This is a genomic window from Bradyrhizobium diazoefficiens, from assembly GCF_016612535.1.
Lineage (GTDB): Bacteria > Pseudomonadota > Alphaproteobacteria > Rhizobiales > Xanthobacteraceae > Bradyrhizobium > Bradyrhizobium diazoefficiens_C.
The window spans coordinates 1,687,531-1,802,873 of the sequence record NZ_JAENXS010000002.1 but is presented as its reverse complement, the minus strand read 5'-3'; the positions used below and the strand labels follow the sequence as shown (position 1 = coordinate 1,802,873).

The window sequence follows — 115,343 nt, the reverse complement described above, 5'->3', positions numbered from 1 at the left end:
CCGGCCGGCTTCCGCATCAGTTCTTTCGCGTTGGTTCGCGCGCGATCGAAGCACAGCGTCGGCAGCGCGTTGACCTTGCCGTCCATCTCGCTGACGCGCTTCTCCATGACATCCAGCAGTTCGAGCGGAGAGGTGTCGCCGGAGCGCAGCTTGTCGACGACGGCACACGCGGTTTCGCGGATCAACTCTTGAGACAAGTACTCTACTCCCAGGCTTACTTACTTTTCGCTCGCAATGATGGAAAAATCTAACCCCATCCGGCGCTGATGCCGCCGTCCACCGTATAAATCACGCCGGACGTATAGCCAGCACGGTCCGACGCCAGGAACGCCATGAGATCGCCGATCTCGCGCGCGTGCGCGGGGCGGCCGAGTGGCAGGCCTTTCTGGAATTCCTTGTAGCGGCTCTCGTCGCCGAACTGATGTTTTGCCCGCGTCTTCAGCAGCGTGACGTGACGGTCGGTGCCGACCGGGCCGGGATTAATGCCGACCACCCGGATGTTGTCGGCGAGGCTCTTGCCGCCGAGCGCGCGGGTGAAGGCCATCAGCGCGGCGTTGCCGGCGCTGCCGCAGATGTAATTGGCGTCGAATTTCTCGCCGGCTGCACCGATGTCGTTAACGATGACGCCGCCGCCCTTGGCCTTCATCTGCGCATAGATCTGCCGCGTGAGGTTGATGTAGCCGAACACCTTCAATTCCCAGGCGTGCCGCCAGGTGGTTTCGTCGATCTTGTCGATGGAGCCGCCAGGGATGTCGCCGGCATTATTGACGAGCACGTCGATGTCGGCGGCCTCCTTGGCGAGCCGCGCGAGGTCCTCGGTCTTGCGCAAATCCACGATGCTGGTCGCGGCATCGATCTGGTGCGCCGAACGCAGGCGGTCGGCCAACGTCTTGAGCTGATCGCCGCTGCGGGCAGCGAGCAGCAGGTGAGCGCCTTCCTCGGCGAACGCCTCGGCGGCAGCTGCGCCAATGCCCTTGGACGCGCCCGTGATCAGGACGCGCTTGCCACGCAGATGCAGATCCATGGGGGTTACTCGCAGGATGGGAACAGAATGAAATCAGTAGGCTGCCGGCCGCGCCATGGTCAACATTGCAGTGCAGCGTTGCACTGCCGCCGAGTTTGGTCCATTGCAGTGCGGTCAAAAAAGGCGGCGGCTGCCGGACCCAAAAAGGACGTTCTCGATGAGCAAGAAACAATACCGGATCGCAGTCATTCCCGGCGACGGCATCGGCAAGGAAGTGATGCCCGAGGGCCTGCGCGTTTTGGAGGCAGCGGCCAAGAAGCACGGCGTGGCCCTGCATTTCGACCATTTCGATTTCTCGTCTTACGACTATTACGAGAAGCACGGCCAGATGATGCCCGATGACTGGAAGGAAAAGATCGGCAAGCACGATGCGATCTATTTCGGCGCGGTCGGCTGGCCGGCCAAGATTCCGGATCATGTCTCGCTGTGGGGTTCGCTGATCAAGTTTCGCCGCGAGTTCGACCAGTATGTAAATTTGCGCCCGGTGCGATTGATGCCGGGCGTGCCGTCGCCTCTGGCGGGCCGCAAGCCCGGCGATATCGATTTCTGGGTGGTGCGCGAGAACACCGAAGGCGAATATTCCTCGGTCGGCGGCCGCATGTTCCCGGACACCGACCGCGAGTTCGTGACGCAGCAGACCGTAATGACTCGCGTGGGCGTGGACCGCATCCTGAAGTTTGCCTTCGAACTCGCGCAGTCGCGGCCGAAGAAGCATTTGACCTCGGCGACCAAATCCAACGGCATCTCCATCACCATGCCCTATTGGGACGAGCGCGTGGAGGCGATGGCCAAGAAGTTTCCGGGCGTGAAGTGGGACAAGTACCACATCGATATTTTGACAGCGAACTTCGTGCTGCATCCGGACTGGTTCGATGTCGTCGTCGGCTCCAACCTGTTCGGCGACATCCTGTCCGATCTCGGCCCGGCCTGCACCGGAACGATCGGCATCGCGCCATCGGGCAACATCAATCCGGAGGGCGATTTCCCGTCGGTGTTCGAGCCGGTGCACGGCTCGGCGCCTGACATCGCGGGGCAGGGCATTGCCAACCCGATCGGCGCGATCTGGTCGGGCGCGATGATGCTCGAGCATCTGGGCGAGAAGGTCGCCGGCAAGTCGATTGTCGACGCGATCGAGCGCACGCTGGCTGAGCGCACGCTGCGCACCAAGGATCTCGGCGGCAATGCCGATACGACCGCCTGCGGCAAGGCGGTCGCGGACATGGTTGATTGATGAGCTTGCGTAGGGTGGGTTCGCCGAAGGCGTAGCCCACCTTGTCGCCGCGCGAGAAGTGGTGGGTTACGCCGAGCAGATGCGCTTCGCGCATCTGCAGGGCTAACCCACCCTACGATTTCTGCCTCCGCCCGCTTACCCCACGATCTCTTCGATCGCGGTCTGATCCAGCCCGAACTTCTTCCCGGCCTCCAGAATCTCCTGCCAAGTGGTCGGATCGATCGGAATGCCTTCGGCCAGCCGCTTCTTCTTGGTCTCGCGCTCTGGCTCGCCGGCGATCTTGACCTTGTCGACGCCGGGAGTGGGCGGTGAGCCGGTGTGCCAGGCGACGAAGCTTTCGACTTCGCGTGCGAGGTTTTCGCTCGTGCCAAGCTTGCTCGGGTCGATGACGATCGAGAGCATGCCGTTCAGGACGTTGTACTTGCCGTCGGACGGACCCTTGACCACCTGCCCGCCGGACAGCGCGCCGCCGAGGATTTCGCACACCAGCGCGAGCCCCGAACCCTTGTGCTCGCCGAACGGCAGGATGGCGCCGTACGGCGGGATCACGGTGTAGCGCGGATTGACCGTGGGCTTGCCATCATTGTCGATGATGGTGCCGGGCTCGAGTTCGGCGCCCTTGTTATGGGCGACCCGGGTCTTGCCTTGCGCGATCCTGCTGGTGGCGAAATCGAGCACGATCGGCTCTTTGTCCTTGCGCGGGATGCCAACGCAGAACGGGTTGGTGCCGTGGCGGGCATCGCTGCCGCCCCAGGGCGCCACGATCGGGCGCGAGATCACGTTGACGAAGTGGATCGACACCAGCCCGTGGTCGATGCACTGCTCGGCCCAGTGGCCGATGCGGCCGATGTGGTGCGCGTTGGAGAGGCCGACGAGACACACGCCGTTGCGCTTGGCGCGCTCTGCCGCCAGCTCCATCGCTTCATGGCCGATCACCTGCCCGTAGCCGGTGAGGCCGTCGAGGGTGAGAAGCGGACCGGTATCGAGCACGATCTTGACATGCTGGTTCACGGCGAGGCCGCCCGTGGTGACGCTCTGGACATAGCGCGGGATCATGCCGACGCCGTGCGAGTCGTGTCCCTTGAGGTTGGCCTCGACGAGGTTGGTGGATACGAGCTCGGCCTCGCGGTCCGTGGACCCGCCCGCCTTGACGATGGCACGGACGACGTTGATGAGCGGCTGTGCCTTGATGGTGCGATAGTCGGCCATTGTTGTTGCTCTTATCCTTTCACGATCCGGCGGCAGTGCTCCCAGGCCGCTTCAATCAGGTTCTCGCTCGCTTCCGGTGTCCGGAACGCCGAATGCGCTGATAGCGTCACGTTCGGCAGCTTGGTCAGCGGATGATCGCCGGGCAGCGGCTCGATGTTGAAAACATCGAGACCGGCGTGGCGGATGTGCCCCGATTTCAGCGCGTCGATCATCGCTTGCTCGTCCACGACCGCGGCGCGCGCGGTGTTGATGAGGATGATGCCGGGCTTCATCTGCGCGATCTTCTCGCGCGTGATCATGCCCCGCGTCTCGTCGTTGAGCAGCAGATGCAGCGAAACGACGTCGCTTCTCGCCAGCACCGCGTCGAGATCGGTGAATTCGACGCCGGGATGGCTCTTCGGCGAGCGGTTCCAGGCGATCACCTTCATGCCGCTGCCGGACGCAATGCGCGCGACCTCAGCGGCAATGCCGCCGAAGCCGATCAGGCCGAGCGTCTTGCCGGTCAGCTGCATGCCGTCCTCGCGCAGCCAGTTGCCGACGCGCATCTCGCGATCCATCATCGCGATGCCGCGGGACGAGGCCCACATCAGCGCGATCGCCGCCTCTGCGACCGCCGTGTCGCCATAGCCTTTGATGAGGTGCACCGAGATACCGAGTTCGGCGAGTTCTTCCGGATTCATGTAGCTGCGCGCACCGGTGCCGAGGAACACGACGTGCTTGAGGCCCGCGCACTTCTTGGCGACCTCGGTTGGTAATGCAGTGTGGTCGACGATCGCGATCTCTGCGCCGTCGAGGATCTCAGGATATTGCTCCGGCTTGATGTCGGGATTCCTGTGGATCCGCACTTTGGGATCGCCGGGCTTTTCCAGCCGCTCCATGATCACGGCGAGCGTTTCATTGGCGTCGACGAAAACTCCGCGCATGGCGTTACTCTCCAATCAGGACGCGACGCCGGCGATCGCCAGCACGGTATGCATCAGCACGTTGGTGCCCGCGGCGCAGTCGGGCTGCGTGGCGTCCTCCAGCTCGTTGTGGCTGATGCCGTCCTTGCAGGGCACGAACACCATCGCCGCCGGCATGACGGTGTTGAGGTTGCAGGCGTCGTGGCCGGCGCCGGAGGTGATGCGGCGAGAGGAATAGCCGAGCGTCTCCGCCGCGTTCTCGACGGCCGCGATCAGTTTCGGATCGAAATGCGTCGGCGGCTTGCGCCAGACGAGGTCAACCTTGACCTCGACCTTGCGACGCGCGGCGATCTCGGCAATGGCGGCGCGCAGGTCGCGGTCGAGTGCATCCATGATCGCGCCATCCGCGCTGCGGCAATCCATGGTGAAGGCGATTTCGCCGGGGATGACGTTGCGCGAGGGATTTGCGATCACGGCCTCGCCGATGGTGCCGACGGCTTTTGGTCCATGCTTCCTAGCAATCGCCTCCATCGCCAGCACGATCTCCGACAGCGTTGCCAGCGCGTCACGCCGCAGCGGCATCGGCGTCGACCCCGCATGACTCTCGAAGCCGGAAATCTTGCCGTCGTACCAGAGCACGCCCTGGCCGGAATCGACCACCCCGATGGTCTTGCCCTCAGCCTCCAAAATCGGCCCCTGCTCGATGTGCAGCTCGACGAAGCAGCCGAGCTTCTGGAAGCCGACCGGCTTGTCGCCGCGATAGCCGATGCTGTCGAGCGCCTGACCGACGGTCGTGCCGTCGATATCCTTGCGCGACAGGATGTCGTCGGTGGTGAAATCGCCGACATAGGCCGCGGACGCCATCATTGCGGGTGCGAAGCGCGAGCCTTCCTCATTGGTCCAGTTGACGATGCAGATCGGCGCCTCGGTCTCGATGCCGGCATCGTTGAGCGTGCGGATGACTTCGAGCGCGCCGAGCGTGCCCAAAATGCCGTCATACTTTCCGCCGGTCGGCTGGGTATCGAGATGCGAGCCGATGCCGACGGGCGGCTTCGACATGTCGCGGCCCTTGCGCAGGCCGAACTGTGATCCGAGCGCATCGACATGCACTTCAAGGCCGGCGTCCTCGCAAGCCTTTCGGAACCAGTCGCGCACCTGCTTGTCTTCGCTGCTCAGTGTCAGCCGTCGCACGCCGCCCTTGGCCGTTGCGCCGAATTGCGCGGTCTCGTGAATGGAGTCCCAGAGGCGGGCGGAATCAATTTGCAGGTTGGTCGCGGCTCGGCTCATGCGTCAGTCTCTCGTGTGTCCGGCGTCTTTTCAATGACGCGCCAGCGCGGGCGCGTCAACCGCGAGGCTGCCCTGCGCAATCTGACATGCAAGCTCAGCGACGCGCTGCACCGCCACGACATCGGGCGAGGCGAGCCAGCTCGCGGTGAATGTCAGCGGCGTGATTTGCAGGTCAGTGTCGAGCAGTTGCAGCCGCCCGTCGGCGAGCTCGCTTTCGACAATGGCGTCGGGGATGACGGCAATGCCGAGACCTTCCACCGCCATGTGGATCACGGTTGCAAGCGACGCGGAGGCATGGAGACGGATCGGCGGCAGCTCCGGCCGGTCGAACACCTCGCGGACCACCTCGTAAGGCTTGGTCTTGCGCGGGAAGGTGATGATCGGAAACCGTGCAAGTTCCGCCGGCGTCACCGGGCCATGGCCGAGCCCGAGCGAGGGACTTGCGAGAAAGCCGATCGGATAGTCGGCGAGCACGCGGTTGTGCACGCCGGGGGCCGACAGCGGTCCGACCACGAAGGCGAGCTCGATTTCCTGTGCGAGCAGGCGCGCGGTGAGGTTCGGCGTGATGTCGACCTCGATCTCCAGCGACAGGTTCGGATAGACTTCGTTCATGCTCTTCACCAGCCGCGGCAGCCAGGTATGCACGATGGTCTCGGCGACGCCGAGCCGCATCACGCCGCGCATCGCCGAGCGATCGCCGATCTCGGCCATCATCGCGGCGCGCAGGCCGATCAGCTTCTCGGCATAGACCATCATCTGCCGGCCGCTCGGGGTCGGCGAGGCGACGCGATGATCGCGGTTGAGGAGTTTGACGCCCATCTCGCGCTCGAGCTGGGCGATGCGCTGGGAGATCGCCGGCTGGGTCGTATTGAGCCGTGCTGCAGCCCCCCGGAAGCTGCCGAGCTTCACAACCCAAAGGAAGGTTTCGATCGACCTGAAGTCCAGCATTGGAAGGATTTTCCTGATCGATAAACCAAATTTATCGATATCGATTAGAAAGGACGATTAGACTTTATAGCACGCTTGGTGTTGGCTGTCTTTGTCGAGTTTATAGGCAGGTCGATCACATGACTGTTTTGGTGGCAGCGCAGCAAACTGAAACGCCCGACACCCTTCCGAGCCGCCAAGCGCGGCTGGCTTATCGCGGCGGCCAGGTCGCCTCGACCGCCGGCGTGGCCCCCGGCTTCGTCCAGGGCAATCTGGCGATTCTGCCGGCGGAATACGCCAGCGCCTTTCATCGCTTCTGCCAGCTCAATCCGAAACCGTGCCCGATCATCGGCATGTCCGACGTTGGCAGCCCGCACATCCCCGCGCTCGGCGCCGATCTCGACATCCGCACCGACGTGCCGCGCTACCGCGTCTGGCGCGACGGCGAAGTCGTGGACGAGCCGACCGACGTGACCAGGCATTGGCGCGACGATCTCGTGACCTTCGTGCTCGGCTGCTCGTTCTCGTTCGAAGAGGCGCTGCTCGACGAGGGCATGCCGATCCGTCACATCGAGCAGAACGTGCGCGTGCCGATGTACCGCACCAACATCGCCTGCGGCGAGGCCGGCCCGTTTGCCGGTCCGATGGTGGTCTCGATGCGCCCGTTCAAGCCGGCTGATGCGATCCGCGCGGTGCAGATCACCTCGCGCTATCCCGCCGTGCACGGCGCGCCCGTGCATCTCGGCCATCCGCATCTGATCGGCATCAAGGACATCGCCAAGCCCGACTACGGTGATCCCGTGCCTGTCGCCGATGACGAGATTCCGGTGTTCTGGGCGTGCGGCGTCACGCCGCAATCGGTGATCAACGCCGCCAAGCTGCCGTTCGCGATCACGCATTCGCCCGGCTTGATGCTGATCACCGATCTGAAGAACAGGACCATGGCCGTGATTTAGTGGGCAGCATTTGCTGCTTCTTCGGGCTTTACGCCATCCATCAATCGCTTCATTCGATCAGCCGAAATTCAGTAACAGAGGACTTTGCCATGACGATCTCTCGCCGCGACGTGTTGCTCGGTGCCACCGCCACTGCCGCGTTGGTGCCGCTCGCTGCACGCGCCCAGATCTCGGAAGTCGTGATCGGCGTCATCTATCCGTTCTCCGGCGGCAGCGCCCAGCAGGGCGTCGATGCGCAGAAGGCCTATGAGACCGCTCTCGAAGTCATCAACAAGAGCACCGATTTCGATCTGCCGCTGGCGAAGGGCGAAGGCCTGCCGGGCCTCGGCGGCGCAAAAGTCCGCCTCGTGTTCGCCGACCACCAGGCCGATCCGCAGAAGGGCCGCGCCGAAGCCGAGCGCCTGATCACGCAGGAGAAGGTCTGCGCTATCATCGGCACCTATCAAAGCGCGGTCGCCGTCACCGTCAGCCAGATCTGCGAACGCTATCAGATCCCGTTCGTCTCCGCCGACAACTCCTCGCCGAGCTTGCATCGCCGCGGCCTGAAATATTACTTCCGCGCCGCGCCGCATGACGAAATGTACTCTGCCGCGATGTTCGACTTCTTCGATGCCCTGAAGAAGAAAGGCACCAAGATCGAGACGCTCGCGCTGTTCCACGAGGACACCATCTTCGGCACCGATTCCGGCAACGCCCAGGCCAAGATCGCCGGCGAGCGCGGCTACAAGATCGTTTCCGACATCAAGTATCGCGCCAATTCGCCCTCGCTCTCGGCCGAGGTGCAGCAACTCAAGAGCGCCAATGCCGATGTGCTGATGCCCTCAAGCTACACCACCGACGGCATCCTCCTGGTCAAGACCATGGGCGAGCTCGGCTACAAGCCGAACGCGATCGTGGCACAGGACGCCGGCTTCTCCGAGAAGGCGCTCTACGACGCCGTCGGCGACAAGCTCGAAGGCGTGATCTCGCGCGGCACCTTCTCGCTCGACCTCGCGCAGAAGCGTCCGATGGTCGGCAAGATCAACCAGATGTTCAAGGCGCGGTCGGGCAAGGACTTCAACGACCTCACCTCGCGCCAGTTCATGGGCCTGATCATCCTGGCCGACGCCATCAACCGCGCCAAGTCGACCGACGGCGAGAAGATCCGCGATGCGCTGGCGGCGACCGACATCCCGGGCGAGCAGACCATCATGCCGTGGAAGCGCGTCAAGTTCGACGAGATGGGCCAGAACAACGACGCCGACCCGGTGCTGCTGCAATATGTCGGCGGCAAATTCGTCACCATCTTCCCGCCGCAGGCCGCGATCGCGGAAGCGACCTGGCCGATGAAGTAAGTACAGAAGCGGGAGCTCAGACGTAGCTCCCGCCCTCATCCCTGCGCAACGGCGAAGCCGTTGTCGCTGGAGGAGCGGGCGCAGCCCGCGTCTCGAAGGACGAGGGTGGGCCATCCTTCGAGACGCGCGCCGGGGCGCGTTCCTCAGGATGAGGACGCAATTCGGGGGACGGACTTTTGACAGCCCAAACCATTATCCAAAGTCTCGCGAGCGGCCTCCTGATGGGCCTGCTCTACGGACTGATCGCCGTCGGCCTCGCGCTGATCTTCGGCCTGATGGACGTCGTGAACTTCGCCCATGGCGAGTTCCTGATGATCGCGATGTACGTGTCCTTCTTCCTGTTCACGTTCTTCGCGATCGATCCCTTGCTGTCGGCGCCGCTGGTTGCCGCCGCGCTGTTCGTGTTCGGTGCGGTGGTCTATCTGTTGGTCGTGCGCTTCGCCATGCGGGCCAAGGCCAACGCCGGCATGGTGCAGATCTTCTCCACCTTCGGCCTCGCCATCGTGATGCGCGGGCTCGCGCAGTTCTTCTTCACGCCGGACTATCGCAGCGTTCCGCATTCCTGGCTCGGCGGCAAGACGATCTCGATCGCCGGCATCTTCCTGCCCGAGCCGCAGCTGATGGGCGCGCTGGTCTCGATCCTGGCCTTTGCGGGGCTCTATCTCTTCATCCATCGCACCGATTTCGGCCGCGCGCTGGAGGCCACCCGTGAAGATCCCGGCGCGGTTGCCCTCGTCGGCATCGACAAGAACCGCGTGTTCGCGCTCGGCTGGGGGCTTGGCGCCGCGCTGGTCGGTCTCGCCGGGGCGATCATGGCGAGCTTCTTCTATATCTATCCCGATGTCGGCGCGTCCTTTGCGCTGATCGCCTATGTCACGGTGGCGCTCGGCGGCTTCGGCAGCGTGTTCGGCGCCTTTGCCGGCGGCATCATCGTCGGCCTCGTCGAGGCCACGACTGCGCTGGTGCTGCCGCCCTCGCTGAAATCGGTCGGCATCTACGCCGTCTATCTGCTCGTTGTCTTCATCCGGCCGCGCGGCCTGTTCGGACAGATGTGATGGACAAGCATTTTACCGCGCGGCGGCGCCGCGACCTCATCATCGCCGCAGTGCTGGCCGGACTCGCAGCGCTCGCGCCGCTGTTCATCAAGGACGTCTATATCCAGAACATCCTGATCCTGACCCTAATGTATGCGGCGCTGTCCCAGAGCTGGAACATCCTGTCCGGCTATTGCGGGCAGATCTCGCTGGGCCACGCGCTTTATTTCGGCATCGGCGCCTACACCACCGAGCTGCTGTTCACCAAATTCGGCGTGCTGCCCTGGTTCGGCATGCTCGCCGGCGGCGCGGTTGCGGCTGTCATCGCGATGGGGCTCGGCTATCCCTTCTTCCGTCTGCGCGGCCATTACTTCGTGATTGCGACCATCGTCATCGCCGAGATCGGGCTACTGCTGTTCCAGAACTGGGATTGGGCCGGGGCCGCGATGGGAATCACCGTTCAGGTGCGCGGCGACAGCTGGCTGAAATTCCAGTTCATGCGCAGCAAGCTGCCGTATTTCTATTTCGCGCTGGCGCTGTGTTGCCTGGCCTGGTTCGTCACCTGGTGGTTAGAGGACTCCAAATGGGGTTTTTGGTGGCGCGCAGTGAAGGACAATCCGGAAGCGGCCGAGAGCCTCGGCGTGGTCGTGTTCAACTCCAAGATGGGCGCGGCTGCGGTCTCGGCTTTCCTCGTTGCCATCGGCGGCGCCTTCTATGCACAGTTTCTCGCCTATATCGATCCTGAGAGCGTGATGGGCTTCCAATTCTCGCTGCTGATGGCGCTCCCGGCGGTGCTCGGCGGCATCGGCACCCTCTGGGGTCCGGTGCTTGGCGCCACTATCCTGATTCCGATGACGGAGCTGACGCGCTCCTATATCGGCGGCTCCGGCCGCGGCGTTGACCTCATCGTGTACGGCGCGCTGATCGTGGCGATCTCGCTGGCGCTGCCGCAAGGACTGGTGAGCCTGTTCTCGCGCGCAAAAGCGAAGGGAGCCACGCGATGACCGCGCTCCTTGAAACCCGCGGCGTCTGGCAGCGTTTTGGTGGCCTCGTCGCCAACAGTGATGTCTCGATCTCGGTCGGCCGCGGCGAGATCGTCGGCCTGATCGGCCCCAACGGCGCCGGCAAATCGACGCTGTTCAATCTGATCGCCGGCGTGCTGCCGCCGACCCAGGGATCAATCTGGTTCGATGGCGAAGACGTCACGGCAATGCCGGCGGCGGAACGCTGCCAGCGCGGCGTCGGACGCACCTTTCAGGTCGTCAAGAGCTTTGAGACCATGACGGTCATCGACAACGTCATCGTCGGCGCGCTCGTCCGCAACACCGTGATGCGTGTGGCGCGCCGCAAGGCCTATGAGGTGCTGGAATTCACCGGCCTTGCCACCCGCGCCGACGTGCTCGCGAGCGATCTCGTGCCGGCCGAGAAGCGCCGTCTCGAAGTCGCCCGCGCGCTCGCGACTGAACCGAAATTGCTTCTGCTCGACGAAGTCCTCACCGGCCTGACGCCGACGGAGGCGCAGACCGGCGTGGCGCTGGTGCGCAAGGTGCGCGATGCCGGCATCACCGTGCTAATGGTCGAGCACGTCATGGAGATCGTGATGCCGCTGGTCGACCGCGCCATCGTGCTCGACCTCGGCAAGGTGCTCGTCGAGGGCAAGCCGTCTGACGTCGTCCGCGATGCCAAGGTGATCAGCGCATATCTGGGAGATCGTCATGCTGTCGGTGCATGAAGTCACGACCGCCTATCAGGGCCTGGTCGCGATCTCCGCGGTCTCGATCGAGGTCGAGAAGGGCGAGATCGTCTGCGTCGCCGGCGCCAATGGCGCGGGTAAGTCGACGCTGCTCAAATCCATCGCCGGCGCCGAGCGGCCGCGCTCGGGCACCGTGATCTTCGACGGCAAGCGCCTCGACGGCATGGCGCAGCATCACGTCACCGCCACCGGCATTGCCTATGTGCCGGAGAACCGCCGCCTGTTCCCGCGCCTGTCGGTGCGCGACAATCTCCGCCTCGGCAGCTATCTCTACCGCGATGACGCGGATCGTGAGGGACCGCTCGATCTCGTCTTCCAGCTGTTTCCGCGCCTGTCCGAACGTCTTGAACAGCGTGCCGAAACGCTCTCCGGTGGCGAGCAGCAGATGCTCGCGATCGGTCGCGCGCTGATGACGCGCCCGCGGCTGTTGATGCTGGACGAGCCCTCGCAAGGCATCATGCCGAAGCTGGTCGACGAGATTTTCCAGGCTGTCTTGCGCATTCGCGACGCCGGCATGACCGTCCTGATCGTCGAGCAGCGCATGGCCGAGTGCCTCGAGATCGCCGACCGCGCCTACATCCTGCAAACCGGCCGCGTGCTGATGCAGGGCGCGGCCGCGGAGATCAAGGGCAATCCGGAGGTGCGGAAGGCGTATCTGGGGCTGTAGGCGCGACCGTTACCACAATGACAAGGGCTCCGGGCTCAACGCCCATGCTCCGGCAGTGTCACCCCGAACACCTTCACCAGATCCGTCACCTGCTCGGGCGACAGATACCGCGGGTTCATCCCGCGCAGCAGCAGGTACAGCTTCGCCGTCTCCTCCAGCTCCTCCATCGCGAACACCGCCGCCTCCAGCGTGTCGCCGGCGACCACGGGGCCGTGATTAGCGAGCAGCACGGATGAATATTTTCCCGCCAGGCCCTTGATCGCATCCGCCACCGCGGGATCACCGGGGCGGTAATAGGGCACGAGCGCCGTGGCGCCGCATTTCATCAGGTAGTAGGCCGTCATCGGCGGCAGCGCGGCGCGCGGATCGATCTCGGGCAGCATCGAGAGCGCGACCGAATGGGTGGAGTGCAGATGCACGATCGCGCGCGCGCTTCCGCGCGTGTCGTAGAGTGCGGTGTGCAGCGGAACTTCCTTGGTCGGCGGATCGCCCGAAATCAGCCGGCCCTGATCGTCCAGCCGCGACAACAGCGCGGGATCGAGGAAGCCAAGCGAGGCGTTGGTCGGCGTCACCAGCCAGCCGCCGCCATCCAGCCTGACGCTGATATTGCCGGAGGAGCCCGGCGTCAGCCCGCGTTCGAACAGGGACCGTCCGAAGCGGCAGATATCCTCACGCAGCCTTGTCTCGTTGCTCGTTTCAGTTCTCATGGCCGTCATGTCTGCTTGTCTCACGCTTTGGCAGCGCGGCCAAGCCGTGTTATTCGAGACGAGAGCCGCCGCAAAAGGCCGGGAAACGTTCGCAAGGGTTAGTTGCATGTCCGCCTCCACATCACAAAATCAGCGTATCGCCGTCATCGGGCTCGGCTCGATGGGATACGGCATGGCGACTTCGCTGAAGCGGGCCGGCCACGCCGTCACCGGCTGCGACGTTTCGGCCGATGCCGTGGCGCGCTTCGTGACGGACGGCGGCGCTGGCGCGAAGACTCCGACGGAGGCAGCCAAGGGCGCGGACATCGTCGTCAGCGTTGTCGTCAATGCCGTGCAGACCGAAACGATTCTGTTCGGCAAGGACGGCGCTGCGGAGACCATGCCGAAGGACAGTGTCTTCATCTCCTCCGCCACCATGGATCCCGACGTAGCGCGGCGCCTCGCAAAGCAGTTGGAGGCGACCGGTCGGCATTATCTGGATGCGCCGATCTCGGGCGGTGCGCAGCGTGCCGCGCAGGGCGAGTTGACGATCCTCGCGTCCGGCAGCCCGACAGCATTTGCAATGGCGCGACCGGCGCTTGATGCCATGGCGGCAAAGCTCTACGAGCTCGGCGATACCGCGGGGCAGGGCGCCGCATTCAAGATGATCAACCAGCTGCTGGCCGGCGTGCATATCGCTGCCGCCAGCGAAGCCATCGCCTTCGCCGCCAAGCAGGGCCTCGACATCCGCAAGGTCTATGAGGTGATCACGGCGTCCGCCGGCAATTCCTGGATGTTCGAGAACCGTATGCCGCACGTGCTCGACGGCGACTACACGCCGCGCAGTGCGGTCGAGATCTTCGTCAAGGATCTCGGCATCATCCAGGACATGGCGCGCAACGCCAGATTCCCGGTGCCGATTTCGGCAGCCGCGCTCCAGATGTTCCTGATGACATCAGCCGCCGGCATGGGCCGCGACGATGATGCGTCGGTGGCGCGGATGTATGCGCAGGTCACCGGCGTAAAACTTCCCGGCGACAAGTAGAAGAGGATTCCCAATGCCCCGTTTCGCCGCCAACCTCTCGATGATGTTCACCGAGGTGCCGTTCCTCGACCGCTTCGATGCCGCAGCGGCGGCCGGCTTCACCGCCGTCGAATTTCTTTTCCCCTACGAGCATCCGGCAGAAGCGCTTGGCGAGCGGCTCAAGCGCAACAGTCTGACGCAGGCGCTGTTCAACCTGCCGCCGGGTGACTGGAATGCCGGCGAGAAGGGTTTTGCGGCGTTGCCGGCGCGCTTCGCCGAACTCAAAGCGAGCTTGGAGACGGCGCTGCCCTATGCAAAGGCCACCGGCGTCAAGCGGCTGCACCTGATGGCCGGCATCGCCAATCGCAGCGAGCGCGTCGCGATCGAGGCTTTTTACAAATCGGTGGCGTGGGCCGCCGAGTTCTTCGCCCCGCACGGCATCGACATCGTGCTCGAGCCGATCAATTCGCGCAACGTGCCCGGCTATTTCCTCAACGATTTCGGCTTCGCGCGCGACCTGATCCAGGAGCTGCGGCTCCCGAACCTGAAGCTCCAGTTCGACATCTATCACTGCCAGATCATCCACGGCGACGTCACCATCCGGCTGCGCGAGATGATGCCGATCATCGGCCACATCCAGATCGCCAGCATTCCGTCGCGCAACGAGCCCGACGGCGAGGAGCTGAACTATCCGTTCCTGTTCGGTGAGCTCGACCGGCTCGGCTATGCCGGTTTCGTCGGCTGCGAATACAATCCGCGCGGCAAGACCACCGATGGCCTCGCCTGGTTCAAGCCTTATGCGGGAGTGAAGCCGTGACTCTTGCCGCGAATATCTCTCTGGGTTGCATCGCCGACGACTATACCGGCGCCTCCGATCTCGCCAACACGCTGACGCGCGCGGGACTGCGCACGGTGCAGACCATCGGCGTGCCCGCCGACGATCTGACGCTACCCGAGGTCGATGCCGTCGTGGTGTCGCTGAAGAGCCGCTCGATCGACGCCGGGCTTGCCGTCTCGCGTTCGCGCGCGGCCGAAAAATGGCTGCGCGGGCGCGGTGCGGGCCATGTGCTGTTCAAGATCTGCTCGACCTTCGATTCTACCGATGCCGGCAATATCGGCCCAGTGATGGACGCGCTGCGCGCCGATTGCGGCGAGGCCGTCGTGCTGGTGACGCCGGCCTTCCCGGAGACCGGCCGTACCGTCTACCAGGGCAATCTGTTCGTCGGCGCCGTGCCGCTGAACGAAAGCCCGCTCAAGGACCATCCGCTCAACCCGATGCACGATTCCAACCTGGTGCGGGTACTGGCGCGCCAGAGCGGAACGAATATCGGCCTGGTCGATCTGGCGACTGTCGCGCGGGGCGCGGCTGCGGTGCGGGCGCGACTGGCCGAACTCGCGGGTGAGGGCATTGGCGCTGCGATCATCGACGCCGTCTTCGACCGCGACCTCGAGACCATCGGTCTCGTCGCCGCGGAGCACCGGCTGTCGGTCGGCGCCTCCGGCATCGGCCTTGGGCTGGCGCGGGCGCTGGTGTCGACGGGCAAGGTCAAATCGGCCGCGGCAAGCAGCGAAACCGACGCTGCGGTCGGCGGATCTGCGGCATGCCTTGCGGGAAGCTGCTCGCAGGCGACGCTCAGGCAGATCGCCAATGCCGAACGTGTCATGCCGGTGTTACATCTGGACCCAGACCGTATTCTTACGGGAGCGAATGAGGTGCAGCATGCGCTGGACTGGGCGAGGCCGCGACTGGCGGAAGGTCCGGTGCTGATTGCGTCGAGCTCGACGCCAGATCAGGTCGCCGCGCTCCAGGCGCGTCACGGCCGCGACGCGGCTGGGCACGGGATCGAGCAGGCGATGGCCGAAATCGCCGAAGATCTCGTGAGATCAGGCGTGCGACGATTGGTCGTCGCAGGCGGCGAGACCTCCGGCGCCGTCGTCGATCGATTGAGCATTCCTGGATTTCTGGTCGGCGCAGAGATAGCCGCGGGCGTCCCGGTGCTGCGCGCGGTGGCCGCCGAAGCAGGCGACATGCTCCTTGCATTGAAGTCCGGCAATTTCGGCGGCCCTGAGTTTTTCTCGGACGCGCTTGGGCTCATGCGCTGAGCGCAGAGCATCCTTAGCCCCCTGTTCATTTCTTTAGGGTTCCGTGCACGTACGGAGTCGTAGTTAACAACCGCTCAGTCGCTTTGTTGTTGTTGGATATAGGCGCCGCCCGCTTTTGGTTGATCCATTCAGGACGCGCCGCCGCGCCAACGTAAAGAGACCCGATATGTTCGCCACCATCTCCATCCGCGCCAAGATCATCAGCGTCGTGGGATTCCTGCTGGTCGCAATGGCCGGTATGGGTCTGCTCGCCGTCATGAAGATGCGGGCGATGAACGCAAACACCACCGAGATCACCACGAACTGGATGCCCAGCGTGCGCGTGCTCGGCGAAATTCGCGCCGCCGTCATTACTTACCGCAACGTGGTCCGCGAGCACATGCTGGCCGAGAAACTGGACGAAAAGATCGCGGCGGAAACGACCGCGGCGACGGTGACCGAGGCGCTGGGGAAAGCTCGCAAGCAGTACGAGGCGATGATTACCTCGCCGGAAGAGCGGACGCTGTACACCGAATGGTCCAAGCAGTGGGCCGACTACCAGAAAGGCGTCGAAGAGGTCATGGAGTTGTCACGTATGGAGGCCGGCAAGGTCCCCCACGCGTCCCATGAGCTGAACTCAAAGACGGTCAACAAGATCGGCCTCAAGTCTGACGAGGTCCTGCAAAAGGATATCGACCTCAACACCAGTGGCGGCAACAAAGCCGCTCAGGATGCCTCGGACAGCTATTTCAATGCATTCATGCTGGTCTCGATCATTCTCGGCGCGGCCGTCGTGACCGGAATCGGCGTCGGCTTCTTCCTCGTCCAGGACGTTTCCAGCGGTATCAACTCGATCACCATGCCGATGCAGGCGCTCGGCAGGGGCGACCTGACTGCTGAAGTCCCGCATCGTGGCGAGAAGACCGAGATCGGCGCCATGGCCGACGTGCTCCAGGTCTTCAAGGAGGCGCTGATCGCCAAGAAGGCGGCCGACGAGGCCGCTGCGGCCGACGCCGAAGCCAAGATCGAGCGTGGCCGTCGTGTCGACAACGTCACCCGCGAATTCGAGACGATGATCGGCGAGATCGTCCAGACCGTGTCGTCGGCCTCGACGCAGTTAGAGGCCTCCGCCTCGACGCTGACCTCCACCGCCGACCGCTCGCAGCGTTTGGCGACCACGGTTGCCGCGGCTTCCGAAGAAGCCTCCACCAACGTGCAGTCGGTGGCTTCGGCCACCGAGGAGATGGCTTCCTCGGTCGGCGAGATCAGTCGCCAAGTGCAGGAATCGGCGCGGATGGCGGGCGACGCCGTCGGCCAGGCCCGTGCCACCACCGAGCGCGTCAGCGAGCTGTCGAAGGCAGCCTCCCGCATCGGCGACGTCGTCGAGCTGATCAACACCATTGCCGGCCAGACCAACCTTTTGGCGCTCAACGCCACCATCGAGGCGGCGCGCGCCGGTGAAGCCGGCCGCGGCTTCGCGGTGGTCGCCTCCGAGGTGAAGGCCCTTGCCGAGCAGACTGCGAAAGCGACCGGCGAGATCGGCCAGCAGATCTCCGGCATCCAGGCGGCGACCAACGATTCGGTCGGCGCGATCAAGGAAATCTCCTCGACCATCGAGCGTCTCTCGGAAATCTCCTCCGCCATCGCCGCCGCGGTGGAAGAGCAGGGCGCGGCCACCCAGGAGATCGCCCGCAACGTCCAGCAGGCGGCCCAAGGCACTCAGCAGGTGTCCTCCAACATCACCGACGTGCAGCGTGGCGCCACCGAAACCGGCACGGCCTCCTCGCAGGTGCTGTCGGCGGCGCAGATGCTGTCGAACGACAGCACCCGACTCAAGACCGAGGTCAGCAAGTTCCTGACCAACGTCCGCGCGGCGTAAGCCGGAAAGCGATAACGGTTCTGTAAGCGGCGCCTTCGGGCGCCGCTTTTTTTGCGTAGTTGAAAGCCGGCTCTGGGATAGTCCGAATGCAGGCTGCATATCTGGAATGCGATTTCGCTATGCAATAGCAGGGAAGTGACTGCACGTGACGCGCTGTCGTTGGCCATTTTGGCGGTGTTCGGGTAAATCAGCTGAGGAAGCCGCGGGGGCGGATTCCCTGTCCCCTGATTTGGAATTACCTGACGAATGATTGCTCTGGTCCGTATTGCCCTGAGCCGGCCCTACACGTTTGTCGTGCTCGCGCTCCTGCTCCTGATCATCGGACCGCTGGCAGCGCTGCGGACGCCGACCGACATCTTTCCCGAGATCCGCATCCCTGTGATCGGCGTGGTCTGGCAATACACCGGCTTGCCGCCGGACCAGATGTCCGGCCGCATCACCACGCCGTTTCAGCGCGCTCTGACCACCACCGTCAACGACATCGAGCACATCACGGCCAACTCCTATAATGGCTTTGGCATCATCAAGATCTTCTTTCAGCCCAGCGCCGATATCCGCACCGCCAACGCCCAGGTCACCGCGATCTCGCAGACGCTGATCAAGCAGATGCCGCCGGGCGCGACGCCGCCCCTGATCCTGAACTATTCCGCCTCGACCGTACCGATCCTCCAGGTGGCGCTGTCGGGCGACGGGCTGACTGAGCAGAACCTCGCCGACATCGGCATCAACCAGCTTCGCACGCCGCTGGTCACCGTACCCGGTGCTGCGATCCCGTATCCGTTCGGCGGCAAGCAGCGACAGATTCAGATCGACCTCGACCCGACCGCGCTCCAGGCCCGTGGGCTGTCCGGCCAGGACGTCGCCAATGCGCTCGCCGCCCAAAACCTGATCACGCCGGTCGGCACCCAGAAGATCGGCACCTTCGAGTACAGCATCCAGCTCAACAACTCGCCGCTCAAGATCGAAGAGCTCGGCAATTTGCCGATCAGGACCGTCAACGGCGCGATGGTCTATGTGCGCGATGTCGCGACAGTGCGTGACGGCAATCCGCCGCAGACCAACATCGTCCATGTCGACGGCAACCGCTCGGTGCTGATGATGGTGCTGAAAGCGGGCGCGACCTCGACGCTCGACATCATCGCCGGCATCAAGCAGAAGGTGATCGACGTCAAGGACCAGATGCCTGACGCGCTCAAGATCGGCTTCATCGGCGACCAGTCGGTATTCGTCCGCGGCGCTATCCAGGGTGTCGCCTTCGAGGGCGTGATCGCCGCGCTGCTCACCAGCGTCATGATCCTGCTGTTCCTCGGCAGCTGGCGCTCGACCGTGATCATCGCGGTCTCAATTCCGCTGTCGGTGCTCGGCGCCATCATCATGCTGTCGGCGATCGGCGAGACGCTGAACATCATGACGCTCGGCGGGCTTGCACTCGCGGTCGGCATCCTCGTCGACGACGCCACCGTGACCATCGAGAACATCAACTATCATCTCGAGCAGGGCAAGCCGGTCGAGCAGTCGATCCTCGACGGCGCCAACCAGATCGTGACGCCGGCTTTCGTCTCGCTGCTCTGCATCTGCATCGTGTTCGTGCCGATGTTCTTCCTTTCCGGCGTCGCGCGATTCCTGTTCGTGCCGATGGCCGAAGCCGTGATGTTCGCGATGATCTGGTCGTTCTTCCTGTCGCGCACGCTAGTGCCGACCATGGCGAACTATCTGTTGCAGGCGCATGTCCACCACGGGGGCGAGCCGCCAAAGTCGCGCAATCCGCTTGTCTGGTTCCAGCGCGGTTTCGAGAAGCGCTTCGAACGTATTCGCGGCGGCTATCATGGCCTGTTGGGAACGGCGCTGGCGCATCGCGCGATGTTCGTTATCGGCTTCCTCTGTGTGGTCGGCGCGTCGTTTGCACTGGTGCCGTTCCTCGGTCGCAACTTCTTCCCCGCGGTCGACGCCGGCAACATCCTGATGCACGTCCGCACCCAGGTCGGCACCCGCGTGGAGGAAACCGCCAACCAGCTCGCCGACGTGCAGAAGGCGATCCGCAAGCTGATCCCTGGCGAGATCGAGACGCTGACCGATAACATCGGCATGCCGATCTCCGGCATCAATATGACCTACAACAACACCGGCGTGATCGGGCCGCAGGACGGCGACATCCAGATCAAGCTCAAGGAGGGTCACAAGCCGACCGAGGAGCACGTGCGTGTGCTGCGCGAGCAATTGCCGCGGCTGTTTCCGGGCGTCAGCTTCGCCTTCCTGCCCGCCGATATCGTCAGCCAGATTCTGAACTTTGGCGCGCCGGCGCCGATCGATCTCCAGGTCCGGGGCGCCAACGCCGCTGCCAATTTCGCCTACGCCAACAAGCTGCTCGCAAAGGTCCGGCGTATTCCTGGCGTGGCTGACGCGCGCATTCAGCAGTCACCAAGCAACCCGACCTTCAATATCGATGTCGACCGCACCCGCGCGCAATATGTCGGCCTGACCGAGCGCGACGTCACCAACAGCCTCGTGGTCAATCTCGCCGGCTCCTCGCAGGTCGCGCCGACCTACTATCTCAATCCGGACAACGGCGTGTCCTATTCGATCGTGATGCAGACGCCGCAATACCAGATCGATTCGCTCAGCGCGCTCCAGACGCTGCCGATCACGGCGGCCGGAAATTCACAGTCACCGATCCTCGGCGGCATCGCCGACATCAAGCGCTCGACGTCGAGCGCAGTGGTGTCGCAATACGACATCCAGACGCTGGTGCAGATCTTCGCGACGCCATCGGGCCGCGATCTCGGCGCGGTCGCCGCCGACATCCGCCAGCTGATCGCCGACACGGCCAAGGAGGTGCCGAAGGGATCTTCCGTGGTGCTGCTCGGTCAGGTGCAGACCATGAACAGCGCTTTCACCGGCCTGCTGTTCGGCTTGTTAGGGGCGGTTGTGCTGATCTACTTCCTGATCGTCGTGAACTTCCAGTCCTGGTCCGATCCGTTCGTGATCATCACCGCGCTGCCAGCAGCCCTTGCCGGCATCGTCTGGATGCTGTTCACGACGCAGACCACACTGTCGGTGCCGGCGCTCACCGGCGCCATCATGTGCATGGGCGTCGCCACCGCCAACAGCGTGCTCGTGATCTCCTTCGCCCGCGAGCGCTATGAGGAGCTCGGCGACCCCATCGCTGCGGCCCTGGAAGCCGGCTTCGTCCGGTTTCGGCCGGTGCTGATGACCGCGCTCGCCATGATCATCGGCATGGCGCCGATGGCTCTCGGGCTGGGCGAGGGTGGCGAGCAGAACGCGCCGCTTGGCCGTGCCGTGATCGGCGGCCTGATCTTTGCAACCTTTGCCACGCTGATATTTGTTCCGGTGGTGTTCAGCATGGTACATAAGAAACAAGGCGCCAAAGCCGCCGCTCCCTTGGAGACTCCGAATGTCGCCCACTGAACCCCGCTCCCCGGTGTCGCACCGGAAACTGGGCATTTTCGGCGTGGTGGCGCTGATTGCGGCAGGCCTCGTGGTCGGCACCGGCATTCGCGCGCGGGAGGAGCAGGGCTCCAAGCTGAAGGAATGGACCGATGACCAGGCCATTCCAAACGTTGCGGTGACGCTGCCCAGCGCCAAGGCGCTCAATTCCACGATCGACCTGCCGGGCCGGCTCGAGGCCTATTACCGCGCCCCGATCTTCGCCCGCGTCTCCGGCTATCTCAAAAGCTGGAGCGCCGATATCGGCGCCCGCGTCAAGACAGGACAGGTGATCGCCGAGATCGAGGCGCCCGATCTCGACCAGCAGCTCTTGCAGGCGCGCGCCGACCTCGCCAGCCAGCAGGCCAGCGCCAGACTGTCGGAGGCAACGCTGAACCGCCGCAAGACGCTGGTCGCCTCCAACTTCGTCTCTGCCCAGGAGATCGACGAGCGCACCGCCGATCTCTCCAACAAGAACGCTGCCGTTCATTCGGGACAGGCCAATGTCGAGCGCCTCGAGGCGCTGGCCGGCTACAAGAAGATCACGGTGCCATTCGATGGCGTGGTGACGGCGCTCGATACTGACGTCGGCGCGCTGATCAACGCGGGTGGCGGCTCCGGTCCGGCGATGTTCGTCGTCTCCGATATCACCAAGTTGCGCGTCTACGTCAACGTTCCCCAGAACTATGTGCCGGCGATCAAGATCGGCGCCAAGGCCACCATGGTGATGCCGGAATACCCCAACCGGACCTTCCAGGCGACCGTGGAGGCCTCCTCGCAGGCCGTCGATGTCGCCTCGGGCACCACGCGCATGCAGCTCGGGCTCGACAATTCCAGCGGCGAGCTGATGCCCGGCGGCTATGCCAGCGTGAAACTCAGTTTGCAGCGCGACACCGCGCCGCTGAGCATCCCCGCCAGTGCCCTGATCTTCAACGGCAGCGGCCTGCGTGTCGCGACCGTCGGCGTGGACGACAAGGTGCAGTTCAAGACCGTGACCATCGCGCGCGACCTCGGCAAGGAGATCGAGCTCGCTTCGGGCATCGCGCCGGACGACCGGGTCATCACCGCCCCGCCGGACGGCCTGTCCGACGGTGATCAAGTGCGTGTGGTCGGCGGTGCCGGCGCGAAGGGCAAGCCGGCGACGGCGTCCGAGACGCAGCCGCCGAAGGGCTGAGGCGCTCTTGTAGGGTGGGTTAGCCGTAGGCGTAACTCACCAACTTCGTCCCGCATTCGCTGAAGCATGGTGGGTTACGCCGAGCAGATGCGCTTCGCGCATCTGCAGGGCTAACCCACCCTACGAGAGTCGCGGGTGCAGCTTACGCCACCCGCCACTCCGGCACACCATCGGCGGCCATCGTGATCTCCCCGAGCGAACCGACCGGCGTGCGATCCGTGTTGAGCAGATGCGCCAGCGTCGTCGTATCGCCGGCCGGAATTCGCGCCAGCGTCCGCCGGTCATCCTGCGTCCGCAGCATCACCACGCCATGTTCGACATCGCCGCCGCGGCCATAGAGCACCGTAAAGCTCTCGACCTTGCCTTTGCCCGAAGCCTCCGTGACGAACTCCGGCACCGCGCGCTTGTTGCGGTCGGCCTCCGCCCGAACACTCGTCTCCTGCGCCAGCGCCTCGCGCGGTGGCATCTTTGAGACGACGAGCGCGTGGTGCTTGGTGACGAAGCCGCCCTGGCCGTAGAGCAGGCCGAGCTTGGCGCCGTCGCGCACACGGCGCACCATGGCGCAGGCTGCATGCGTCATGTAGGTGTTGAGCGGCGCACCGAAGAAGGTGAGCCCGCCGGTTACGGTGGGTTGCACGTCGGCGCCTAAGCCCAGCGTCCGCCGTGCCATCTTCGGGACGCAGGGGAAGCAGCTATAGAGCTCGATCGCGTCGAAATTTTTGCCGTCGCCGCCGGCCAGATCCATTGCGGTCTTCAGCACCGCGTTCTGTGGATGGCTCTCATAGAACTGGTCGCGCAGGAGATAGTCGGGCCGCTCCTCGGCTGACGCGCCGCCGAGCGGATAGACCAGTCTGTGCTCGGCGATGCCGGCGGCGCGCGCCTTGGCAAGGCTGGTGAGCAGCAGCGCGCCGCCCATGTTGACGCTGGGGTTGGCGACCATGAGCTTGTTGTAGGGCCACGCGATCAGCCGGTTGTCCGCCGACGGCGTCGTGATCTCGTCCCGCGTATAGCGTCGCTTCAGCCAGGCGTTGGGGTTTTGCGCGGCGGCTTCCGAATAGCGCGACCACAGCGTGCCGGACTCTGCCATGGCCTCACGCGGCGTCTGGCCCCAATGCGCGGCCGATGCTGCTTCATAGAACGGATAGACCGTGACAGGTCGGAACACGCCGAGCTTGATCGCCAGTGGCTTCTGGAACGCCGCGCCGCGCTTCGGCTCCTCGACATCATGCGCAAACGGCGTCCATGGCAGCTTGACACCCGCGCGCTCGGCCTTGGTCGCGGTCGATTGTGCCTCGGCGCCGCAGACCGCCGCGACGGCACATTCTCCGCGCGCGATGCGCTTGGTGGCCTCGTGGACATAACGGATCGGGCTCTCGCCGCCGACCGGGCCGTAATAGCAATGCACGGGCGTGACGCCGAGCCGCTGCGCCAGCAGCTTCTCGGGATCGCGATAGCGCCAGCTCAGGAAGTTGACGACGTCGAGCGACTGCACCTCGCCGAGCAGCTTCGCGCCGGCATCAGCCTCGGCGCGCCGCAAGGCTTGTTCGAGCAGATCGATCGGCTCGAGGCCCTCGGTGATCTCCTTGGGGCGGTCGACGATCTCGCCGATGCCGACGATGGCGGGGATGCGGTCTTCTGAAAGGCTTGTCTTATCTGTCATGACCTCAATTCACGATATCAGTTGTCTCGTCATTGCGAGCGAAGCAAAGCAATCCAGACTGTCTCCGCGGAAAGATTCTGGATTGCTTCGCTTCGCTCGCAATGACGATACGGGCGATTACTCCGCCACCAGCGCATTCATGTGCTCGACGGCTTCGGCAAACTCTTCTTTGAATTCCTGCACCACCGCACCCGCCGACTTCACGCTGTCGATGAGCCCGACGCCCTGGCCGACGAAGTAGCTGACGAGGTCGCGCGCCTTGGCGTTGCCGGCGGCGGCCGCGCGATCGATCGAATTGAAGGCGTCGCGGCTGATGACGCTTTGCAGCGGCATCGGCAGCGCGCCCGGGCTTTCCGGCGCGCGATCCCAGGCATCGGTCCAGACCGAGCGAAGTTGCCGTGCGGGCTTGCCGGTGCGTCCCTTCGAGCGGATCGCGTCGCGCGAGGACGCCGCGATCATCTTCTCGCGAAAAATTTCCGACGTCTCAGCTTCCACCGTCGCCAGCCACACCGAACCGGTCCAGGCGCCGGCCGCGCCCATCGCCATGCAGGCCGCCATCTGTCGTCCCGTCATAATGCCGCCGGCTGCCAGCACCGGCACGTCGCGGATCGGCTTGATCGCCTTGATCACCTCCGGCACCAGCACCAGGGTCGAGACCTCGCCGCAATGGCCGCCGGCTTCGGTGCCCTGCACGACGAGGATATCAACGCCGGCTGCAACCTGGCGCAGCGCGTGCTCCTTGGCGCCGACGAGAGCTGCGACCGGCACGTTGTGCTTCCTGCCCATCTCGATCATCGCCTTCGGCGGTACGCCCAGCGCATTGGCAATCAGCCGGATCGGGTGATCGAAGGAGACCTCCAGCAACTCCAGCGCCGTCTTCGCGTCGAACGGCTGCGGCTGGTTGTCGGCCACATCAGTTGTCGTCAGCTCGATATCGTACTTCTTCAGGAGATCGCTGGTGTACTTGCGGTGCTCCTGTGGCACGCGTGCTTCCAGGCTCTTCCAGGTCACGTCCTTCTCGCCTGATGTCGAGATGTTTTCCGGAATCAGCACGTCGATGCCGTAGGGCTTGCCGTCGACATGCGCGTCGATCCATGTCAGCTCGCGTTCGAGCGTATCCGGCGTGTGCACGGTGGCGCCGAGCACGCCAAAGCCGCCGGCGCGGCTGACGGCAGCAACGACGTCGCGGCAATGGCTGAAGGCGAGCAGCGGGAACTCGATGCCCAGCATGTCGCAGATCGGCGATTTCATGGCTTTCTCCCGGCGGCCTTCGACGACGCTAGTCCATCGTCATTTGCGATGCCATGCCGGATTCCCCTGCGCATCTTGCGTGCAGGCGTCACGTCACGTGACGAGAAATGGGTCGCCCATGCGTCGGCGCCTACCGGCGGATCTGCGACGAAGTCGTGGCGAGGGATATCAGGGTTTTGTGATGGAAGCGGAGGCGCAGCCGCGCAGCGTGGTGGCGGGTTAGGCCGGATGCATGACCCGGGCCTGAGGCCCGCGCCCCGCGCAGACCCGGCAGGCCTTGTCATCGGCCGTCCGCGGGCTAATTAATGCAGGCGCATCTTTTGGCCGGAGCCCCTCGCATGACCGAAACGCCTTACGTGCCGCCTAAAGTCTGGACCTGGGACAAGGAGAGCGGCGGGCAGTTCGCCAGTATCAACCGTCCGATCGCCGGTCCCACCCACGACAAGGAGCTGCCGGTCGGCAAGCATCCCTTCCAGCTCTATTCGCTGGCGACGCCGAATGGCGTCAAAGTCACTGTGATGTTCGAGGAATTGCTGGCCGCAGGCCACAGCGGCGCGGAATATGACGCCTGGCTGATCAAGATCGACGGCAACCAGTTCGGCAGCGGCTTTGTCGGGGTCAACCCCAACTCGAAGATTCCGGCGCTGATGGATCGCAGCGGGCCGACGCCGATCAGGATCTTCGAGTCCGGCGCGATCCTGGTGCACCTTGCGGAAAAGTTCGGTGCTTTCCTGCCGACCAGCGGCCAGGCGCGGGCGGAAACCCTGTCCTGGCTGTTCTGGCAGATGGGTAGCGCGCCGTTTCTCGGCGGCGGCTTCGGCCACTTCTATGCCTATGCGCCGACCAAGATCGAATACGCCATCAACCGCTATGCGATGGAAGTGAAGCGCCAGCTCGACGTGCTCGACCGCCGTCTTGCGGACAACGAATATCTCGCGGGCAAAGAGTACACCATCGCCGATATGGCGGTGTGGCCATGGTACGGCGCGCTCGCCAAGGGGCTGGTCTATGGCGCCGGCGAATTCCTGTCGGTGCACGACTACAAGAACGTGCAGCGCTGGACCGACCAGATCGCCAAGCGCCCGGCGGTGAAGCGCGGCCGCATGGTCAACCGCATCTCCGGCGATCCCGCCAGCCAGCTTCACGAGCGCCACGACGCGAGCGATTTCGAGACCAAGACGCAGGACAAGATCGCGCCGGCGATGTAGGCTTCCTTCTTCACCTCGCCCCGCTTGCGGGGAGGTCGAATTCGATCGCAGATCGAATTCGGGTGAGGGGGACTCTCCACGCGTCCAATTCTCACTACCCCTGCGGAGACTCCCCCTCACCCCAACCCTCTCCCCGCAAGCGGGGCGAGGGAGCGCACCGCCGCCGTGGCGCGCTACTTGCCCTTCGCACCCTCTGCCGCGGGAAACACCACGCGGTCATCGGTGCGGCAGTAGCGGTCGGCGAACATGCGGCCGATCGGGTGATAGCGATCCATATGCACCCGCATCGCCTCGTCGTCCCAGAGCTCGTCGCGGATGTGGAAGTGGATGCCTTCCCCCATGATCAGCCGGCGATCGTCGTTGACGTCGATCATCTTCCAGAGCTTGCACTCCATCGCCCAGGGTGTGTCGGCCAGCCGCGGCACGGCGATCTTGCTTGAGGGTGCGAGCGTCAAGCCGAGATAGTCGGGCTCGCCGATCTCGGGCGGAAAGTCGCCGCTGCTCTCATGCATCGCCCTCGCCAGCGGCTCGTCTGCGATGTTGACGACGAACTCGCCGGTCCGCTGGATGTTGAGGAAGGTGTCCTTGTCCTGTCCGTTGGGCTTGCGGTTCGCCGCAAACATGCAAAGCGGCGGATCCTCGCAGAACGCGTTGAAGAAGCTGAAGGGCGCGGCGTTGACTACGCCGGTCGGCCCGACCGAGGTCACCCATGCGATCGGCCGCGGCAGGATAAAGGACGTCAGCACCTTGTAGCGCTCGCGTGGCGTCAGGTCGCTGGCGGCGTATTCCATGGATGCTCCGTTTCTTTCTTCGCCTCTCCCCGCTTGCGGGGAGAGGCCGACGCGCGGAACGCGCGGCGGGTGAGGGGGACTCTCCGCGAGTCCGTCTCGTACCTTCTTCGTGGAAGCAGCCCCTCACCCCAACCCTCTCCCCGTAAGAACGGGGAGGGGGAGAGGAAAGACCTTTACGCCATGCTCAGCTCGTGACGACCCACCACCATCCAGTGCACCTCGTCCGGACCGTCGGCAAAGCGCAAATGGCGGACGTCCTGGTACATCTCGGCCAGCGGGGTCCAGTGCGAGATGCCGGTGGCGCCGTGCATCTGGATCGACTGGTCGATGATCTTGCAGGCGCGCTCGGGCACCATGGCCTTGACCATGGAGACCCAGACGCGGGCCTCCTTGTTGCCGAGCACGTCCATGGCCTTCGCCGCCTTCAGCACCATCAGCCGCATCGCCTCGATCTCGCAGCGGGCCTGCGCGATGATTTGCATGTTGCCGCCGAGATGGGCGATCTTCTTGCCGAAGGCTTCGCGGGTGAGGCCACGCTGCACCATCAAATCGAGCGCCTTCTCGGCCTTGCCGATGGTGCGCATGCAGTGATGGATGCGGCCGGGCCCAAGGCGGAGCTGCGAGATCTCGAAGCCGCGGCCTTCGCCGAGCAGCATGTTCTCCTTGGGCACGCGCACATTGTTGAAGCGCATGTGCATGTGGCCGCGCGGAGCGTGGTCCTGACCGAACACATACATGGGACCGAGCACCTCGACGCCGGGCGTGTCGCGCGGCACCAGGATCTGCGACTGCTGCTTGCTCGGGGCGGCATCCGGATTGGTCTTCACCATTACGATGAGGATCTTGCAGCGGGGATCGCCGACGCCGGAGATGTAATATTTCTCGCCGTTGATGACCCATTCATCGCCGACGAGCTTTGCCGTGGTCGAGATGTTCTTGGCGTCAGAGGAGGCGACGTTCGGCTCGGTCATGACATAGGCCGAGCGGATCTCGCCGTTCATCAGCGGCTTCAGCCACTTCTCCTTCTGCTCCTTGGTGCCGACGCGCTCCAGCACCTCCATGTTGCCGGTGTCCGGCGCCGAACAGTTCATGCTCTCGGAGGCTAGCGGGCTCTTGCCGAGTTCGGAGGCGATATAGGCGTAGTCGAGATTCTTCAGGCCCTGGCCGGTCTCGTCATCGGGCAGGAAGAAGTTCCAGAGGCCTTCTTTCTTGGCCTTGTTCTTCGCGACCTCCAGCACCTCGAGCTGCTTCGGCGTAAAGCTCCAGCGGTCTTGCTTGCCTTCGCCTGCCTTGGCGAACTCGATCGACATCGGCTCGACGGTGTCGCGGATGAACTTCCTGACGTGATCGTAGAGCGGCCGGACCTGGTCCGACATGCGGAGGTCGTTGAGCTCGTCGCCGGGATTGAGCGTGTAGTTGGTGGTGCGGGGAATGTAGGTGTGTTTTGTCATTGTTCCTCCCGGGGTCACTGATCGCGTTGGGCCGGAGAATAGTCGCAGCGCGCGCAAAGTGCGAGCGCGCATTTTCTCACGCGAGCCATGCCATGCGATGGAATTTCGCGGGGCGTTTGAAATGTTGTTTGAATGACTGGGGCGCAGGCCGGCCAGAGCGCCGTCCGATCCTCAGGACTCCGTCATTGCGAGCGCAGCGAAGCAATCCAGAATATTACCGCGGCGGCAGTCTGGATTGCTTCGTCGCAAGAGCTCCTCGCAATGACGAGGAGAGCCCGGTCGGCATCAAGCCGGCATCCGATGCATCGCGCAGATCTTGTTGCCGTCGAGGTCGCGCAGATAAGCGAGATAGAGCTTGTTCCCCGCGCCCTCGCGGATGCCGGGCGGATTCTCGATCGGCGTTCCACCGGCGGCGACGCCGGCGGCGTGCCACTTGTCGACCTGCTCAGGCGAGTTGGCCGCAAAGCCAATGGTGCCGCCATTCGCGCAGGTTGCCGCCTCGCCGTTGATCGGCTTGGTCACCGAGAACACGCCGGTCTTGGTGATGTAGAAAATGCGATGACCGTCGACCCTGGCCGGCCGCACTTCGAGCGTGCTCAGCAAATTGTCGTAAAAGGTCTTGGCCTTGTCGAGGTCGTTGGTGCCGACCATGATGTGTGAAAACATTTTGCCCTGTTCCCTCAGAGTGTGTAGCCCGGATGGAGCGCAGCGAAATCCGGATCTATTGCTTTTGGTAATCCCGGATTGCGCTGCGCTCCATCCGGGTTACGTGCTCAAGAATCAAAACGCCGTATAGCCGCCGTCGATCACGAACGTATCCGCGGTGTGATACGACGACGCCTTGCTCATCAGATACACCGCGATGCCGCCGAAATCGCTGGCCTCGCCGAAGCGGCGCACCGGAATCCGCGGCATCACGTTGGCGACGAACTTCTCGTTCGCCATGATGCCCGCGGTCATGTCGCTCTTGATCCAGCCGGGCAGGATCGCGTTCGCGGTGACACCGTGGCGGGCGAGCTCGACACCAAGTGCGCGCACCAGCGCGTTGATGGCGGCCTTGGTCGCGGCATAGTGCTCGTTGCGCGCGGTGCCGAAGATCGAGGCGAGGCTCGATGTCGCCACCAGCCGCCCGAAGGGATCGCCGGCATTGGCGCGATCGGTCATGTGCCTCGCAGCAGCCTGAAAGGCGTGGAACACGCCGTCGAGATTGGTCGCAAACATCGTGCGCCATTCCTCCTCGGTGCGCTCGATGAAGGACCTGCGGCCACCGCCGCCAATGCCGGCATTGGCAAAGCAGCCGTCGACCCGGCCGAACGTATCCAACGTGGCCTTCATCGCGGCATTGACGGAAGCCGGATCGGTGACGTCGCAGACGCGGGTGTCGACCTTGCCGGAGAGGCCCGCCATGCTCGCGGCAGCGGCCTTATTCTTGTCGGCATTGCGACCCCAGATCGAGACGTTGCAGCCCTGGCCTGCCAGCGCCTGCGCGATGCCGAGCCCGATACCGCCATTGCCGCCGGTGATCACGGCGACGCGGCCGGTGAGGTCGAAAAGGTTCATGGCGCGTTTCCTGTTTTTTGCAAGACTTCTTGGCAAGGTATCCTGGCATGACGCTCGTCAGCCGCTGCGCGCAAGATTGCTTGCTATGCTCTGATCACCATGGACAAGACCGCGCCAAAAATCAAATATGCGCCCCGGCAAAAGTAATTCCGGTCTGCGAAACTGACGCAGGTCGCAACGGACGAGGAAACGATGCAGTTCAAACACGTCACGCTCGAATTCGATGGTTCTGTCGCGATCCTCCGGCTCGACCATCAGGAGGTGATGAACGCGGTGTCCCTGGACATGCTGGGCGGGCTCTCCGATGCGCTCGACGCGATCGAGGAGAAGAAGGACGAGGTGCGCTGCGTCGTGCTGACCGGTGCGGGGCGGGCGTTCTGTACCGGTGCGAATCTGCAGGGCCGCAACGATCAGTCGAAGAAGACCAAGGCTGGCTTGACGCTCGAGACCGGATTTCACCCGTTCCTGCGCCGCATCCGCAATCTGCATTGCCCGATCGTGACTGCGGTCAACGGCCCGGCCGCGGGCGCCGGCATGAGTTTCGCGCTGCTCGGCGACATGGTTTTATGCGCGCGCTCATCTTACTTTCTTCAAGCGTTCCGCCGCATCGGCCTCGTGCCGGATTGCGGCTCGACCTGGCTGCTGCCGCGCCTGATCGGCAAGGCGCGCTCGGTCGAATTGTCGCTGATGGGCGAGCGCCTGCCGGCAGAGAAGGCGCTGGAATGGGGCCTCGTCAATCGCGTCTACGATGACGGCGTGCTGATGGAGGAGGCGATGAAGCTCGCGCGCGATCTCGCGAGCGGTCCGACGATTGCGCTGTCGCTGATCCGCAAGCTCTATTGGGACAGCCCCGAAAATTCCTTCGAGGACCAGCTCAATCTCGAATTCCAGTGCCAGCTGCGTGCCGGCGATACGCAGGATTTCCGTGAGGGTGTCGGCGCCTTCCTGGAGAAGCGCCCCGCGCAGTTCAAAGGCAAATGATCGAGGCCGAACTCTCCCGCAGCGTTGCGCGCTGGTGCAAGGGGGCGACTGGCGTCACCGGCGCGGCCAAGCTGTCGGGCGGTGCCAGCCAGGAGACCTGGCGCTTCGACATCTTGCATCCCGACGGGCCGATCGGAGCGATCCTGCGCCGCTCGCCGAAAGGCTATGGCGCTGCTCCCACGCGTGCAGCGGGACTTGCAGCAGAAGCGCAGCTGATGCAGCTCGCCTATGAGGCTGGCGTGCCGTCGCCGCGTGTGATGCACGTGTTGACGCCGGACGAGGATCTCGGCACCGGCTTCATCATGCAGCGAGTCGAGGGCGAGACCATCGCCCGCAAGATTCTGCGCGATGACGAGTTCGCAGCGGCGCGGCCGCGTCTCGCGCGCCAGATCGGAGGCGTCCTTGCGGGGCTACACAGGCTGCCGCAGGATAAATTGCCCGAGCTGCGCAGCCGATCGGCGACGCAGGAAATCTCTGAATTCGAGCGCGACTATCGCAGCCTCAACTGGCCAAAGCCGGTGTTCGAGTTGGCGCTGCGCTGGCTGCGCGACCACGATCCCGGCCCCTCGACTGAAGTGACGCTGGTGCACGGCGATTTCCGCAACGGCAATCTCATCATCGGCGCCGATGGCGTCCGTGCGGTGCTGGACTGGGAGCTCGCTCATCTCGGCGATCCCATGGAGGATCTTGGCTGGGTTTGCGTTAACTCCTGGCGCTTTGGCGAGATCGACAAGCCCGTCGGCGGTTTTGGCTCGCGCGACGAGTTGTTCGCTGGCTACGAGGCCGCTGGCCGCAGGGTCGACCCATCGCGCGTCAAATTCTGGGAAGTGATGGGCACGCTGCGCTGGGGCATCATGTGCGGCGGCATGATGCAGCGGTTCCGCGAGGGGCCGGACCATTCCATGGAACGTGCGATGATCGGCCGCCGGGCATCCGAGACTGAGATCGATCTGCTGCGGCTGCTCGCGCCGCGGGGAGGTTAGGCATGCAGGACGAACCAACACCGATCGAGCTGACCAGAGTGGTCGCCGAGTTTCTCCGCAACGACATCGCGCCGCTGATCAGCGGCCATCAGGCCTTCAAGTTGCGCGTCGCCGTCAACATTTTGGACCTCGTCACGCGGCAATTGACGCAGGAGGAGGGAAGCGACGCGAAGGAGGTGGAGCGGTTGCGTGCGCTGCTTGGCGTGGATGGTTCGGTGGTTGATCTCAACCGCGTGCTCGCCGAGCGCATTGCCACGGGTGAGGTCGACCTCGCAACCCCCGGGCTCGCCGATCATCTTTGGGCAACCACGATGGACAAGCTCGCAGTCGATCAGCCGAACTACGCGTCGTACAAGCGGGAGCTGTCCCGCGGCGGGTGAACGGCGGTCTTTCCTCATAGTCGTCCCGGCGAAGGCCGGGATCCATACCGCGTGATTTATCGATGACGCGAAGTCGTTGTTCCGAACACAACGAGCCTTCGCCAAACGCCACCCTGTGGTTATGGGTCCCGGCCTTCGCCGGGACGACTCGGGAGAGTCTTGTTGCGGACGTCTTCCAGAGAGGCGTCCTACTTCCCCACCCATTTCGGCGGTCGCTTCTCCGAGAACGCCTTCGGGCCTTCGATGTAATCCTGCGACGCCACCATCGCCTTTACCGCCGGGTATTCCCGCTGTTCCTCGATCGCCTGCTCCAGCGACACGCCGAGCCCCTTCTGGATGGTCTGCTTCGATGCCCGGATCGACATCGGCGAGTTCTTGGTGATCATCTCGGCCCAGCGTAGCGCGCCCGCAAGCGCTTCGCCCTGCGGCACCACTTCGTTGACGAAGCCGAGCTCATGGCCCTCCTTGGCGCTGACATGGCGCGCGGTGAGGATCATGCCCATGGCGCGCTTGAGCCCGATCTGCCGTGGCAGGCGGTGAAGACCGCCGGCGAGCGCAGCGAGCCCAACGCGCGGCTCGGGCAGGGCGAAGGTCGCGTTCTCCGAGGCGATGATCAGGTCGCAGGCGAGCGCGATCTCGAAGCCGCCGCCCATCGCGACGCCGTTGACCGCGGCGATGATCGGCTTGTCGCAGTCGAATCGCGCAGTGAGGCCGGCGAAGCCGCCCTTGTCCCAACCACGTTTGCCGCCCGCCGCCTGCCACTTCAAATCGTTGCCGGCGCAGAACGCCTTGTCGCCGGCGCCAGTGACGATCGCGACCCACTGCTCGGCATCGGCGGAGAAATCGTCGAACACCTTTTGGAGCTCGAAATGCGCATCGGTGTGCAGCGCGTTGTAGACCTCGGGCCGCGACAGCGTGACGATCGTGATCGGCCCCTTGCGTTCCACCTTGGAAAATTTCAGCTCCATCGCGCGCTCCCGCATTTTCTCGTGAAGGAATATTGGCGTCATACTACCGCGCGCCTGCGCGAGAGCACCATCGAATTGCGCGGGCGCGCCTTGCGCCCCTCACACGCCTCGCCTTGCTTGACGTCTGCTTGACTTGCGCGCGCTCTTCTCACCTTAGTCGTGCGAAGCAAAAGCGCGCCTAGCGCCTTAACGCAAAACGACAAAATCATCCGGGAGAGAACCGTGGATTTCTCACTGCCTGCCGACCTCGTCGCCTATCTCGGAGAGCTCGACCGTTTCATTGAACGCGAGATCAAGCCGCTGGAACAAGTCGACGACAACATCCGCTTCTTCGATCATCGCCGCGAATGGGCCCGCACCGATTTCGAGAACGGCGGCCTGCCCCGGCACGAATGGGAAGTGCTGCTGCGCAAGGCAAAGGATCTTGCCGACGCCGCCGGCCATTTGCGCTTTCCGGTGCCGAAGCAATATGGCGGCAAGGACGGCTCCAATCTCTGGATGGCCGCCATCCGCGAGCATTTTGCCGCAAAGGGGCTCGGCCTGCACAACGACCTTCAGAACGAGCATTCCGTCGTCGGCAATTTCCCCGTCGTCACCATGCTCGATCGCTACGGCCGCGACGACCAGAAGGCGATGATCGACGGATCGATCAGGGGCAAGTATCGCATCACCTTTGGATTGACCGAACCAAATCACGGCTCGGACGCCACCCACATGGAGACGCGCGCGGTGCCGGCGACCCGCGACAACATCAAGGGCTGGATCATCAACGGCGAGAAGATGTGGACCACCGGCATGCACGTCGCCACGCATTGCGCGCTGTTCGCGCGCACGAGTGGCAATGACGGCGATGCCCGCGGCATCACCTGCTTCCTGGTGCCGGCCAAGAGCCATGGCGTCAAGGTCGAGGAGTACATGTGGACTTTCAACATGCCGACCGATCATCCGCGCGTCAGTTTTACCGACGTGTTCGTGCCTGATGATGCGCAGTTCGGCGAGGTCGGCCGCGGCCTGTCGCTGGCGCAGTGTTTTGTGCACCAAAACCGCATCCGTCAGGCGGCGAGCTCGCTCGGCGCTGCCGTCTACTGCATCGACGAAAGCGTGAAATACGCGCGTGAGCGCAAACCGTTTGGCAGGGCGCTCGCTGAGAACCAGGCGATCCAGTTTCCGCTGGTGGAGCTCGCCACGCAGGCTGAGATGCTGCGCCTTCTGATCCGCAAGACCGCCTGGGAGATGGACAAGCTGACCGAGGAGCAAATCGAGCGCACGCTCTCGGACCGCGTCTCGATGTGCAACTACTGGGCAAACCGCCTCTGTTGCGAATCCGCCGATCGCGCCATGCAGGTCCACGGCGGCATGGGCTACTCACGCCACAAGCCGTTCGAGCACATTTATCGGCATCACAGGCGGTATCGGATCACGGAGGGCAGCGAGGAGATTCAGATTCGCAAGGTGGCGGGGTTTTTGTTCGGCTATATGGGGCCGGGGAAGCATTGACCTTTTCGCGGCGCCCTCTCTCCGTCGTCCCGGCGAAGGCCGGGACCCATAACCACGAAACGCAATTTGGCGAAGACTGGTCATTGCTAATCTTCGCCAAACGAGGCTCGGTGGCTATAGGTCCCGGCCTTCGCCGGGATGACGATGTGGATGGTGCGGAGGCTAATTCACCCGCCGATCCTTTCCCGCCCAATACGGTTCCCGCAACTCCCTTCGCAAGATCTTGCCTGACGGATTGCGCGGCAGCGCCGGCAAGAACTCCACGCTCTTCGGCGTCTTGAAGCCGGCGATGCGCTCGCGGGTGAAGTTGATGATGTCGGTGGCGGTCGCCTGCTTGCCCGGTTTCATCACCACCACGGCCTTCACGGCCTCGCCCCATTTGTCGTCGGGGATGCCGATCACGGCAGCTTCCGCGACGTCAGGATGATCGCACAGCGCGCTCTCGACCTCGGCCGGGTAGATGTTCTCGCCACCGGAGATGATCATGTCCTTGATGCGGTCGTGGATGTAGAGATAGCCGTCCTCGTCCATGTAACCGGCGTCTCCCGTGCGCAGCCAGCCGTCGCCGCGCAGCGTCGAGGCGGTTGCTTCCGGCAGATTCCAGTAGCCCGCCATGTTGGAGCCCGAGCGCGTCGCGATCTCGCCGACCTGACGCGGCGGCAGCGGCTTGCCGTCGATGTCGAGAATGGCGATCTCGACGCCCGGCAGCGCCTTGCCGGCGGACCGCATCCGCTCCAGGCCCTCGACGTGATCCTCCGGCGGTAGCGCGACGATGGTGCCAGTCGTTTCGGTCATGCCGTACATCTGCACGAAGCCGCATTTGAAGATTTCGATGCATTCCTTCAGCAAGGCTGCGGGAATGGGAGAGGCGCCGTACAGCATGTATTTCAATCGTGAAAAGTCGACCGTCCTCGCGCGCGGCTGCCGCACCACGAACTGCATCGCCGCCGGCACCATGAACAGCTTTGTGATGCCCGACTGCTCGAAGAAATCCAGCACCTTGGTCGGATCGAACTCGCGCGCGATCACGCCGCGGGCGCCGTGATAGAGGCCCATCACGCCCCAGCCGGAGCCGCCGATATGGAAGATCGGCATCGCCACCAGCGAGATGTCGTCGGTTGACCACCGGTTCCACTCCGGCTTGTCCTCGGCGTTGCCGGTCTGGACCAGGTTAAGGAAGTTCGCATGCGACAGCATCGCGCCCTTCGGCTTGCCGGTCGTGCCTGACGTATAGAGCTGGATCGCGATGTCCCTGGTGTCGATCGCTACCTTGGGATCGTCGCCGCTCTGCGCATCGCGCCACGCGGCAAAATCCTGCCATTCCGGCGCGCCGCCTTCGGTGGTGATGATGGTGCGGACGACCGGGATCTGATCCCTGATCTGGCGGACCTGCGTGATGAACTCCGGCCCGACGAACAGCACCGGCGCCTTGCAGTCGGTGACGATGAAGGCGACCTCGGGTCCCGCCAGCCGCCAGTTCACCGGCGCCATCACCACGCCGGCCTTCATCGCGCCCATCAACAGCTCGAAATAAACGTCGCTGTTCTTGCCGAGATAGGCGATGCGGTCGCCCTTCTTCACACCCATCGCAAGAAGCGCATTCGCGACCTTGTTGGTCTTGGCGTCGAACTCGGCAAAGCTGGTGACGCGGCCCTCGAACTCGTAGGCGGTGGCGTGGCCGCGGCTCGTCGCGCGCTCGCGCACCATGTCGGCGAGATTCGCCAATGGCTGTGTGGACATGTTTCTCCCGTAGCGTCTGTTTTTATGCCGCGGAGTGTGGCGTCATCCGTGGGCAAAGACAATACGGGGGCCACGATGTCGTCCCGGCGAAGGCCGGGACCCATAACAACTGAACGCAATTTGGCGAAAACTGGTCACTACCAGCTCGCGCAACACTTCTCCCTGGGGCTATGGGTCCCGGCCTTCGCCGGGACGACGGTTGAGTGCGAGGCGGCAGCTTCAATCTACTCATGACCACGGCGAGAGCACTACCCCCGCTTCGCCCGGTCCTTCTCGTTCTGCGCCATGATGCTCTCGCGGGCGGTTTTCCAGTCGTCGTCGCTCCAGTCGCGGAGCTGGTAGAAATTACCGCCCATGGCGAGCGCCTGCGCGCCGTCCATGGCGATCGTCTCGCCGGTGATCCAGTCGCAGCCGCCGGAGATCAAAAACACCGCGAGGTTCTGCAGCTCCTCCATGGTGCCGACGCGGCCCATCGGGTTCATCGCCTTGGTGCGCGCGCCGGCCTCGTCGCCGGGCTTGATGCGCTTGCTCATGCCCTCGGTCGGGATCTCGCCCGGTGCGATCGTGTTGAGGCGGATGCCGTATCGGCCCCATTCGGTCGCCAGCGACATCGTCATGGCGTGGATCGCCGACTTGCTCATCGCCGACGGCACCACGTAAGGCGAGCCGTTGCGCACCCAGGTCACGGTGATCGAGACGACGTTGCCGGGCTGCTTCAAGGCGATCCAGCGCTTGCCGACCGCATGCGTCACGTAGAACGTGCCGTGCATTACGATGTTGGCGACCGCATCGAAGCCGCGTGGCGACAGCTCTTCGCTGCGCGAGATGAAATTGCCGGCGGCGTTGTTGATGAGGTCGGTGAGAGGACCATCGCGAAAGATGGTCTCGATCATCTCCTCGACCGCGAGCGCGTTGCGGATGTCGACGCCATGGCTGGTGACGCGGCCGCCAAACTGATCCATCAGCTCGGTCGCGGTTTCGTCGCAGACGATCTTGCGCCGGCCGCAGATGTGCACCTCGGCGCCAAGCTCAAGAAAGCGCGCCGCCATCGACTTGCCGAGCCCGGTGCCGCCGCCGGTCACGAGAATGCGCCGTCCAGCCAGAAGATTTTCCTTGAACATGGCTGTTTCTCCCGCACGGATTGTCAGTTAATTGGTCGATTGACTAAATCCGGCCGCCGTCTTTCTGTAAAGCGGCACCGAACGGGAACAGGGGAGAATTCATCCATGGAAGAGCGCGTCTCGATTTCGATCTCGGAAGGCGTCGCCGACGTGCGGCTGGTGCGCGCGGACAAGATGAATGCCCTCGATCAGGCGATGTTCGAGGCCCTGGTCGCGGCAACCGAGCGGCTTTCGGCGGAAAAAGGCGTGCGCGTCGTCGTGCTGTCCGGCGAGGGTCGCGCTTTCTGCGCCGGTCTCGACATGGGGCGTTTTGCCGCCATGAAGGAGAAGGGCGGCAACGGAATTCCGGGTGGCGAAAATCGCGACCTCACCGCGCGCACGCATGGCCAGGCGAATTTTCCGCAACAGGCGGTGTGGGGCTGGCGCCAGCTTCCGGTGCCGGTGATCGCGGCGATCCAGGGCGTCGCCTTCGGCGGCGGCTTTCAGCTCGCGCTCGGCGCAGACATGCGCTTCCTCACACCGGATGCGCGGATGTCGGTGATGGAGATCAAATGGGGCCTCGTGCCCGACATGGCCGGCACGCCGATCCTGGCTTCACTCGTGCGCGACGACATCTTGCGCGATCTTACCTACACAGGCCGCATTTTCTCGGCGCAGGAGGCGATGACTTACGGTCTCGCCACGCGCATCTGCGACGACCCGCGCGCTAGTGCCCTCGAAGTCGCGCGCGAGATCGCGGGAAAAAGCCCCGATGCGATCCGCGCCGCCAAGCGTCTGCTCAACAATCTCTCGGTCGATCCCGGTCCCGCACTGCTCGCGGAATCGGTCGAGCAGCAGAAGCTGATCGGCAGTGCGAACCAGACCGAAGCGGTGCGCTCCAACCTGGAGAAACGTGCGCCGAGGTTTGTGGACTGACAGTCTCTCCGTCATGGCCGGGCAAAAGCGCGAAGCGCGTCTTCGCGCTAGATGTCCCGGCCATCCACGTTCTTGGCAGCGACGAAACAAGAGCGTGGATCACCGGGACAAGCCCGGTGATGACGATCATTTGGCACCGTCGCTAAACAACAAAGAAAAACAAAAATGAGCGAAACGTCAGAATTCCTCGGCATCGTCTCCGGCGAGCGTCGCCGTTCCCATGCCGAAGTCGCCGCCCGCGCCGATCGCATCGCTTCCGGTCTCGCCAAGCTCGGCGTCAAGCAAGGCGATTGCGTCTGCATGCTGATGCGCAACGACATCGCCTTCCTGGAGGCCGCTTACGCAGCGATGCGGCTCGGCGCCTATGGTGTTCCGATCAATTGGCACTTCAAGCCGGAAGAGATCAACTACATCCTCAACGACACCGGCACCTCCGTGCTGATCGGACATGCCGACATGCTGCACGCCCTGCGCGATGTGATCCCGAAAGGCGTCACCGTGCTCAGCGTGCCGACGCCACCGGAGATCCTGACGAACTACAAGATCGATCCCGATCATCTGAAGACACCGGATTTTGCGATCGATTTCGAATCCTGGCTCGCGCAGTACCAGCCCTATGACGGCCCGGTCGTGCCGCAGCCGATGAACATGATCTATACGTCGGGCACCACCGGCCATCCCAAGGGCGTGCGGCGCAATGCGCCGACGCCGGACCAGCAGGCGGCTGGCGAACGCATGCGTGCGATGATCTATGGGCTCAAGCCCGGCGCCCGCGTGATCCTGCCGGGCCCGCTCTATCATTCCGCGCCGAACTCGTTCGGCATCCGCGCAGGAAAACTCGGCGGCGCGCTGGTGCTGATGCCGCGCTTCGAGGCGGAAGAGTTTCTCGAGCTGATCGAGCGATACAAAATCGACACCATTTTCATGGTGCCGACCATGTTCATCCGCCTGATGAAATTGCCGGAGGAAGTCCGCAAGACATACGACGTCTCTTCGCTGCGCCACATCATCCACGCCGCGGCGCCATGCCCGGCAGACGTCAAGCGCGCGATGATCGAATGGTGGGGCCCGGTGATCTACGAGTTCTACGGTTCGACCGAATCCAGCGCCGTCACCTTCGCGACCTCAGAGGACGCGCTGAAGAAGCCGGGCACGGTCGGCAAGATTTCGCCCGGCGCCGAGCTGCGCTTCATCGGCGACGACGGCCGCGTGCTGGGTGTGGGCGAGATCGGCGAGATCTATTCCCGCATGGCCGGGATGGCCGACTTCACCTACCACAACAAGCCGGAGAAGCGCGCCGAGATCGACCGCGATGGTTTCATCACCTCCGGCGATGTCGGCTACATCGACGAGGACGGCTACGTCTTCATCTGCGACCGCAAGCGCGACATGGTGATATCAGGCGGCGTCAACATCTATCCGGCCGAGATCGAGTCCGTGCTGCATGCCGTCCCCGGCGTGCATGATTGCGCGGTGTTCGGCATCCCCGATGCCGAGTTCGGCGAGGCGCTGATGGCCGTGGTCGAACCTCAAGCCGGCGTCACCCTCGACGCCGCCGATATCCGCACCCGGCTCAAAGCCTCGCTCGCCGACTACAAGGTGCCCAAGCACATCGAGATCCGCTTAGGCCTGCCGCGCGAAGATTCCGGCAAGATCTTCAAGCGCCGCCTGCGCGATCCCTATTGGGAGGAGGCGGGGCGGAAGATATGATGCCTTCGTAGCCCGGATGGAGCGAAGCGCAATCCAGGACGGTGTTCGCGGTGAAACCCCGGATTTCGCTGCGCTCCATCCGGGCTACGGGCAACGAAAGCCATTGGGTCGGCAGGGCTACACCAGCTCCCCCCCCAACAAACAACTGCAACGATCGGCCCGGCACCTTGTAAGGGCTATCGAAGTCAAACCGGGTGTTGGATGTGCCGTCGGCGACGTTGGTGTCGAGCAGCAACGACCAGCATAGACCTGCCGACGTGTGCGGCAATTTGAAGTTGACCGGCCCCTCATAGCTGTTGAGGATGATCAGCACGCTGTCGTCCTCGCCGTGGCGTGGGATCGCGGTCTTGCGCGCGCGGCCGTCGAGCACGACGCCGAAGCACTTCAGCCAATTGCTGTCCCAGTCGCCATTCGTCATCTCGCCGCCATTGGCATTGACCCAGACGACATCGCGGATATCGAGCTGCGCATCATGCGCGCCGGTGAGGAAGCGGCTGCGGCGTAGAATGGGATAGTCGCGCCGGAGCTGGATCACGCGTTTGGTGAAAGCCAGCAGCTTTTGCGCCTCCTCGCCCATGCCCCAGTCGAACCAGGAAATATCGCTGTCCTGGCAATAGGCATTGTTGTTGCCTTGCTGGGTCCGGCCGAACTCGTCGCCGCCGAGCAGCATCGGCGTGCCCTGCGAGAGCAGCAAGGTGGCCAGCATGTTGCGCTTCTGCCGCTCGCGAAGCGCGATGATCTCCTGATCATCCGTCGGACCCTCGACGCCGCAATTCCAGGAGCGGTTACTGGAATTGCCGTCGTGGTTGCCTTCGCCATTGGCTTCGTTGTGCTTGTCGTCGTAGCTCGCCCAGTCGTTGAGCGTGAAACCGTCATGGGCGGTGATGAAATTGACGCTGGCCCATGAGCGCCGCCCGCCCCAGCGATTGAAGATATCGCCCGAGCCGAGCAGCCGCGTCGCCAGCGCGGAGGGCGACGCCTCGCCGCGCCAATAGTCGCGCACCGTGTCGCGATACTTGTCGTTCCATTCCGCCCAGCCCGGCGGGAAGCCGCCGACCTGGTAGCCGCCGGGCCCGCAGTCCCAGGGTTCGGCGATTAGCTTGACGGTCGACAGCAGCGGATCCTGATCCATCGCCTTCAGAAACCCGCTCTGCTCGTCGAAGCCGTAGACCTCGCGGGCGAGAATGGTGCCGAGATCGAAGCGGAAGCCGTCGATATGCATGTGCCCGGCCCAGTAGCGCAGACTATCCATCACCATCTGGATCACACGCGGATGCGACAGGTTGACGGTGTTGCCGGTGCCGGTGTCGTTGATGTAATAGCGCCGCCGGTCCGGCAGCAGGCGATAATAGCTCGCATTGTCGATGCCCTTGAAGGATAGCGTCGGCCCGAGCTCGTTGCCTTCGGCGGTGTGGTTGTAGACCACGTCGAGGATCACCTCGAGCCCGGCGCCGTGCAGCTTCGACACCATCTCCTTGAACTCGCGCAGGCTGTTCGGGACGTCGGATGCATAGCGCGGGTCCGGCGCGAAGAAGCCGATGGTGTTGTAGCCCCAGTAATTGACGAGGCTCTTTTTCAGAAGTCTGTCGTCGTTGACGAACGAGTGGACCGGCAACAGCTCGACCGAGGTGACGCCGAGCGATGTCAGATGGTCGATCAGCTGCGGCGCGGCGAAGCCGGCATAGGTGCCGCGCAGATTTTCCGGCACGTCCGGGGGCTTCTTCGTAAAGCCCTTGACGTGGGTCTCGTAGACGATGGTCTCGTCCCAATGCACGTTCTGCCGCGCGGCCTCGGCCTGCCAGTCGAAATCCGGATCGACCACGACGCATTTCGGCATGAAGGGCGCGCTGTCGCGTTCGTCGAAGGTGGTGTCGTCACCCGTCTCCATCTTGTAGCCGAACACCGCCGGATTCCAGTTCAGGCTCCCGGCGTGGGCGCGCGCATAGGGATCGAGCAGGAGCTTGTTGGGATTGAAGCGATGGCCGGCATCGGGCTGATAGGGGCCATAGACGCGATAGCCGTAGAAGGTGCCGGGCCCGACGCCGGCGATGTAGCCGTGGAAGACCTGGTCGGTATATTCCGGCAGCTCGAAGCGGTGCGTCTCGCGATTCTCCTCGAACAGGCAGACTTCCACCTTGGTGGCGTTGGCGGAAAAGACCGCGAAGTTCGTGCCCTTGCCGCTCCAATGGGCACCCAGCGGATAGGGCAGGCCTTCTTCGATGACGAAATCGGACATGTCTCTCCCCAGGGCCCCGATGGCCGCGACGGCAACGCCATTGCGTCCTGAATGGTTCAGACGCCGTGCCATTCTGGGCGTTGCGTGCGTCAGTTCAATGAAGTGAAAGCCGGACAACGCCAATTGAGGCAATTACACGCGGCGGGAGCCGTCTTCGCAGCGCTGAGTTTCGCACCTATATAGGTGGGGTCATCGACCACGGATAATCCCATGACCCCCGTCTCCATCCTGCTCAACATCCTCTGGATCCTCATCGGCGGCGCCTGGATGGCGTTCGGCTGGCTGGTCGCCGCGGTCATCATGGCCGTCACCATCATCGGCCTGCCCTGGGCGCGGGCGGCGTTCAACATTGCCGTCTATACGCTGATGCCGTTCGGCTCGCGGGCGGTCAGCCGCTACGAGGTTACCGGTGTCGAGGATGTCGGCACCGGGCCGCTCGGGGTGATCGGCAACATCATCTGGTTCGTGCTGGCCGGCTGGTGGCTGGCGCTCGGCCATCTCGTGACGGCGTTGGTGCTTGCCGTGACCATCATCGGCATCCCCTTCGCCTGGGCCCACCTGAAGCTCGCAGGCATCGCGCTCTGGCCGATTGGCAAGGTGATCGTACCGGCGTAAGGCGCCTATCCATCAATGTCGGCCTCCCGGGGGCACGGCGGAAGTTGCCCAGCTTGCGGGGACGTCGCCGGCTGATGACCCGAAACGGACTTCAGCCGCTTGGATCCATGCCGAAAATTGCTTACGCTCGGGGTGGCAGCATCCGAGGCGGGTTGAGGGTGAAGCGACGCGATTTCATTGTGAGTTTGGGCTGGGTCGTTGCGCTGCCGCTCGCTGTCCAGGCGCAGCAGGGGATCCAAGTTCGGCGCATCGCCATGCTGATTTCGGGCGCGCAGGACGACGCCGTGCCGAGACAAAATATTGCAGCGTTCAAGCAAGAACTGCAGAAGTTGCGCTGGGTCGACGGGGAAAACGTGCGGTTCGAAACACGATTCGTTTCTGACGATTCTGCCCGCATACGAACCTACGCTGAGGAACTGGTCGGGCAGGCACCGGACGTGATCGTGACAAGCAGCAATCTCATTACCTCGATCATGGCGCAACAGACCCGCACCGTACCGATTGTGTTCGCCTCGGCGGGCGACCCGGTCCGCACCGGTCTGGTTACGAACATGGCGCATCCCGGCGGCAACATCACCGGATTTACGGCCTCCGAAACGGCGATGAGCGGGAAGTTGCTGGAGCTACTTAAGGAAGCTGCGCCGCGCCTTACTCGTGTATGCATCATATACACGCCCGGCGGCCGTGCGGCGCTCGAAGTCCAGCAGTTCGTCGAAGCAGCCGCTCCATCGCTGGGGATCACCATCTTTGCGATTCCTGGCCGCGACCCTGACGAAATCGAGCGCGGCGTCGGCGATTTTGCGCGGGAGCCAAACGGCGGCCTGTTCGTGACGTTTGGTCCAGCGACCGTCCGGAACCGCAAACAGATTATCGCGCTTGCCGCGCAATATCGTCTACCCGCGATCTACCCTGTTCAGTATTTCGTCGCCGATGGCGGCCTGATGTCCTACGCGGCTTCCCAACTGGACGGGTTTCGTCGTGCCGCCGCATATGTGGACCGCATACTGCGCGGAGAGAAGCCTGGCGATTTGCCGGTTCAGGCACCTGTCAAGTATGAGCTGGTTGTCAACCTGAAGACCGCCACAGCTCTCGGCCTCAGCATTCCGCCAACCTTGCTCGCCCGCGCTGACGAGGTCATCGAATAAGGCAGAGACTTCCGTTCAGGCGAACATTCCCGCGCTAACCATGCTTGTCTTGCGCAGGCAAGGCCGGGATGTCCCGGCATCACCTGTGGTCACCCCGCGTGCGTTTGTCGCGTGCGGACTTCGGGTGCCAGCCGGCGCCCGGCCTTCTCTGCGCCCCTTCTTCTCGATGAGGGCGGAACGGACAGTAAAGCTCGGGCGCCTGCGCCGCGAGATCGCGGACGTGTGTGCGCGCCGGCGGCAAACGCAGTCCCGCCCATGATCGCTGATGTTGCCGCGCCGCCCCCAACTTCATCTTGCGCTGCGGCAAAAAACTTGCACACTCGGTCGGGCCGGGCAGCGAGCTCGAACCAGGGAGCGAGCCATGTCCATCCAGAACGTCGCAGATTCGACCGTCGATCGCGCGACCCGTGCCGATGACGCCCAGGCGCTGGAGGCGGACGCGCGGCTTCGGGACGACATTCGCCTGCTCGGACGCATCCTGGGCGACACGGTGCGCGACCAGGAGGGGGCCGATGTGTTCGACCTGGTCGAGCGCATCCGGCAGACCTCGATTCGGTTCCACCGCGACGAGGACCGGCTCGCCCGCCGCGAGCTCGAACAGATCCTCGACAGCATGTCGACCTCCGAGACCGTGCGGATCGTCCGCGCCTTCAGCTATTTTTCCCATCTCGCCAACATCGCCGAGGACCAGAACAACATCCGCCAGATGCGTTCCCGCAGCGCCGCCAACGGTGCTGGTGTGCTTGCGGAGACGTTGGCCAACGCCAAGGCCGCGGGAATTGGCGCGGATAGGCTGCGCAGCTTCTTCAAGAGCGCGCTTGTCAGCCCGGTGCTGACGGCCCACCCAACTGAAGTCCGCCGCAAGAGCACCATGGACCGCGAGATGGAGGTCGCAGCCCTGCTCGACCGCCGCGAGCGTGTCTCGCTGACGGCGGACGAGATCGCCGCCAGCGACGAGCAGCTTCGCCGCGAGGTGCTGACGCTGTGGCAGACCAATCTGTTGCGACGGACCAAGCTCACCGTGCTCGACGAGGTCGCCAACGGCCTGTCGTTCTACGATTACACCTTCCTCCGTGAGGTGCCGCGGCTGGTCAACACGCTGGAAGACCGGCTGGAGGAGGGTGGCGAGCAGGCGGCGAGCGAGCTCGCCTCGTTCCTGCGGATGGGAAGCTGGATCGGCGGCGACCGCGACGGCAATCCCTTCGTCACCGCTGACGTCATGCGCGGCACGCTGCGGCTCCAGTCCAGCCGTGTCATGCAGTTCTATCTGGAAGAGCTGCATGTGCTCGGCTCGGAGCTGTCGATCGCGGCCCATCTCGCCGACGTCTCGGAAGAGTTGCGCACGCTGGCGGAGCGCTCGCCCGACACATCGCCGCACCGGAGCGGCGAACCCTATCGTCTGGCAGTCTCCGGCATCTATGCCCGTCTGACGGCCACCGCCGAAAAGCTCCAGGTCGAGATCACGCGGCGGCCGGTCGGCAAGGGCGCGCCCTATGAGAACGCCAGGGAGTTGCAGGCCGATCTCGACGTGCTGCACCGCTCGCTGATCTCCAACAACGCCCGCGTCATCGCCCGCGGCCGGCTGCGGCTGTTGCGGCGCGCGGTGGATTGCTTCGGCTTCCATCTGGCGCGGCTCGATATCCGCCAGAACTCGGCGGTGCACGAACGCACCATCGCCGAGCTGATGGACGCCGCGAACCCCGGCATGTCCTACCTTGCGCTTGGCGAGGACGCGCGCATCTCGCTGCTCACCAACGAATTGCGCAGCACGCGCTCGCTGGTGTCGCCATTCGTCAAATACAGTGACGAGACGATGGGCGAGCTCAACGTCTTCCATGCCGCAGCGGAAGCGCATGGAAGGTTCGGCTCGGACGCCATTCCCCAATGCATCATCTCGATGTGCAAGGGCATGTCCGACATGCTCGAGGTCGCGGTGCTGCTGAAGGAAGTTGGCCTGGTCCATCCCTCCGGGCGCAGCGCCATCAACATCGTGCCGCTGTTCGAGACCATCGAGGATCTGCAGGCATCGTCCGGCATCATGGACCGCATGCTGTCGCTGCACGATTACCGCCGCCTCGTCGACAGCCGCGGCAGCGTGCAGGAGGTCATGCTCGGCTATTCCGACTCCAACAAGGACGGCGGCTTCGTCACCTCGGGCTGGGAGCTCTACAAGGCCGAGATCGGCCTCGTCGACGTGTTCGAGCGTCATCACGTCCGCCTGCGCCTGTTCCACGGCCGCGGCGGTTCGGTCGGTCGCGGTGGTGGGCCCAGCTACGACGCCATCGTCGCGCAGCCCGGCGGCGCGGTGAACGGCCAGATCCGCATCACCGAGCAGGGCGAGATCATCTCGTCGAAATATTCCAATGCGGAAGTCGGCCGCAACAATCTCGAAATCCTGGCGGCCGCGACGCTGGATGCGAGCCTGTTGCAGCCGAGCCAGAGCGCGCCTCGCCGCGAATATCTCAACACGATGGACGAGCTGTCGAATCTCGCCTTCAAGGCCTATCGCGGTCTCGTTTACGAGACGGAGGGCTTTGTCGATTACTTCTGGGCCTCGACCGTCATCAACGAGATCGCGACGCTCAACATCGGCAGCCGTCCGGCCTCGCGCAAGAAGACCCGCGCGATCGAGGATTTGCGCGCGATCCCCTGGGTGTTCTCCTGGGCGCAATGCCGGCTGATGCTGCCGGGCTGGTACGGCTTCGGCAGCGCGGTCGAGCAATGGATCGCGGAACATCCCGACAAGGGCATGCCGTTCCTGAAAGAGCTCTACAAGGAATGGCCGTTCTTCCGCATGCTGTTGTCGAACATGGACATGGTGCTCGCCAAAAGCTCGATCGCGATCGCCTCGCGCTATGCCGAGCTGGTGCCGGATCAGGCCTTGCGCGAAAAGATCTTCGGCCGCATCCGCCGCGAATGGCACTCCTGCATCGAGACGCTGCTCGACATCATGGGGCAGGATCGTTTGCTTCAGGGTAACCCGCTGCTCGAACGCTCCGTGCGCCACCGCTTCCCCTATCTTGACCCGCTCAATCACGTGCAGGTCGAGCTCTTGAGGGAGCATCGCGCGCAGAATCCGGACGAGCAGGTGCTGCGCGGGATTCAACTGACGATCAACGGCATTTCAGCGGGCTTGCGGAATACGGGTTAGGGCGGCTGCAGCCACACACTCAGCCGTCATGCCCGGGCTTGTCCCGCCTGCGCGGCCGAAGCCGCTTCGGCGAGGCGAAGGCTCGGGCATCCACGTTCTTCGCACCGCGCGTCAAAACCGTGGATGGCCGGGACAAGCCCGGCCATGACGCGTGGAGAGTGCGGAAACCTCCTTACACCGGATCCCACGGAAAGATGTCGGCCGAGCGGTCGAGCTTGTAGAACGAGCCCTTCAGCGCCGGCATGCCGTGTTCCGCGATCGATTGCGGCGTCCAGCCCTCGCTGCGATGCACCGAGCGCAGCGGACGGTTCTGGCTGAACAGGAACAGCTCGTTCATGCGCGCGCCGAAGATCTGGCCGGAGACATCCTTGGCAGCATCGGAGAGCAGATAGGCGCAGATCGGCGCGATCTTCTCCGGTCCCATCTGCTTGATCTTCTCGACACGCGCCTTCTCGGCTTCGGTCTCGGTCGGGATGGTGCCGATCATGCGGGTCCAGGCGAAGGGCGAGACGCAGTTCGAACGAACGTTGAAGCGGCCCATGTCGAGCGCAATCGATTTCGACAGGCCGATGATGCCGAGCTTGGCGGCAGCGTAATTCGCCTGGCCGTAATTGCCGATCAGGCCCGAGGTCGAGGTGAAGTGCACGAAGGAGCCGCTCTCCTGCTCGCGAAAGATGCGCGCCGCGGCGTGGCTGACGTAGAACGAGCCCATCAGATGCACCTTGATGACGGCCTCGAACGCCTCCACGCTCATCTTGTGGAAAATCATGTCGCGCAAAATGCCGGCGTTGTTGACGACGCCGTCGAGCCGGCCGAAATGATCGGTCGCGGTCTTCACGATCTTGCTTGCAGGGATCGCCTCCGCGACGCTTTCGAAATTGGGTACTGCGGCGCCGCCGCGCTTCTTGATCTCATCGACTACTTCTTCCGCCGGGGAGGCGCTCGAACCGGCGCCGTCGGCGGCAACACCGGGATCGTTGACGACGACCTTGGCGCCTTCCGCCGCGCAGAGCAGCGCGATCTCCCGTCCGATGCCGCGGCCTGCGCCGGTGACGATAATGACTTTGTCCTGCAGTGATTTGCTCATGTGGGTTCTCCTGTTTCTTACCTCGCCCCGCTTGCGGGGAGAGGTCGGATCGCATCGAAGATGCGATCCGGGTGAGGGGGACTCTCCGCGAGTCCGAGTGCGTGGAAGCAGCCCCTCACCCCAACCCTCTCCCCGTAAGAACGGGGAGAGGGAGAGGCGAGCAGCCACTATCTCTCGTTCGTAAACACGATCGTGCCTGAGGCGGCGAACATGCCGCCGACGCCGTGGCACACCGAAATCTTCGCGTTCGGCACCTGTGCCGGGGCAATTCCGCGCATCTGGCGCACGCTCTCCTGGAGCGCGTACATGCCGTACATGCCGGAATGCATGTAGCTCAAACCGCCGCCATTGGTGTTCAGCGGGAGCTTGGCCCCGGGTCGCGTGTTGCCGTCCGCGATGAACTTGCCGGTCTCTTCGTGCGGCATGAAGCCGAGATCGCCGAGGCCATACAGCGGAAGATGCGCAAACGCGTCGTAGATCATGAGATGGTCGACGTCCTTGTGGGCGATGCCGGCTTCCTTGAAGGCCAGAGGACCGGCGGTCTTGAAGGCGCGCGAGGAATTGAACGTCTCCATCTGGCTGACCATCGGCGTCTCCACGCTCTCGCCAGTGCCCATGATGTAGACTGGCTTCCTCGGAAAATCCTTGGTGCGATCCGCCGAGGTCAGAATCAGCGCGCCGCCGCCGTCGGTGACGAGGCAGCATTGCAGCAGCCGAAACGGATAGGCGATCATGCGCGAGTTGAGGACGTCGGCGACCGTGATCGGGTCCTTCATCATCGCGCGCGGGTTCTTCGCCGCCCATTCCCGCTGCACCACGGCGACCGAGGCCAACTGCTCATGCGTGATGCCGTAGGTCTTCATGAAGCGCAGCACGGGAATCGGGAACATGCTGGGCGGCCCGTAGACGCCGAAGGGCGCCTCGAACTGGCCGTTGAGGCTGTCCGGTGCCGTCGAGCGCGGCGCCTTGCCGATCATCGACTTGCCGCTTTCGGCATGCGTGATCAGCACGGTCTTGCAGAGGCCGGCCTCGATCGCGGCAGCCGCATGACGGACATGCAGCATGAAGGAGCAGCCGCCGACTGAGGTGCCGTCGACCCAGGTGGGCTTAATGCCGAGATAGTAGCAGACCTGTTGCGGCGTCTCGACCGCGGTGGCAAAGCCGTCAATGTCGGAGAGTTTCAGTCCGGCGTCCGCGATGGCATTGAGCGCCGCGTCCGCGTGAAGCTGGAGCTGCGACATGTTGGGAATGACGCCAAGCTCGGTGGTCTCGGCCGCGCCGACGACGGCAACCTGGTTCTTGCGCATGACCGCTTACCCTTTCGCCGGACGGAACACGGGGAGGGTGATCTTGTCGTCGAGCACCTGGAACGCGACCTCGAGCTTCATGTCGAGCTCGAGCGCCTCCGGTGTCTGGGGACAGTCGATGATGTTGCTCATCATCCGCGGCCCCTCGGCGAGTTCGACCACCGCAATTGCGTAAGGCGGCGTGAAGCCGGGCGCGGCAGGGCGGTGGTTGATCACGTAACTATAGAGAAAACCCTTGCCGCTCGCCTTGAAGATGCTGACCTTGCGCGAGGCGCAGGACGGGCAGAACGGCCGCGGCGGGAAATAGACATGCGCGCAGGCGTCGCAGCGCTGCAGGCGCAGTTCGCCAGCCTTGGCGCCGTCCCAGAAATGCTGGGTCTCCGGCGTCGGTTTCGGTCGCGCGCGCTGCGGTTCGGCCATGTCGGCAAGCCCTCCCAAAAGACAAGCTTCGTGCCTGCCTGTTTCAGTCTTGATGCGACAATTGACTATGGGGCGTCAACGGTCCAGCAGGCAGCATGCATGCCATCATGCGCACAATGCTTGTGTCGAACAGAGCCGGCGCTATAGATTGCGCGCGCAATATTCCGTGAGACAGACATGCCCGATTTTCCGACACTGGCGAAGCTCGCCGACGACCTCGAGAATGGCCGCACCACCTCCCGCAAGCTGGTCGAGGCGTGCATCGCCAAAATCGCCGATCCGGCCGGCGAGGGCCAGCGCACCTTCATCCATGTCGACAAAGACGCCGCGCTCGCGGCCGCGGATGCGATGGACGGCTTGCGCAAGGTGAAGGCCGCGCCATCGCGCTATGCCGGTATCCCCATCTCGATCAAGGATCTCTTCGACGTCAACGGCCAGGTGACGCGTGCCGGCTCCCGCGCGCTCGACGATTCCCCGCCCGCCGAACAGGATGCCGCAACGGTCGGGCGGCTGCGCAAGGCCGGCTTCGTCGTGATCGGCCGCACCAACATGACCGAGTTCGCCTATTCCGGCATCGGTATCAACCCGCACTATGGCACGCCGAAGGGCGCCTGGAACCGGGCCGAGGGCCAAGGTCAGGGCCACGTGCCCGGCGGCTCGTCCTCGGGCGCCGCGGTCTCCGTGCTCGACGGCATGGCGCATGGCGCGCTCGGCACCGACACTGGCGGCTCCTGCCGGATTCCGGCCGCCTATAACGGCATCGTCGGCTACAAGCCGACGCAGCGCCGCGTGCCGCTCGATGGCGCGGTGCCGCTGTCGTTCTCGCTCGACAGCATCGGGCCCTTGGCGCGATCGGTCAGCTGCTGTGCCATACTCGATGCCGTGCTGGCGAATGAGCCTATCGTCGCGCTGAAGCCGCGGCCCGTGAAGGGCATGCGGCTGGCGGTGCCGACCACGATCGCACTCGATGACCTCGATACGGACGTCTCTGAAACCTTCGAGCGCGCGCTGAAGTCGCTCGCCGATCACGGCGCCATCATCGAACGCATCGAGATGGCGGAATTCCATGACGTCGGACCGATGAACGCCAAGGGCGGCTTTGCCGCCTCCGAAAGCTTCGCATGGCATCGCTATCTCATCACCTCCAAGGGCGACGTCTACGACCCCAGAGTCTCCGTCCGCATCATGCGCGGCGAAGCGCAGAGCGCGGCCGATTACATCGATCTGCTCAATGAGCGCCGCTCGCTGATCGCCCGCGTCAATGCGCGTATCGCGCCCTATGACGCCCTGATGATGCCGACCACCGCCAACACGCCGCCGAAGATCGCTGATCTCGCCGACGACAAGGCGTTCACCAGAGAAAACCTGCGCGCGCTGCGCAATTGCACCCTGATCAACATGATAGACGGCTGCGCCATCTCGCTGCCCGCACATCGGGAGGGCGAAATTCCGGTCGGCCTGATGCTTGCAGGTGCGGGCGGCTCGGACCGTCGTATCTTTGAACTTGCTGCCGGCATGGAGGCCGTAATTCGTGTTTGACCTGACTTTCACCGTCGACGCCCGGGACACCACCACACCGCTGACGCTGGCGATCGACCAGATGGTCATCGCCGGCTGGACCGGCCGCGACCCGATCGCGCGCGACAAGCACATCGCCGAGCTGGAGGCCATGGGCATCGCCCGGCCGGCCTCGACGCCGATCTACTACCGCGCCTCGGCGCGGCGGCTCACCGTGGAAGACAGTATCGAGTGCTGTGGCGGCGATTCCAGTGGCGAAGTCGAGTTCGTGCTGATCGGCTGGCAGGGCCGCATCTTCGTCGGCTGCGGCTCCGATCACACCGACCGCAAGGTCGAGGCCTACAACGTCACGGTGTCCAAGCAGATGTGCGACAAGCCGATCGCCGCGACGCTGTGGGAGCTCGAAGACGTCATCGGCCATTGGGACAGGATGATCCTGCGCTCCTACGCCACCATCAAGGGCGAGCGCGTGCTCTACCAGGAGGGCACGCTGGACGCGATGCTGCCGGTCAACGACCTGATCGCGCGCGGCTTCGAGGGTGGCAAGTTCCCTGACGGCTGCGCCATGTTCGGCGGCACGTTTGCCGCCAAAGGCGGCATCCGCCCGGCGGACCGGTTCGAGTTCGAGCTGGAGGATCCCGTGCTGAAGCGGACGATCAGGCACGGCTATGACGTGGTGATGCTGCCGGTGCTGGGCTAATCTCTCCCCCGTCATTGCGAGGAGCCCTTGCGACGAAGCAATCCAGACTGGTTCCGTGGCGGGATTCTGGATTGCTTCGCTTCGCTCGCAATGACGGGGAGATAGTCGGAAATCGGGTGGCGGAGGGGCGACCTGTCTTGCGAAAATCGTGGCCATGACAGCAACAGCACGAAAATCACACCATACGCCATCCGCCGATCTTGCATCCCAAGTCGCTGCTCTCGACTGGCCCCAAATCACCGCCGAGCTCGACTCCCATGGCTGCGCCGTCCTCAAGGGCCTGCTGACGCCGGACCAGTGCCACGCCATCGCCGCGCTCTATCCCGACGACACGCACTTCCGCAGCCGCATCGTCATGGGCCGCCACGGCTTTGGCCGCGGTGAGTACAAATATTTCTCCTATCCGCTGCCCGATCTGATCGCGAAGCTGCGCCCGGCGCTGTATGCGCACCTTCAGGGCGTCGCCAATCGCTGGAACGAGGCGATGGGGATCGACATCCGCTATCCCTCAGCGCACGCGGCGTTCCTCAAGCGTTGCCACGAAACGGGGCAGTCGCGGCCGACGCCGCTGCTGCTGCAATATGAAGCCGGTGACTTCAATTGCCTGCACCAGGACCTCTATGGCGAGCATGTGTTCCCGCTCCAGGTCGCGATCCTCTTGTCCGAGCCCGGCCGCGATTTCACCGGCGGCGAGTTCGTGCTGACCGAGCAGCGCCCGCGCATGCAATCCCGCGCCGAAGTGGTTCCGCTGGCGCAGGGCGATGCGGTTGCCTTCGCTGTGCATCACCGTCCGGTGCAGGGGACACGCGGCATTTACCGCGTTAACCTGCGCCATGGCGTCAGCCGCATCAGGTCGGGGCAGCGTCATACGGTGGGTGTGATCTTTCATGATGCCAAATGAGCGGAGCAATTGACGGCCGATTTGTTCGACAGCGTTGCCGAGGCCCAACCGTCACGCGAGGAGATCGCCGACGGCGCCGTGCTGCTGCGTGGCTTCGTCAAGCCGATCGAAAACGAGCTGATCGATGCGGTGCGCGCCATCGTGGCCCAGTCGCCGTTTCGGCGAATGATCACACCCGGCGGCCACCAGATGTCGGTGGCGATGACCAATTGCGGCGAGCGTGGCTGGATCACCGATCACACCGGCTATCGATACGACCCGGTCGATCCGCGAACCGAGGCGCCATGGCCCGCGATGCCGCCCGTGTTCAGCGATCTGGCGCGCCGTGCGGCCGAGCAGGGCGGCTTTACCGGCTTTGCGCCCGACGCCTGCCTCGTCAATCGCTACGAGCCCGGCACGCGGCTGTCGCTGCATCAGGACAAGGACGAGCTGGACCATTCGGCGCCGATCGTCTCGGTCTCGCTTGGATTGCCCGCGACGTTCCTGTTCGGCGGCCTGGCGCGCGGCGACAAGCCGCGCCGCTTCCGGCTCGTCCATGGCGACGTCGTGGTCTGGGGCGGGCCGAGCCGGCTCGCCTATCACGGCGTCGCGCCGCTCGCCGATGGCGAGCACGCGCTGCTCGGCCGTAGGCGGATCAATTTGACGTTTCGCAGGACGCGCTGATGCTCACGGCTTCGGCGGATGGATGAACGCCCACGGGCTGACTTCGGAGTCCCGCGTCACCTCGATCGAGATCAGATACGGCCCGCCATGCGCGAGCGCCTTCTCCATCGCCGCCTTGAACTGGTCCGGCGCGGTGACGCGTGCAGTCGCAACGCCAAAGGACTCGGCGAGCTTGACGAAATCCGGGTTGACCAGATCGGACACCACCACGCGGCCGTCAAAGCGTTCGCGCTGGTCGCGGCGGACATTGCCGTAGGCATTGTTGTTGAACACCAGCGTCACCACGCCGATGTTGAACTGCACGGCGGTGGCAAGCTCCTGCACCCCGAACATGAAGCCACCGTCGCCGGTGATCGCGACCACTGGTTTGTCCGGGTTCGCGACCTTGGCGCCGAGCGCGGTCGGGAAGCCCGAGCCGAGCGTGCCCTGATAGCCCGACGTGATAAAGGTGCGCGGTTGGTAGATCGGAAAGCCGTACCAGGAGGCGAAGCCGAACTGCGACAATTCATCGGTGACGATCGCATTCGCCGGCAGCACCTCCCGCAAAATGTTCAGATACGCCATCTGCGGTTGGATGCGTTGGATTTCCTGCTGTGCGGTCGCAGTCGCCTCGCGGATCGCGGTTCGGCGGCCGGCGGTCTTGCTGTAGCCGGCCTTGCTGACGGCGGCAGTGAGATCGGCAGTCGCGGCCCTGGCGTCGGCGACGATCGCCGTGTCGGAGATGAAGCGCCGCATCTCGACGGGATCGATGTCGATGCGGATGCTCTTCAGGCCATCGGGACGGAACGGCCAGCGTGACATGGTCGGCAACTCCAGCCGCGAACCGATGCCGATCATCAGGTCGGTCTTCGGCCACAGCTTATAGGCCGCCGCCATCGTGAGGCCGAGTTCATGCGCGTTGGAGACGATGCCGCGGCCGCTGCGGAAAGCGACGACGGGCGCATCGATCATCTCGGCGAGTTCGAGGATTTCGTCGCGTGCCTCGATCGCGCCGCTGCCGACGAAGATCATCGGCGTCTTGCTGCTCTTGATCAGCGCGGCCGCCTGCTTGATCATATCGGGATCGGGCCGCGGTGCGGGCAGCGGCTCCAGCACCTGCGCGGCCGCGGTATCCGCGTGCTGCGTAAAAATGTCCCAGGGCATTTCGACCGAGGCGGGGCCACGCCGTCCGGATGTCATCTCCTGGAAGGCGCGGGCGACGGTGGTCGGCGCGTTGCCGGGCGTCTCTATCCGGTCGGCCCACTTCACGTAGGTGCGCAAGGTTGCGAGTTGATCCGGCATCTCGTGCAGATGGCCGCGGCCCTTGCCGAGAAACTGCGTCGGCACCTGCCCGGTGACGCACAGCACTGGCTCGTTGCAGCCGTAGGCGGTGAGCAGCGCCGCGCTGGCGTTGAGCACGCCGGGGCCGGGCACCACGCTGAACACGCCGGGCCTGCCGCTGGAGCGGGCGTAGCCGAACGCCATATAGCCGCAGGCCTGCTCGTGGCGCGCGCCGATCACCTTGAGCTGGGCCTGGTGGAAGGCGTCGAACAGGCCATAAACTTGCGCGCCGGGTAGGCCGAACACGGTGTCGACGCCATGGGCGACAAGCCCGCTTACGATTGCTTCGCCGCCGGTGAGGGTGGTCATTGCATCATTCCATTCGTGCTGTCGGTCAGGCTTCGTCGACGACGCCGTTGTGCAAAGTGCCGATGCCCTCGGCCGCGACTTCGACAACGTCGCCCGGCTTCAGATAGCGCGGCGGATCGAACCGCGCACCTGCGCCGGTCGGCGTGCCCGTCACGATGATGTCACCGGGGACGAGGGTCGCGAAGGTCGAGATGTAGCTGATGAGAGTGCGGAACGGGAACATCAGCCGGCTGGTACGGTCGTCCTGCCGCAGCTCGCCGTTGACATGCGTGGTCAGGCGAATGTCGGCGAGCTGCGCTTCCCTCATGTAGGGCACGAGCCATGGCCCGAGGCTGCCGCTGGAATCAAAGTTCTTGCCCTGGGTAACGTTGAATTTTGCGTGGCGCAGCCAGTCGCGCACCGAGCCCTCGTTGCAGAGGGTCAGGGCCGCGATGTGGTCGAGCGCGGCGCTCTCCGCAATGTGCCGGCCGGGCTTGCCGATCACCAGCACGATCTCGCCCTCATAGTCGAGCTGCGCGGAGGCGCGCGGGCGCACCAGCGGCGTGTCGTGGCCGACGAACGAACGCGGCGAGCGCATGAACATGCTCGGATATTTCGGCGCGTCCTGGCCATCCCTGTACTCGGCATTGCGATCGGGATAGTTGACGCCGATGCAGATGATCTTTTCCGGTGCGGGCACCGGCGGCAGCCAAATGATGTCGCCGGGCGCGTGATCCGGCGTGCGGCTGGCGGCCTCTTCGGCAAGGCTCGCGAGCTTTCCGGCGGCGATCACCTCCCGCAACGTCGGATAGTCCTTCGCATAGCGCGGGGAGAGATCGACGATGCCGCCCTCCAGTACGGCGCCGTAGCGGGTTTCACCCTTGACGGAATAGGTGGCGAGGCGAGGGAGTTTCATGGGCAACTCATCATTCCCTGTCGTCCCGGCGAAGGCCGGGACCCATACCGCGGATTCCATCGATTGTATTCGGTAGGAGTACCGAACTCTGAGTCTTCGCCAAACTCCTCCCTGTGGTTATGGGTCCCGGCCTTCGCCGGGACGACTGGGAGAGAGTCTTTGCCGATCAATCGCATCAGTCCGCCACCAGCACGTCGGCTACAAACTTCGGCTCGCGCACGGTTTGCCCTGAGAAAGGCGAGCCCTGCTCGAACCACGAGCGCGGCGCCGGCGCGCCCCAGAGCGTCTGACGGCGGGGATCGCGCAGCGACCAGCGCAGCGGCTCGTGGTCGTGATCCCCAGTGAAATAATCGCTGGTGTAGAGTTCCAGCCGATGCCCGTCGGGATCCCTGACATAGAGGAAGAACGCGTTCGAGATGCCGTGGCGTCCGGGGCCGCGCTCGATGTTCTTGACGAAGCCGGCCGAGGCCATCACGTCACAGAGATGGATGATGTTCATCGCCGTCGGCGTCCAATAGGCGAAGTGATGCAGGCGAGGGCCTTTGCCGTTGGTGATGGCGAAGTCGTGCACGTTGCCCTTGCGATGCATCCAGGCCGCCGCAATGCGCCCGCTCGGCCCATCCTCCTCGGCATATTCGGTGAGGCGGAAGCCCAGCCGGGCGTAGAACTCGACGGTGTCCTGTACCTCGGCGGCAAAGACGTTGAAATGGTCGAGCCGCTGCGGATGACATCCCTTGTAAAGGTCGAAGCGGCGGAGCAGATGCGGCCGCCGGTCCATCGACGCATAGAGCTCGATCTGGAAGCCGAAGGGATCGCTGAATTGCAGTGTGCGTTCCTGGAACGGCTGGTCGATGAAGGCGTAGCCGAGGCCGTTTTCAGAGAGAAACTTTGCGGCCTTGTCGAGGTCGCCGTCATTGCCGACCCTGAAGCCGAGCCGATTGCAGGCCGGCGCCGCCGCTTTCCGCAGCACCAGCGAGTGATGCTGATGCTCCTCGGCTGCGCGTAAATATACGAATTTGTCGTCGGCGTCTTCGACATGCAGGCCGACTATCGTCTCATAGAACGCGCGGCTCAGCTTCAAATCGGTCACCTCGAGCACGACGTGGCTCGAGCGGATGATGTTGAAGGGCGGCTCGAAGACGTGTTGCGGTACCGGCATTGCGTTTCCCCAGGGAATGACGAGCGTCAGATTCCCAGTTTCTGAATCTTGTGCGTGCCCCGCGCCAGCGAGACGTGCTTGGTTTCCATGTAGAAATCGAACGAGTAATCGCCGCCGTCGCGGCCGATGCCGCTCGCCTTCATGCCGCCGAACGGCGTTGGCAGATGGCGGACGTTTTCCGAGTTCAGCCAGATCATGCCGGCCTCCAGCGCGTCGGCGACGCGCAACGCGCGGCCTATATCGTTGGTCCAGACATAGCCGGTCAGGCCATAGCGGATGTCGTTGGCGATCTCGATCGCCTCGGCCTCGTCGCGGAACGGCAGCACGGTGAGGAAGGGGCCGAACACCTCCTCCTGCGCCACGCGCATCTTGCCGCTCGCGCCGGTCACCAGCGTCGGCTCGACATAGTGGCCGCCGCCCGGGCCGTCATAGGCCTTGCCGCCGACCGCGATCGTCGCGCCGTCCTGGCGCGCGACGTCGAAATAGGAGCAGACCTTTGCGAGATGCCGCTCGTGGATCAACGGCCCGATCTCGGTGGCGGGATCGAGGGGGTGGCCGACCCTCAACGCCTTCACCCGCGCGGTCAGCTTCTCGATGAATGTCTCCGCGATGTTCTGCTGGATCAGCAGGCGGCTCGAGGAGGTGCAACGCTCGCCGTTGAGCGAATAGATCATGAACACGACCGCATCGAGCGCGCGGTCGAGATCGGCGTCGTCGAACACGATCACCGGATTCTTGCCGCCGAGTTCGAAATGCACGCGCTTCAAGGTCGGTGCGCCCTGCACCATGATCGCGGATCCCGTCGCGCTTTCGCCGACGAAGCCGATGGCCTTGATCGCGGGATGCTCGGTCAGCGCCTTGCCGGCCTCTTCGCCAAAGCCGTGCACGGTGTTGAGCACGCCGTCAGGCACGCCGGCTTCCTTGACGAGCCGCGCCAGGATGGCGGCGGTCACCGGCGACCATTCGGCCGGTTTGTGCACGACGGTGCAGCCGGCGGCCAGGGCAGGGGCGATCTTCCAGGTCGAGAGCATGAACGGTGTGTTCCACGGCGTGATCACGCCGACGGGGCCGATCGGCACACGCGTCGAGATATTCCAGTGCTCATCGCTCGGCGTGTTCATGCCGTCACGGGCCTCGGCGCATTTGTCGGCAAAGAAACGAAAATTTTCGGCGGCGCGGATCGCGGCCTTGGCCATGAAGCGATAGGCCTGGCCGGTGTCGATGCATTCGAGCACGGCGATGTCGTCGGCATTGTCCTCGATGGCGTCGGCGACCCGATGCAGCAGCTTCTTCCGCATCGCCGGCCCCATGTCGCGCCAGGACTTGAAGGCGAGCGCAGCGGCGGTCGCGGCGGCGTCGATGTCCTCGGCATTGCCCCGCGCAACGCTCGCAAGCGTCGCTCCGTCGACCGGCGACTTCGTCTCGAAGGTCTCGCCGGAGATCGACGGGACGATCTTGCCGTCGATCATGTGGCCGATGCCGTCCGCTTGCAGCTTCTTCAGCAGCGGCGCGACGCGGTCTCGGTTCGCCCCAAATATATCGGTTTTCGGCGTGGGCTTATCCATGGGCGGTCTCCACTTTCAAGGCGTCGTGGATGTTGTTGCGCTTCCAGCTGGTGTCCCTGTCGTTGATCTGTATGTCGAAGGACAAAGCGAACTTGCTGGCGGCGAAGACGGGATCGAGATGTCGGGAGAGCGCCTGGAAGACATGCTCGCCGGCCTTCTGGCGGGTCGGCAGATCGCGGCCTTCGCCGATGCGCAGCACCATGTCGAGGAAGCCGTAGTCGTGGCGCGCGTCCGCGACCGCATAGTGCTCACAGCGAATGGCGCGGACGCGGATGCCGCCAAGCGGGAAAATGCCGGTCTCGACCGCCGCCTCGCGCACGACCTCGCACACCGCTGCGATGTCGAGCCGCTCATCGAGATTGGCCGAATATTCGATCGTGAAATGCGGCATGGCGGTTTCACTCCCTATATTCTTGTTGGTCTAAGCGAAGTAGCAGCTGACCGAGCCGTAGGCGCCATAATCGGCCTGAATTGTGTCGCCCTTGCGGGTCTCGATCGGACGGATGAAGGAGCCGGCGAGCACGATTTGGCCGGGCTCAAGCGCAAGACCGAGCGGGGCGATCTTGTTGGCAAGCCACGCAACCGCGGTCGCGGGATGATTGAGCACGCCGGCGGCAAGGCCGGTCTCTTCGAGCTGGCCGTTCTTGAAACAGAGTGCGCCGATCCAGCGCAGGTCGGCGTCGAGCGGGCGGATCGGCCGGCCGCCGAGCACGATGCCGGCATTCGCGGCATTGTCGGCGATGGTGTCGAAGATCTTGCGCGTCGTCTTGGTCGTCGGATCGACGCGCTCGATTCGCGTGTCCAGAATCTCCAGCGCCGGCACCACGAAGTCGGTGGCGTTGAGCACGTCGAATAGCGTGCAGTCGGGACCTTCGAGCCGCTTGCTCATGACGAAAGCGAGCTCGGCTTCCACGCGGGTCGCGATGAAGCGCTCAGTCGGGACCAGGCCGCCGTCGGCAAAGAACATGTCGTCGAGCAAAACACCGGAATCCGGCTCGTCGATATTGAGCGCGCTCTGCATCGCCTTCGAGGTCAGGCCGATCTTGTGGCCCCTGACGATGCGCCCCTCGGCGATCTTGACGTCGACCCAGGCCTTCTGAATCGCGTAGGCATCGGCGATGGTGATGTCGGGAAAATCCTGCGAGAGCTGCCGGATCTGCGTGCGGGTCTTCTCCGCCTGGTGCAGACGGTTCGCGCAAGCTCGGATATCGTCGTTAGAAAGCGCCATTTGTGATCTTGCAAATCGTGCTGCCTGGGAAAATACTTAACATGTTAAGTGAATGCGTCAAACACAATTTGGGCTTGCTGCACTGCAACCGATTTGCGGTTTGAAGGGCGACCTTGAAGGGCCGATCTTGAAAGGACGATATGGCGAAGAGACCGGCTGATCCCGCGAACGTAAATGCGCCCGCCGCGCGCCAAGTGCCGATGCGCGACTTCTCGCGCTCGCTGCCGATGTCGCTGCTCAGGGCTCGCGAGGCTGTGATGCGGCAGTTTCGCCCCGCGCTGCGCGTGCATGGGCTGACCGAACAGCAATGGCGCATCCTCCGCGCGCTCGCGTCCATCGAGGCCGCCGAGGTCACGGAACTCGCGCGCACGGCGTTCCTGCTTGGACCAAGCCTGTCGCGCATCCTGCGCGATCTCGAGGCCCGCAACCTGATCGAGCGCAAGACCGCAAAGGCCGATCAGCGCCGCAGCATGGTCTCGATCTCCAGAGAGGGCGTGAAGCTGATGGCCTCCGTCGCGCCGTCGTCGGAGGCGATCTATGCGGAGATCACGCAGCGCTTCGGTGCCCGCAAGCTTGCCGAGTTGCAGGAGATGCTCGGCGAGCTCGAGCAGAGCCTTGCGGGGCTCGGCGCCGGCGACGAGGCAAGTGCCGAGGAGTGAAACCTGATATGCGCGCGAGCGCGGCAACAGCCATGGACATTGCCGCATTTTTTCGCTCAAAGTGCCGCTCAAGCCGAGCCGTCCAAATCGGCACCGGAAAGCAGGATCGCCCTCGTGGCACTCGTCATGGTGACGATGGTCCAAACAACACGGTCCAAACAACAAGAAGGAAGGCAACGTGGCGAACAAGGTCAAGGAAATCTGGAAGTCGGGCAAGGCCGTGGTCAACGCGTGGCTCGCGATTCCCTCCGGCTTCTCGGCCGAGATGATCGCACAATGCGGCTTCGATAGCGTCACCGTTGACATGCAGCATGGCGTGCAGGACTACCTCTCGATGGTGCAGTGCTTCCAGGCCATGGACAAGCACCCGGTGACCCCGATGGTCCGCGTGCCCTGGAACGAACCCGGCATCATCGGCAAGGTCCTCGACGGCGGCGCCTATGGCGTGATCTGCCCGATGGTCAACACGCCGCAGGAAGCCAGGAATCTCGTCTCCTATTCGAAGTATCCGCCGAAGGGCGTCCGCTCCAACGGCCCGATCCGCGCCGGCATGTACGGCACCGCGGGCTCCTACCAGAAGACCGCGAATGACGACATCGTGCTGCTGCCGATGATGGAGACCAAGACCGCGGTCGAGAACATGGAAGCGATCCTCGACGTCGAGGGCCTCAACGGCGTCTATATCGGCCCGTCCGACCTCGGCTTCTCCTACGGCCTCGAGCCGAAGCTCGATCGCACCGAGCCGGAGATCCTCGCGATCTACGACAAGATCATCAAGGAATGCGACAAGCGCGGTCTCTATCCGGGCATCCATTGCAGCGGCGCCGAAGGTGCGGCGCGCGCCATCAACATGGGGTTCAAGCTGGTGACGCTGTCGAACGAGGTCGGCCTGATGACGACCTACGCCAGGATGCAGGTCAACGCGACCCGCAAGGATTCGGCCGGCAAGGCCTGATCTCATCTCTCTTTCACCTCTCCCCGTCAAAACGGGGAAAGGTGAAGTACGAAGACCAAGGAGACCTCCCATGACCATCAGCCCCGTCATCCGCCTGCATCCCGATGATGGCGTGCTGATCGCGCGCGCGAGCCTGCCGCCGGGGACGGTGGTCACTGACGGCGTGACCACGGTCGAGCGCATTCCCTCCGGCCACAAGGTCGCGATCAAGCCGATCGCGGTGGGCGAGCCGGTGATACGCTACGGCCAGATCATCGGCTTTGCGACCATTCCGATCTCGCCGGGTCAGCACGTGCACGTGCAGAACATCGGCATGGGCGATTTCGCCAAGGACTATGCCTATTGCGCCGACGTCAAGCCGACGCCGAATTTCGATCTGCCGGCGACCTTCGAGGGCATCCGTCGCCCCGACGGCCGCGTCGCCACGCGCAACTATATCGGCATCCTCACCTCGGTGAATTGCAGCGCGCATGTCGCAAGCCTCGTCGCCGACGTCTTCAAGAAAAATCCCTTCACCGGCGACAATCCGCTGGCCAAATTCCCCAACGTCGACGGCGTTGTCGCGCTGACCCACAAGACCGGCTGCGGCATGACGCAGAACGAACCACTCGCACTGCTTCGCCGCACGCTCGGCGGCTATGCGCGGCACGTCAATTTCTCCCACGTCATCGTGCTCGGCCTCGGCTGCGAGGTGAATCAGATCGGCGGCCTGATGGAAGAGCAGAAGCTCGCCGGCCGTTTGCGCGCGATGGACATCCAGGAGGTCGGCGGCACCCGCAAGACGGTCGAGGCTGGCATTGCCTTCGTGCGCGAGGCGCTGGCTGACTCCAACAAGGTGAGCCGCGAGTCCGTGCCGGTCAGCGAACTGACCGTGGCCCTGCAATGCGGCGGGTCGGATGGTTATTCCGGCGTATCAGCCAATCCTGCGCTCGGCGCGGCCAGCGACCTCATCGTCCGTCACGGTGGCACCGTGATCCTGTCGGAGACGCCGGAGACCTACGGCGCCGAGCATCTGCTGACGCGCCGCGCGGTGAGCCGCGAGGTCGGCGAGAAGCTCGTCGATCTCATGCGCTGGTGGGACGAATACACCGCGCGCGAGGGCGCCGAGATGAACGCCAACCCGAGCCCCGGCAACAAGGCCGGCGGCCTCACCACCATTCTCGAAAAGTCGCTCGGCGCGATGGCGAAGGCCGGCACGACCAATCTCGTCGACGTCTTGCGCTACGCCGAACCCGTGACCAAGCGCGGCTTCGTGTTCATGGACACGCCCGGCTACGATCCGGTCGCGGCGACCGGGCAGGTCGCCGGCGGTGCCAACCTGGTCTGCTTCACCACGGGCCGCGGCAGCGTGTTCGGCTGCAAGCCCGCGCCCTCGATCAAGCTCGCGACCAACACGCCCATGTACAAGCGCATGGAAGACGATATGGACGTCAATTGCGGCACCATCCTCGAAGGCGAAGAGAGCGTTCAGGAGTGCGGCCAGCGCATCTTCGATCTCATCCTCAAGACCGCTTCCGGCCAGCCGACCAAGAGCGAAAGCTTCGATTTCGGCGGCGCCGAGTTCGCGCCCTGGGTGCTCGGCGCAACGATGTAACGTGACCTCGTAGCCCGGATGGAGCGAAGCGAAATCCGGGACGATTCAATCCGCGGATGAAAACCCCGGATTACGCTGCGCTCCATCCGGGCTACGGGGATACTTCCTAGGCACGGTCTGCCCGTTGTTAGTGCTTGATCGCACTGGCGTCAGGTGTTCTGCTCAAAAAAGCTGCTGGAGCACCACACCCCGTGTCGATCTACGTCGCATTAAACCACGTTACGCATTACAAATACGACCGCCCGATCGATCTGGGACCGCAGACCATCCGCTTGCGGCCGGCGCCGCATACGCGCACGCCGATCCTGAGCTATTCGCTCAAGGTCACGCCGGCCAATCATTTCGTGAACTGGCAGCAGGATCCGCAAGGAAACTGGCTCGCCCGCTACGTCTTCCCCGAGAAGACCACCGAGCTGAAATTCGAGGTCGATTTCACGGCGCAGATGACCGTGGTCAACCCGTTCGACTTCTTCGTCGAGCCCTATGCGGACAGCTTTCCATTCGAATACACAAAAGACCTGAAGACGGAGCTCGCGCCTTACCTCGAGACCATCAAGCCTGATCCTCACTTCGCAAAATATCTCGCCTCGATCCCGCGCGAGGCCCCGAACACCGTCAACTTCCTGGTCGATCTGAACAGGGAGCTGCAACAGAAGATCAGCTACATCATCCGGATGGAGCCGGGTGTGCAGACCCCGGAGGAGACGCTCACGTCCTGCGCCGGCTCGTGCCGCGACTCCGCCTGGCTTCTCATCCAGACCTTCCGTCATCTCGGGCTCGCCGCCCGTTTCGTCTCTGGCTATCTCATTCAGATCCGTCCCGACATCGATCCGATCGAGGGACCACCGGAAGTCGAGAACGACTTCACCGATCTGCACGCATGGGCCGAGGTCTATCTGCCGGGTGCGGGCTGGATCGGTTTCGATGCGACCTCCGGCATGCTTGCGGGCGAGGGGCACATCCCCGTTGCCGCCACGCCGCATTATCGCTCGGCGGCGCCGATCTCCGGTGGCGCTGCCTTTGCCGAGGTCGAGTTCGCCTTCGATATGAGCGTCCGGCGCATCCGCGAGGCGCCGCGCATCACAAAGCCGTTCTCCGACGAATCCTGGGCGCGGCTCAACGATCTCGGCGAGCAGGTCGACGGTGATCTTGCGGCCCAGGACGTGCGGCTCACCATGGGCGGCGAGCCGACCTTTGTGTCCGTGGATGATCTCGAGGCGGGGGAGTGGAATACGGAGGCCGTCGGCCCGACCAAGCGCGCGCTCGGTGACGATCTGATCCGCCGCCTGCGCACGCGCTTCGCGCCGGGCGGCCTGCTGCATTACGGCCAGGGCAAATGGTATCCGGGTGAGAGCCTGCCGCGCTGGGCCTTCGGTCTGTACTGGCGCAAGGACGGCGTACCGATCTGGAAGAACGCGGATCGCATCGCCAAGATCGAGAATCCGAAGCGCGCCCAGACCGAGGACGCCGAGGATTTCATGGAAGGCACGGCGGCACGGCTCGGGCTCGATCCCGGCTACATCGTTCCGGCCTATGAGGACACCGTCTACTGGCTCCAGAAGGAGGCCGAGCTTCCGATCAACGTCGATCCATTCGACTCCAAATTGTCCGATCCCGAGGCGCGCGCGCGCATGGCGCGGGTGTTCAATCAGGGCCTCCGCGCGCCACGCGGCTTCGTGCTGCCGGTGCAGCGCTGGAACGCGCCGCCGCGCTGGCGCAGCGAGCGCTGGAAACTCCGGCGTGATCATTTGTTCCTGATGCCCGGGGATTCGCCGCTGGGTTTGCGCCTGCCGCTCGAATCGCTCGGCTATGTCCCGCCCGATCAATATCCTTACATCATCGAGCGCGATCCGATGGAGGCGCGCGACAAGCTGCCGGTGTTCAGCCTCCCGGCGCGCCCGGAATCGCCGCCGCGGGTCGCGCCCGAGCAGCTCAACACGTCCGTCCCCGTCCGCACCGCCCTGTCGATCGAGGTCCGCGACGGCGTGATCTGCGCCTTCATGCCGCCGGTCGAGCGCATCGAGGATTATCTCGAAATGGTCGCGGCGCTCGAAGCCACGGCCGAGGAGATGAAGCTCCAGGTCCATGTCGAGGGTTATCCGCCACCGTTCGATCCGCGGATCGAGGTCATCAAGGTGACGCCCGATCCTGGTGTCATCGAGGTCAACGTTCAGCCGGCAAAGAACTGGCGCGAGGCGGTCGATATCACCGTCGGGCTCTATGAGGATGCCGGCAAGATACGCCTCGGCGCCAACCGCTTCCTGGTCGACGGCCGCCACACCGGCACCGGCGGCGGCAATCACGTCGTCGTCGGCGGTTCCAGCCCGCAGGATTCGCCGTTCCTGCGCCGGCCGGATCTGTTGAAGAGCCTGGTGCTGTACTGGCAGCGGCATCCCTCGCTGTCCTATTTCTTCTCTGGTCTGTTCATCGGCCCGACCAGCCAGGCGCCGCGCATCGACGAGGCCCGCCACGACAGCATCTACGAGCTCGAGATCGCGCTCTCGCACGTGCCGCCGCCGGGCTATCAGACGCCGCTGTGGCTGGTGGACCGGCTGTTCCGGCATCTCCTCGTCGACATCACCGGCAACACCCACCGCGCCGAGATCTGCATCGACAAGCTCTATTCGCCGGACGGTCCGACCGGCCGGCTCGGCCTCGTCGAATTCCGCGCGCTTGAGATGCCGCCGGATCCGCGCATGTCGCTGGCGCAGCAGCTGCTGATCCGCGCGCTGATCGCAAAATTCTGGCGCGAGCCGCAGGCCGGCAAGTTCGTGCGCTGGGGCACGGCGCTGCATGATCGCTTCATGCTGCCGCATTTCATCTGGGAAGATTTCCAGGACGTGCTCTCCGAGCTCAAGAGCTCAGGCTATCCGTTCGAGCCGGAATGGTATCTGGCCCAGCTCGAGTTCCGCTTCCCGGCCTTCGGCCGCGTCCATCATGGCGGCGTGACGCTGGAATTGCGCCAGGCGCTGGAGCCCTGGCACGTGCTCGGCGAGGAGGGCTCGGCCGGCGGCACCGTGCGCTATGTCGACTCGTCGGTCGAACGGCTCCAGGTCAAGGCAGACGGCTTTGTCGAAGGCCGCCACATCGTCACCTGCAACGGCCGCCGCCTGCCGATGACCTCGACCGGACGCTCGGCGGAAGCCGTGGCCGGCGTCCGTTTCAAGGCCTGGCAGCCGGCCTCCGGCCTGCATCCGACCATTCCGGTCCATGCGCCGCTGACCTTTGATCTGATCGACACCTGGAACGGCCGCTCGCTCGGCGGCTGCGTCTATCACGTCGCCCATCCGGGTGGCCGGAGCTACGACACCAAGCCCGTCAACACCTACGAGGCCGAGGCGCGGCGGCTGGCGCGCTTCCAGGACCACGGCCATACGCCGGGGCCGATGCAGCCGCCGCCCGAGGAACGCACAAATGAATTTCCGCTGACCCTCGACTTGCGGACACCGCTCCTGCAATGAGTATGATGGTGGGGCAGGGAGAGGCGCATGGGCGAGGGCGCAGCCGAACAGGACGACAAAGCGGCTAAGGCGCAAGGTCAGCGCGAAGGCCAGCGCCGCCTCGCGCAATGGGTCCGCGACTATCGTCGCCTGCCCGGCATCCCTGACGAATTCCTGAAGGCGGACGGTACCCCGCGCGCGGTCTGGAGCCGCTTCTTTGATGCCTTCGGCGCGCTCGCGCCCGACGATGTCGAGCGGCGCTTCGGCATGGCCGACCGCCATCTGCGCGAGGCCGGCGTCACTTACCGCGCGCCCGGCGACAGCGCCGACCGGCCGTGGTCGCTCAGCCATTTGCCGCTGCTGATCGACGAGGCCGACTGGAAGCAGCTTTCCGCCGGCATCACCCAGCGCGCCGAGCTGCTCGAGCTCGTGCTGAGCGACATCTATGGCGAGGGGCGGCTGGTCGCGGAAGGCGCGCTGCCCGCGGGCGCGATCGCCGGCAGCCCCGAATATCTCCGCCCCGTCTGTGGCGTGCCGCCGCCGGGCGGCCGCTATCTCTCGCTCTATGCCGCCGACGTCGGCCGCGGGCCCGACGGCCGCTGGTGGGTGCTCGGCGACCGCACGCAGGCGCCGTCCGGGGCGGGCTACGCGCTGGAGAACCGCCTCGTTCTCTCGCGCGCCTTCTCCGATCTCTACAAGTCGATGAACGTGCCGCGCGTCGCGCCGTTCTTCGAAGCGTTCCGCGACAGCCTTCGCGCCCGCGCCGACCGCGACGAGCCGCGGATCGGCGTGCTCACGCCCGGCAGTTTCAGCGAAACCTATTTCGAGCACGCGACGCTGGCGCGCTATCTCGGCTTCCTGCTGGTCGAGGGCGACGATCTCGCCGTCAGCGACAACCGCATCCACATCCGCACCGTCGCCGGGCTGAAGCGCCTGGACGTGCTGTTGCGCCGCGTCGATTCCAATTCGCTCGATCCGCTCGAGCTCGATGCCTCGTCGCATCTCGGCGTGCCCGGTCTGATCGACGTGCTGCGCAAGGACGGTGTCGTCGTCGCCAACATGCCGGGCTCCGGTGTCCTGGAGGCGCGCGCGCTGCTCGGTTTCCTGCCGGCGCTCAGCCGTCGCCTGCTCGGCGAAGAGCTGAAGATGCCGCATATCGCGACCTGGTGGTGCGGCCAGCGCTCGGCGCGCGACGAGGTGATCTCGCGGCTCGACGAGGTCGCGATCGAAGGGGCCTACAAGCGTGGTGTTCCCGGCTTCGACAGCAACGGACCTGTGCTGGCGAGCGAGCTCGACTCGGCCGGACGCAAGCGCCTGATCGATGCCATCAGCGCGCGCGGCATGGATTATGTCGGCCAGGAGGTGGTGCGTCTTTCCACCATGCCGGTGTGGGAGCGGGGGCAGATCACGCCCCGTCCATTCGTGCTGCGCGTGTTCGCTGCCGCGACGCCGGAAGGATGGGCCATCATGCCGGGCGGCTTCTGCCGGATCGCCGAGCAGGCGGACGCGCGCGCGGTGTCGATGGGGGACGGCGCCCGTGCGGCCGACGTCTGGGTGGTCTCTGAGAAAAAGGTCTCGACCGCGTCGCTGCTGCCGGCGACTGACAAGGTGCGGATCCGCCGCATCGCCGGCGTGCTGCCGAGCCGCGCTGCCGACAATCTGTTCTGGCTCGGCCGTTATCTCGAGCGCGCCGAAGCAACGCTGCGGCTGGTCCGTGCGCTGGGCTCGCCGAGCGGGCCCAACAAGGGCACCGCGGCGTCGCTGCAATCGGCCGAACGGATCCAGCGCCTGCTGGTGACCTGGGGGGCGATCTCGCAGACCTCGCGCGCGGCACCGGGGCGCATCGTCGCCGAAGCGTTGCAGAGCCCGGAGCGTCCCGGCTCGGCCCTGTCGCTGGTGCGCGCGGCGCAGCGCACGGCGACCTCCTTGCGTGAGCGGCTGTCGCCCGATGCCTGGCAGGTCATCACCGAGATGGCCGACCGGCTCTCTTACGAGGTCGAGGGCGATGACGGCGTGCTGAGCGCGGCCGAGCTGACCTTGCAGGAGCTCGCGAGCTTCGCCGGGCTGGCGCAGGAGAACATGAATCGCGCCGCCGGCTGGCGCTTCCTCGATATCGGCCGCCGCGCCGAGCGCGCCATCAACACCGCACGTTTCGCGCGACAGTTCGCCTATGACGAGGCCGGCGACGAGGACCTCGATATCCTGCTGACGCTGGTGGATTCCCAGATCACCTATCGCTCCCGCTATCTGCTGGCGCCGATCCTGGCGCCGGTCCGCGACCTCGCGGTGCTCGACAGCTTCAATCCGCGTTCGGTGGCATTCCAGGTGGCGACCCTGAACGAGCATATCGCAGCCCTGCCAAGTCTGAAGGAGCATGGCCTGATCGAGCAGCCGCAGCGGCTTGCGGTCGCGGTGCAGTCCATGCTGGCCACCGCGGAGGCCGAGAAGCTCGAAGTCAAGACCCTGTTCGCGCTGGAGCAGGATCTGCTCAGTCTCGCCGAGGCGATCGGGCTGCATTACTTCCCGCACGGCCCGAATGCGAGCCGGCCGGAAAAGCTGACGGGGCTGGCGTGATCTACGACATCCGGCACGTCACGACTTACGAATACGAGACCCCGGTCAGCTTCGCCCGCTGCACGCTGCGGCTCGAGCCGAAGGACGGCAAAGGTCAGGAGCTGATCTCGCACAAGGTCGAGATTCGTCCGCGCCCGTCCGAGCGCCACGTTCGCCGCGACTTCTTCGGCACGCTGACCGAGAGCATCGCGATCGAGGTGGCGCATCGCAATTTGCGCATCGATGCGCGCTCGCGCGTCTCCGTGTCACGCAAGCCACCGGCGCGCGATGCCGCGAGCCCGTCCTGGGAGAGCATCCGCGACATCGCGTTCGAAGCGACGAGCCTCGGGCCATCCTCGCCGGTCGGCTATGTCTTTGCGAGCCCTTTGGTGCCGGTTCTGCGTCCCGTCAGCGCCTATGCGGCTTCGAGCTTTGCGCCCGACACCGGCATCCTCGCCGGTGCGGTCGATCTCATGCACCGCATCCGCACCGAGTTTCGTTACGACCCCAAGGCCACGGTGATCTCGACGCCGCTCAACGAGGTCTTCGACAAGCGCCACGGCGTCTGCCAGGACTTCGCCCATGTGATGATTGCGGGGCTGCGCGGGCTCGGCCTGCCTGCGGCCTATGTCAGCGGCTATCTGCGCACCATTCCGCCGGCGGGCCAGCCACGGTTGCAAGGTGCGGACGCCACGCATGCCTGGGTATCGCTGTGGTGCGGCGAGAAGCTTGGCTGGATCGATTTCGATCCGACCAACGATCTGCTGGTCGCCAACGATCACATCGTCTTGGCGGTCGGTCGCGACTTCTCCGATGTGTCCCCCGTGGACGGCATCATCGTCGGCTCGCCAAAGCAGAAGCTCGGTGTGGCGGTCGACGTGCTGCTGGTGGAATGACCGTAGTTTCACCGATCCTGCTGTGGGATAAATGCGTCCAGGGCATGAAATTTGTTTCGGCGTGTTTCCTGGATGTGGCGAGCCGGCGTTCATTAATGCGCTGTTAACGCTACGCCGCGACATATTGGCTCAACATCATTGCTGACGCCGACGCTGCGGGTCGCCTCGGCGAGGCTCCCGGCGGAGATTCCATGATCGCGACTTCGATGGCCCTCGCGCGGCCTGCCACCGGCACGCCGAGCATTTCCGATATGCTGCGCACCGGGCGCGAGCACTATCGGCGCGGCGAGATCAGGCCTGCGATCGCAGTGTTTCAGGCCGGGCTCGCGCTGGCGGCCACGGTGTCGATCGGCGTGGCCGTCGATGGCGTTGCCGATCTGCATGCCGCGCTCGCCAATGCCTTCATGCTCTGCGACGACATCGGCTCCGCGGCCGAGAACTACAAGGCGGCCTTGCGCATCGCGCCGCATCTCGTCGCCTGCTGGTGCAATCTCGGCATCGTTCATCAGCGCCGCGGCCAGACACAGGACGCGATTTCGCTTTACCTGGAGGCGCTCCGGCGCAATCCGGGCCATCGGCCCTCGCGCACCAACCTGGTCCAGGCGCTGGTCGCGACCAGGCAGTTCGCGATCGCAAGGACCCTGCTGCTCGAATTGCTGGCGGAGGCGCCCGAGGACGCCGAGCTGCGCAGCCAGCTTGGCAAGGTTTGCTTCGAGCTTGGCGACACCCGCGAGGCGGTTGCGCAGTTCGAGCGCGCCGTGGCGCTCGCGCCCGGGCAGGCCGAAAATTTCTACTGGGTCGGGGCGATCCGTCAAGCGCGCGGCGAGCTGGAGGCGGCGCAGGCCGCCTACGCCCATGCCGCACAGGTGCATCCGATCCTGCGCAGGCCGGCCACCAAATCGCCGCCGGCGTTTCGCACCCTGGCCCTGTTTGCGCCCTTCGTCGGCAACACGCCGGTCGAATTCCTCTTCAAGGACTGCGCCTACCAGACCAGCATCCTGTCGCTGTTGCCAGGCAGCCAGCCGGATATCGCCCTGCTCGCGCGCGAGGCTGATATCGTCGTCAACCTCGTCTCCGACGCCGACCAGGGTGCGGAAGTGCTTCCTCTCACGCTCGCCATCGCACGAAGCCTCGGCAAGCCGGTCGTCAACGATCCCGCAAAGATCCAGAACACCACGCGTGACGCCACGGCCCGGGCACTCGCCGACGTCGAAGGCTGCCGCGTGCCGCGTACGGTCCGCATTGCGGCCGGTGAGGGGCTTCCCGACGGCCTCGACCTGATCTTTCCGCTGCTGGCGCGCCAGGCCGGGATGCATGGCGGCGACGCTTTCGAGAAGCTCGACGATGTCGCGGCGCTGACCGCGTTCCTCGCGGCGCATGCGGACCATGACCGTTATGTGATCGACTATATCGACTATCGCTCCACCGACGGTTTCTTCCGCAAGTACCGGTTCTTGTTCGTCGGCGAAGACATTCTGCCCTATCACCTGGCGATCGCAGATGATTGGAAGCTGCATCGCGATGCGACTGAGATGGGGCGTCATCTCTGGATGCAGGAGGAAGAGGAGCGCTTCCTGCGCGCGCCCGAGCAGGTCTTCGGCTACGCCCAATACGAGGCGTTGCGAGTCATTCGCGATCGTATCGGTCTCGACTATTTCGGCATCGATTGCGCCGTCGACCGCAACGGCCATCTCGTCGTGTTCGAGGTCAACGCCTCCATGCTGGTACATGATCAGAATCCGGAATTTCCTTACAAGGACCCGTACATCCACCGGATCAAGGTCGCGTTCGACGGGATGCTCGCGCACCTCGCGCGCGGGAATTGACGCCGCCGTTCGCAGGGCAATGTAGACGCCGACCCCACCGCGGTGCACGGACACCGCCGGCAGTTCTTCCTCACGAAACGATGTGTGACGATCGGCCATTGGCCGGGCTGGCGAGCCCTTGCATGCCCCGCCCTGGGTGCGTCGAACTGTGACCGCAACCGTGATGCTGCGCGGCGGTACGATATCATATTTACGTATTTTTGTTCCGGGATTTGGTCAGTCGCCCCAGATTGAGCTATGCTGAGCCTGTGTCGAGGCGAGTGTGAGGCGTCAGGAGCTAGCGTGGGACACCACCGACGGACGGGGCTGCATCCATGATGACGTTACCGCGACTGGCGGCTGAGACCCTGGAGAAGATGCTGGGCTCGTTCATGCGCCGCAGGTACGACGAATCCTCCGCCAGGGTGCTGGAGGGCTCGACCCGCACCGCGATGGAATGTATCGGCAACAGCGACGCGCTGTACCACAACATCGAACATACGATGCTGGTGACACTGGCCGCTCAGGCGATCCTGACGGGACGTAATCTCCACTCCCATCTTGCGGCGGAGGATTATCTCCATATCCTGATCGCCTGCCTTGCCCACGATATCGGCTATGTCCGCGGTCTGTTTCCTGAGGATGACGAAGACGGCTTCATCATCGATGAAGCTGGGACCAAGGTGTCGCTTCCGCGAGGCGCCTCGGATGCCAGCCTGATGATGTATCACGTCGATCGCTCGAAGCTCTTTGTGCGGCGGCGGTTGCCGCCGATCGGCGGTATCGACTCTGAGCGCGTCGCCCGGGCAATCGAGGGCACCCGCTTCCCGGCCCGCGAGGGACAGGAGTATGACGACGAAGCCTCGATCCTGCGCGCCGCCGACTTCATCGGGCAGCTCGGCGACCCTAACTATCTGCGCAAGGCCAACGCGCTCTACTACGAGTTCGAGGAGGTCGGCATGAACCGCCAACTCGGCTATGACTCGCCAGCCGACATCGTCCACCGCTATCCACAATTCTATTGGAACAGCGTCGCACCGCACATCCAGACCGAGATCGGCTATCTCAACAAGACCGAGATCGGCCGGCAGTGGATCGCCAATCTCTACAGCAACGTCTTTCGCGCCGAACGCGAGATCTCGCTGTCGGGGCCGCAGAAATAGCGGCACGCGCTTGTAGCCTGGATGAAGCGCAGCGAAATCCGGGATTCGCGGATGCTGGCGTCCCCGGATTGCGCTGCGCTCCATCCGGGCTACGGCCTTCCAATTCCGTGAGCAAATCATGCAACAAAAAACTATCACCACGGACGTCCTCGACATCGCTTATCTCGAAGTCGGCGCATCGGATGGCTGGCCCTGCATCATGAGTCACGGCTTCCCCTATGACGTGAACGCCTATGCCGAGACCGCGCCGCTGCTCGCGCAGGCGGGCGCGCGGGTGCTGGTACCCTGGCTACGCGGTTACGGGCCGACGCGGTTCCGCTTCCCCGGGACGCTACGCTCCGGCGAGCAGGCGGCGCTGGGCGCCGATCTGCTGGCCTTCATGGACGCGCTCGGCATCGCGCGTGCGGTGGTCGGCGGCTACGATTGGGGCGGCCGCGCGGCCTGCGTGGTGTCGGTGCTGTATCCCGAGCGCGTGATCGGGCTCGTCTCCGGCAATTCCTACAACATCCAGAACATCGCGCGCGCGATGGAGCCGGCCTCGCCGCCGGAGGAAGCCGCGCTCTGGTACCAATATCTCTTCCACAACGAGCGCGGCCGCCGCGCACTGGAGCGCAACCGGCGCGGTTTTGCCCGCCAGCTCTGGGCGATGTGGTCGCCGAAATGGCAATTCGACGACGCCACCTTCGAGAAGAGCGCGGTGTCTTTCGACAATCCTGATTTCGTCGAAGTCGTGATCCATTCCTATCGCCACCGCTATGCGCTGGTCGAAGGCGATCCCGCCTATGCGGAAATCGAGATGAAGCTTGCCCAACAGCCGCCGGTCCGCGTCCCCACGATTGCAATCGACGGCGACAGCGACGGCGTCAATCCCGGCACCGCGCATCACGCGCGCAAGTTCGAGGGCTTTTTCGAGCGGCGCGTCTTCGCTGGCGCCGGCCACAATCTTCCGCAGGAGCGGCCGGCCGAATGGGCCCAGGCCGTGCTCGACGTCCGGAAAGCGGCGTCCTGATTTTCGCGATCGCAGGAACTTTTCGCTGCGAGCGCCGTCCAGATCCTGAGCTGCGTGTTGGGCATGCTAGGGAGATGGCCATGACCGAGGACAAGAAGCCGAGCGGGCCCGACCTGACCAAGGGCGTGGCGCTCGCCGAGTTCAAGGATTCCAAGTTGCTCGGTCATGTCGGCGAGGAGGACGTCTTGCTGGTGCAGGCCGGCAGCGAGATCTTCGCGATCGAGCCGTCGTGCAGCCATTACCACGGCCCGCTCGCCGAAGGACTGGTGGTCGGCGACACCATCCGCTGCCCCTGGCATCACGCCTGCTTCTCCTTGCGCACGGGCGAGGCCGCCCGACCGCCTGCGCTGAACGCGCTGGCGGTGTGGGACGTGACGCGCGATCAGGACAAGATCATTGTCCACCGCAAGCGCGAGGCACCGAAGCCGTCAGCAGCTCATCGCAGTGCCCCGACACCGGAAAAATTCGTCATTGTCGGCGGCGGTGCGGCTGGCTTCGCTGCGGCGGAGACGCTTCGCCGCGAGGGATTTGCCGGCGCCATCACCATGCTCAGCAATGACGGCGCGATGCCGGTCGATCGGCCCAATCTCTCCAAGGACTATCTCGCCGGCAACGCGCCGGAAGACTGGCTGCCGCTGCGGGATGAGGACCATTACCAGGACGCCGGCATCGATCTCCGGCTCAACACGAATGTGTCAGCCATCGAGCCCAAGGCGCGCAACGTCACGCTGGGCAATGGCGACAAGCTCCCGTTCGACCGCCTGCTGCTCGCAACCGGCGCGGAGCCGGTAAAGCTCCAGATCCCCGGCGCCGACCAGCCGCATGTCCACACCTTGCGCTCGGTCGCCGACAGCCGTGCCATCATCAAGGCCGCGGGCAGCGCCAGGCGCGCGCTGGTGATCGGCGCGAGCTTCATCGGCCTCGAGGTCGCGGCGTCGCTTCGCGCGCGCAAGCTCGAAGTGCATGTGGTCACGCCCGAGGAGCGGCCGATGCAGCGCGTGCTCGGGCCCGAGATGGGCGACTTCGTTCGCGCGCTGCATGAGGAGAACGGCGTCAATTTTCATCTCGAGGACACCGTGGAGAAGCTCGACGGCACGCGCGCGACGCTGAAGAGCGGCAGCGTGATCGAGGCCGACCTGGTCGTGGTCGGCATCGGCGTCAAGCCGCGCCTCGCCCTCGCCGAGCACGCAGGGCTTGCGGCCGATCGCGGCGTCAGCGTCAGCGAATATCTCGAAACCAGCGTCGCCGGAATCTTCGCGGCCGGCGATATCGCCCGCTGGCCCGATCCGCACTCGCGGCATACCATCCGTGTCGAGCATTGGGTGGTGGCGGAGCGTCAGGGTCAGACCGCGGCACGCAACATGATGGGCCGGCGCGAGCGCTTCGACGCCGTGCCGTTCTTCTGGAGCCAGCATTACGACGTGCCGATCAATTATGTCGGCCACGCCGAGGGCTTCGACGACATCGCGATCGACGGCAGCATCAAAGGCAAGGACTGCCTGCTCAGATATCGCAAGGCCGGCCGTGTGCTCGCAGTTGCCTCAATTTATCGCGACCTCGACAATCTCAAGGCCGAGCTCGAGATGGAGCGTTCGCGCGCTTGATTTGGGTCAAAGTTCGCGATCTCCGGAGCTGCTCTGCTGGCTGTCGTCCCGGCGCCATGCTATCCTGAGATGTGCTCGGGGGCTTCATATGCAGGAGTAACCATCATGACAAGCGCTTCGGATACGTCTCAACATTCGAGCCTGGGCTCCGGCATTGCGGCACTGCATGCCAAATGGGGCTGGATCGTCGCTCTCGGCCTCGTCTATCTCATTGCCGGCTTCGTCGCGCTCGGCAGCATGGTGATGGCGACGGTGGCGAGTGTGATCGTTGTCGGTGCGATGATGATCGTCGCCGGCATCACGGAGATCATCGGCGCATTCCAGATGAAGAGCTGGGGCAAATTCCTGGTCTGGGCGCTGCTCGGCGTGCTCTATGTCATCGCCGGCTTCCTGACCTTTGACAATCCGGTGTTCGCGGCAGTCCTGCTGACGCTGTTTTTGGGCGCATCACTGCTCGCATCCGGCGCGGTGCGGCTGTTTCTCGCCTTCAGCATGAAGCGTGAAAGCCCATGGGTGTGGGTGGCGCTGTCGGGCGCCATCACACTGCTGCTCGGTCTCTTGATCGTGGCACGCTGGCCGGTCAACAGCGTCTACATCCTCGGCCTGTTCCTCGGCATTGACCTGATCATGGCGGGCGCCGGCTGGGTCAGCCTCGGCCTCAGCCTGCGGCAGCGCCATTGAGCCCGGTTCGAGGAGGATGGTCATGCGCTGGCTCTACATCGCCGTCATCGTGCTGTTCGCCGCTGCGACGGTGATCTTTGCCGCGCAGAATTTCGAGACGGTCACGATCTCCTTCTTCAGGATGAGTCTCAACCTGCCGCTCGCGGTCCAGACGCTCGTGGTCTATCTGCTTGGTGCTGCGACCGGCGGCAGCCTGTTCGCCTTGCTGCGGCGCTCCTACGCAGGCTCGAAAGGACGCGTCGAGTAAACCAGCAACTCGACGCAAGACCATCTTGCGGAACTCCGCTGAGCTGACGCGCTGGCAAAGAAGGCAGCGCGCCGCGCGGTCACGTCGCGCGGACGATCATCATCGGGGAGAAACCATGAAAGCCGCTTTGGCCCTGGCCGCATTGTTCGCTGCCGCCTGTCTGTCCGCGCCGGTCGCGAGCTTCTCTGGATGAGCGCGGAGTGAGCGGCGGCAGGTTAACAGGCGCGAATGCTGCTTCGCCTCACTCCGGGGAGACCGCGGAGCGGTCGTCTCGAAGGGCGAGGCGTGCCCTTCACGCACCGCGGAAGGCTAATTGCGATCAGCCTCGGCGAACAGGAGAACACAATGGACTTTCAACACTCCGCACCTTCGCTGGAACTGCAAGAGCGCGTCCGCCAGTTCATGCGGACCCATGTCGAGCCGGTCGAGAAGCTCTATTACGAGCAGGTGAAGCCGGAAGCCGCGCGCTAACGGACTCCACCAGCCTTGCAGGATCTGAAGCGGCCGGCGCGCGAGTACGCTTGCCGCCTTGCATGATCTGGTTCCAATCCATAGCGACATTTTGTCGGCGCCAAACCCCGTCATCATCCGTTCAAAATTCGTTGCTAGTTTCCAATCTGACGATTGGCTCGCCGGATGTACGCGGGCTGCATCGCGAGCCTCGGCCTCCGTGCCGGGGCTTTTCGTTGTCGAAGCACGCATGAACATGGCTATTCGCGCGATCGCTCGCCAACGCGCAGGTTCCTGACCAACAGCCCAACGAGGTCGTCGATCTTGCCCAGCGCCGTTGATGGATCGAGGTACTCGATATCGTCCACGTCCCAGTATTCGACGCGATGGGCGACGCCGGCAAAGCGATGCGCGATCATGGGGCGGTGCTCGGCGTCCTTCAGCGCGACCACAAGCTCCGCCTCCGCAAAGTCGTCGACGGTACAGAGCACCGGATTTCGCGCAGCTCCCTCCGGTGCGATGCCTCTCGCTTGCAGGGCCTCCAAGGTATAGGGCGAGATCGGCCCCACGTTTTCAGGCGAGAGTCTTTCGGCCAGGGCGCGCGAGAAGGCACGCCAACCCAGCCCTTCGCGCCCGACCCGATGATTGAAAATCTCCTCGGCATAGCGACTTCGATAGTAATTGCCGGTGCAGAGAAACAGCACGCGATTGTTATTGCTCATCGAGTCGCACATTCACCACGAACTGCCGCCTGCCCCGGGACGAGGTTCAGGGAGGAGCACCGTTGCATGATGACATCATGCCGGTGTTTTGCCCGACGTGTCAAACGGATTTCGTAAAATCAGCAGTTGTCGGCGGTCAGGCCCGTGATAAGGCTGACCCCGCCTACTGTGCATGGGGTTGTTTTCGAGATTTTGTTGGAGGCAGCCCGCAGCCGTCGCGCGGGCGGTGCCCGCGCTGTCATCCGGCCTTGGCGGTGCGGCTGTCCGAGCGCAGGTTCTGGAAGAACGTCTCCACCTCGCGCGACAGCGTATCGGCCGTCGCGGTCAGGCTGCTCGCGGCCGTCAGCACGGACGCCGCCGCCGTGTCGGTCTCGCCGATGGCGTCGCGAAGCGAGGTGATGTTGGCGACCAGCGTTTCGTTGCCTTGGGCTGCCGATTGCGCGTTGGACGAGATCTCGCGCGTGGCCTGGTCCTGCTGGCCGACGGCGCCGGCGATCGCGGAGGTGACCTCGTTGATCTCGCGCACCGCACCGCCGATCTCGCGCACGGCATCGACCGCGTTGCGGGTGGAGGACTGGATCATCGCGACGTTCTCGCTGATGTCGGCGGTCGCCTTCGCAGTCTGTCCCGCCAGCGCCTTGACCTCGTGGGCGACGACGGCAAAGCCGCGGCCGGCGTCACCGGCACGCGCAGCCTCGATGGTGGCGTTGAGCGCGAGCAGGTTGGTCTGCTCGGCGATCGTCTGAATCAGCGTCAGCACGCCGTCGATGCGCTGCGTGGCGGCAGCAAGGCTTTCGATCTCGGAAATCGATTTCTCGGTGCGCTGGCCGGTCTGCTCGACCGCGCTGGCGCTCTGCCGCACCTGGCGGCCGATCTCTTCGACCGACGCCGACAGCTCCTCGGCAGCGCCCGCCACCGCGGTGACGTTGTGCGAGGCCTGCTCGGTGGCGTTGGCCGCCGTGCCGGCGCGGCTGTTGGCATTCGCCGTGACGCGGGTGATGGTCTGCGCGGTCTCGCGCATGACGGAGGCGTTGTCGCTGAGGCCGCGCATGATCGCGCCGATCGCTTCACGAAACGCCTCGACGGATTGCTCGATCTGGTGCGCGCGCTGCTCGCGCGCGGCGGAGTCCTGCGAGACCTGCGAGGCGAGGTTGCGGTTGCGCCCCATCGCGTCCTGGAACACTTCGATGGCACGGGCGAGCGCGCCGATCTCGTCGGCGCGGCTGGAGTGCGGCACCACGACATTCTCGGCGCCGTCGGCGACCTGCTTGATGGTCGCGGTGATCGCGGCGAGCGGCCGCGCGATCGAGCGGGCGATGATGACGATACCGATCACGACCAGCGCCAGCGCCACGCCGCCGAGGCAGGTCAGCACGAAGGACAGCGTGTGGTTGGTCTCGGTCTCGCGCGCGATCTGCCTGGCGCGCTCGGCATAGACTTTGGAGAGCGCCTCGAGATCCTTGTTCAACGCCGAGCGTACGGCACGGTTGGCGTCATTGTCGCCCCATTCGCGGCCCGCAGCCGCATTGATCTCGACGCCACGTCGCACCAGCTCCTTGCGGAAGTCGACGAACTGCTCGATGCGTTTCTTGAAGGTGGCGAACTGCGCTGCGTCGTCGGCCTTGACGATGGTTTCCCAGCCTTTGACGACTTCGAGGATCTGCGCGTTGAACTTGAGCAGGCCGTCGCCGAACTTCTTCACGACCTTTGGCTCGGTCGACATGTAGACGCCGCGCGATTCCATCACGACCGCGTAGACCAGCGAATTGACGCGCTCGACGTTCAGCGCGGCCGCATTCGCCGTCTCGATCGCGACGGTCAGCTCGGCACCGCGGCGGCTGTTGTAATCGGACAGCATCGCGATCGCCGCCGTGAGCAGCGCAAACAGCGCGAAGATCGCGTACAGCTTGGTTGCAAGCGTGAAACGGCCTGCCGGAGCGGCGGCATTCCCAGATCGATCGGATGTCATGGTGTTCGGGGCCCAGATGGCCGGGAGCGGCCTGGTAGCGCGCGGTCGTGTAAAATTGTTGCAAAACTATGCAGGATGAAGATGGATGCTGGGTTAACGCGGCCGTTGGCGCCCTTCGCCATTGGTCGAGGGAAAGGTAAGATAGTTCAGCGTCTTGATCCCAAGGTATAGTTTCGGGATCGCCTCGAAGTCGGTCATTGGCCGACGAACCCGGAGGGGCCTTTGGTCTACCGCCACGCCATCGACGCAACGACCTACACATTCGCCGACCTGCGCGATCTCCTCGCCAAGGCGACGCCGCCGCGCTCCGGCGACCGGCTGGCCGGCATCGCAGCAGACAGCGCCGAGCAGATGATCGCCGCGCGGATGGCGCTCGCCGACGTCCCGCTCGGGCAGTTCCTGCAGGAAGCCGTGATTCCCTACGAGGCCGACGAGATCACCCGCCTGGTCATCGACAGCCACGACGCCAAGGCGTTTGCGCAGGTCTCCTCACTCACGGTCGGGTCTTTCCGCGATTGGCTGCTGTCGGACGCCGCAACGCCGGAGAGCTTGCGCATGCTCGCGCCCGGCATCACGCCGGAAATGGCGGCCGCAGTCTCGAAGCTGATGCGCAACCAGGACCTGATCCTGGCGGCACGGAAATGCGAGGTGACGACCGCCTTCCGCAACACCATCGGCCTGAAGGGCCGGATGAGCACGCGGCTGCAGCCCAACCATCCCTTCGACGATGCCAGGGGCATCACCGCTTCGATCCTCGATGGCCTCCTGCTAGGGGCGGGCGACGCCTGTATCGGCATCAATCCGGCGAGCGACGATCCGGCGGGAATCGCGCAATTGCTGCGGCTATTGGACGAGATCATCGCGCGGCTGAAGATCCCGACGCAGGGATGCGTGTTGACCCATGTCACGACGACGCTGTCGCTGATCGGGCAGGGCGTGCCGGTCGACCTCGTCTTCCAGTCCGTCGCCGGCACCGAGGCCGCCAACCGCAGCTTCGGCATCGACCTCGCTTTGCTGAAGGAGGGCTACGAGGCCGGGCTGTCGCAGAAGCGCGGCACGGTTGGCGAGAACGTGATGTATTTCGAGACCGGCCAGGGTTCGGCGCTGTCGGCCAACGCCCATCACGGCGTCGACCAGCAGACCTGCGAGGCGCGCGCCTATGCGGTGGCCCGGGCCTTTGCGCCATTGCTGGTCAACAGCGTGGTCGGGTTCATCGGCCCCGAATATCTCTACGACGGCAAGGAGATCATCCGGGCGGGCCTCGAGGACCATTTCTGCGGCAAGCTGCTCGGCCTGCCGCTCGGGATCGACATCTGCTACACGAACCATGCCGAGGCGGACCAGGACGACATGGACAATCTGCTGACGCTGCTCGCTGCCGCCGGCGTCACCTTCATCATGGGGGTGCCGGGCGCCGACGACGTCATGCTCAATTACCAATCCACCTCCTTCCACGACGCGCTCTATGTCCGTGACGTCTTCGGCGCGGCCCGTGCGCCCGAGTTCGACGACTGGCTGGCGCAGACGGGCATTGCCGGCCCCGACTTCCGGCTTGCCGGCGATGCCGGCCTGTTGCCCGATTTTGCCTCCCGGCTGATCGGGTGATGCGAAAGACCTCACAAAAAACCTCATCGACCGGCGTGAACCGGGGAAACCATTGGCGCGTCTCACGAATTAGTTCGGTGCCACGATATTGAGGAAATTCGGTCACAGCGTTACGTTATGTGTCTGGTGACCTCGTCAGTACCGTTCGTAGAACGTCGGTTGGGGGAAGTTCGATGCGCGCTGAAAGCAACGGAACGATCCGGCATATCCTCTGCGTCTTCCCGCGTTACACCTCATCTTTCGGCACCTTCGAGCACGCCTATCCGCTGACCGACGGTGTCCGCGCCTTCATGCCGCCGCAGGGCCTCCTGCTGCTTGCGGCCTATCTGCCGAAGGAATGGCAGGTCAAATTCGTCGACGAGAACCTACGTCGTGCGAGCAGCGAAGAGTTCGAATGGGCCGAGGCCGTGTTCGTCAGCGGCATGCACATCCAGCGCCAGCAGATGAACGACATCTGCCGCCGCGCCCATGAATTCGATCTGCCGGTCGCGCTCGGCGGTCCCTCCGTCAGTGCCTGCCCGGACTATTACCCATCCTTCGACTACCTCCATGTCGGCGAGCTCGGCGACGCCACCAATCAGCTGTTCGAGATTTTGGCGCGCGACACCACGCGCCCCGAGGCGCAGGTGGTGCTCACCACCAAGGACCGCGTGCCGATGACGGAGTTTCCGATCCCGGCCTACGAACTCGCCGATGTGAAGAAATACTTCCTCGGCAGCATCCAGTATTCCAGTGGCTGTCCCTATCAGTGCGAGTTCTGCGACATCCCCGGCCTCTACGGTCGCAACCCGCGCATCAAATCGCCGGAGCAGATCATCGCGGAGCTCGACCGCCTGCGCGAATGCGGCATGACCGACACGGTCTATTTCGTCGACGACAATTTCATCGGCAACCGCAAGGCGGCGATGGACCTGCTGCCGCATCTGATCGAGTGGCAGAAGAAGACCGGCTATGTCGTTCGGCTCGCCTGCGAAGCGACGCTGAACATCGCCAAGCGCCCAGAGATCCTGGAGAAGATGCGCGACGCCTATTTCGTCACCATCTTCTGCGGCATCGAGACGCCCGATCCCGACGCGCTGAAGGCGATGCACAAGGACCACAACATGATGGTCCCGATCCTGGAGGGCGTGCGCACCATCAATTCCTACGGCATGGAGGTGGTGTCCGGCATCATCATGGGGCTCGACACCGACAAGCCGAACACGGCGGACGCGCTGCTTGCCTTTGTCGAGGAGTCGCAGATTCCACTGCTCACCATCAATTTGCTTCAGGCGCTGCCGAAGACGCCGCTGTGGGACCGGCTGGAGCGGGAGGGCAGGCTGCTCGACGACGACGGCCGCGATTCCAACGTCAGTTTCCTATTGCCCTACGACGAGGTCGTAGCCTCCTGGAAGCACGCCATGAGCGTCGCCTATGAGCCCGAGAAGGTCTACGCGCGCTTCCAGTATCAATGCGATCACGTTTATCCCCACCGTCTCAAGATGCCGGTGCCGGACGAGATGAAGACCTGGCCCAACATCCGGCGCGGCCTCGTCATGCTGCGCAACATCTTCTGGAAGGTCGGCGTGTTCGGCGACTACAGGCGCGTGTTCTGGAAGTTCGCGCTGGGACGCATCAAGCGCGGCGATCTCGAGGGGCTGATCGGCTGCACCATGATCGCGCATCACCTCATCACCTTCGCGCGTGCGGCCTCGACCGGCCAGCAGAACGCATCGAACTACTCGATCCGTCTACGCGAGGCCTCGGTGCCCGCCGAATGATGCGACATGTCTGATCCGGCCGTCCCACGCCGCCCAATGATCGACCTGCGGTCGCTTACGCCTGCGCGCGTCGCGCTCGGGCGCAGCGGCGCGAGCCTGCCGACAAAACCGCTGCTCGATTTCACGCTGGCCCACGCCCGCGCCCGCGATGCCGTGCATGCCGCCTTCGACGCGCCGCGTCTGGCTGCCGGGGTGAGGGCGCTCGGCCTTGGCGCCACCGAGGTCAGCAGCCGGGCCGCCGATCGCAGCGACTATCTGCGCCGGCCGGATCTGGGGCGGCAGCTCGATGCCGTCTCGGCCGCGGCTTTGGCGGACGACGCGACCGCGCCGTGCCAGCTCGCGATCGTTATCGGCGACGGATTGTCGGCCGCCGCGGTCCATGTGCATGCGGTCGCGCTGCTGAAGAGCCTGCTGCCGCTGCTTGGCGAGGACGAAGCTGTCGCGATCGGCCGTGTCGTCGTCGCCGCAAGCGCGCGGGTCGCGCTCGGTGACGAGATCGGAGCCATTCTCGGCGCTCGCATGGTCGTGATGCTGATCGGGGAGCGGCCCGGCCTGTCCGCGCCCGACAGCCTCGGTGCCTATCTGACCTTCGCCCCGAAGCCCGGCCTGACCGATGCCGAACGCAACTGCGTGTCGAATATCCACAAGGCTGGGTTGAGCTATGACGAGGCGGCGCTCAAGATCGCCTGGCTGGTCCGCGAGGGGCTGGCGCGAGAGGCCACCGGCGTGGCGCTCAAAGACGAGAGCGCCGACCGCGCGCCGCGTCGAATTGGCACGGCGTTGCCGGAATGACGGGCATTCCGGCAAAATCGCTGCATCTTGATCGATTTGGCCACGCTTCGCCTGCTTGCGAGAATGGCTCTTGACCTGCTAAACCGCTGCCGGCGATTTTCCGCGCATTTTCAAAGGGCAAGCCTCCCATTGGTATGGCGTTTTCAAGCCGTTCGCGGGGCGCAATAAGCTCACTGACCGAGCCGATTTAGGAACTGGACAAGGCATGCTCGAAAAGCACCGCGAGAATGAGGTTCATGTCGACAAGGTCGAGCAGGGGCCTGCGACCTCCATTGCCTTCGGGCTGGAGCGCCTCGGGCTGATCGCGGTCCGGGCACCGATCGTCTCCTGCATCGTCCTGTTGGTGCTGATCGTCGGCGCCGTGTTCGGCATCCATCGGATCAAGATCGACGATTCGCTGTCGCAGCTGTTCCGCTCCAACTCCAAGGAATTCCACCAATACGAGGAAGTGACCAAGAAGTTCCCGGCGGAGGAATTCGACGTCCTCGTCGTGGTCGAGGGCAAGAACCTGCTGGCGCGAAACAACCTCGAGAAGCTGCGCGACTTCGTCACCGACCTGCAACTGGTCGAGGGCACGCGTGGGCTGGTCTCGCTGTTCTCGGCACGCCAGGCGCCGGCGCCCGGCAAGCTGCCGGCCGCGCTGTTCCCCTCCGAACTGCCGGAGGGCGCGGCCTATGACCAGTTCATCGAGACCGTCAAGAACAACGAGATCATCCGCGGCAAACTGTTGTCGGAGGACGGCACGCTCGCGCTGATCGTGCTGTCGCTCGATCCGGAGGTGGTCGCCTCCAACAAGCTCACCAAGACCGTTGGCGACATCCGCGCGCTGATGAAGGAGGATCTCGGCGATACCGGACTGAGCGTGCAGCTCTCAGGGGTGCCGGTGATGCAGCTCGAGATCCGCAACGCGGTCGAGCGTGATGGGCTCACCTACAACATCCTCGGCATTCTCGCCGGCTGCGTCATCGCCATCGTCTTCTTCCGCAAGATCTCGTTCATGGTGGTGGCGGCGTTCCCGCCGATGATTGCGATCCTGCTGGCACTCGGCGCACTCGGCTGGGCCAACTTCAATCTCAACATGTTCCTGAACGTGATGACGCCCCTCATTATGGTCATCAGCTTCTCGGACTCGATGCAGCTGACCTTCGCCGCACGCGATAGGCTGATCGCAGGCCAGGACAAGTTCACTGCGTTCAAGAACGCGGTGCTGGTGGTCGGCCCGGCCTGCGTGCTGACGCATGGCACTGCCGGTATTTCCTTCATCGCGCTGCAGTTCTCCAATTCCGACCTGATCCGCAAATTCGGCGAGGCGGGACTGGCTGCGACCATCATCGCGCTGGTCACCGTGCTGTCGCTGGTGCCGGTGTTCGGCGTGCTGTTCGTGCGCAACGAAAAGGTTTTTGCGGTCAAGTTCCAGAGCGCGGACGCCGGCGTGCAGGCGCTGCGCAATTTCTGCTACTGGATCGCGGTGCGCATGGTCGGCCGGCCCGGCCTGTTCAGCCTGATCGCGCTGCTGTTCGTCGCCAGCCTCGGCGTCGTCTACGCCAATCTTCAGCCGCGCTACCGGCTTGCGGATCAAGTGCCGGACAAGCGTCAGGCGGTTGCCGCCAGCAACCGGCTCGATGCCAAGCTGACCGGCGCCAATCCGGTCAACGTGCTGATCCAGTTCCCCAAGGGTGAATCGCTTTATACGCCGGAGACCCTGCAAACCATCGCGGACGTGCACGCGACCGTGGAGAAGGCGGCCGGCGTCGGCAACGTCTGGTCGCTGGAGACGCTGCGCCGCTGGCTGGCGGAAAAGGCCGGCAGCGACGATGTCGCTACTCTCAAGGAATATGTGAGCGTCATCCCCGAGCATCTGGTGCGGCGCTTCATCGACGCCGAGCAGGATGCGGTGGTCGTGGCCGGCCGCGTGCCGGACAAGGACTCCAGCCAGCTTCTGCCGATCGTCGACAAGCTCGACTCCGAGCTCAATGCGGTCCGCAAGAAGCATCCCGGCTACGAGATCGCGGTCACCGGTCTCGCCGCCATCGCCGCGCGCAACTCGGCCGGCATGATCGAGAAGCTGAACCGCGGCCTCACCGTCGAATTCGCGCTGGTCGCAATCTTCATTGGTTTGGCGTTCCGCTCCTGGGTGGTGATGTTTGCCTGCGTCCTGCCGGGCATCTTCCCGGTGGTGATGTCGGGAACGGTGCTGTGGGCGATGGGCGAGGGGCTGCAATTCGCCAGCGTCGTTGCGCTCACCGTCTCGTTCGGTCTGGGCCTGAGCGCCACCATCCACTTCCTCAACCGCCTGCGGTTGGAGAGCAAACCGGGCATCGGTTCGGCGCTCGCGGTCGAGCGTGCGACCGTGCTGGTCGGCCCGGCGCTGATCCTGACCACGGTGGTGCTGGCCTGCGGCCTCGTCGTCACCGTGTTCTCGGACCTGCCGTCGCTGCGGCTGTTCGGCTGGCTCAGCGCCTTCTCGATGGTGGCGGCGCTGGTCGCCGATCTCTTCATCCTGCGGCCGACGGCGATGTGGCTGATCAACCTACATGCCAAGCTGCAGGGCCCGGACAAGCCGGCGATCTGAAGCGATCGCGATATGCGGTCGTGTCTGTGAAATAAGAAAATCCCGGTTCGTGAGAGCCGGGTTTTTGTTTGACTTCAGAATTGGAGAGCCTGCGTCAGCTCTTCGTCATCGTGATGTTGACGCCACGGATCTCACCCTTGGAGGAGATTTGCACCGTCTGTTTGCTGCCGTTGGTGCGCAGCGACAAATTGGCGGCAAAGCCGTTGGCCTCGACGAACACGTCGATCTGGCCGCCGCCGGCGGTGCCCTGGAGGTTGCCGAAGATATTGCGGTTGGACTCGCTCCAATTGCCGGAGATCCGCTCGCCTTGGCTCGTCACGTCGCTCGTCAGGTCGAACTTGTAGCTGTCGGACGCGCAGTGCAGGGCCTGCTTGAGGCTGAGGCCGGTGCCGGCGACCTTGTAGTCCGCCTTGCAGCGGATGCGTTCGGTCGAACCGTCGGACAGCGATACCGTGCCGGTGCCGGCCCACGCCCCGTCGAAACCGGCGAACGGCCCGGACGACTGCGCGTGGCTTGCCGCAATTGAGAAGAGCAGCGCCGCACCAATGCCGGCCGCCTTGATCGCCAGTTCAGATCGCCCAAAGAATTTCATCATAAATATCCCGTTTTGGAACGACGCCCGCTCATGACAGGCCGTCTCGCCACATCGAAAGTTTAGTGTTCCGAGCCTGTGTCAGGTTCAAGCCTGACCGGCCACGATGTCAGGCTCGCAAAGCGTTGTCGCCATGGTCTGAGTCCAGATTCCCTCTGTTTCTGTGTGTTTCCGGCCGAAATGGCCGATCGGACAGATGCAGCTCTGCAACAGGTATGCAGTAAAACGCCGCGTGTACGAATTATCACGTAGTATCAACCCCTTACATCTGCCAATGAGGATCGAGGGAAGACCTGATTTGGCAGACGCGGCGCCAATTTGGCCGCATTTGCCAGCGCTTGTGCCTTCTCCGATGCCGCTCACTCCGCGGCAACTTGCCATCAGACGAATCCGTTCCCGCCGTCCGCCCTGTGCTGTCCGGGATCGGTGCGATTCTGCCGTCAGAATGAAGGAATACAATGCGTAAGCTTCTCGTCGCTCTCACCCTGCTGTCGGCATCCCTTTCCACGGCGGCATTCGCCCAGCAAGGGCGCGGCACGGACGTCGAGCAGAAGGCCTGCACGCGCGATGTGCAGAAGTTCTGCCGTCCGGTCATCGACCAGGGCGATTTCACCATTCTGGCCTGCCTCAAGGAGAACCGGGCCAAGATCTCGCAGGCCTGCGACCAGGTCCTGAAGAACCATAACCAGTAAGCTCGGCCACTGGCCCACAAAGGCGGCCGTGGGGCCGCCTTTTTCAGGCCGGATCCGGAAGGCTGCCATCGAGAGACAGGATTGGTTTTACGACCGTATTCCCCTATATGGGGGCCGCGGCGGCGTTGCCGGCATGAGCCCGCGCAGGCGAAAAAACCCTTCCTGTCCAAACGATTGTTGATCAGCCCTCGATGACCTCTGCGAGCGAATTGCGATCCGGCAAGGGTGACCGCGACGAGAATTTCCCCGTCGCGTCCTGGATCATTCATCCGCGTCATCGTGCGCTGATCCTGGCGTATTACGATTTCGTCCGCACCGCCGACGACATCGCCGACCATGCGACGCTGCCACCCGACCAGAAACTCGCTTATCTCGATCTGTTCGAGGCGGAACTGCTCGGCAAGGGGGACACCCAGGCCGAAGCCGTCGCGCTGCGGCGCGCGCTCGCCGAACGCGGCATGGCGCCGCGCCACGCGCTCGACGTGCTCATCGCGTTCCGCATGGACGTCACCAAGCTGCGCTACGAGAATTGGGACGAGGTGATCCACTATTGCCGCTATTCGGCGATGCCGGTCGGCCGCTTCATGCTCGACGTTCATGGCGAGAGCACCTCGACCTGGGCCGCCTCGGACGCGCTCTGCGCGGCCCTCCAGATCAACAACCATCTCCAGGATTGCGGCAAGGATTTTCGCGAACTCAATCGCGTCTATCTGCCGCGCGATGCCCTGGCCGCAAGCGGCGCCTCGGTCGAGCAGCTTGGGCTTGCGCAGTCGCCGCCGGCGATGCTGTCCTGTCTTCAGGCGCTCGCGGTCCGCAACGAAGCACTTCTCAACCAGGGCAGATCGCTGAGCGCAGAAATCAGGGATTTCCGCCTCGGCGTCGACGTCTCGGTGATCCAGGCCTACGCCGACCGCATCGTGCGCCTCCTGAAGGTCCACGATCCCCTGCGCGAGCGCGTGCACCTGAACAAGTTCGAACTGCTCACCTTCAGCCTCGCCGGGATGATCGGCGAAGTCGGCCGCCGTGCGATCGGCCGCAAGGCCATCTCGAATCCGGGGACTGCCCATGACGCTTGAGGCGGCCGTGCCCAGCGCCAATTATGGCTCGTCCGCATCGAACAGCTCCTTCTACGCTGCGATGCGCATCCTGCCGCGCGACCAGCGTGAGGCGATGTTCCAGATCTACAGCTTCTGCCGTCAGGTCGACGACATCGCCGATTCCGACGGCCCGCGCGACGAGCGGCTCGCCGCGCTGCAGGAGTGGCGCAACGACATCGAGGCGCTCTACCGGGGCCATCCGCCGGCGCGGCTCGTCGACTATGTCGGCTCCGTGAAGACGTTCGGGCTGAAGCGGGAGGATTTTCTCGCCATTGTCGACGGCATGGAAATGGACGTGCCGCAGGACATTCGCGCGCCCGACATGGCGACGCTCGATCTCTATTGCGATCGCGTGGCCAGCGCCGTGGGGAGGTTGTCGGTGCGGGTGTTTGGCCTGCCGGAAGAAGACGGCATTCAGCTCGCGCATCATCTCGGCCGCGCGCTGCAGCTCACCAACATCCTGCGCGACATCGACGAGGACGCCGGCCTCGGACGGCTTTATCTGCCGCGCGAAGCGCTGCTGCATGCCGGCATCACCTCAGACGATCCGAACCGCGTGATCAACGAGCGCGCGCTGGCAAAGGTCTGCTTGCCGCTGACGCAGCGCGCGAAAGCCCATTTCGAGCAGTCGGACGAGATCATGAACCGGAACCGCCGCCGCATCGTGCGCGCGCCGCGGATCATGTCGAGATACTATCACTCCATTCTGGACCTCCTGATCGCGCGCGGCTTCAACGCGCCGCGCGAGCCGGTGCGTGTGTCGAAGGTCACACGCATCCTGATCCTGCTCCGCTACGCTCTCATCTGATGCAAAACACAGCTCACATCATCGGCGCCGGAATTTCCGGCCTCTCCGCCGCCGTGCGGCTCGCCAATGCCGGCCTCACAGTTGCCGTGCACGAGGCGACGCAGCAGGCCGGCGGCCGCTGCCGTTCTTATTTTGACGGCGCCACCAATCTCACCATCGACAATGGCAATCATCTGCTGCTGTCCGGCAACAGCCACGCGCGGGCCTATGCGCGCTCGATCGGCACCGAGGCCGGCCTGGTCGGCCCTGAAAGCGCGCAGTTTCCCTTCGTCGATATCACGACAGGGCAGCGCTGGCAGATCGATCTCGGCGCCGGCCGTCTGCCGACCTGGGTGCTCGACGAGAGCCGCCGCGTGCCCGATACCGGGCTCACCGACTATCTGAAATTGGCGCCGCTGATCTGGGCATCGGAAGCGACGCTGGTCGGCAAGTCCATTCCCTGCGAAGGCATTCTCTATCAGCGCCTGGTGCAGCCGCTGCTGCTCGCAGCGCTCAACGTCGATCCGCCCGAGGGCTCGGCCGGTCTCGCCGGCGCGATCGTGCGCGAGACGCTGCTTGCGGGCGGGCAGGCCTGCCGTCCGCTGATCGCGCGCGACGGCCTCAGCGCCGTACTGATCGAACCCGCCGTGAAATTCTTGGCTGAGCGCGGCCACACCGTTCAGCTCGGCCATGAGCTGCGATCCTTCGTGACGAATGACGGCAAGGTCAGCGCGCTGAATTTCGGCGGCGAGGATGTGGTCCAGCTTGGTGCAGGCGATGTGATCGTGATGGCGGTGCCGCCGCGCGCGGCCACGAGCCTGCTGCCGGGTCTGACGGCGCCGACCGAATTCCGTGCCATCGTCAACGCGCATTTCCGCGTCGAACCGCCGCCGGGTTCGGCTCCGATCCTCGGCGTGATCGGCGGCGTCGTTGAATGGTTGTTCGCGTTCCCGAACCGGTTGTCGGTCACCATCAGCAATGGCGACCGCCTGGTCGACATGCCGCGCGAGGAACTTGCGCAGGCGATCTGGAACGACGTCTGCAAGGCCGGCGGTGTGTCCGGCGAGCTGCCTCCTCCATTGCCTCCCTGGCAGATCGTGCGCGAGCGCCGTGCCACATTTGCGGCGACGCCGGCCCAGAATGCCCTGCGTCCGGGGCCGGTCACCGCGCTGAAAAACCTGTTTCTTGCCGGTGACTGGACTGCTACGGGATTGCCGGCAACGATCGAGGGATCGGTCCGGTCCGGTGATCGCGCCGCCGATCTGGTTTTGGCCGCCCAGGGTTCTTGACTAACAGGGCTCGTGACTAAAAAGGATCCTGAAAAGCGGTCCTGACGGGCAATGTCCCCGTCACTTTCAATCGACTATCGGAGCAATCGAGCGAGATGGATTCCGTGAACGCGACCAGCCGCGAAGCTTTGGAATCGAGCACTCTGGAATCGAGCATTGCGTCAGCCACGCAAGGCGTTCTCGGCTTCCAGCAACCCGACGGCCATTGGGTGTTCGAGCTCGAGGCCGATTGCACGATTCCGGCCGAATATATCCTGCTGCGTCATTATCTCGCCGAGCCCGTCGACACCGTGCTCGAAGCCAAGATCGGCAACTATTTGCGCCGCCTCCAGGGCGCCCATGGCGGCTGGCCGCTGGTACATGACGGCGCGTTCGACATGAGCGCCAGCGTAAAGGCGTATTTCGCGCTGAAGATGATCGGCGATTCCACGGATGCCCCGCACATGGTCCGCGCGCGCGAGGCGATCCATTCGCACGGCGGCGCGATCAACAGCAACGTCTTCACCCGCTTCCTGCTCGCGACGTTCGGAGTCTTGACCTGGCGCGCGGTGCCGGTGTTGCCGATCGAGATCGTGCTGCTGCCGTTCTGGTCGCCGTTTCATCTCAACAAGATCTCCTACTGGGCGCGCACCACCATGGTGCCGCTGATGGTCATCGCCGCGTTGAAGCCACGCGCGAAGAATCCGAAGGGCGTCGGCGTCGACGAATTGTTCCTCCAGGATCCGCGCTCGATCGGCATGACCGCCAAGGCGCCGCACCAGAGCATGGCCTGGTTCGTGCTGTTCCGCGCGCTCGACGGCATTTTGCGCGTGGTCGAGCCGATGTTTCCGAAGCGCCTGCGCCAGCGCGCGATCGATGCGGCGCTCGCCTTCACCGAAGAGCGGCTCAATGGTGAGGACGGCATGGGCGCGATCTATCCGCCCATGGCCAACATCGTCATGATGTACGACGCACTCGGCAAGGACGAGAGCTATCCGCCGCGGGCGGCCACGCGCCGGGGGATCGACAAGCTGCTCGTGATCAAGGACGACGAGGCCTATTGCCAGCCCTGCGTCTCGCCGGTGTGGGATACGACGCTGACGGCGCATGCACTTCTGGAAGCCGGCGGTGATACGGCGGTGCTCGCAGCGAAGCAGGGCCTCGACTGGCTGATCCCCAAGCAGGAGCTCGAGGTCAAGGGCGACTGGGCGGTGAAGCGGCCCGACGTGCGCCCGGGCGGCTGGGCGTTCCAGTACAACAATGCCTATTACCCTGATCTCGACGACACCGCTGTGGTGGTGATGTCGATGGACCGCATGCGCCGTGAATACGGTGCGACCGGCTACGACGCCGCGATCGACCGCGGCCGCGAGTGGATCGAGGGGATGCAGAGCGATGACGGCGGCTGGGCTGCCTTCGACGTCAACAACCTCGAATATTACCTGAACAACATCCCGTTCTCAGATCATGGCGCGCTGCTCGATCCGCCGACCGAGGACGTCACCGCGCGCTGCATCTCGATGCTGGCCCAGCTCGGCGAGACCGGGACAACCAGCAAGCACGTGGCCGACGGGGTCGCCTACCTGCGCAAGACCCAGCACCCGGAGGGGTCCTGGTACGGCCGCTGGGGCATGAACTTCATCTATGGAACCTGGTCGGTGCTCTCAGCCCTGAATATGGCTGGAGTTCCCCACACCGATCCGATGATGCGCAAGGCGGCCGGCTGGCTGGCCTCGATCCAGAACGAGGACGGCGGCTGGGGCGAAGACGCCGTCAGCTACCGGCTGGACTACAAGGGCTGGGAAGCCGCCCCCTCGACCGCCTCGCAAACGGCATGGGCCTTGCTGGCCCTGATGGCGGCAGGCGAGGTTGATCACCCGGCCGTCGCCCGCGGGGTGGAGTACCTGATTGCCACACAAGGCGAAAAAGGACTGTGGGACGAGAGCCGCTACACCGCCACGGGCTTTCCGCGTGTATTCTATCTGCGTTATCATGGTTACCCGAAGTTCTTCCCGCTGTGGGCGTTGGCGCGGTATCGGAACTTGCGGAACACCAACAGCAGGGTGGTAGGGGTCGGGATGTGACTTTGGGGACGGGGGACTATGTGACCGCGGGTCAGGCCGTTGACCCGCGACCGATATTGATCGTGACCGGTCTGGTTCAGGAGGCCCGCATCGCGGCCGGGCCCGGAATGGCGGTGATCTGTTCGTCGAGCAGCCCGACCCAGTTGCGGGCGCTGCTGACGGTGCTCGATCCCGAGACGATTCGTGGCGTGATCTCGTTCGGCGTGGCCGGCGGGCTCGACCCGACGCTGCGCTCCGGCGACGTCGTGGTGGCGACCGAGGTGCTCGCGGGCGACGCCCGCTGGGCCGCCGGCCTGTCGCTCGGTGACGACCTCATCGACAAGCTGACCTCCGGCCGCCGCCGCGTCGTGCGCGGCAGCCTCGCCGGCGCCGAGGAAGTGGTCACCGGCAGCACCTCGAAGGCAGCGCTGCATTCCGAGACCGGGGCCTCCGCCGTCGACATGGAGAGCCACATCGCGGCCGCCTACGCCGCCGAGGCCGGCTTGCCGTTCGCCGCGGTCCGCGTCATCAGCGATCCAGCCCACCGCGCGCTGCCGGCGCTCGCCCGCGCCGCCATCAAGCCGAACGGCCAGATCGACCTCGCCGCCGTGCTGCGCGGCATCGTGCGCAACCCGACCACGCTGCATGCGCTGGTCTCGACCGGCCTCGACTTCAACCGCGCGCTCCGCAGCTTGCGCGGCTGCCGCGACTTCCTGATCGGCACCGAGCTCGTCGACAGCGAGGCGCTGGTCGCTGAGACGATCTGAGCGGGGTCTCGATCTGATAAAAACAAAAGGCCCGGTCGCCATTGGCGATTGGGCCTTTTGTTTTGATAAGCTTAGTCAGGAACCACGTTGAGTTCTTTGAATTGCGGTGAGTGCACCGGACTCCGGCTCGAACAGGGCCGCAGCTTCCCATGTTCACTCGGTCGCCTCCATGCGGTTCCTGTCCACGACCCACAGCGACCGTCGCATCATGCCCTCGACAATCGCCGCCGATTCGCTTGGACGCAGATAGATTGCGGTCGACTTGAGCAGCCACGGCAACACCGCCTGCTCGAGCCGCTCCTCATAGGCGCGCCGCATCATGTCAAATGCCTGCAGGCCGGGTCCGGCCAGGATCACATGATGCGGGCGCAGCAGGGATATCGTTGCCGCGACCGCTTCGGCAAGCGCGCGACCTGCCTGGTGGAATAGGTGCTCGAGACGGGGATCGCCGCCCCGTGCTCGCTCGCGCAGGAGGGCCATCTGCGCCTCGGACGGCTGTTGCGCCGCCGCCGCCGGCAAGTCGAGAAAGGTGCGGGCGTCGCGATAGAGCGCATAGTCGGCGAGATGGGCCTCGATGCAGCCGCGCTGGCCGCAGCGGCACTGCGGCCCGTTCGATCCCAATTTGATGTGGCCAATTTCGCTGCCGGCGCCGGCGCCCCAGCGCGCTTCGCCGTCGACAACGACGCCCATGCCGACGCCATGGCCGACCATGATCGTGGCCGAGAGGCCCTGCGCCAGTGATGGCTCTGCAGCGGAGAGGGCCAGCGCAACCGCGACGGCGTCATTCGCCATCACGACTTCGGCGCCGAAGGCCTCGCGCACCGGCTTCACCAGATCGACATTGGTGACCGATAGCGCCGGACTCCACAGCAGCTGGCCAGTGTCCGCGTTCACGATACCTTGCAGCGCAATCCCGATTCCCAACAGGCGATGGCGCGGTGTGGCCGTCGCCTCGAGCATTGCATCGATCTGCGTCATCACGAGTTCGCACAACGCGCCCGCGTCAAGAGCCCGCGTCGCGATTTCGAGCCGCGATTGTGCCAGGCCCGAGCCGCTGAAATCTCCGATCAGTGTCTCAATCAGATTCATGCGCAGCGAGACCGCAACGATGCGGCCGAACGCCGGGTTCAGGGTCAACAGCACGGCTGGCCGGCCACGGCGGCGGCCGTTCAACCCGTCCGCATCGTCTTCGTCCGTGTCGTCGGACCATGAAGTTGCCGCTGTCTCGGTCTCGCACAGCAACTCTTCTGCGATCAATCTCGATGTCAGGCCCGAAACGGCGGGGAAGCTCAATCCCGTGCTCCGGGCGAGCTCCACACGCGGCAACGGCCCTTGACGTCGCAGGACTTCGACGATGCGCCCGCGGTTCGCGCCGCGGGCGGTGTTCGAAATGCGTCTCGACGGCTCAATTTGGTCAACCATGTTGTCTCTTTAATTAAGTACGTGAAATTAATGCACGGGAGAGCGGATGGTGTGATTGAAAAAGCACAGCCGTCGGTGTCGTCTGCGAGCCATATTTACTATTACCATACCTCATGTACTATTTCCGCTAGAAGAAGGAGCTGGCGCATCCTGATTTTGATGTTTTGCTCCGCAACATTTCTTCTCTGCGTGAATAAAATGAGGCGCAAAAGCGTCGTGAGCCCCTTACCGGGGTGCCAAAGGGAGGTGCACATGAACGGATCGATGAAGACATTGCTAGTGCCGTTGCTCGCGACCGCCGCGCTCGCGATGGCGACTGGGATGGCGCAGGCCCAGCAGAAAAAGACCATTGCGCTGGTCACCAATGCCGCGGCCGACTTCTGGACCATCGCAGGCCGCGGGCTCGAGAAGGCTCAGAAGGAGCACCCGGAATACGATATCCAGTTGATCGTCACCAACGAAGCGACGGCGGCGGGCCAGCGGCGCGAACTGGACGATTTGCTGGTGCGCGGTGTCGCGGGCATTTCCATCTCTGTCGACGATGCGCCGCATGCGACCGAAGAGCTCAACAAGGTCGCGGCCAAGACCGTGTTGATCACGACGGATAGCGACGCGCCGCAGAGCAAGCGTCTCGCCTATATCGGCACGGACAACGTCGCGGCGGGGCGGCAGGCAGGCGAGGAGATCAAGAAGGCGCTGCCGAACGGCGGCAAGATCGCGCTGTTCGTCGGCACGATGGACGCCGACAACGCCCGCGAGCGGGTGCAGGGGATCAAGGACGCGATCGCCGGCACTAAGGTCGAGCTGGTCGACGTCTTCACCGATCAGGTGGACTTCGCCAAGGCCAAGGCGAATATGGAGAACGTGCTCGTCAAATATCCCGACATTGCACTGTTGTCCGGCCTCTGGAGCTACGAGACACCGCTGATCTACGACGCGGTCAAGGCGGCTGGCAAGGCCGGCAAGGTGAAGATCGTCGGCTTCGATGAGGATCAGCGCACGCTGCGGGGAATATCCGATGGCACGATCGAATCCACGGTCGTGCAGCAGCCGTACGAATTCGGGTATCTCTCCGCCACCAACATCATCAAGACGTTGAACGGCGACAAGTCCTGGATTCCGGCTGACAGCAAGCTGATCGTGCCGACCCAGGTGATCAGCAAGACCAACGTCGCGGAGTTCACCGCTCATATGAAGGAGCTGCTGAAGAAGTGACTTTGAGTACCTTTCGACGCCCGGCTGGCAGACCCGTCGGGCGTCGAGTGGGAGGAAATGAATGGCGGAAATCCTGTTCGAACTCGCCGGGATCAGCAAGGCCTATCCCGGGGTCATGGCCCTCGACGATGTCAGCCTGCGCGTGTACCGCGGCGAGGTGTTGGGCCTGATCGGCGAGAACGGCGCCGGCAAATCGACGTTGATGCGCGTGCTGGGCGGCGTGGTTGCGCCGAGCGCGGGCGTGATCCGCATCGGCGGCACGGATCATGCCAATATGACGGTCAGCGAGGCGACGCAGGCCGGCATCGCCTTCGTGCATCAGGAACTGAACCTGTTCGAGAATCTCGACGTCGCCGCGAACGTGTTCATCGGACGCGAGAAGCTCTTCGGCGGCCCGCTGAAGCTGGTGGACAGCGCGGAGATGCGCGCCCGCGTGACGCCGCTGTTGCAGCGGCTGGGCGCCGATTTCACCCCCGACACGCTGGTCGACAATTTGTCGATCGCCGAACGTCAGATGGTGGAGATCGCCAAGGCGCTCTCGATCGACGCCCGCGTGATCATCATGGACGAGCCGACCTCCAGCCTGACGATTTCGGAGACTGAACGGCTGCTGGAGGTGATTGCCGATCTGAAGGCGCACGGCATCTCGGTGATCTATATCTCTCACCGGCTCGGCGAGATCATGACCTGTGCCGACCGCGTCGTGGTGCTCCGCGACGGGCGCACGGTGGGAGAGCTGGCGCGGGACAGGCTGAGCCATGGCGCAATGATCCGGCTGATGATCGGCCGCGACCTGAAAGCGCTGCATACGCCGCCGAAGCAGCCGCCGCAGCCGGGCGGCTGCGACATCGTCGGCGTCGTGACATCGGCCTTTCCCGACCGGCGGATCGATCTTTCCGTGCGGCATGGCGAGATCCTCGGACTGGCAGGGCTGGTGGGCGCCGGTCGCACCTCCCTTGCCCGCGCGGCTTTCGGCATCGACCCGCTGCTGGGCGGCGAGATCAGGATCGACAACGCGCCGGTCGATGTCGCATCGCCGCGGGACGCGATCAGGCAAGGCATCTATCTGATGCCGGAGGACCGCAAGAAATCCGGGCTCGTGCTGGAGCTGCCGATCCGCGAGAACGTGACGCTGGCCAGCCTGCTGAATTATGCGCGGATGTGGCTGGTCAGCGGCGCGGCCGAGCGCAAGGTCGCGAAAGAGCAGGTGAGGCGTCTCTCCATCAAGGTGCCGAGCATCGATATGGAGGCGGTGACGCTCTCCGGCGGCAACCAGCAAAAGGTCGTGCTGGGCAAGTGGCTTTCCATGCGGCCGCGCGTGATGTTCTTCGATGAGCCGACCCGTGGCGTCGATGTCGGTGCCAAGAGCGAGATCTACGCGCTGATGCGCGAACTCGCCGACCAGGGCGTCGCGATCGTGATGATCTCTTCGGACATGGAGGAGGTCATAGGCGTTTCCGATCGGGTCGCAGTGATGCACGAAGGCAGCGTCAGCGGCGTGCTGGAGCGCCCGCAGTTCAGCGAATACAACGTGTTGCAGCTTGCAATCGGCCGGGCACCGGAAACCGTGGAAGCGGCTGCGCCATGATCAAGAAAGAACTCGGCCTGGGCCTGCTGCTGGTGGTGATTTCCGTCATCACGGGCATGATCAATCCGGCCTTCCTGTCGCTGGTGAACCTGCTGAACATGGCCAATCTGATCGGCCTGTTCGGCGTGTTTGCGCTCGGCGAAGGGCTCGTGATCATCACCGGCGGCATCGACCTCTCGCTCGGCTCGATGTTCGCGCTGCTCGGCGTCGTATTCGTCGATCTTCTGACGACGTATCAGATTCCCTGGCCCTTGGCGCTGCTGGCCGTGTTGCTGGGCGGACTGGCGCTGGGGGCCATTCAGGGGCTCCTGATTACCCGGCTGAAAATGCAGCCCTTCATCGTGACGCTGTGCGGGCTGCTGATCTATCGCGGCGCCGCCCGCTACTATACGACCGACTCGACACGCGGCTTCGGCTATGGCGACGAGGCCGGGACCCTGGGCAACATTGCCTCCGGCAATGTGGCCGGCATCCCCAACACCTTCATCCTCCTGATCGTCCTTGCGCTCATCCTCGGCGTGCTGCTGCACCGCTCGGTCTACGGGCGCTGGCTTTATGCCGTCGGCAAGAACGAGGAAGCGGCGCGCTTCTCCGGCATCAACACGAATATGGTGATCGCAACCGCCTATATCATCAGCGGCGGGCTCGCCGGAGTTTCGACGGTCTTGTTCGTGTTCTACACGAACTCGGTGTCTCCAAGCTCCTTCGGTAATTTCTACGAGCTCTACGCGATCGCGGCTGCCGTGCTGGGCGGATGCAGCCTGCGCGGCGGCGAGGGTTCCATCCTCGGTATCGTGCTGGGGACTGCGCTGCTGCAGGTGCTGCAGAACCTCGTGAATATCCTGGGCATTCCCAATTCCCTGAACTTCGCGGTGATGGGGACCGTGATTCTGATCGGCGTGTTGGCGGATCAGCAATTGCAGGCTCGACGACGGCGCAAGCTCGCGCTGGCCGGGCTCACCCGCACCGCGCCGAAATCGACACCCGAAGGACAGCAGGGCGCAGCACCGCGCGGGATGGATGCGCTGCCGGCGAGAACGGGTGACCAGAGATGATGGATCCAGGCTCCAGTTGATACAAAGCCGTTCGTCGGCGGCTGCGGTGGTGTTTGCTGGAGAAGGAGCGCGTTCCAGGCTCGAGGGCTTTGGGCAGGAACGTGAGGCAAGAATAATAGAGCCTGAGACGACGGGAGGATGATCAAAATGTTGCGCAGGTTTGTGAGCACTGCACGTGTGTGCGGTGTAGGGATTGCTTTGTCTTCGCTGCTGGGCGGTGGGGTGCATGCGGCCGATTTTTCGACGAAAGCTGCGCCTGTTCCGTATGCGGCGACCGACGATTTCTGGACGAGACCGTATCTGTTTGGCGATCTCGGCCGGACCAAGCTGAAGGAGCGCGGTATCGAGCTGGGCCTGACGCTGGGGAACGAATCTGTCGGCAACGTCACCGGTGGAAGCAGGAACACCGCGGCCAACGCCGGTCAGCTGTGGTTTGGCGCGAAGTTCGACATGGGGAAGCTTGCCGGCATCCAGGGCGGCACCATCGGCCTGACGCTGGTCGACCGCTTCGGCAAGAATTTGAATACCGAGGCGGACATTCCCGCCCTGCAGCTGACCAACGAAGTATTTGGCCGCGGCAATATTCTGCGCCTGACACAGCTCTACTATTCACAGAAGCTGTTCGATGACCGGCTCGAACTCAAGGGTGGCCGTCTGCCCGTCGGTTCCGACTTCTTCTTCGGTCTGTGCGAGTTCATCAACCTGACCTTCTGCGGCGGCCAGCCCGGCAACATCCAGGGTGGGTACATCTATAACTGGCCGGTGAGCCAGTGGGCCGGTGTCGTCCACTACAAGGTGGCCCCGGAGTTCACGGTGTCGGTCGGCGTCTACGACGCCAATCCGAATTATCTGACGACGGACGATTCGACCGTCTACTTCCTGCCGGGCGTTCCTCACTCGAGTCCCGCCAGTGGCGTGCTGGTGCCGGTCGAGCTGGTCTGGGCACCGAAGGGGCCGTTGGGCGGGACATGGAGACTGGGCGGCTGGTATGACAGCGCATCGACCATCGATGGTGGCCTTCCCGGTATCATCTCCACCATCCCCGGCGTCGGCGGCGTCCCGGATCAAAATCTCGGTGATCAAAGAGGCCGCTACGGCGTCTACGAGTCGATCGTGCAACGGTTGAGCGTTGACGGCCCCGGCGCGGTGGGTTGGTACACCTTCCTCAATACGACTGTTGCGGATCACCGGACCTCGTACCAGGACTACCAGATCGCCGGGGGCTTCCGGCACACCGGAACGTTCACCTGGCGTCCCCAGGACGAAGTCGGCTTCGCGGTGGGCACGACCCATGTGAATTCGGCGGCGCTGAGCCCCAATGCCGGCGGCAACGAAGTTCCGATCGAAGTCTGGTACGGCTGGCAGGCGACCGGCTGGCTGAACCTCAAGCTCGACGCGCAATACGTCATCAATCCCGGCGGGCGCGGCTATAACGCCGTAGGTGTGAAGACCGACAATGCCGTGGTTCTCGGCATGCGCACCGAGGTCCACTTCTGACGGGACGCGGTATTACGGTATTACGGTGACAGTGCTGGACTGCACCCCATAAGTGAGACACGGTAATTGCAGTGACAAGTGGGTTGCCACGATGCGTTGCCGTAATGTCTCGTTTCCGGGCGGTGCGATCGTGCCGCTTTCGAAAATCCCACGATGCCATCGTGCCACTGTTTTGCCCGACGAGACTGAGCAAGAACTCGTCATTTTGGGGAGTTGATGTACGATTCTGTTCATGACGAATCGCACATTCAAGACCGGCGAGAGCCGCGACCAGGCCAGTCTGCTTCCTGCCCGGATTGAGGACTATGTCGGGGCGGACAACCCGGTCCGGGCGATCGAGAGCTTCGTTCGTGTCCTCGACCTTGCCAAGCTCGGCTTTCGCCATGCTGAGCGCAAGGCTGAAGAGGTCGGCCAGCCGCCGTACGATCCGGCCGATCTGCTGAAGCTCTACCTTTACGGCTACATCAACCGAATCAGGTCGTCGCGTCGGTTGGAGCGGGAGGCCTGCCGCAATCTGGAACTGATCTGGCTGCTGAAGAATCTGAAGCCGGGTTATCGGACGATCGGCAACTTCCGCAAGGAGAACTGGGCGGCTCTGAAGGCGGCCAACCGCAGCTTCGTGCTGCTGATGCGCGAACTCGGTCTTGTCGGCGGCAGCGTTGTTGCGATTGACGGCTCGTTCTTCCATGGTGACGCCAGCAAGGCCAGCATCTTTACGCGCAAGAGGCTTGCCGATCAGATCGCAAAGCTTGACCAGGAGATCGAGGCTTACGGCAAGTCCCTTGAGGACAATGACGCCGCGGAAGCCAAGAAGGCGGTCAAGGATGGGCCCGATGGCGGCGGTGAAGATGGCGGCGACATCGGGGCGAAGGTCGCGGCACTGATGGCGAAGCGCTCGCGCGCACAAGCCGATCTTGCTCGGTTGGAAGAGAATGGCCAGACGCAGTTGTCCCTGACCGATCCGGATGCCCGGCTTCTGGTCAAGAGCGGCCAGGGGGTCGCAGGCTATAACGTGCAGACCGCCGTCGACGACAAGCACAAGCTCATTGTCGCCAGCGAGGTGGTGAACGACAGCAGCGATGTCGGCCAGCTCCATGCGATGGCCATGGCGGCAAAGGAAGCCCTCGAGGTCAAGACCCTGCAGGCGCTGGCAGATGAGGGCTATTACAGCAGTCGCGAACTGAAGGCCTGTGAGGACGATGGCATCACGGCCTATGTGCCGGTGCCGGAGGGCAACGCCCGGCTCGAAAAGCAAGGCCGCTTCGCCCTCAAGGACTTCAACTATGATGGCGCATCCGACACCTATCATTGTCCCGGCGGCCATCAGCTACATCCGATGAAGAGCAGGCAGGAGAACACCAGTGGCCGCATCGAGATCCGCTACGCGGCGCGCGGGGCGATCTGCAGGACCTGCCCGCTCAAGGTCCGTTGCCTCGGCTCGAACGCGGCTTACCGGACGATAGGTCGCTGGGAGCATGAAGACGTTCTCGAACGTCATCGCGCGCGGATGCAGGGCGCGGGCGAGCTGATGCGCCGTCGTTTTGGCATCGTCGAACATCCGTTTGGCACGCTCAAATGCCGTGCCGGCTATCGTCATTTCCTGGTCCGCGGCCTCGACAAGGTCCGCGGCGAGTGGAGTCTGATGGCGCTCTGCTACAATTTCACCCGCGTGCTCAACATTCTTGGGTTCGACGGGCTTCTGGCCGCGCTCGCAAAGACGCGTGCTACTTGCCGATGGACCCGCGTAGCCCTTTTGACGTGCATCCAGGTTGCTCTAGCCGCTCTCTGGACAAATATAGAGCTTCCCCTCGCAGTCAGCCGGCCCACGCTGGCCTGACTTCGATAATTAGTAGTTCTTGCTCAGTCTCGACGCGTCAAATTAAATTCGTAAAATACGAAGTCGATACTCCCCCGGCTTGCTGTCAACGCGACGGCGTGCGGCGCATTCCAGTGTCAGCGCTGCGCAAGCCCCGGCCATTGCCTGTTGGCCGCTGATTTGCTCGACGTTGCAACGGCCTGACCCAATCGGCCGGGTGCCGGCGGGCAACCGCGTTTCTACTGTGCATGGGGTTGTTTTTCACTTTTTGGCGGGAGGGCGAGCCGGCGCGACCCGGCAAGGAGGCGCATCGCTCCGGTCTTCCCCACCTTGAGCCGAACAAAAGAAAAGGCCCGGTCGCCATTCGCGACCGGGCCGTTCTCATTTGTAGCTGTTGCCGGCTCGCTTACGCGGCGGTCGATGCCTTCCGCGCCGCCTTCTCCTGAGCCGCCGCGGCTTCGTCCTTGCGGATCTCCGACAGGCGCTTCTGCACTTCCGCCGAGAAGATGTACTGCGCCGGGCGCTGCTTGCTCATGTCGATCTCGGGCGCCATCGGGCCCGTGGTCCTGATGCCGCGCAGCGACACCCACATCGCCTTCAGCGGGTTGTTGAGCGCAGCGGTGGCGGCCGTCGGCTCGTAGCCGCAATGCGCCATGCAGTCGGCGCACTTCTCGTACTTGCCGGTGCCGTAGGTTTCCCAGTCGGTGGTGTCCATCAGCTCCTTGAAGGTTTTGGCGTAGCCTTCACCGAGCAGGTAGCAGGGCTTCTGCCAGCCGAAGATGTTGCGCGCGGGCATGCCCCATGGCGTGCACTCGTATTCCTGGTTGCCGGCGAGGAAGTCCAGGAACAGGCCGGAATGCATGAAGTTCCACTTCTTGCCCTTGCCCATCGCGAAGACGTCGCGGAACAGCTTCTTCGTCTTGGTGCGGTTGAGGAAGTGCGCCTGGTCCGGTGCGCGCTCATAGGCGTAGCCCGGCGACATCGAGACGCCGACGCCGAGCTCGACGGTGAGGTCGAGGAATTTCGCGATCTCCTCGGCCGGATGGCCGTCGAAGATGGTGGCGTTGACGTTGACGGTGAAGCCGCGCGCCTTGGCGGCCTTGATCGCGGAGACGGCGCGGTCGAACACGCCCTGCTGCGACACGGCCTTGTCGTGATGCTCCTTCAGGCCGTCGAGATGCACGGAGAAGAACAAATAGGGCGAGGGCTCGAACAGGTCGAGCTTCTTCTCGAGCAGCAGCGCGTTGGTGCAGAGCGAGACGAACTTCTTGCGCGCGACCAGGCCGCGCACGATCTCGCCGATCTCCTTGTGGATCAGCGGCTCGCCGCCGGGAATGGCGACCATCGGCGCGCCGCACTCGTCGGCCGCGTCCCAGCACTCTTGCGCGGTCATGCGGCGGTTGAGGATCGCATCCGGATAGTCGATCTTGCCGCAGCCGACGCAGGCGAGATTGCAGCGGAACAGCGGCTCCAGCATCAGCACGAGCGGATAGCGTTTACGGCCAAGCATTTTCTGCTTGAGCAAATAGCCGCCGATACGCATTTCCTTGAAGAAGGGGATTGCCATTACAGGTTTCTTTCTGGGCTTGAAATTCGGGTAGGTCAGCTCGCAGCCAGTTCGGCCGGAAGCCTGAATTCGATGTTTTCCTCGCGGCCCGGGAGCACCGACACCGTCACCGGTCCGATCCGCCGCAATGCTTCGATCACGTCATCCACCAAGACCTCAGGCGCCGAGGCGCCGGCCGTGAGGCCGACGGTTCTGGCACCTTGCAACCACTCCGGATTGAGCTCGCGGCCATCGGCGATCAGATAACTCGCGACCCCGGCCTCAGTGCCGATTTCGCGGAGCCGGTTCGAATTCGAGCTATTGGCAGCGCCCACCACCAAAATCACGTCAACCAGCTTGCTCAAGTCCCTTACCGCAGATTGGCGGTTCTGTGTCGCATAGCAGATATCCCGGATGTCGGGGCCTTGAATATCTGTAAATCTGGCCTGGAGGGCCCCGACAATGTCCCTGGTGTCGTCGACCGACAGGGTGGTCTGGGTGATGTAGGCCACTGGCGTATCGGCCGGCAGCGCCAGCGCATTAGCCTCTTCGACGCTCTGCACCAGCAGAACGGGGCCGGGAACCTGGCCCATCGTGCCTTCGACCTCGGGATGGCCGGCATGGCCGATCAGGATCAGGGTTCGTCCCTTGGTGATGTAGCGCTTCCCCTGATTGTGAACTTTCGTGACCAGGGGGCAGGTGGCATTCAGCACCGGAAGGTCGCGCGCGGCGGCCTCTTCCTCGACGCTGCGGGCGACGCCATGGGCGCTGAAAACGGTCACGGCCTTCGGCGGAACCTCGGACAGCTCCTCGACGAAGACGGCGCCCTTGTTCTTCAGGCTTTCGACGACGTATTTGTTGTGCACGATCTCATGGCGCACGTAGACGGGCGGGCCGTACTTCTGCAGGGCCCGTTCCACGATCTCGATCGCACGCACCACGCCCGCGCAAAAGCCGCGCGGCTGCGCCAGATAAACTTCCATTGGACGCCCATCACGCAAGTTGCACCCATCCGCTTCGTAGTCCCCAGCGGCGCCCCGATACTGACCAATGAGGTGCAATATCCGCACCATCAGTCTCACGCACGCGGTAACCGCCCACCCGTTCGGGGCTCCGGCGTATGGAGGCACGGCACTTTCTGTCAAAAAATCGGCAGCAAGGAAAGGCGGAATGCAAATGGAGTTCCATCTCCGGCAGCATAGGCGGTATTATAGTAAATCGGCCAATGAAGCCAAGGGGGCGCATTGTGCTCAACGCTTCGTCACTTTACCGCCCCAACTTGGCGCTTATACCGGCACCCCCACAAGATTTTGCCATGGTCTCCCGCCGTCTACGTCGAACCTTGTTCCGGCGAGAGCGGCCCAAACGGCAATAGGTTTCGCCCGGGAACTCCGCTAAACAGCGGGCGTTTCCGGCAAGCTGTTAACAGCAGAAAGAAAAGATGTGCTGCAAAGCGTAGTGGTTGCCATTGTCAGGGCCTGTACCCGGTTTGCCTCCCTCGTCGTCGCTCTCGGGCTCCTGCTGGCGGTGGGGGCGGGCTATTACACATCCCGGCACTTCATCATCAACACCGATATCAATTCGCTGATTTCCCAGAATCTGGACTGGCGCAAGCGCGACCAGCAGTTCGACAAAGCCTTCGACCGCGACGCGACGATTCTCGCCGTCGTCGAGGCCAAGACGCCGGAGATGGCGACCGCGGCGGCCGATGCGCTCTTTGCAAAGCTGAAGGACGACAAGACAGACTTCCAGTCGGCACAGCAGCTCGGCACCGGCGAGTTCTTCGAGAAGAACGGCCTGTTGTTCCTGCCAACCGAAGAGGTCGCCAAGACCACCGGCCAGCTCGAATCCGCGGCGCCCCTGATCGAGATCATGGCAGGTGATCCCTCGATCCGCGGCCTGACCGGCGCGCTCGAGACCGGGCTTGCCGGCGTCAAGCGCGGTCAGGTCAAGCTCGACAACACCGAGCGGCCCTTCAACCAGATCGCGCAGACGGTCGAGACCGTGCTCAACAAGGGTAATGCGAGCTTTTCCTGGCGCGAGCTCGTCAGTGACGAGCCGCTGTCGGATTCGGACAAGCGCGCCTTCATCGAGTTCAAGCCGGTCCTCGACTACAACGCGCTGGAGCCCGGCAAGGGCGCCACCGACGCGATCCGCAGGGCCGCTGCGGACCTGGATTTTGCGACCAAATATCAGGCGCGGGTGCGGCTGACCGGGCCTGTGCCGATCGCGAATGAGGAATACGCCACCGTCCAGGAAGGCGCTGTCGTCAACGGCATCGGTACCGTGGTCGTGGTGCTCTTGATTCTGTGGCTTGCGCTGCATTCGGCGAAAATCATCTTCGCGGTGTTCGTCAATCTCGTCGTCGGCCTTGCGATCACGACCGCCGCCGGCCTGATGACGGTCGGCTCGTTCAACCTGCTGTCGATCGCGTTCGCGGTGCTGTTCGTCGGCCTCGGCGTCGATTTCGGCATCCAGTACAGCGTCCGCTACCGCTCGGAGCGCTACAAGCACGACGATCTCACCGGCGCGCTGGTGCTGGCGGCGAAACGCTCGGCGGTGCCGCTGTCGCTCGCGGCGATGGCGACTGCGGCGGGCTTCCTCTGCTTCCTGCCGACCGCCTACAAGGGGATCTCGGAGCTCGGCCAGATTGCCGGCGTCGGCATGCTGGTGGCGTTCGTCTCGAGCATCACCGTGCTGCCGGCGCTTCTGAAACTTCTGAACCCGCCCGGCGAGAAAGAGCCGGTCGGCTATGCATTCCTGGCGCCGCTCGATCACTTCCTGGAGAAGCACCGCGTGCTGGTCGTGGGCGGAACGCTGCTGCTCGCGGTCGCCGGCCTGCCGCTGCTCTACTTCATGAAGTTCGACTTCAACCCGATGAATTTGCGCAACCCGAAGGCCGAGTCGATCGCGACCTTCCTCGACCTGCGCAAGGATCCCAACACCGGCGCCAACGCGATCAACGTGATGGTCACCACGGAAGAGCAGGCCAAGCAGGTCGAGGCGAAGCTGGAGAAGGTCCCGGAGGTGTTGCGGGTGATGTCGCTCAACAGCTTCGTGCCAGAGGACCAGCAGCCGAAGCTGAAGCTGATCGCGCAGAGCGCCAAGGTGCTGAACCCCGCGCTCAACCCTGACCAGGTCGATGCAGCGCCGTCCGACCAGGAGAACGTCGAGTCTCTGAAGTCCTCTGTCGACAATCTGCGCCGGACCGCCGGAGACGCCAAGGGCCCCGGCGCGGTGGCCTCGCGCCGCCTTGCGGAGGCGCTGGAGAAGCTGGCAAATTCCGACGAAGCGACCCGCAACAAGGCGCAGGATGTGTTCGTCACGCCGATGAAGATCGTGTTCGATCAGCTCAGGAGGGCGATGCAGGCCGAGCCGGTCACCCTCAAGTCACTGCCGCCTGATCTCGTCAACGCCTGGAAGAGCAAGGATGGCATCATCCGCGTCGAGGCGCTGCCGAAGGGCGATCCCAACGACAACGACACGCTGCGCAAGTTTGCGGCAGCGGTGCTCGTTGCCGAGCCGACCGCGATCGGCGGACCGGTCTCGATCCTGAAATCCGGCGACACCGTGGTGAACGCATTCATCCATGCCGGCATCTATGCGTTGCTGGTGATCGGCCTGTTGCTGTGGATCACGCTCCGCCGCATCGTCGACGTGCTGATGACGCTGGTGCCGCTTCTGGTTGCGGGCGCGGTGACGCTCGAGATCTGCGTGTTGATCGGCCTGCCGCTCAACTTCGCCAACATCGTCGCATTCCCGCTGCTGCTCGGCGTCGGCGTCGCGTTCAAGATCTATTATGTCGTGGCGTGGCGCTCCGGCAGGACAAACCTGCTTCAGACCAGCCTGACGCGCGCGATCTTTTTCAGCGCGCTGACGACGGCGACAGCGTTCGGCAGCCTGTGGCTGTCGAGCCATCCGGGCACGTCCAGCATGGGCAAGCTGCTCGCACTCTCGCTGGTGACGACGCTTGCCGCCGTGCTGTTGTTCCAGCCGGCCCTAATGGGCAAACCCCGCAATCTCAGGGAGTAGGCAAATGTCGCCGACGGGATCTGCGGCGCCTTTCTGACCGGGTTTGGCCGCGGCGGCGCTTTTCTTCGCACCCGCCGTCGGTGCGGGTGCTGCGGCACCCGGCGCTGGCGCGGTCCTGGGCGCCGCGCCGGTCGTTTTGGACGCACTCCTGGCCATGGCATTTGCGGTGCTCACGGGGATCGGGGGACCGACGCGGGTCCAGGTCTCTCCGCCGCACAGGAAGCCCAGTACGCAGCCCTTGATTTCGAGCTGGTCGGTGCCGACCGGCGTGATGGTCGCACTATACATCTGACCATCCTTCGCGTTGTAGACCTGACCTTCCCACTGCTCGGCGCCAGCCGTCTTCTTCATATCGATGAGGGTCGGCATGCCCAGTGTCGGCCTGTTCTTTTTTGAGACATCCGGGTTGTTTTCGTCGCGACCGCCGGGCTTCTTTTCCCAGGAAACCGCGCCCCACATGCTGCCATTGCATTGGGCGACGCGGATGTTGGCGACGCCGTCGGCGACCCGCCAGTCGCCGGTGGGATCGGCGGCAAGCGCAGGTGTCAGGCCGGCGCAACCGCCAGCCAGTATTATTCCGGTGTAAATGGCCAAACGCATGAGTGTTCCTCGGCAGTGCAACATGGTCTAAAGCTGTGCTTGCGAAGATGGTCCGAAAAAGGGCAAAAGGCCGCACAAACCCTTTTCCGTTCACCGACCGTTTTCAGTTGACGAAGCGGCCCTCAACCGAAGTATGTAGCGGATGAACAGTCCAAATCCAGACATGTCTCAGCTGTTCGCGGACCGTCAGGCCCAGCGCAGCGCCCTGCATAATCGGTACCTGAACGAGCAGTTCGTTCGGGTTCTCAAGACCATCGGCTATGACGTCGGCTTCCAGAAGGGGCAGGGGCAGTACCTCTACGATCGCGACGGGGCACGCTATCTCGACCTCCTGTCCGGCTTTGGCGTGTTCGCAATCGGGCGCAATCACCCGGTCATGCGCGAGGCGCTGAAAAGCGTGCTCGATGCCGATCTGCCCAATCTGGTCCAGTTCGACGTCTCGGTGCTGGCCGGGGTACTCGCCGAACGGCTGTTGAAATACGTTCCCTATCTCGACAAGGTGTTCTTTGCCAATTCCGGCGCCGAATGCGTCGAGGCCGCGATCAAGTTCGCCCGCGGGGCGACCGGCCGCCCCGGCATCGTCTATTGCGCCCACGGCTATCACGGACTGACCTATGGGGCGCTGTCGCTGACCGGCGATTCGAACTTCCGCACCGGCTTCGAGCCGCTGCTGCCGGGCTGCACGTCGGTTCCGTTCAACGATCTGGCCGCGCTTGAGAAGGCACTGGCCTCGCGCGAGGTCGCAGCCTTCGTTGTCGAGCCGATCCAGGGCAAGGGCGTCAACATGCCCTCCGACGAGTTCCTGCCCGGCGCGGCCGCGCTCTGCAAGAAGTACGGCACGCTGTTCGTCGCCGACGAAATCCAGACCGGCATGGGCCGTACCGGCCGCTTCCTCGCGGTCGAGCATTGGAACGTCGAGCCCGACATGGTGCTGCTGTCGAAGTCGCTGTCGGGCGGCCACGTGCCGGTCGGCGCCGTGCTGACGCGCAAGAGCATCTTCGACAAGATTTTTAACCAGATGGACCGTGCAGTGGTGCACGGTTCGACCTTCTCCAAGAACGATCTCGCGATGGCCGCGGGCATCGCCACGCTCGATGTCATGGAGTCCGAGAAGCTGATCGAGTCCGCCGCCAAGCGCGGCGCCGAGCTTCGCCTCGCGCTCACGCGCATGGTGCCCGGCTACGAGCTGCTGAAGGAAGTGCGCGGCAAGGGCCTGATGATCGGCATCGAGTTCGGGCCGCCGAAATCGCTGCGGCTGCGCGCATCCTGGAACGTGCTGGAGGCTGCCAACAAGGGCCTGTTCTGCCAGCTCATCACCGTGCCGCTCTTCAAGGATCACAAGATCCTGACCCAAGTCGCCGGTCACGGCAGCCACACCATCAAGCTCCTGCCGCCGCTCACCATCACCGAAGAAGATTGCGGCTGGATCGAGCGTGCCTTCGACGACGTCATTGCCGGCAGCCACAAGGTCCCCGGTGCGATCTGGTCGCTCGGCAAGACGCTGGTGGACAACGCGGTGCGTCGGTCAGCGTAAGTTCGCCGGTCTAGACTAACTCGGCAATTGTCATTGCGAGCGAAGCGAAGCAATCCAGTATCCCTCCGTGGATGCAGTCTGGATTGCTTCGCTCCGCTCGCAATGAAGACGAAAAACCGCTACCCCTCCGCATTCGCCTTCATCGCCGCCTCGAACTTGTCGACGAACTCCGTGAGCTCGTCGTTGCCGATATCGCTGACGGCCCAGAAGTTGAGGCCGCGCTCGCCCCAACGGCGGCAGTTGAAACCCTGCATGGTCTGCGTCTTCGGCGGCCGATGCTCGGTGCTCGCGGTCTGCGCCACGAACAGATTGATGATGTGCTGCCGGCGCCGGTAGACCACCGCGCCGATCGCGCGCGCATCGACATAGTCGAGCCGGCCGCCGACCAGCGTGAAGCCTTGTGCGGTCAGGTCGATCACGGGCGGGGCGACATCGAGCTTGCCGTTGAACCAGGGCTTCACGGTGTGCTGGTCTGTCGAGACGACGTCGATGAGATGGCCGGCCTGGAGCGAGCGCAGATGCGCGGAGACGACCTCCGAGAGGATGCGCTGTTGGTCGTCCTGGCGCAGCACCACGGCGACGACGCCGGAGGCGGCGAGCGCCGAGACGGCCGAGCCCATCGCGAAACCGCGCAGCACGGAACGCCGGCTGGGCTGCTGCCGCGCTTGCGGCAGCGACGCTTCGATGCGGGCGCGCAGGCTCGCCGGCGCGGTGTAGCGCAGCTTGGTATCGGCCAGCACGCGCCGCATTTGACGTTGCGCGGCGAGTTCGGCCGCGCAGGCCAGGCAGCCGGCGACATGGGTTTCGACCTCGCGCGCATGGCCGGCATCGAGCTCGTTGTCGAGCAACGCGTGAAGCAGGATCTTTGCTTCGTCGCAGGTCATTTCGAATGCTCCTCTTCCGCCGTCCAGGCCGCGCGCAGCATGGCACGGGCGCGGGCGAGGCGGGACATCACGGTGCCGACCGGGGCGCCGACGGCTTCTGCAATTTCACGATAGGACAGGTTGTTGATCTCCCGCAGCACGAAGGTTTCCTTGAACGGTTCGGCGAGCGCATCGATCATCTTGCGAATGGAGCCGGCGTCGCGGCTGCGCAGTACCTCGGTCTCCGGGCTCGCCTCGCCCTCCTGCCACATCGGCGTCTGGTCGGCGGCGCCGGGCGTGTCCTCGATCGCGGCGTGCGAGTGCGCGCGTCTGGCATATTCGGCGTTGCAGACATTGCGTAGGATCGCGAACAGCCACGGTTTCATCGCCGGGCCGCGATAACTGTCGAAATGCTTCAGCGCGCGCAAATAGCATTCCTGCACCGCGTCCTCCGCGTCGGAGGCGTCGCGCAGCAAATAGCGTGCGAGCGTGTAGACGTCGTCGAGATAGGGCAGTGCCGCCTCGCGGAAGCGCTGCGCTTTCTGAAAATCGTCGCTGACGGGCATCGCCTCTCGCTCTGCCTCTTGCTGCGTTTCGTATGTTGCCGCGTGCTTCGTGTCGTCCGTGAGCCTGACCAAAGGCCCGCGAGCCCGGCCGGCGTGGGACCACCGGCCGGGCAAGACAGAGATGCCTTGGTTCGAGACGTTACTCAACCTTGATCATCCCGGTCATGTGCGGGTGCAACGAACAAAAATACTTGTAGTCGCCCGCATTGGTGAAGGTGAACGAGAACTTGTCGTCGGTGTCCAGGGTCTTGGACCTGAACTTGCCGGCCGACACCACGGTGTGGGGGATGTCGTCCCGGTTGGTCCAGGTTACGGTCGTGCCGACCTTGATCGTCAGCTCCGGAGGCTGGAAGACGAAATTGTCGATGTGCACCTCCATGTTGGTGTCGTCGGCACGGGCGGTTGTGATGGGCAGCAGGATGGCCGCGGCCAAAGTGAGACCGAAGTCGACCCCGAAGTCGCGGCGATTGAGTGTCTTCATTGTCAGCTTCCGTTCAGCCTTGAATCAAACTTGGATCAACCTTGGAGCGGCGTGTCGATGATCGCGAGCCGCTGCTCGTTCTGCTTGAAGTTGATGCTGGCGACGCCGAGCATGGTGCGGAGCTTGGCGTCCTCGACCTTCATCGGTCCGGGCGAGGCGGCGGTGCCCGGCGCAGGCTGCGGGAAGGCGGTCGAGCGCGCCGTGTGGAAGGTGACGTTGCCTTCGACCTTCTGCATCACCTGGTGGATGTGGCCGTTCAGGACGGTGACCGAGCCGAAACCCTTGACGTATTCGAGCGCGCGGCCGCCGTCCTCGGTGCCCCAGCCCCATTCCGGATAAACGGTCCAGAGCGGGATGTGAGCGAACAGCACGACCGGTGTGGATTTCGACTTGCCGCGGAGATCGTCCTCGAGCCAGGCAAGTTGCTCGGCACCGAGATTGCCGAGTCCGCCACCCTTGAGGTCGACGACGTTGACGAGACCGACGAAATGCACGCCGCCGGCGTCGAAGGAGTACCAGCCCGCACCCTTGGTGCCGCGGCCGTAGCGCTCGCGATAGAACTTCACCTCTTCGTCGAGGAAGTCATGCTCGCCGGGCACGTAGTGCACATCCAGCTTGGACTGCGAGATGATGCGGTCAGCGTTGTCGAACTCGGCCGCCTTGGACAGATGGGTGATGTCGCCGGTGTGAATCATGAACGATGGCTTGACCGGCATCGCATTGATCTTGTTGATCGCTTCCTCCAGCGTGCCCAGCGCATTGGGGTTGGCCGGCTTGTCGAAGCCGACATGGCTGTCGCTGATCTGGAGGAAGGTCATGCCGGCCGCGGCTGCAGTGGCGGCTTCAGCCGAATCGATGATGCCGAGCGAGCGCGGAACGCCGCCCGTGATGGTCCAGAGCACCCCGGTGCCGGCCCATGTCATGCATTCAAGCACCTTGCGGCGGCTGACGCCGTCTTCCCCATGATGGTGTCCGCTCATCGCAATGTCTCCTTTGGCCCGGAATTGGGCGTCGAGGAGGTGATTGGGGGAGGGGCGGGTTTATTCGCGGGTGGAGATGACGTTTTCGTGAGGAAGATGGAGTGTAGCCCGCATGGAGCAAAGCGGAATGCGGGATCGGTCACGAATCCCGGATTGCGCTGCGCTCCATGCGGGCTACATCCTCACTTCGCATCCTGCAAAATCATCGCGGCGCCTTTCTCGGCAATCATCGCCGTTGGCGTGTTGGTATTGCCCGAGGTGATGGTCGGCATGATCGAGGCGTCGACAATGCGAAGACCGCTAAGGCCGTAGAAGCGCAGGCGCTCGTCGACCACGGCCATGGGATCGTTGGCTGAGCCCATCTTCGCCGTGCCGACAGGATGGAAGATGGTGGTGCCGATGTCGCCGGCGGCTTTTGCCAGCGACGCGTCATCGTCACCGACGGTGGGGCCGGGCAGATATTCGCTAGGGCGGTACTTGGCCAGCGCCTTCTGCTGCATCAGCCGGCGCGTGGTGCGGATGGCGTCGGCGCCGACCCGGCGGTCGTCGTCGGTCGACAGATAGTTCGGTGCGATGATCGGCTTTTCGTCCGGCGTCGCCGAACGCAGGCGGACAGTGCCGCGCGAGGTCGGCTGGAGATTGCAGGCGCTGACTGTGATTGCGGGGAAGCGGTGCAGCGGATCGCCGAACTTGTCGAGCGACAGCGGCTGCACGTGGAACTGGATGTTGGCGCGCGTGCGTGTCGCATCGGAACGCGTGAAGATACCGAGCTGCGACGGCGCCATGGTCAGCGGGCCGCGGCGGCGGAAGGCATAGTCGAGGCCCATCAGGCCGCGGCGGAACAGATTGTAGTAGGTCTCGTTCAGCGTGCGCACGCCGTCGACCTTGTAGATCGCGCGCTGCTGGAGATGGTCCTGCAGATTGCGGCCGATTCCGGGCTTGTCCATCACGATGTCGACGCCGAGCGGCGACAGCCAGTCGGCAGGCCCGATGCCGGAGCGATGCAGCACCTGCACGGAGCCGATCGAGCCGGCGGACAGGATCACCTCGCGCTTCGCACGCGCCTCGATGATCTCGCCGTTCTGGGTGAAGCGCACGCCGATAGCGCGGCCCTGCTCGATGATGAGACGGTCGACCAGCACGTTCTTCTCGAGCCGCAGATTGGCGCGATTCAGCGCGGGCTTGAGGAAGCCGCGTGCCGACGACCAGCGCCGGCCGCGCTTCTGGTTGACGTGGAAATAGCTCGTGCCTTCGTTGTCGCCGGTGTTGAAATCCGGGATGCGCTTGATGCCCATTTCTTCTGCGGCATCGCCGACGGAATCGAGCACATCCCAGGACAGTCGCGGCGCCTCGATGCG

94 protein-coding genes and 1 pseudogene (2 of these 95 only partly in view) are annotated in these 115,343 nt (G+C 64.2%); 57 read left to right on the top strand and 38 right to left on the bottom strand.

Annotated features, from left to right (window positions below):
* Together JJE66_RS25380 and JJE66_RS25375 are read right to left on the bottom strand one after the other, a co-directional pair.
* Positions 1 to 197, bottom strand: partial view of an amidase gene (locus JJE66_RS25380; RefSeq protein WP_200517199.1) — the start only. It extends 1,219 nt beyond the left edge of the window; the window shows 197 of its 1,416 coding nt (coding positions 1-197); its start codon is at positions 195 to 197; its stop codon lies off the left edge, out of view.
* Between the two features lie 50 nt (positions 198 to 247).
* Entirely contained in the window at positions 248 to 1,024 is a 777-nt protein-coding gene (locus tag JJE66_RS25375) for an SDR family oxidoreductase (RefSeq protein ID WP_200517198.1), read from the bottom strand.
* A gap of 157 nt (positions 1,025 to 1,181) precedes the next feature.
* Between JJE66_RS25375 and JJE66_RS25370 the strand changes: the two genes are divergently transcribed.
* The gene (locus tag JJE66_RS25370) at positions 1,182 to 2,255 is read left to right on the top strand and encodes a tartrate dehydrogenase (protein WP_200517197.1); all 1,074 of its coding nucleotides are present in this window, start codon (positions 1,182 to 1,184) and stop codon (positions 2,253 to 2,255) included.
* A gap of 135 nt (positions 2,256 to 2,390) precedes the next feature.
* On the opposite strand, the gene JJE66_RS25365 is transcribed toward JJE66_RS25370, so the two are convergent.
* From JJE66_RS25365 to JJE66_RS25350, 4 genes are read right to left on the bottom strand one after another with little or no spacing between them, the layout of a single operon-like run.
* Entirely contained in the window at positions 2,391 to 3,464 is a 1,074-nt protein-coding gene (locus JJE66_RS25365) for a malate/lactate/ureidoglycolate dehydrogenase (protein WP_200517196.1), read from the bottom strand.
* Between the two features lie 11 nt (positions 3,465 to 3,475).
* Positions 3,476 to 4,387: an NAD(P)-dependent oxidoreductase gene (locus tag JJE66_RS25360; RefSeq protein ID WP_200517195.1), complete on the bottom strand. Its 912-nt coding sequence runs from the start codon at positions 4,385 to 4,387 to the stop codon at positions 3,476 to 3,478.
* Positions 4,388 to 4,402: 15 nt separating this feature from the next.
* Positions 4,403 to 5,653, bottom strand: a complete 1,251-nt coding sequence (locus JJE66_RS25355) for a Zn-dependent hydrolase (protein WP_200517194.1) — start codon at positions 5,651 to 5,653, stop codon at positions 4,403 to 4,405.
* 30 nt (positions 5,654 to 5,683) lie between these two features.
* Positions 5,684 to 6,601, bottom strand: coding sequence for a LysR family transcriptional regulator (locus JJE66_RS25350; RefSeq protein WP_200517193.1), 918 nt, complete (start codon positions 6,599 to 6,601; stop codon positions 5,684 to 5,686).
* A gap of 119 nt (positions 6,602 to 6,720) precedes the next feature.
* Between JJE66_RS25350 and JJE66_RS25345 the strand changes: the two genes are divergently transcribed.
* From JJE66_RS25345 to JJE66_RS25320, 6 genes are all read left to right on the top strand, one after another.
* Positions 6,721 to 7,536: a putative hydro-lyase gene (locus tag JJE66_RS25345; RefSeq protein WP_200517192.1), complete on the top strand. Its 816-nt coding sequence runs from the start codon at positions 6,721 to 6,723 to the stop codon at positions 7,534 to 7,536.
* A gap of 89 nt (positions 7,537 to 7,625) precedes the next feature.
* The gene (locus JJE66_RS25340; RefSeq protein ID WP_200517191.1) at positions 7,626 to 8,870 is read left to right on the top strand and encodes an ABC transporter substrate-binding protein; all 1,245 of its coding nucleotides are present in this window, start codon (positions 7,626 to 7,628) and stop codon (positions 8,868 to 8,870) included.
* A gap of 221 nt (positions 8,871 to 9,091) precedes the next feature.
* On the top strand, positions 9,092 to 9,925 hold the full coding sequence (locus JJE66_RS25335) for a branched-chain amino acid ABC transporter permease (RefSeq protein ID WP_246756658.1): 834 nt from the start codon (positions 9,092 to 9,094) through the stop codon (positions 9,923 to 9,925).
* The gene (locus tag JJE66_RS25330) at positions 9,925 to 10,908 is read left to right on the top strand and encodes a branched-chain amino acid ABC transporter permease (RefSeq protein WP_200517189.1); all 984 of its coding nucleotides are present in this window, start codon (positions 9,925 to 9,927) and stop codon (positions 10,906 to 10,908) included. The genes JJE66_RS25335 and JJE66_RS25330 overlap by 1 nt, the downstream gene beginning before the upstream one ends.
* The gene (locus tag JJE66_RS25325; protein WP_200517188.1) at positions 10,905 to 11,636 is read left to right on the top strand and encodes an ABC transporter ATP-binding protein; all 732 of its coding nucleotides are present in this window, start codon (positions 10,905 to 10,907) and stop codon (positions 11,634 to 11,636) included. The genes JJE66_RS25330 and JJE66_RS25325 overlap by 4 nt, the downstream gene beginning before the upstream one ends.
* Positions 11,620 to 12,324 (top strand): ABC transporter ATP-binding protein, encoded by a 705-nt coding sequence (locus JJE66_RS25320; RefSeq protein ID WP_200517187.1) that lies wholly within the window; start codon positions 11,620 to 11,622, stop codon positions 12,322 to 12,324. Before JJE66_RS25325 ends, JJE66_RS25320 begins: the two co-directional genes overlap by 17 nt.
* Positions 12,325 to 12,359: 35 nt before the next feature.
* On the opposite strand, the gene JJE66_RS25315 is transcribed toward JJE66_RS25320, so the two are convergent.
* A complete protein-coding gene (locus JJE66_RS25315) occupies positions 12,360 to 13,040 on the bottom strand; it encodes an aldolase (RefSeq protein WP_200517186.1) in 681 nt (226 codons plus the stop codon).
* Between the two features lie 97 nt (positions 13,041 to 13,137).
* Between JJE66_RS25315 and ltnD the strand changes: the two genes are divergently transcribed.
* From ltnD to JJE66_RS25285, 6 genes are all read left to right on the top strand, one after another.
* Entirely contained in the window at positions 13,138 to 14,055 is a 918-nt protein-coding gene (gene ltnD, locus JJE66_RS25310) for an L-threonate dehydrogenase (protein ID WP_200517185.1), read from the top strand.
* Between the two features lie 13 nt (positions 14,056 to 14,068).
* Positions 14,069 to 14,851 (top strand): 2-oxo-tetronate isomerase, encoded by a 783-nt coding sequence (gene otnI, locus JJE66_RS25305; protein WP_200517184.1) that lies wholly within the window; start codon positions 14,069 to 14,071, stop codon positions 14,849 to 14,851.
* Positions 14,848 to 16,137 (top strand): 3-oxo-tetronate kinase, encoded by a 1,290-nt coding sequence (otnK, locus tag JJE66_RS25300; protein ID WP_200517183.1) that lies wholly within the window; start codon positions 14,848 to 14,850, stop codon positions 16,135 to 16,137. Before otnI ends, otnK begins: the two co-directional genes overlap by 4 nt.
* Before the next feature lie 166 nt (positions 16,138 to 16,303).
* Positions 16,304 to 17,995 (top strand): methyl-accepting chemotaxis protein, encoded by a 1,692-nt coding sequence (locus JJE66_RS25295; RefSeq protein ID WP_200517182.1) that lies wholly within the window; start codon positions 16,304 to 16,306, stop codon positions 17,993 to 17,995.
* A 246-nt stretch (positions 17,996 to 18,241) separates the two neighbouring features.
* Positions 18,242 to 21,421: an efflux RND transporter permease subunit gene (locus JJE66_RS25290; protein ID WP_200517181.1), complete on the top strand. Its 3,180-nt coding sequence runs from the start codon at positions 18,242 to 18,244 to the stop codon at positions 21,419 to 21,421.
* Entirely contained in the window at positions 21,408 to 22,613 is a 1,206-nt protein-coding gene (locus tag JJE66_RS25285; protein WP_200517180.1) for an efflux RND transporter periplasmic adaptor subunit, read from the top strand. Before JJE66_RS25290 ends, JJE66_RS25285 begins: the two co-directional genes overlap by 14 nt.
* A 142-nt stretch (positions 22,614 to 22,755) precedes the next feature.
* Here JJE66_RS25285 and JJE66_RS25280 read toward each other — a convergent pair whose 3' ends face one another.
* A complete protein-coding gene (locus JJE66_RS25280) occupies positions 22,756 to 24,273 on the bottom strand; it encodes an acetyl-CoA acetyltransferase (protein ID WP_200517179.1) in 1,518 nt (505 codons plus the stop codon).
* 117 nt (positions 24,274 to 24,390) lie between these two features.
* Positions 24,391 to 25,524 carry a nitronate monooxygenase gene (locus JJE66_RS25275; RefSeq protein WP_200517178.1) on the bottom strand — a complete coding sequence of 378 codons (1,134 nt, stop codon included), beginning with the start codon at positions 25,522 to 25,524 and terminating at the stop codon, positions 24,391 to 24,393.
* Between the two features lie 338 nt (positions 25,525 to 25,862).
* Between JJE66_RS25275 and yghU the strand changes: the two genes are divergently transcribed.
* Positions 25,863 to 26,732 carry a glutathione-dependent disulfide-bond oxidoreductase gene (yghU, locus tag JJE66_RS25270; protein ID WP_200517177.1) on the top strand — a complete coding sequence of 290 codons (870 nt, stop codon included), beginning with the start codon at positions 25,863 to 25,865 and terminating at the stop codon, positions 26,730 to 26,732.
* 173 nt (positions 26,733 to 26,905) lie between these two features.
* On the opposite strand, the gene JJE66_RS25265 is transcribed toward yghU, so the two are convergent.
* From JJE66_RS25265 to JJE66_RS25250, 4 genes are all read right to left on the bottom strand, one after another.
* A complete protein-coding gene (locus JJE66_RS25265) occupies positions 26,906 to 27,523 on the bottom strand; it encodes a flavin reductase family protein (RefSeq protein ID WP_200517176.1) in 618 nt (205 codons plus the stop codon).
* 173 nt (positions 27,524 to 27,696) lie between these two features.
* Complete coding sequence (locus JJE66_RS25260) at positions 27,697 to 28,974, bottom strand: acyl-CoA dehydrogenase family protein (protein WP_200517175.1); 1,278 nt, start codon at positions 28,972 to 28,974, stop codon at positions 27,697 to 27,699.
* Positions 28,975 to 29,259: 285 nt separating this feature from the next.
* Positions 29,260 to 29,640: a VOC family protein gene (locus JJE66_RS25255; RefSeq protein ID WP_200517174.1), complete on the bottom strand. Its 381-nt coding sequence runs from the start codon at positions 29,638 to 29,640 to the stop codon at positions 29,260 to 29,262.
* A gap of 114 nt (positions 29,641 to 29,754) precedes the next feature.
* Complete coding sequence (locus tag JJE66_RS25250; RefSeq protein ID WP_200517173.1) at positions 29,755 to 30,534, bottom strand: SDR family NAD(P)-dependent oxidoreductase; 780 nt, start codon at positions 30,532 to 30,534, stop codon at positions 29,755 to 29,757.
* A 192-nt stretch (positions 30,535 to 30,726) separates the two neighbouring features.
* On the opposite strand from JJE66_RS25250, the gene JJE66_RS25245 reads away from it, so the two are divergent.
* The 3 genes from JJE66_RS25245 to JJE66_RS25235 are packed head-to-tail and all read left to right on the top strand — an operon-like array spanning position 30,727 to position 32,878.
* Positions 30,727 to 31,515 (top strand): enoyl-CoA hydratase/isomerase, encoded by a 789-nt coding sequence (locus JJE66_RS25245; RefSeq protein ID WP_200517172.1) that lies wholly within the window; start codon positions 30,727 to 30,729, stop codon positions 31,513 to 31,515.
* A complete protein-coding gene (locus JJE66_RS25240; protein WP_200517171.1) occupies positions 31,512 to 32,498 on the top strand; it encodes a phosphotransferase family protein in 987 nt (328 codons plus the stop codon). The genes JJE66_RS25245 and JJE66_RS25240 overlap by 4 nt, the downstream gene beginning before the upstream one ends.
* A 2-nt stretch (positions 32,499 to 32,500) precedes the next feature.
* Complete coding sequence (locus JJE66_RS25235) at positions 32,501 to 32,878, top strand: DUF6285 domain-containing protein (protein ID WP_200517170.1); 378 nt, start codon at positions 32,501 to 32,503, stop codon at positions 32,876 to 32,878.
* Positions 32,879 to 33,066: 188 nt separating this feature from the next.
* On the opposite strand, the gene JJE66_RS25230 is transcribed toward JJE66_RS25235, so the two are convergent.
* Positions 33,067 to 33,846, bottom strand: coding sequence for an enoyl-CoA hydratase-related protein (locus JJE66_RS25230; RefSeq protein ID WP_200517169.1), 780 nt, complete (start codon positions 33,844 to 33,846; stop codon positions 33,067 to 33,069).
* Between the two features lie 222 nt (positions 33,847 to 34,068).
* On the opposite strand from JJE66_RS25230, the gene JJE66_RS25225 reads away from it, so the two are divergent.
* Positions 34,069 to 35,343: an acyl-CoA dehydrogenase family protein gene (locus JJE66_RS25225; RefSeq protein WP_200517168.1), complete on the top strand. Its 1,275-nt coding sequence runs from the start codon at positions 34,069 to 34,071 to the stop codon at positions 35,341 to 35,343.
* Between the two features lie 162 nt (positions 35,344 to 35,505).
* Here JJE66_RS25225 and JJE66_RS25220 read toward each other — a convergent pair whose 3' ends face one another.
* A complete protein-coding gene (locus JJE66_RS25220; RefSeq protein ID WP_200517167.1) occupies positions 35,506 to 37,083 on the bottom strand; it encodes a fatty acid--CoA ligase in 1,578 nt (525 codons plus the stop codon).
* Between the two features lie 248 nt (positions 37,084 to 37,331).
* Positions 37,332 to 38,204 (bottom strand): SDR family oxidoreductase, encoded by an 873-nt coding sequence (locus tag JJE66_RS25215; RefSeq protein WP_200517166.1) that lies wholly within the window; start codon positions 38,202 to 38,204, stop codon positions 37,332 to 37,334.
* 105 nt (positions 38,205 to 38,309) lie between these two features.
* On the opposite strand from JJE66_RS25215, the gene JJE66_RS25210 reads away from it, so the two are divergent.
* Both JJE66_RS25210 and JJE66_RS25205 read left to right on the top strand, forming a co-directional pair.
* Complete coding sequence (locus JJE66_RS25210; RefSeq protein WP_200517165.1) at positions 38,310 to 39,119, top strand: crotonase/enoyl-CoA hydratase family protein; 810 nt, start codon at positions 38,310 to 38,312, stop codon at positions 39,117 to 39,119.
* A gap of 165 nt (positions 39,120 to 39,284) precedes the next feature.
* Positions 39,285 to 40,829, top strand: a complete 1,545-nt coding sequence (locus JJE66_RS25205; protein ID WP_200517164.1) for an acyl-CoA synthetase — start codon at positions 39,285 to 39,287, stop codon at positions 40,827 to 40,829.
* On the opposite strand, the gene glgX is transcribed toward JJE66_RS25205, so the two are convergent.
* Positions 40,777 to 43,065, bottom strand: a complete 2,289-nt coding sequence (gene glgX, locus JJE66_RS25200; protein WP_246756525.1) for a glycogen debranching protein GlgX — start codon at positions 43,063 to 43,065, stop codon at positions 40,777 to 40,779. The genes JJE66_RS25205 and glgX overlap by 53 nt on opposite strands.
* Positions 43,066 to 43,275: 210 nt before the next feature.
* Here glgX and JJE66_RS25195 point away from each other — a divergent pair, with 210 nt between their 5' ends.
* From JJE66_RS25195 to ppc, 3 genes are all read left to right on the top strand, one after another.
* On the top strand, positions 43,276 to 43,680 hold the full coding sequence (locus JJE66_RS25195) for a YccF domain-containing protein (protein ID WP_200517163.1): 405 nt from the start codon (positions 43,276 to 43,278) through the stop codon (positions 43,678 to 43,680).
* A gap of 158 nt (positions 43,681 to 43,838) precedes the next feature.
* Positions 43,839 to 44,825, top strand: a complete 987-nt coding sequence (locus JJE66_RS25190) for an ABC transporter substrate-binding protein (protein WP_200517162.1) — start codon at positions 43,839 to 43,841, stop codon at positions 44,823 to 44,825.
* A gap of 361 nt (positions 44,826 to 45,186) precedes the next feature.
* Entirely contained in the window at positions 45,187 to 47,976 is a 2,790-nt protein-coding gene (ppc, locus tag JJE66_RS25185; protein ID WP_200517161.1) for a phosphoenolpyruvate carboxylase, read from the top strand.
* A 172-nt stretch (positions 47,977 to 48,148) separates the two neighbouring features.
* Here the strand turns inward: ppc and JJE66_RS25180 are convergent, their stop codons facing one another.
* The 3 genes from JJE66_RS25180 to JJE66_RS25170 all read right to left on the bottom strand — a co-directional run bounded on the left by JJE66_RS25180 (position 48,149) and on the right by JJE66_RS25170 (position 50,790).
* Complete coding sequence (locus JJE66_RS25180; protein WP_200517160.1) at positions 48,149 to 49,063, bottom strand: SDR family oxidoreductase; 915 nt, start codon at positions 49,061 to 49,063, stop codon at positions 48,149 to 48,151.
* A 167-nt stretch (positions 49,064 to 49,230) separates the two neighbouring features.
* Complete coding sequence (locus JJE66_RS25175; protein ID WP_200517159.1) at positions 49,231 to 50,370, bottom strand: thiolase C-terminal domain-containing protein; 1,140 nt, start codon at positions 50,368 to 50,370, stop codon at positions 49,231 to 49,233.
* A 6-nt stretch (positions 50,371 to 50,376) separates the two neighbouring features.
* Complete coding sequence (locus JJE66_RS25170) at positions 50,377 to 50,790, bottom strand: Zn-ribbon domain-containing OB-fold protein (protein ID WP_200517158.1); 414 nt, start codon at positions 50,788 to 50,790, stop codon at positions 50,377 to 50,379.
* 177 nt (positions 50,791 to 50,967) lie between these two features.
* Between JJE66_RS25170 and JJE66_RS25165 the strand changes: the two genes are divergently transcribed.
* The 4 genes from JJE66_RS25165 to alkB all read left to right on the top strand — a co-directional run bounded on the left by JJE66_RS25165 (position 50,968) and on the right by alkB (position 54,572).
* The gene (locus JJE66_RS25165; RefSeq protein ID WP_200517157.1) at positions 50,968 to 52,329 is read left to right on the top strand and encodes an amidase; all 1,362 of its coding nucleotides are present in this window, start codon (positions 50,968 to 50,970) and stop codon (positions 52,327 to 52,329) included.
* Positions 52,322 to 53,008, top strand: a complete 687-nt coding sequence (locus JJE66_RS25160; protein ID WP_200517156.1) for a DUF2848 domain-containing protein — start codon at positions 52,322 to 52,324, stop codon at positions 53,006 to 53,008. The genes JJE66_RS25165 and JJE66_RS25160 overlap by 8 nt, the downstream gene beginning before the upstream one ends.
* 154 nt (positions 53,009 to 53,162) lie before the next feature.
* Positions 53,163 to 53,909, top strand: a complete 747-nt coding sequence (locus JJE66_RS25155; RefSeq protein WP_200517155.1) for a 2OG-Fe(II) oxygenase — start codon at positions 53,163 to 53,165, stop codon at positions 53,907 to 53,909.
* A gap of 9 nt (positions 53,910 to 53,918) precedes the next feature.
* Positions 53,919 to 54,572, top strand: a complete 654-nt coding sequence (gene alkB / locus JJE66_RS25150; RefSeq protein WP_200517154.1) for a DNA oxidative demethylase AlkB — start codon at positions 53,919 to 53,921, stop codon at positions 54,570 to 54,572.
* Positions 54,573 to 54,575: 3 nt separating this feature from the next.
* On the opposite strand, the gene JJE66_RS25145 is transcribed toward alkB, so the two are convergent.
* The 6 genes from JJE66_RS25145 to hpaH all read right to left on the bottom strand — a co-directional run bounded on the left by JJE66_RS25145 (position 54,576) and on the right by hpaH (position 61,048).
* Complete coding sequence (locus JJE66_RS25145; protein WP_200517153.1) at positions 54,576 to 56,201, bottom strand: thiamine pyrophosphate-dependent enzyme; 1,626 nt, start codon at positions 56,199 to 56,201, stop codon at positions 54,576 to 54,578.
* A 25-nt stretch (positions 56,202 to 56,226) separates the two neighbouring features.
* Entirely contained in the window at positions 56,227 to 57,096 is an 870-nt protein-coding gene (locus JJE66_RS25140; RefSeq protein WP_200517152.1) for a fumarylacetoacetate hydrolase family protein, read from the bottom strand.
* A gap of 175 nt (positions 57,097 to 57,271) precedes the next feature.
* Positions 57,272 to 58,255, bottom strand: coding sequence for a 3,4-dihydroxyphenylacetate 2,3-dioxygenase (hpaD, locus tag JJE66_RS25135; RefSeq protein ID WP_200517151.1), 984 nt, complete (start codon positions 58,253 to 58,255; stop codon positions 57,272 to 57,274).
* Positions 58,256 to 58,281: 26 nt separating this feature from the next.
* Entirely contained in the window at positions 58,282 to 59,820 is a 1,539-nt protein-coding gene (gene hpaE, locus JJE66_RS25130) for a 5-carboxymethyl-2-hydroxymuconate semialdehyde dehydrogenase (protein ID WP_200517150.1), read from the bottom strand.
* Positions 59,813 to 60,211 carry a 5-carboxymethyl-2-hydroxymuconate Delta-isomerase gene (locus JJE66_RS25125; protein WP_200517149.1) on the bottom strand — a complete coding sequence of 133 codons (399 nt, stop codon included), beginning with the start codon at positions 60,209 to 60,211 and terminating at the stop codon, positions 59,813 to 59,815. The genes hpaE and JJE66_RS25125 overlap by 8 nt, the downstream gene beginning before the upstream one ends.
* A gap of 30 nt (positions 60,212 to 60,241) precedes the next feature.
* Positions 60,242 to 61,048 carry a 2-oxo-hept-4-ene-1,7-dioate hydratase gene (gene hpaH / locus JJE66_RS25120; RefSeq protein ID WP_200517148.1) on the bottom strand — a complete coding sequence of 269 codons (807 nt, stop codon included), beginning with the start codon at positions 61,046 to 61,048 and terminating at the stop codon, positions 60,242 to 60,244.
* A 140-nt stretch (positions 61,049 to 61,188) separates the two neighbouring features.
* Here hpaH and hpaR point away from each other — a divergent pair, with 140 nt between their 5' ends.
* The 13 genes and pseudogenes from hpaR to JJE66_RS38510 all read left to right on the top strand — a co-directional run.
* Entirely contained in the window at positions 61,189 to 61,707 is a 519-nt protein-coding gene (gene hpaR / locus JJE66_RS25115) for a homoprotocatechuate degradation operon regulator HpaR (RefSeq protein ID WP_200517147.1), read from the top strand.
* 178 nt (positions 61,708 to 61,885) lie between these two features.
* Entirely contained in the window at positions 61,886 to 62,662 is a 777-nt protein-coding gene (locus JJE66_RS25110; protein WP_200517146.1) for an aldolase/citrate lyase family protein, read from the top strand.
* A 70-nt stretch (positions 62,663 to 62,732) separates the two neighbouring features.
* The gene (locus tag JJE66_RS25105; RefSeq protein WP_200517145.1) at positions 62,733 to 64,256 is read left to right on the top strand and encodes a UxaA family hydrolase; all 1,524 of its coding nucleotides are present in this window, start codon (positions 62,733 to 62,735) and stop codon (positions 64,254 to 64,256) included.
* Between the two features lie 191 nt (positions 64,257 to 64,447).
* Positions 64,448 to 67,717: a DUF2126 domain-containing protein gene (locus JJE66_RS25100; protein ID WP_200517144.1), complete on the top strand. Its 3,270-nt coding sequence runs from the start codon at positions 64,448 to 64,450 to the stop codon at positions 67,715 to 67,717.
* 27 nt (positions 67,718 to 67,744) lie between these two features.
* Positions 67,745 to 70,270: a circularly permuted type 2 ATP-grasp protein gene (locus JJE66_RS25095; protein WP_200517143.1), complete on the top strand. Its 2,526-nt coding sequence runs from the start codon at positions 67,745 to 67,747 to the stop codon at positions 70,268 to 70,270.
* Complete coding sequence (locus JJE66_RS25090) at positions 70,267 to 71,145, top strand: transglutaminase family protein (RefSeq protein WP_200517142.1); 879 nt, start codon at positions 70,267 to 70,269, stop codon at positions 71,143 to 71,145. Before JJE66_RS25095 ends, JJE66_RS25090 begins: the two co-directional genes overlap by 4 nt.
* Before the next feature lie 191 nt (positions 71,146 to 71,336).
* The gene (locus JJE66_RS25085) at positions 71,337 to 72,971 is read left to right on the top strand and encodes a tetratricopeptide repeat protein (protein WP_200517141.1); all 1,635 of its coding nucleotides are present in this window, start codon (positions 71,337 to 71,339) and stop codon (positions 72,969 to 72,971) included.
* Positions 72,972 to 73,285: 314 nt separating this feature from the next.
* Positions 73,286 to 74,113: an HD domain-containing protein gene (locus tag JJE66_RS25080; protein ID WP_200517140.1), complete on the top strand. Its 828-nt coding sequence runs from the start codon at positions 73,286 to 73,288 to the stop codon at positions 74,111 to 74,113.
* Between the two features lie 118 nt (positions 74,114 to 74,231).
* Positions 74,232 to 75,122, top strand: coding sequence for an alpha/beta fold hydrolase (locus JJE66_RS25075; protein ID WP_200517139.1), 891 nt, complete (start codon positions 74,232 to 74,234; stop codon positions 75,120 to 75,122).
* An 80-nt stretch (positions 75,123 to 75,202) separates the two neighbouring features.
* Complete coding sequence (locus tag JJE66_RS25070; protein WP_200517138.1) at positions 75,203 to 76,726, top strand: FAD-dependent oxidoreductase; 1,524 nt, start codon at positions 75,203 to 75,205, stop codon at positions 76,724 to 76,726.
* 105 nt (positions 76,727 to 76,831) lie between these two features.
* Complete coding sequence (locus tag JJE66_RS25065) at positions 76,832 to 77,407, top strand: HdeD family acid-resistance protein (protein ID WP_200517137.1); 576 nt, start codon at positions 76,832 to 76,834, stop codon at positions 77,405 to 77,407.
* A gap of 22 nt (positions 77,408 to 77,429) precedes the next feature.
* Entirely contained in the window at positions 77,430 to 77,654 is a 225-nt protein-coding gene (locus JJE66_RS25060) for a hypothetical protein (protein WP_200517136.1), read from the top strand.
* Positions 77,655 to 77,999: 345 nt separating this feature from the next.
* Positions 78,000 to 78,122, top strand: a pseudogene (locus JJE66_RS38510) (acyl-CoA dehydrogenase); the annotation flags it as partial.
* A 242-nt stretch (positions 78,123 to 78,364) separates the two neighbouring features.
* On the opposite strand, the gene JJE66_RS25050 reads toward JJE66_RS38510, so the two are convergent.
* Both JJE66_RS25050 and JJE66_RS25045 read right to left on the bottom strand, forming a co-directional pair.
* On the bottom strand, positions 78,365 to 78,808 hold the full coding sequence (locus tag JJE66_RS25050; RefSeq protein ID WP_311979956.1) for a low molecular weight phosphatase family protein: 444 nt from the start codon (positions 78,806 to 78,808) through the stop codon (positions 78,365 to 78,367).
* Between the two features lie 256 nt (positions 78,809 to 79,064).
* Positions 79,065 to 80,795 carry a methyl-accepting chemotaxis protein gene (locus JJE66_RS25045; RefSeq protein ID WP_200517134.1) on the bottom strand — a complete coding sequence of 577 codons (1,731 nt, stop codon included), beginning with the start codon at positions 80,793 to 80,795 and terminating at the stop codon, positions 79,065 to 79,067.
* A gap of 222 nt (positions 80,796 to 81,017) precedes the next feature.
* Here JJE66_RS25045 and JJE66_RS25040 point away from each other — a divergent pair, with 222 nt between their 5' ends.
* From JJE66_RS25040 to JJE66_RS25025, 4 genes are all read left to right on the top strand, one after another.
* On the top strand, positions 81,018 to 82,400 hold the full coding sequence (locus JJE66_RS25040) for an ethanolamine ammonia-lyase subunit EutB (protein ID WP_200517133.1): 1,383 nt from the start codon (positions 81,018 to 81,020) through the stop codon (positions 82,398 to 82,400).
* Between the two features lie 173 nt (positions 82,401 to 82,573).
* Positions 82,574 to 84,160 carry a B12-binding domain-containing radical SAM protein gene (locus tag JJE66_RS25035; protein WP_200517132.1) on the top strand — a complete coding sequence of 529 codons (1,587 nt, stop codon included), beginning with the start codon at positions 82,574 to 82,576 and terminating at the stop codon, positions 84,158 to 84,160.
* A gap of 6 nt (positions 84,161 to 84,166) precedes the next feature.
* Positions 84,167 to 84,952 (top strand): ethanolamine ammonia-lyase subunit EutC, encoded by a 786-nt coding sequence (eutC, locus tag JJE66_RS25030; RefSeq protein WP_200517131.1) that lies wholly within the window; start codon positions 84,167 to 84,169, stop codon positions 84,950 to 84,952.
* A 205-nt stretch (positions 84,953 to 85,157) separates the two neighbouring features.
* A complete protein-coding gene (locus JJE66_RS25025) occupies positions 85,158 to 87,524 on the top strand; it encodes an RND family transporter (protein WP_200517130.1) in 2,367 nt (788 codons plus the stop codon).
* 94 nt (positions 87,525 to 87,618) lie between these two features.
* Here the strand turns inward: JJE66_RS25025 and JJE66_RS25020 are convergent, their stop codons facing one another.
* Positions 87,619 to 88,116 carry a hypothetical protein gene (locus JJE66_RS25020; protein ID WP_200518765.1) on the bottom strand — a complete coding sequence of 166 codons (498 nt, stop codon included), beginning with the start codon at positions 88,114 to 88,116 and terminating at the stop codon, positions 87,619 to 87,621.
* 458 nt (positions 88,117 to 88,574) lie between these two features.
* Here JJE66_RS25020 and JJE66_RS25015 point away from each other — a divergent pair, with 458 nt between their 5' ends.
* From JJE66_RS25015 to JJE66_RS24990, 6 genes are all read left to right on the top strand, one after another.
* On the top strand, positions 88,575 to 88,808 hold the full coding sequence (locus tag JJE66_RS25015) for a hypothetical protein (protein WP_200517129.1): 234 nt from the start codon (positions 88,575 to 88,577) through the stop codon (positions 88,806 to 88,808).
* Positions 88,809 to 88,999: 191 nt separating this feature from the next.
* Positions 89,000 to 89,884 (top strand): squalene synthase HpnC, encoded by an 885-nt coding sequence (gene hpnC, locus JJE66_RS25010; protein WP_200517128.1) that lies wholly within the window; start codon positions 89,000 to 89,002, stop codon positions 89,882 to 89,884.
* A complete protein-coding gene (hpnD, locus tag JJE66_RS25005; protein ID WP_200517127.1) occupies positions 89,874 to 90,713 on the top strand; it encodes a presqualene diphosphate synthase HpnD in 840 nt (279 codons plus the stop codon). The genes hpnC and hpnD overlap by 11 nt, the downstream gene beginning before the upstream one ends.
* A complete protein-coding gene (hpnE, locus tag JJE66_RS25000; protein WP_200517126.1) occupies positions 90,713 to 91,981 on the top strand; it encodes a hydroxysqualene dehydroxylase HpnE in 1,269 nt (422 codons plus the stop codon). Before hpnD ends, hpnE begins: the two co-directional genes overlap by 1 nt.
* 95 nt (positions 91,982 to 92,076) lie before the next feature.
* Positions 92,077 to 94,044 carry a squalene--hopene cyclase gene (gene shc / locus JJE66_RS24995; RefSeq protein WP_200517125.1) on the top strand — a complete coding sequence of 656 codons (1,968 nt, stop codon included), beginning with the start codon at positions 92,077 to 92,079 and terminating at the stop codon, positions 94,042 to 94,044.
* Positions 94,041 to 94,790 carry a phosphorylase gene (locus tag JJE66_RS24990; protein WP_200517124.1) on the top strand — a complete coding sequence of 250 codons (750 nt, stop codon included), beginning with the start codon at positions 94,041 to 94,043 and terminating at the stop codon, positions 94,788 to 94,790. Before shc ends, JJE66_RS24990 begins: the two co-directional genes overlap by 4 nt.
* Positions 94,791 to 94,943: 153 nt before the next feature.
* On the opposite strand, the gene JJE66_RS24985 is transcribed toward JJE66_RS24990, so the two are convergent.
* Complete coding sequence (locus JJE66_RS24985) at positions 94,944 to 96,212, bottom strand: ROK family protein (RefSeq protein WP_200517123.1); 1,269 nt, start codon at positions 96,210 to 96,212, stop codon at positions 94,944 to 94,946.
* 252 nt (positions 96,213 to 96,464) lie between these two features.
* Between JJE66_RS24985 and JJE66_RS24980 the strand changes: the two genes are divergently transcribed.
* The 5 genes from JJE66_RS24980 (at position 96,465) to JJE66_RS24960 (ending at position 103,404) form a co-directional block, all read left to right on the top strand.
* Positions 96,465 to 97,427 carry a sugar-binding protein gene (locus JJE66_RS24980; RefSeq protein ID WP_200517122.1) on the top strand — a complete coding sequence of 321 codons (963 nt, stop codon included), beginning with the start codon at positions 96,465 to 96,467 and terminating at the stop codon, positions 97,425 to 97,427.
* A 61-nt stretch (positions 97,428 to 97,488) separates the two neighbouring features.
* The gene (locus tag JJE66_RS24975) at positions 97,489 to 99,015 is read left to right on the top strand and encodes a sugar ABC transporter ATP-binding protein (RefSeq protein ID WP_200517121.1); all 1,527 of its coding nucleotides are present in this window, start codon (positions 97,489 to 97,491) and stop codon (positions 99,013 to 99,015) included.
* Complete coding sequence (locus JJE66_RS24970; protein ID WP_200517120.1) at positions 99,012 to 100,070, top strand: ABC transporter permease; 1,059 nt, start codon at positions 99,012 to 99,014, stop codon at positions 100,068 to 100,070. Before JJE66_RS24975 ends, JJE66_RS24970 begins: the two co-directional genes overlap by 4 nt.
* Positions 100,071 to 100,217: 147 nt before the next feature.
* A complete protein-coding gene (locus JJE66_RS24965; RefSeq protein ID WP_200518763.1) occupies positions 100,218 to 101,567 on the top strand; it encodes a carbohydrate porin in 1,350 nt (449 codons plus the stop codon).
* A 232-nt stretch (positions 101,568 to 101,799) separates the two neighbouring features.
* Positions 101,800 to 103,404 carry an IS1182 family transposase gene (locus tag JJE66_RS24960; RefSeq protein ID WP_200512844.1) on the top strand — a complete coding sequence of 535 codons (1,605 nt, stop codon included), beginning with the start codon at positions 101,800 to 101,802 and terminating at the stop codon, positions 103,402 to 103,404.
* A gap of 385 nt (positions 103,405 to 103,789) precedes the next feature.
* Here the strand turns inward: JJE66_RS24960 and hpnH are convergent, their stop codons facing one another.
* Both hpnH and ispH read right to left on the bottom strand, forming a co-directional pair.
* Positions 103,790 to 104,950, bottom strand: coding sequence for an adenosyl-hopene transferase HpnH (gene hpnH, locus JJE66_RS24955; RefSeq protein WP_200517119.1), 1,161 nt, complete (start codon positions 104,948 to 104,950; stop codon positions 103,790 to 103,792).
* 35 nt (positions 104,951 to 104,985) lie between these two features.
* Positions 104,986 to 105,912: a 4-hydroxy-3-methylbut-2-enyl diphosphate reductase gene (gene ispH, locus JJE66_RS24950; protein ID WP_200518761.1), complete on the bottom strand. Its 927-nt coding sequence runs from the start codon at positions 105,910 to 105,912 to the stop codon at positions 104,986 to 104,988.
* Positions 105,913 to 106,372: 460 nt separating this feature from the next.
* Between ispH and JJE66_RS24945 the strand changes: the two genes are divergently transcribed.
* Positions 106,373 to 108,961: an MMPL family transporter gene (locus JJE66_RS24945; protein ID WP_200517118.1), complete on the top strand. Its 2,589-nt coding sequence runs from the start codon at positions 106,373 to 106,375 to the stop codon at positions 108,959 to 108,961.
* Here the strand turns inward: JJE66_RS24945 and JJE66_RS24940 are convergent.
* Positions 108,929 to 109,561 (bottom strand): DUF2147 domain-containing protein, encoded by a 633-nt coding sequence (locus tag JJE66_RS24940; RefSeq protein ID WP_200517117.1) that lies wholly within the window; start codon positions 109,559 to 109,561, stop codon positions 108,929 to 108,931. The two genes, JJE66_RS24945 and JJE66_RS24940, sit on opposite strands and share 33 nt — an antisense overlap.
* A gap of 142 nt (positions 109,562 to 109,703) precedes the next feature.
* On the opposite strand from JJE66_RS24940, the gene hpnO reads away from it, so the two are divergent.
* Positions 109,704 to 111,095 carry an aminobacteriohopanetriol synthase HpnO gene (gene hpnO, locus JJE66_RS24935; RefSeq protein WP_200517116.1) on the top strand — a complete coding sequence of 464 codons (1,392 nt, stop codon included), beginning with the start codon at positions 109,704 to 109,706 and terminating at the stop codon, positions 111,093 to 111,095.
* Positions 111,096 to 111,214: 119 nt separating this feature from the next.
* Here the strand turns inward: hpnO and JJE66_RS24930 are convergent, their stop codons facing one another.
* From JJE66_RS24930 to JJE66_RS24910, 5 genes are all read right to left on the bottom strand, one after another.
* Positions 111,215 to 111,979: an anti-sigma factor gene (locus JJE66_RS24930; protein WP_200517115.1), complete on the bottom strand. Its 765-nt coding sequence runs from the start codon at positions 111,977 to 111,979 to the stop codon at positions 111,215 to 111,217.
* The gene (locus JJE66_RS24925; protein WP_200517114.1) at positions 111,976 to 112,524 is read right to left on the bottom strand and encodes a sigma-70 family RNA polymerase sigma factor; all 549 of its coding nucleotides are present in this window, start codon (positions 112,522 to 112,524) and stop codon (positions 111,976 to 111,978) included. Before JJE66_RS24925 ends, JJE66_RS24930 begins: the two co-directional genes overlap by 4 nt.
* A gap of 139 nt (positions 112,525 to 112,663) precedes the next feature.
* A complete protein-coding gene (locus JJE66_RS24920) occupies positions 112,664 to 113,005 on the bottom strand; it encodes a cupredoxin family copper-binding protein (RefSeq protein ID WP_200517113.1) in 342 nt (113 codons plus the stop codon).
* Positions 113,006 to 113,040: 35 nt separating this feature from the next.
* Positions 113,041 to 113,985 (bottom strand): metallophosphoesterase, encoded by a 945-nt coding sequence (locus tag JJE66_RS24915; protein ID WP_200517112.1) that lies wholly within the window; start codon positions 113,983 to 113,985, stop codon positions 113,041 to 113,043.
* A gap of 182 nt (positions 113,986 to 114,167) precedes the next feature.
* Positions 114,168 to 115,343 carry the 3' portion of a GMC family oxidoreductase gene (locus JJE66_RS24910; protein WP_200517111.1) on the bottom strand. It continues 444 nt past the right edge of the window, so 1,176 of the gene's 1,620 nt are visible here — the last part of the coding sequence; its start codon lies off the right edge, out of view; its stop codon occupies positions 114,168 to 114,170.

Excerpts from the sequence above, each read along its gene's own strand:
- JJE66_RS25375 (WP_200517198.1), bottom strand. The coding sequence starts at position 1,024 with ATGGATCTGCATCTGCGTGGCAAGCGCGTCCTGATCACGGGCGCGTCC.
- JJE66_RS25370 (WP_200517197.1), top strand. The coding sequence starts at position 1,182 with ATGAGCAAGAAACAATACCGGATCGCAGTCATTCCCGGCGACGGCATC.
- JJE66_RS25365 (WP_200517196.1), bottom strand. The coding sequence starts at position 3,464 with ATGGCCGACTATCGCACCATCAAGGCACAGCCGCTCATCAACGTCGTC.
- JJE66_RS25360 (WP_200517195.1), bottom strand. The coding sequence starts at position 4,387 with ATGCGCGGAGTTTTCGTCGACGCCAATGAAACGCTCGCCGTGATCATG.
- JJE66_RS25355 (WP_200517194.1), bottom strand. The coding sequence starts at position 5,653 with ATGAGCCGAGCCGCGACCAACCTGCAAATTGATTCCGCCCGCCTCTGG.
- JJE66_RS25350 (WP_200517193.1), bottom strand. The coding sequence starts at position 6,601 with ATGCTGGACTTCAGGTCGATCGAAACCTTCCTTTGGGTTGTGAAGCTC.
- JJE66_RS25345 (WP_200517192.1), top strand. The coding sequence starts at position 6,721 with ATGACTGTTTTGGTGGCAGCGCAGCAAACTGAAACGCCCGACACCCTT.
- JJE66_RS25340 (WP_200517191.1), top strand. The coding sequence starts at position 7,626 with ATGACGATCTCTCGCCGCGACGTGTTGCTCGGTGCCACCGCCACTGCC.
- JJE66_RS25335 (WP_246756658.1), top strand. The coding sequence starts at position 9,092 with ATGGGCCTGCTCTACGGACTGATCGCCGTCGGCCTCGCGCTGATCTTC.
- JJE66_RS25330 (WP_200517189.1), top strand. The coding sequence starts at position 9,925 with ATGGACAAGCATTTTACCGCGCGGCGGCGCCGCGACCTCATCATCGCC.
- JJE66_RS25325 (WP_200517188.1), top strand. The coding sequence starts at position 10,905 with ATGACCGCGCTCCTTGAAACCCGCGGCGTCTGGCAGCGTTTTGGTGGC.
- JJE66_RS25320 (WP_200517187.1), top strand. The coding sequence starts at position 11,620 with ATGCTGTCGGTGCATGAAGTCACGACCGCCTATCAGGGCCTGGTCGCG.
- JJE66_RS25315 (WP_200517186.1), bottom strand. The coding sequence starts at position 13,040 with ATGACGGCCATGAGAACTGAAACGAGCAACGAGACAAGGCTGCGTGAG.
- ltnD (WP_200517185.1), top strand. The coding sequence starts at position 13,138 with ATGTCCGCCTCCACATCACAAAATCAGCGTATCGCCGTCATCGGGCTC.
- otnI (WP_200517184.1), top strand. The coding sequence starts at position 14,069 with ATGCCCCGTTTCGCCGCCAACCTCTCGATGATGTTCACCGAGGTGCCG.
- JJE66_RS25295 (WP_200517182.1), top strand. The coding sequence starts at position 16,304 with ATGTTCGCCACCATCTCCATCCGCGCCAAGATCATCAGCGTCGTGGGA.
- JJE66_RS25290 (WP_200517181.1), top strand. The coding sequence starts at position 18,242 with ATGATTGCTCTGGTCCGTATTGCCCTGAGCCGGCCCTACACGTTTGTC.
- JJE66_RS25285 (WP_200517180.1), top strand. The coding sequence starts at position 21,408 with ATGTCGCCCACTGAACCCCGCTCCCCGGTGTCGCACCGGAAACTGGGC.
- JJE66_RS25280 (WP_200517179.1), bottom strand. The coding sequence starts at position 24,273 with ATGACAGATAAGACAAGCCTTTCAGAAGACCGCATCCCCGCCATCGTC.
- JJE66_RS25275 (WP_200517178.1), bottom strand. The coding sequence starts at position 25,524 with ATGAAATCGCCGATCTGCGACATGCTGGGCATCGAGTTCCCGCTGCTC.
- yghU (WP_200517177.1), top strand. The coding sequence starts at position 25,863 with ATGACCGAAACGCCTTACGTGCCGCCTAAAGTCTGGACCTGGGACAAG.
- JJE66_RS25265 (WP_200517176.1), bottom strand. The coding sequence starts at position 27,523 with ATGGAATACGCCGCCAGCGACCTGACGCCACGCGAGCGCTACAAGGTG.
- JJE66_RS25260 (WP_200517175.1), bottom strand. The coding sequence starts at position 28,974 with ATGACAAAACACACCTACATTCCCCGCACCACCAACTACACGCTCAAT.
- JJE66_RS25255 (WP_200517174.1), bottom strand. The coding sequence starts at position 29,640 with ATGTTTTCACACATCATGGTCGGCACCAACGACCTCGACAAGGCCAAG.
- JJE66_RS25250 (WP_200517173.1), bottom strand. The coding sequence starts at position 30,534 with ATGAACCTTTTCGACCTCACCGGCCGCGTCGCCGTGATCACCGGCGGC.
- JJE66_RS25245 (WP_200517172.1), top strand. The coding sequence starts at position 30,727 with ATGCAGTTCAAACACGTCACGCTCGAATTCGATGGTTCTGTCGCGATC.
- JJE66_RS25240 (WP_200517171.1), top strand. The coding sequence starts at position 31,512 with ATGATCGAGGCCGAACTCTCCCGCAGCGTTGCGCGCTGGTGCAAGGGG.
- JJE66_RS25235 (WP_200517170.1), top strand. The coding sequence starts at position 32,501 with ATGCAGGACGAACCAACACCGATCGAGCTGACCAGAGTGGTCGCCGAG.
- JJE66_RS25230 (WP_200517169.1), bottom strand. The coding sequence starts at position 33,846 with ATGGAGCTGAAATTTTCCAAGGTGGAACGCAAGGGGCCGATCACGATC.
- JJE66_RS25220 (WP_200517167.1), bottom strand. The coding sequence starts at position 37,083 with ATGTCCACACAGCCATTGGCGAATCTCGCCGACATGGTGCGCGAGCGC.
- JJE66_RS25215 (WP_200517166.1), bottom strand. The coding sequence starts at position 38,204 with ATGTTCAAGGAAAATCTTCTGGCTGGACGGCGCATTCTCGTGACCGGC.
- JJE66_RS25210 (WP_200517165.1), top strand. The coding sequence starts at position 38,310 with ATGGAAGAGCGCGTCTCGATTTCGATCTCGGAAGGCGTCGCCGACGTG.
- JJE66_RS25205 (WP_200517164.1), top strand. The coding sequence starts at position 39,285 with ATGAGCGAAACGTCAGAATTCCTCGGCATCGTCTCCGGCGAGCGTCGC.
- glgX (WP_246756525.1), bottom strand. The coding sequence starts at position 43,065 with ATGTCCGATTTCGTCATCGAAGAAGGCCTGCCCTATCCGCTGGGTGCC.
- JJE66_RS25195 (WP_200517163.1), top strand. The coding sequence starts at position 43,276 with ATGACCCCCGTCTCCATCCTGCTCAACATCCTCTGGATCCTCATCGGC.
- ppc (WP_200517161.1), top strand. The coding sequence starts at position 45,187 with ATGTCCATCCAGAACGTCGCAGATTCGACCGTCGATCGCGCGACCCGT.
- JJE66_RS25180 (WP_200517160.1), bottom strand. The coding sequence starts at position 49,063 with ATGAGCAAATCACTGCAGGACAAAGTCATTATCGTCACCGGCGCAGGC.
- JJE66_RS25175 (WP_200517159.1), bottom strand. The coding sequence starts at position 50,370 with ATGCGCAAGAACCAGGTTGCCGTCGTCGGCGCGGCCGAGACCACCGAG.
- JJE66_RS25170 (WP_200517158.1), bottom strand. The coding sequence starts at position 50,790 with ATGGCCGAACCGCAGCGCGCGCGACCGAAACCGACGCCGGAGACCCAG.
- JJE66_RS25165 (WP_200517157.1), top strand. The coding sequence starts at position 50,968 with ATGCCCGATTTTCCGACACTGGCGAAGCTCGCCGACGACCTCGAGAAT.
- JJE66_RS25155 (WP_200517155.1), top strand. The coding sequence starts at position 53,163 with ATGACAGCAACAGCACGAAAATCACACCATACGCCATCCGCCGATCTT.
- JJE66_RS25145 (WP_200517153.1), bottom strand. The coding sequence starts at position 56,201 with ATGACCACCCTCACCGGCGGCGAAGCAATCGTAAGCGGGCTTGTCGCC.
- JJE66_RS25140 (WP_200517152.1), bottom strand. The coding sequence starts at position 57,096 with ATGAAACTCCCTCGCCTCGCCACCTATTCCGTCAAGGGTGAAACCCGC.
- hpaD (WP_200517151.1), bottom strand. The coding sequence starts at position 58,255 with ATGCCGGTACCGCAACACGTCTTCGAGCCGCCCTTCAACATCATCCGC.
- hpaE (WP_200517150.1), bottom strand. The coding sequence starts at position 59,820 with ATGGATAAGCCCACGCCGAAAACCGATATATTTGGGGCGAACCGAGAC.
- JJE66_RS25125 (WP_200517149.1), bottom strand. The coding sequence starts at position 60,211 with ATGCCGCATTTCACGATCGAATATTCGGCCAATCTCGATGAGCGGCTC.
- hpaH (WP_200517148.1), bottom strand. The coding sequence starts at position 61,048 with ATGGCGCTTTCTAACGACGATATCCGAGCTTGCGCGAACCGTCTGCAC.
- hpaR (WP_200517147.1), top strand. The coding sequence starts at position 61,189 with ATGGCGAAGAGACCGGCTGATCCCGCGAACGTAAATGCGCCCGCCGCG.
- JJE66_RS25105 (WP_200517145.1), top strand. The coding sequence starts at position 62,733 with ATGACCATCAGCCCCGTCATCCGCCTGCATCCCGATGATGGCGTGCTG.
- JJE66_RS25095 (WP_200517143.1), top strand. The coding sequence starts at position 67,745 with ATGGGCGAGGGCGCAGCCGAACAGGACGACAAAGCGGCTAAGGCGCAA.
- JJE66_RS25085 (WP_200517141.1), top strand. The coding sequence starts at position 71,337 with ATGATCGCGACTTCGATGGCCCTCGCGCGGCCTGCCACCGGCACGCCG.
- JJE66_RS25080 (WP_200517140.1), top strand. The coding sequence starts at position 73,286 with ATGATGACGTTACCGCGACTGGCGGCTGAGACCCTGGAGAAGATGCTG.
- JJE66_RS25075 (WP_200517139.1), top strand. The coding sequence starts at position 74,232 with ATGCAACAAAAAACTATCACCACGGACGTCCTCGACATCGCTTATCTC.
- JJE66_RS25070 (WP_200517138.1), top strand. The coding sequence starts at position 75,203 with ATGACCGAGGACAAGAAGCCGAGCGGGCCCGACCTGACCAAGGGCGTG.
- JJE66_RS25065 (WP_200517137.1), top strand. The coding sequence starts at position 76,832 with ATGACAAGCGCTTCGGATACGTCTCAACATTCGAGCCTGGGCTCCGGC.
- JJE66_RS25060 (WP_200517136.1), top strand. The coding sequence starts at position 77,430 with ATGCGCTGGCTCTACATCGCCGTCATCGTGCTGTTCGCCGCTGCGACG.
- JJE66_RS25045 (WP_200517134.1), bottom strand. The coding sequence starts at position 80,795 with ATGACATCCGATCGATCTGGGAATGCCGCCGCTCCGGCAGGCCGTTTC.
- JJE66_RS25035 (WP_200517132.1), top strand. The coding sequence starts at position 82,574 with ATGCGCGCTGAAAGCAACGGAACGATCCGGCATATCCTCTGCGTCTTC.
- eutC (WP_200517131.1), top strand. The coding sequence starts at position 84,167 with ATGTCTGATCCGGCCGTCCCACGCCGCCCAATGATCGACCTGCGGTCG.
- JJE66_RS25025 (WP_200517130.1), top strand. The coding sequence starts at position 85,158 with ATGCTCGAAAAGCACCGCGAGAATGAGGTTCATGTCGACAAGGTCGAG.
- JJE66_RS25020 (WP_200518765.1), bottom strand. The coding sequence starts at position 88,116 with ATGAAATTCTTTGGGCGATCTGAACTGGCGATCAAGGCGGCCGGCATT.
- JJE66_RS25015 (WP_200517129.1), top strand. The coding sequence starts at position 88,575 with ATGCGTAAGCTTCTCGTCGCTCTCACCCTGCTGTCGGCATCCCTTTCC.
- hpnC (WP_200517128.1), top strand. The coding sequence starts at position 89,000 with ATGACCTCTGCGAGCGAATTGCGATCCGGCAAGGGTGACCGCGACGAG.
- hpnD (WP_200517127.1), top strand. The coding sequence starts at position 89,874 with ATGACGCTTGAGGCGGCCGTGCCCAGCGCCAATTATGGCTCGTCCGCA.
- hpnE (WP_200517126.1), top strand. The coding sequence starts at position 90,713 with ATGCAAAACACAGCTCACATCATCGGCGCCGGAATTTCCGGCCTCTCC.
- shc (WP_200517125.1), top strand. The coding sequence starts at position 92,077 with ATGGATTCCGTGAACGCGACCAGCCGCGAAGCTTTGGAATCGAGCACT.
- JJE66_RS24985 (WP_200517123.1), bottom strand. The coding sequence starts at position 96,212 with ATGGTTGACCAAATTGAGCCGTCGAGACGCATTTCGAACACCGCCCGC.
- JJE66_RS24980 (WP_200517122.1), top strand. The coding sequence starts at position 96,465 with ATGAACGGATCGATGAAGACATTGCTAGTGCCGTTGCTCGCGACCGCC.
- JJE66_RS24975 (WP_200517121.1), top strand. The coding sequence starts at position 97,489 with ATGGCGGAAATCCTGTTCGAACTCGCCGGGATCAGCAAGGCCTATCCC.
- JJE66_RS24970 (WP_200517120.1), top strand. The coding sequence starts at position 99,012 with ATGATCAAGAAAGAACTCGGCCTGGGCCTGCTGCTGGTGGTGATTTCC.
- JJE66_RS24965 (WP_200518763.1), top strand. The coding sequence starts at position 100,218 with ATGTTGCGCAGGTTTGTGAGCACTGCACGTGTGTGCGGTGTAGGGATT.
- JJE66_RS24960 (WP_200512844.1), top strand. The coding sequence starts at position 101,800 with ATGACGAATCGCACATTCAAGACCGGCGAGAGCCGCGACCAGGCCAGT.
- hpnH (WP_200517119.1), bottom strand. The coding sequence starts at position 104,950 with ATGGCAATCCCCTTCTTCAAGGAAATGCGTATCGGCGGCTATTTGCTC.
- ispH (WP_200518761.1), bottom strand. The coding sequence starts at position 105,912 with ATGGAAGTTTATCTGGCGCAGCCGCGCGGCTTTTGCGCGGGCGTGGTG.
- JJE66_RS24940 (WP_200517117.1), bottom strand. The coding sequence starts at position 109,561 with ATGCGTTTGGCCATTTACACCGGAATAATACTGGCTGGCGGTTGCGCC.
- hpnO (WP_200517116.1), top strand. The coding sequence starts at position 109,704 with ATGAACAGTCCAAATCCAGACATGTCTCAGCTGTTCGCGGACCGTCAG.
- JJE66_RS24930 (WP_200517115.1), bottom strand. The coding sequence starts at position 111,979 with ATGACCTGCGACGAAGCAAAGATCCTGCTTCACGCGTTGCTCGACAAC.
- JJE66_RS24925 (WP_200517114.1), bottom strand. The coding sequence starts at position 112,524 with ATGCCCGTCAGCGACGATTTTCAGAAAGCGCAGCGCTTCCGCGAGGCG.
- JJE66_RS24920 (WP_200517113.1), bottom strand. The coding sequence starts at position 113,005 with ATGAAGACACTCAATCGCCGCGACTTCGGGGTCGACTTCGGTCTCACT.
- JJE66_RS24915 (WP_200517112.1), bottom strand. The coding sequence starts at position 113,985 with ATGAGCGGACACCATCATGGGGAAGACGGCGTCAGCCGCCGCAAGGTG.